The 115,343-nt window shown below is 42.5% G+C and carries 99 protein-coding genes and 1 tRNA gene (1 of these 100 running past the window's edge); 68 read left to right on the forward strand and 32 right to left on the reverse strand.

What is annotated here, in order from left to right; all coding sequences use genetic code 11:
- Window positions 1–125: 125 nt before the first annotated feature.
- The 16 genes from ACYVE4_RS31040 to ilvD all read right to left on the reverse strand — a co-directional run bounded on the left by ACYVE4_RS31040 (window position 126) and on the right by ilvD (window position 17,086).
- Complete coding sequence (locus tag ACYVE4_RS31040; protein WP_461044312.1) at window positions 126–587, reverse strand: hypothetical protein; 462 nt, start codon at window positions 585–587, stop codon at window positions 126–128.
- 102 nt (window positions 588–689) lie between these two features.
- Window positions 690–1,829, reverse strand: coding sequence for a 2-isopropylmalate synthase (locus tag ACYVE4_RS31045; RefSeq protein ID WP_461044313.1), 1,140 nt, complete (start codon window positions 1,827–1,829; stop codon window positions 690–692).
- Between the two features lie 259 nt (window positions 1,830–2,088).
- Window positions 2,089–3,165: a 3-isopropylmalate dehydrogenase gene (leuB, locus tag ACYVE4_RS31050; RefSeq protein ID WP_461044314.1), complete on the reverse strand. Its 1,077-nt coding sequence runs from the start codon at window positions 3,163–3,165 to the stop codon at window positions 2,089–2,091.
- A gap of 64 nt (window positions 3,166–3,229) precedes the next feature.
- A complete protein-coding gene (locus ACYVE4_RS31055) occupies window positions 3,230–3,922 on the reverse strand; it encodes a class I SAM-dependent methyltransferase (protein ID WP_461044315.1) in 693 nt (230 codons plus the stop codon).
- 111 nt (window positions 3,923–4,033) lie between these two features.
- Complete coding sequence (locus ACYVE4_RS31060; protein WP_461044316.1) at window positions 4,034–5,554, reverse strand: alpha-isopropylmalate synthase regulatory domain-containing protein; 1,521 nt, start codon at window positions 5,552–5,554, stop codon at window positions 4,034–4,036.
- A 92-nt stretch (window positions 5,555–5,646) separates the two neighbouring features.
- A complete protein-coding gene (leuD, locus tag ACYVE4_RS31065) occupies window positions 5,647–6,243 on the reverse strand; it encodes a 3-isopropylmalate dehydratase small subunit (RefSeq protein WP_461044317.1) in 597 nt (198 codons plus the stop codon).
- A 107-nt stretch (window positions 6,244–6,350) separates the two neighbouring features.
- Window positions 6,351–7,754, reverse strand: a complete 1,404-nt coding sequence (leuC, locus tag ACYVE4_RS31070; protein ID WP_461044318.1) for a 3-isopropylmalate dehydratase large subunit — start codon at window positions 7,752–7,754, stop codon at window positions 6,351–6,353.
- A 170-nt stretch (window positions 7,755–7,924) separates the two neighbouring features.
- Window positions 7,925–8,956 (reverse strand): OmpA family protein, encoded by a 1,032-nt coding sequence (locus ACYVE4_RS31075; RefSeq protein WP_461044319.1) that lies wholly within the window; start codon window positions 8,954–8,956, stop codon window positions 7,925–7,927.
- 93 nt (window positions 8,957–9,049) lie between these two features.
- The gene (locus tag ACYVE4_RS31080) at window positions 9,050–9,910 is read right to left on the reverse strand and encodes a helix-turn-helix transcriptional regulator (protein ID WP_461044320.1); all 861 of its coding nucleotides are present in this window, start codon (window positions 9,908–9,910) and stop codon (window positions 9,050–9,052) included.
- 48 nt (window positions 9,911–9,958) lie between these two features.
- On the reverse strand, window positions 9,959–10,282 hold the full coding sequence (locus ACYVE4_RS31085; RefSeq protein ID WP_461044321.1) for a DUF5615 family PIN-like protein: 324 nt from the start codon (window positions 10,280–10,282) through the stop codon (window positions 9,959–9,961).
- Window positions 10,266–10,496 carry a DUF433 domain-containing protein gene (locus ACYVE4_RS31090; RefSeq protein WP_461044322.1) on the reverse strand — a complete coding sequence of 77 codons (231 nt, stop codon included), beginning with the start codon at window positions 10,494–10,496 and terminating at the stop codon, window positions 10,266–10,268. Before ACYVE4_RS31090 ends, ACYVE4_RS31085 begins: the two co-directional genes overlap by 17 nt.
- 79 nt (window positions 10,497–10,575) lie before the next feature.
- Complete coding sequence (ilvA, locus tag ACYVE4_RS31095; RefSeq protein ID WP_461044323.1) at window positions 10,576–11,835, reverse strand: threonine ammonia-lyase; 1,260 nt, start codon at window positions 11,833–11,835, stop codon at window positions 10,576–10,578.
- Between the two features lie 102 nt (window positions 11,836–11,937).
- The gene (gene ilvC, locus ACYVE4_RS31100; RefSeq protein WP_461044324.1) at window positions 11,938–12,981 is read right to left on the reverse strand and encodes a ketol-acid reductoisomerase; all 1,044 of its coding nucleotides are present in this window, start codon (window positions 12,979–12,981) and stop codon (window positions 11,938–11,940) included.
- Window positions 12,982–13,046: 65 nt separating this feature from the next.
- A complete protein-coding gene (ilvN, locus tag ACYVE4_RS31105) occupies window positions 13,047–13,580 on the reverse strand; it encodes an acetolactate synthase small subunit (protein WP_461044325.1) in 534 nt (177 codons plus the stop codon).
- A 3-nt stretch (window positions 13,581–13,583) separates the two neighbouring features.
- Window positions 13,584–15,329 (reverse strand): biosynthetic-type acetolactate synthase large subunit, encoded by a 1,746-nt coding sequence (gene ilvB / locus ACYVE4_RS31110; protein WP_461044326.1) that lies wholly within the window; start codon window positions 15,327–15,329, stop codon window positions 13,584–13,586.
- Between the two features lie 56 nt (window positions 15,330–15,385).
- The gene (ilvD, locus tag ACYVE4_RS31115) at window positions 15,386–17,086 is read right to left on the reverse strand and encodes a dihydroxy-acid dehydratase (protein ID WP_461044327.1); all 1,701 of its coding nucleotides are present in this window, start codon (window positions 17,084–17,086) and stop codon (window positions 15,386–15,388) included.
- Window positions 17,087–17,213: 127 nt separating this feature from the next.
- Between ilvD and murQ the strand changes: the two genes are divergently transcribed.
- Window positions 17,214–18,014 (forward strand): N-acetylmuramic acid 6-phosphate etherase, encoded by an 801-nt coding sequence (gene murQ / locus ACYVE4_RS31120; protein ID WP_461044328.1) that lies wholly within the window; start codon window positions 17,214–17,216, stop codon window positions 18,012–18,014.
- Window positions 18,015–18,025: 11 nt separating this feature from the next.
- Here the strand turns inward: murQ and ACYVE4_RS31125 are convergent, their stop codons facing one another.
- Window positions 18,026–18,577 carry an RNA polymerase sigma factor gene (locus tag ACYVE4_RS31125; protein WP_461044329.1) on the reverse strand — a complete coding sequence of 184 codons (552 nt, stop codon included), beginning with the start codon at window positions 18,575–18,577 and terminating at the stop codon, window positions 18,026–18,028.
- 333 nt (window positions 18,578–18,910) lie between these two features.
- Here ACYVE4_RS31125 and ACYVE4_RS31130 point away from each other — a divergent pair, with 333 nt between their 5' ends.
- The 11 genes from ACYVE4_RS31130 to ACYVE4_RS31180 all read left to right on the forward strand — a co-directional run bounded on the left by ACYVE4_RS31130 (window position 18,911) and on the right by ACYVE4_RS31180 (window position 27,941).
- Window positions 18,911–19,537: a hypothetical protein gene (locus tag ACYVE4_RS31130; RefSeq protein ID WP_461044330.1), complete on the forward strand. Its 627-nt coding sequence runs from the start codon at window positions 18,911–18,913 to the stop codon at window positions 19,535–19,537.
- On the forward strand, window positions 19,534–19,836 hold the full coding sequence (locus ACYVE4_RS31135) for a winged helix-turn-helix domain-containing protein (protein WP_461044331.1): 303 nt from the start codon (window positions 19,534–19,536) through the stop codon (window positions 19,834–19,836). The genes ACYVE4_RS31130 and ACYVE4_RS31135 overlap by 4 nt, the downstream gene beginning before the upstream one ends.
- 197 nt (window positions 19,837–20,033) lie before the next feature.
- Window positions 20,034–20,372 (forward strand): potassium transporter KefB, encoded by a 339-nt coding sequence (locus ACYVE4_RS31140; protein ID WP_461044332.1) that lies wholly within the window; start codon window positions 20,034–20,036, stop codon window positions 20,370–20,372.
- Window positions 20,373–20,383: 11 nt separating this feature from the next.
- Complete coding sequence (locus tag ACYVE4_RS31145) at window positions 20,384–21,628, forward strand: hypothetical protein (protein WP_461044333.1); 1,245 nt, start codon at window positions 20,384–20,386, stop codon at window positions 21,626–21,628.
- Between the two features lie 146 nt (window positions 21,629–21,774).
- Window positions 21,775–23,481, forward strand: a complete 1,707-nt coding sequence (locus tag ACYVE4_RS31150) for a serine hydrolase domain-containing protein (RefSeq protein WP_461044334.1) — start codon at window positions 21,775–21,777, stop codon at window positions 23,479–23,481.
- A 156-nt stretch (window positions 23,482–23,637) separates the two neighbouring features.
- Complete coding sequence (locus ACYVE4_RS31155; RefSeq protein WP_461044335.1) at window positions 23,638–24,966, forward strand: serine hydrolase domain-containing protein; 1,329 nt, start codon at window positions 23,638–23,640, stop codon at window positions 24,964–24,966.
- A gap of 22 nt (window positions 24,967–24,988) precedes the next feature.
- Window positions 24,989–25,528 carry a hypothetical protein gene (locus tag ACYVE4_RS31160; RefSeq protein ID WP_461044336.1) on the forward strand — a complete coding sequence of 180 codons (540 nt, stop codon included), beginning with the start codon at window positions 24,989–24,991 and terminating at the stop codon, window positions 25,526–25,528.
- Window positions 25,529–25,665: 137 nt separating this feature from the next.
- Window positions 25,666–25,959, forward strand: a complete 294-nt coding sequence (locus ACYVE4_RS31165) for a hypothetical protein (RefSeq protein WP_461044337.1) — start codon at window positions 25,666–25,668, stop codon at window positions 25,957–25,959.
- Window positions 25,960–26,184: 225 nt separating this feature from the next.
- Window positions 26,185–26,307, forward strand: coding sequence for a hypothetical protein (locus ACYVE4_RS31170; protein WP_461044338.1), 123 nt, complete (start codon window positions 26,185–26,187; stop codon window positions 26,305–26,307).
- Window positions 26,308–26,657: 350 nt separating this feature from the next.
- A complete protein-coding gene (locus ACYVE4_RS31175) occupies window positions 26,658–26,999 on the forward strand; it encodes a LytR/AlgR family response regulator transcription factor (RefSeq protein WP_461044339.1) in 342 nt (113 codons plus the stop codon).
- A 672-nt stretch (window positions 27,000–27,671) separates the two neighbouring features.
- Window positions 27,672–27,941 carry a hypothetical protein gene (locus tag ACYVE4_RS31180; protein WP_461044340.1) on the forward strand — a complete coding sequence of 90 codons (270 nt, stop codon included), beginning with the start codon at window positions 27,672–27,674 and terminating at the stop codon, window positions 27,939–27,941.
- A gap of 38 nt (window positions 27,942–27,979) precedes the next feature.
- On the opposite strand, the gene ACYVE4_RS31185 is transcribed toward ACYVE4_RS31180, so the two are convergent.
- A complete protein-coding gene (locus ACYVE4_RS31185) occupies window positions 27,980–30,070 on the reverse strand; it encodes a tetratricopeptide repeat-containing sensor histidine kinase (protein WP_461044341.1) in 2,091 nt (696 codons plus the stop codon).
- Window positions 30,071–30,246: 176 nt separating this feature from the next.
- Here ACYVE4_RS31185 and ACYVE4_RS31190 point away from each other — a divergent pair, with 176 nt between their 5' ends.
- Window positions 30,247–30,819: a hypothetical protein gene (locus ACYVE4_RS31190; RefSeq protein WP_461044342.1), complete on the forward strand. Its 573-nt coding sequence runs from the start codon at window positions 30,247–30,249 to the stop codon at window positions 30,817–30,819.
- Window positions 30,820–31,035: 216 nt separating this feature from the next.
- Here ACYVE4_RS31190 and ACYVE4_RS31195 read toward each other — a convergent pair.
- Window positions 31,036–31,106: transfer RNA gene (locus ACYVE4_RS31195), tRNA-Gln, on the reverse strand.
- A gap of 126 nt (window positions 31,107–31,232) precedes the next feature.
- Window positions 31,233–32,108, reverse strand: a complete 876-nt coding sequence (gene fabD / locus ACYVE4_RS31200; protein WP_461044343.1) for an ACP S-malonyltransferase — start codon at window positions 32,106–32,108, stop codon at window positions 31,233–31,235.
- 299 nt (window positions 32,109–32,407) lie between these two features.
- Between fabD and ACYVE4_RS31205 the strand changes: the two genes are divergently transcribed.
- The 3 genes from ACYVE4_RS31205 to ACYVE4_RS31215 all read left to right on the forward strand — a co-directional run bounded on the left by ACYVE4_RS31205 (window position 32,408) and on the right by ACYVE4_RS31215 (window position 35,988).
- On the forward strand, window positions 32,408–33,103 hold the full coding sequence (locus tag ACYVE4_RS31205; protein ID WP_461044344.1) for a succinate dehydrogenase cytochrome b subunit: 696 nt from the start codon (window positions 32,408–32,410) through the stop codon (window positions 33,101–33,103).
- Between the two features lie 82 nt (window positions 33,104–33,185).
- A complete protein-coding gene (locus ACYVE4_RS31210; RefSeq protein WP_461044345.1) occupies window positions 33,186–35,123 on the forward strand; it encodes a fumarate reductase/succinate dehydrogenase flavoprotein subunit in 1,938 nt (645 codons plus the stop codon).
- A 106-nt stretch (window positions 35,124–35,229) separates the two neighbouring features.
- A complete protein-coding gene (locus ACYVE4_RS31215; RefSeq protein ID WP_461044346.1) occupies window positions 35,230–35,988 on the forward strand; it encodes a succinate dehydrogenase/fumarate reductase iron-sulfur subunit in 759 nt (252 codons plus the stop codon).
- A gap of 81 nt (window positions 35,989–36,069) precedes the next feature.
- Here the strand turns inward: ACYVE4_RS31215 and ACYVE4_RS31220 are convergent, their stop codons facing one another.
- From ACYVE4_RS31220 to ACYVE4_RS31245, 6 genes are all read right to left on the reverse strand, one after another.
- Window positions 36,070–37,437, reverse strand: coding sequence for a PhoPQ-activated pathogenicity-related family protein (locus tag ACYVE4_RS31220; RefSeq protein WP_461044347.1), 1,368 nt, complete (start codon window positions 37,435–37,437; stop codon window positions 36,070–36,072).
- 132 nt (window positions 37,438–37,569) lie between these two features.
- Complete coding sequence (locus ACYVE4_RS31225) at window positions 37,570–38,838, reverse strand: hypothetical protein (protein ID WP_461044348.1); 1,269 nt, start codon at window positions 38,836–38,838, stop codon at window positions 37,570–37,572.
- A gap of 187 nt (window positions 38,839–39,025) precedes the next feature.
- Window positions 39,026–40,678 carry a SusD/RagB family nutrient-binding outer membrane lipoprotein gene (locus tag ACYVE4_RS31230; RefSeq protein ID WP_461044349.1) on the reverse strand — a complete coding sequence of 551 codons (1,653 nt, stop codon included), beginning with the start codon at window positions 40,676–40,678 and terminating at the stop codon, window positions 39,026–39,028.
- A gap of 80 nt (window positions 40,679–40,758) precedes the next feature.
- On the reverse strand, window positions 40,759–44,160 hold the full coding sequence (locus ACYVE4_RS31235) for a SusC/RagA family TonB-linked outer membrane protein (protein ID WP_461044350.1): 3,402 nt from the start codon (window positions 44,158–44,160) through the stop codon (window positions 40,759–40,761).
- 91 nt (window positions 44,161–44,251) lie between these two features.
- Window positions 44,252–44,449: a hypothetical protein gene (locus ACYVE4_RS31240; protein WP_461044351.1), complete on the reverse strand. Its 198-nt coding sequence runs from the start codon at window positions 44,447–44,449 to the stop codon at window positions 44,252–44,254.
- 145 nt (window positions 44,450–44,594) lie between these two features.
- A complete protein-coding gene (locus ACYVE4_RS31245; protein ID WP_461044352.1) occupies window positions 44,595–45,140 on the reverse strand; it encodes an RNA polymerase sigma factor in 546 nt (181 codons plus the stop codon).
- 565 nt (window positions 45,141–45,705) lie between these two features.
- Between ACYVE4_RS31245 and ACYVE4_RS31250 the strand changes: the two genes are divergently transcribed.
- The 9 genes from ACYVE4_RS31250 (at window position 45,706) to ACYVE4_RS31290 (ending at window position 60,060) form a co-directional block, all read left to right on the forward strand.
- A complete protein-coding gene (locus ACYVE4_RS31250) occupies window positions 45,706–47,964 on the forward strand; it encodes a ligand-binding sensor domain-containing protein (RefSeq protein WP_461044353.1) in 2,259 nt (752 codons plus the stop codon).
- Window positions 47,965–48,068: 104 nt separating this feature from the next.
- A complete protein-coding gene (locus tag ACYVE4_RS31255) occupies window positions 48,069–50,297 on the forward strand; it encodes a hypothetical protein (RefSeq protein ID WP_461044354.1) in 2,229 nt (742 codons plus the stop codon).
- Window positions 50,298–50,677: 380 nt separating this feature from the next.
- A complete protein-coding gene (locus ACYVE4_RS31260; RefSeq protein ID WP_461044355.1) occupies window positions 50,678–52,930 on the forward strand; it encodes a hypothetical protein in 2,253 nt (750 codons plus the stop codon).
- 42 nt (window positions 52,931–52,972) lie between these two features.
- A complete protein-coding gene (locus ACYVE4_RS31265; RefSeq protein WP_461044356.1) occupies window positions 52,973–53,491 on the forward strand; it encodes a YfiT family bacillithiol transferase in 519 nt (172 codons plus the stop codon).
- A gap of 113 nt (window positions 53,492–53,604) precedes the next feature.
- The gene (locus tag ACYVE4_RS31270; protein WP_461044357.1) at window positions 53,605–54,429 is read left to right on the forward strand and encodes an HpcH/HpaI aldolase family protein; all 825 of its coding nucleotides are present in this window, start codon (window positions 53,605–53,607) and stop codon (window positions 54,427–54,429) included.
- A 5-nt stretch (window positions 54,430–54,434) separates the two neighbouring features.
- Window positions 54,435–56,546, forward strand: a complete 2,112-nt coding sequence (locus ACYVE4_RS31275) for a hypothetical protein (RefSeq protein ID WP_461044358.1) — start codon at window positions 54,435–54,437, stop codon at window positions 56,544–56,546.
- The gene (locus ACYVE4_RS31280) at window positions 56,543–57,424 is read left to right on the forward strand and encodes a glycerophosphodiester phosphodiesterase family protein (protein ID WP_461044359.1); all 882 of its coding nucleotides are present in this window, start codon (window positions 56,543–56,545) and stop codon (window positions 57,422–57,424) included. The genes ACYVE4_RS31275 and ACYVE4_RS31280 overlap by 4 nt, the downstream gene beginning before the upstream one ends.
- A gap of 16 nt (window positions 57,425–57,440) precedes the next feature.
- The gene (locus ACYVE4_RS31285) at window positions 57,441–58,817 is read left to right on the forward strand and encodes a purple acid phosphatase family protein (protein WP_461044360.1); all 1,377 of its coding nucleotides are present in this window, start codon (window positions 57,441–57,443) and stop codon (window positions 58,815–58,817) included.
- 91 nt (window positions 58,818–58,908) lie between these two features.
- Window positions 58,909–60,060: an acyltransferase family protein gene (locus tag ACYVE4_RS31290; RefSeq protein ID WP_461044361.1), complete on the forward strand. Its 1,152-nt coding sequence runs from the start codon at window positions 58,909–58,911 to the stop codon at window positions 60,058–60,060.
- Between the two features lie 185 nt (window positions 60,061–60,245).
- Here the strand turns inward: ACYVE4_RS31290 and ACYVE4_RS31295 are convergent, their stop codons facing one another.
- From ACYVE4_RS31295 to ACYVE4_RS31305, 3 genes are read right to left on the reverse strand one after another with little or no spacing between them, the layout of a single operon-like run.
- Window positions 60,246–60,401, reverse strand: coding sequence for a hypothetical protein (locus tag ACYVE4_RS31295; protein ID WP_461044362.1), 156 nt, complete (start codon window positions 60,399–60,401; stop codon window positions 60,246–60,248).
- A 16-nt stretch (window positions 60,402–60,417) separates the two neighbouring features.
- Window positions 60,418–62,835 carry an alpha-glucuronidase family glycosyl hydrolase gene (locus tag ACYVE4_RS31300; protein WP_461044363.1) on the reverse strand — a complete coding sequence of 806 codons (2,418 nt, stop codon included), beginning with the start codon at window positions 62,833–62,835 and terminating at the stop codon, window positions 60,418–60,420.
- Between the two features lie 33 nt (window positions 62,836–62,868).
- On the reverse strand, window positions 62,869–63,966 hold the full coding sequence (locus tag ACYVE4_RS31305; RefSeq protein WP_461044364.1) for an acyltransferase family protein: 1,098 nt from the start codon (window positions 63,964–63,966) through the stop codon (window positions 62,869–62,871).
- An 84-nt stretch (window positions 63,967–64,050) separates the two neighbouring features.
- Here ACYVE4_RS31305 and ACYVE4_RS31310 point away from each other — a divergent pair, with 84 nt between their 5' ends.
- The 5 genes from ACYVE4_RS31310 to ACYVE4_RS31330 all read left to right on the forward strand — a co-directional run bounded on the left by ACYVE4_RS31310 (window position 64,051) and on the right by ACYVE4_RS31330 (window position 71,681).
- Window positions 64,051–66,627 (forward strand): family 20 glycosylhydrolase, encoded by a 2,577-nt coding sequence (locus ACYVE4_RS31310; RefSeq protein ID WP_461044365.1) that lies wholly within the window; start codon window positions 64,051–64,053, stop codon window positions 66,625–66,627.
- Between the two features lie 55 nt (window positions 66,628–66,682).
- The gene (locus ACYVE4_RS31315; RefSeq protein ID WP_461044366.1) at window positions 66,683–67,519 is read left to right on the forward strand and encodes an ROK family protein; all 837 of its coding nucleotides are present in this window, start codon (window positions 66,683–66,685) and stop codon (window positions 67,517–67,519) included.
- 17 nt (window positions 67,520–67,536) lie between these two features.
- On the forward strand, window positions 67,537–69,174 hold the full coding sequence (gene pafA, locus ACYVE4_RS31320) for an alkaline phosphatase PafA (RefSeq protein WP_461044367.1): 1,638 nt from the start codon (window positions 67,537–67,539) through the stop codon (window positions 69,172–69,174).
- A gap of 31 nt (window positions 69,175–69,205) precedes the next feature.
- Window positions 69,206–70,444: an MFS transporter gene (locus ACYVE4_RS31325; RefSeq protein WP_461044368.1), complete on the forward strand. Its 1,239-nt coding sequence runs from the start codon at window positions 69,206–69,208 to the stop codon at window positions 70,442–70,444.
- Between the two features lie 73 nt (window positions 70,445–70,517).
- Entirely contained in the window at window positions 70,518–71,681 is a 1,164-nt protein-coding gene (locus ACYVE4_RS31330) for a XylR family transcriptional regulator (protein WP_461044369.1), read from the forward strand.
- A gap of 8 nt (window positions 71,682–71,689) precedes the next feature.
- Here the strand turns inward: ACYVE4_RS31330 and ACYVE4_RS31335 are convergent, their stop codons facing one another.
- Window positions 71,690–72,631: an Rpn family recombination-promoting nuclease/putative transposase gene (locus tag ACYVE4_RS31335; RefSeq protein ID WP_461044370.1), complete on the reverse strand. Its 942-nt coding sequence runs from the start codon at window positions 72,629–72,631 to the stop codon at window positions 71,690–71,692.
- 129 nt (window positions 72,632–72,760) lie between these two features.
- On the opposite strand from ACYVE4_RS31335, the gene ACYVE4_RS31340 reads away from it, so the two are divergent.
- The gene (locus tag ACYVE4_RS31340) at window positions 72,761–73,678 is read left to right on the forward strand and encodes a glycoside hydrolase family protein (protein WP_461044371.1); all 918 of its coding nucleotides are present in this window, start codon (window positions 72,761–72,763) and stop codon (window positions 73,676–73,678) included.
- A gap of 1 nt (window position 73,679) precedes the next feature.
- Here ACYVE4_RS31340 and ACYVE4_RS31345 read toward each other — a convergent pair whose 3' ends face one another.
- Both ACYVE4_RS31345 and ACYVE4_RS31350 read right to left on the reverse strand, forming a co-directional pair.
- The gene (locus ACYVE4_RS31345; protein ID WP_461044372.1) at window positions 73,680–76,046 is read right to left on the reverse strand and encodes a hypothetical protein; all 2,367 of its coding nucleotides are present in this window, start codon (window positions 76,044–76,046) and stop codon (window positions 73,680–73,682) included.
- Between the two features lie 25 nt (window positions 76,047–76,071).
- The gene (locus tag ACYVE4_RS31350; RefSeq protein ID WP_461044373.1) at window positions 76,072–77,301 is read right to left on the reverse strand and encodes a DegT/DnrJ/EryC1/StrS family aminotransferase; all 1,230 of its coding nucleotides are present in this window, start codon (window positions 77,299–77,301) and stop codon (window positions 76,072–76,074) included.
- Window positions 77,302–78,140: 839 nt separating this feature from the next.
- Here ACYVE4_RS31350 and ACYVE4_RS31355 point away from each other — a divergent pair.
- The 37 genes from ACYVE4_RS31355 to ACYVE4_RS31535 form a co-directional block, all read left to right on the forward strand.
- Complete coding sequence (locus ACYVE4_RS31355) at window positions 78,141–78,983, forward strand: polysaccharide biosynthesis/export family protein (RefSeq protein WP_461044374.1); 843 nt, start codon at window positions 78,141–78,143, stop codon at window positions 78,981–78,983.
- A gap of 72 nt (window positions 78,984–79,055) precedes the next feature.
- Window positions 79,056–81,416, forward strand: a complete 2,361-nt coding sequence (locus tag ACYVE4_RS31360; protein WP_461044375.1) for a GumC family protein — start codon at window positions 79,056–79,058, stop codon at window positions 81,414–81,416.
- Between the two features lie 94 nt (window positions 81,417–81,510).
- A complete protein-coding gene (locus ACYVE4_RS31365) occupies window positions 81,511–82,617 on the forward strand; it encodes a sugar transferase (protein ID WP_461044376.1) in 1,107 nt (368 codons plus the stop codon).
- A gap of 24 nt (window positions 82,618–82,641) precedes the next feature.
- Window positions 82,642–83,781, forward strand: coding sequence for a DegT/DnrJ/EryC1/StrS family aminotransferase (locus tag ACYVE4_RS31370; RefSeq protein WP_461044377.1), 1,140 nt, complete (start codon window positions 82,642–82,644; stop codon window positions 83,779–83,781).
- Entirely contained in the window at window positions 83,765–84,361 is a 597-nt protein-coding gene (locus ACYVE4_RS31375; RefSeq protein WP_461044378.1) for an acyltransferase, read from the forward strand. Before ACYVE4_RS31370 ends, ACYVE4_RS31375 begins: the two co-directional genes overlap by 17 nt.
- Before the next feature lie 18 nt (window positions 84,362–84,379).
- The gene (locus ACYVE4_RS31380) at window positions 84,380–85,339 is read left to right on the forward strand and encodes a Gfo/Idh/MocA family oxidoreductase (RefSeq protein ID WP_461044379.1); all 960 of its coding nucleotides are present in this window, start codon (window positions 84,380–84,382) and stop codon (window positions 85,337–85,339) included.
- A 43-nt stretch (window positions 85,340–85,382) separates the two neighbouring features.
- Window positions 85,383–86,234, forward strand: coding sequence for an ABC transporter permease (locus tag ACYVE4_RS31385; RefSeq protein WP_461044380.1), 852 nt, complete (start codon window positions 85,383–85,385; stop codon window positions 86,232–86,234).
- Window positions 86,235–86,261: 27 nt separating this feature from the next.
- A complete protein-coding gene (locus ACYVE4_RS31390; RefSeq protein ID WP_461044381.1) occupies window positions 86,262–87,911 on the forward strand; it encodes an LIC_10190 family membrane protein in 1,650 nt (549 codons plus the stop codon).
- A gap of 13 nt (window positions 87,912–87,924) precedes the next feature.
- On the forward strand, window positions 87,925–89,223 hold the full coding sequence (locus ACYVE4_RS31395) for an ABC transporter ATP-binding protein (protein WP_461044382.1): 1,299 nt from the start codon (window positions 87,925–87,927) through the stop codon (window positions 89,221–89,223).
- A gap of 41 nt (window positions 89,224–89,264) precedes the next feature.
- Window positions 89,265–90,164: a class I SAM-dependent methyltransferase gene (locus tag ACYVE4_RS31400; RefSeq protein ID WP_461044383.1), complete on the forward strand. Its 900-nt coding sequence runs from the start codon at window positions 89,265–89,267 to the stop codon at window positions 90,162–90,164.
- A 95-nt stretch (window positions 90,165–90,259) separates the two neighbouring features.
- Window positions 90,260–91,102: a DUF5672 family protein gene (locus ACYVE4_RS31405; protein ID WP_461044384.1), complete on the forward strand. Its 843-nt coding sequence runs from the start codon at window positions 90,260–90,262 to the stop codon at window positions 91,100–91,102.
- 31 nt (window positions 91,103–91,133) lie between these two features.
- The gene (locus ACYVE4_RS31410) at window positions 91,134–91,964 is read left to right on the forward strand and encodes an alpha-1,2-fucosyltransferase (protein WP_461044385.1); all 831 of its coding nucleotides are present in this window, start codon (window positions 91,134–91,136) and stop codon (window positions 91,962–91,964) included.
- A gap of 5 nt (window positions 91,965–91,969) precedes the next feature.
- A complete protein-coding gene (locus tag ACYVE4_RS31415; RefSeq protein ID WP_461044386.1) occupies window positions 91,970–92,854 on the forward strand; it encodes a glycosyltransferase family 2 protein in 885 nt (294 codons plus the stop codon).
- A 24-nt stretch (window positions 92,855–92,878) separates the two neighbouring features.
- Window positions 92,879–93,811 (forward strand): nucleotide-diphospho-sugar transferase, encoded by a 933-nt coding sequence (locus ACYVE4_RS31420; protein WP_461044387.1) that lies wholly within the window; start codon window positions 92,879–92,881, stop codon window positions 93,809–93,811.
- A 67-nt stretch (window positions 93,812–93,878) separates the two neighbouring features.
- The gene (locus ACYVE4_RS31425; RefSeq protein WP_461044388.1) at window positions 93,879–94,715 is read left to right on the forward strand and encodes an FkbM family methyltransferase; all 837 of its coding nucleotides are present in this window, start codon (window positions 93,879–93,881) and stop codon (window positions 94,713–94,715) included.
- Between the two features lie 19 nt (window positions 94,716–94,734).
- Window positions 94,735–95,589 (forward strand): glycosyltransferase family 2 protein, encoded by an 855-nt coding sequence (locus ACYVE4_RS31430; RefSeq protein WP_461044389.1) that lies wholly within the window; start codon window positions 94,735–94,737, stop codon window positions 95,587–95,589.
- A 2-nt stretch (window positions 95,590–95,591) separates the two neighbouring features.
- Entirely contained in the window at window positions 95,592–96,308 is a 717-nt protein-coding gene (locus ACYVE4_RS31435) for an FkbM family methyltransferase (RefSeq protein WP_461044390.1), read from the forward strand.
- A gap of 49 nt (window positions 96,309–96,357) precedes the next feature.
- A complete protein-coding gene (locus ACYVE4_RS31440) occupies window positions 96,358–97,053 on the forward strand; it encodes a class I SAM-dependent methyltransferase (protein ID WP_461044391.1) in 696 nt (231 codons plus the stop codon).
- 29 nt (window positions 97,054–97,082) lie between these two features.
- Complete coding sequence (locus ACYVE4_RS31445; protein WP_461044392.1) at window positions 97,083–97,925, forward strand: glycosyltransferase family 2 protein; 843 nt, start codon at window positions 97,083–97,085, stop codon at window positions 97,923–97,925.
- 6 nt (window positions 97,926–97,931) lie between these two features.
- Window positions 97,932–98,864 carry a nucleotide-diphospho-sugar transferase gene (locus tag ACYVE4_RS31450; protein ID WP_461044393.1) on the forward strand — a complete coding sequence of 311 codons (933 nt, stop codon included), beginning with the start codon at window positions 97,932–97,934 and terminating at the stop codon, window positions 98,862–98,864.
- Between the two features lie 14 nt (window positions 98,865–98,878).
- On the forward strand, window positions 98,879–99,778 hold the full coding sequence (locus ACYVE4_RS31455) for an NAD-dependent epimerase/dehydratase family protein (protein WP_461044394.1): 900 nt from the start codon (window positions 98,879–98,881) through the stop codon (window positions 99,776–99,778).
- Complete coding sequence (locus ACYVE4_RS31460; RefSeq protein ID WP_461044395.1) at window positions 99,757–100,914, forward strand: glycosyltransferase; 1,158 nt, start codon at window positions 99,757–99,759, stop codon at window positions 100,912–100,914. Before ACYVE4_RS31455 ends, ACYVE4_RS31460 begins: the two co-directional genes overlap by 22 nt.
- Before the next feature lie 42 nt (window positions 100,915–100,956).
- Window positions 100,957–101,961, forward strand: a complete 1,005-nt coding sequence (locus tag ACYVE4_RS31465) for a glycosyltransferase family 10 domain-containing protein (protein WP_461044396.1) — start codon at window positions 100,957–100,959, stop codon at window positions 101,959–101,961.
- A gap of 47 nt (window positions 101,962–102,008) precedes the next feature.
- Window positions 102,009–103,445 carry an MBOAT family O-acyltransferase gene (locus tag ACYVE4_RS31470; protein WP_461044397.1) on the forward strand — a complete coding sequence of 479 codons (1,437 nt, stop codon included), beginning with the start codon at window positions 102,009–102,011 and terminating at the stop codon, window positions 103,443–103,445.
- Window positions 103,446–103,456: 11 nt separating this feature from the next.
- The gene (locus tag ACYVE4_RS31475; RefSeq protein ID WP_461044398.1) at window positions 103,457–104,416 is read left to right on the forward strand and encodes a hypothetical protein; all 960 of its coding nucleotides are present in this window, start codon (window positions 103,457–103,459) and stop codon (window positions 104,414–104,416) included.
- Window positions 104,417–104,476: 60 nt separating this feature from the next.
- Window positions 104,477–105,274: a glycosyltransferase family 2 protein gene (locus ACYVE4_RS31480; protein ID WP_461044399.1), complete on the forward strand. Its 798-nt coding sequence runs from the start codon at window positions 104,477–104,479 to the stop codon at window positions 105,272–105,274.
- 19 nt (window positions 105,275–105,293) lie between these two features.
- Window positions 105,294–106,331 (forward strand): glycosyltransferase, encoded by a 1,038-nt coding sequence (locus ACYVE4_RS31485; protein ID WP_461044400.1) that lies wholly within the window; start codon window positions 105,294–105,296, stop codon window positions 106,329–106,331.
- A 45-nt stretch (window positions 106,332–106,376) separates the two neighbouring features.
- Entirely contained in the window at window positions 106,377–107,351 is a 975-nt protein-coding gene (locus tag ACYVE4_RS31490) for a glycosyltransferase family 2 protein (RefSeq protein WP_461044401.1), read from the forward strand.
- Window positions 107,341–108,453, forward strand: coding sequence for an acyltransferase family protein (locus tag ACYVE4_RS31495; protein WP_461044402.1), 1,113 nt, complete (start codon window positions 107,341–107,343; stop codon window positions 108,451–108,453). Before ACYVE4_RS31490 ends, ACYVE4_RS31495 begins: the two co-directional genes overlap by 11 nt.
- Window positions 108,454–108,477: 24 nt before the next feature.
- Window positions 108,478–109,596 (forward strand): acyltransferase family protein, encoded by a 1,119-nt coding sequence (locus ACYVE4_RS31500; protein WP_461044403.1) that lies wholly within the window; start codon window positions 108,478–108,480, stop codon window positions 109,594–109,596.
- Window positions 109,593–110,771, forward strand: coding sequence for a non-hydrolyzing UDP-N-acetylglucosamine 2-epimerase (wecB, locus tag ACYVE4_RS31505; protein WP_461044404.1), 1,179 nt, complete (start codon window positions 109,593–109,595; stop codon window positions 110,769–110,771). Before ACYVE4_RS31500 ends, wecB begins: the two co-directional genes overlap by 4 nt.
- Window positions 110,771–111,523: a glycosyltransferase family 32 protein gene (locus ACYVE4_RS31510; protein ID WP_461044405.1), complete on the forward strand. Its 753-nt coding sequence runs from the start codon at window positions 110,771–110,773 to the stop codon at window positions 111,521–111,523. Before wecB ends, ACYVE4_RS31510 begins: the two co-directional genes overlap by 1 nt.
- Window positions 111,520–112,935, forward strand: a complete 1,416-nt coding sequence (locus ACYVE4_RS31515) for a hypothetical protein (protein ID WP_461044406.1) — start codon at window positions 111,520–111,522, stop codon at window positions 112,933–112,935. The genes ACYVE4_RS31510 and ACYVE4_RS31515 overlap by 4 nt, the downstream gene beginning before the upstream one ends.
- 7 nt (window positions 112,936–112,942) lie before the next feature.
- Window positions 112,943–113,881, forward strand: coding sequence for a glycosyltransferase (locus tag ACYVE4_RS31520; RefSeq protein WP_461044407.1), 939 nt, complete (start codon window positions 112,943–112,945; stop codon window positions 113,879–113,881).
- On the forward strand, window positions 113,878–114,504 hold the full coding sequence (hisH, locus tag ACYVE4_RS31525) for an imidazole glycerol phosphate synthase subunit HisH (protein WP_461044408.1): 627 nt from the start codon (window positions 113,878–113,880) through the stop codon (window positions 114,502–114,504). Before ACYVE4_RS31520 ends, hisH begins: the two co-directional genes overlap by 4 nt.
- 23 nt (window positions 114,505–114,527) lie before the next feature.
- Window positions 114,528–115,295 (forward strand): AglZ/HisF2 family acetamidino modification protein, encoded by a 768-nt coding sequence (locus ACYVE4_RS31530; RefSeq protein WP_461044409.1) that lies wholly within the window; start codon window positions 114,528–114,530, stop codon window positions 115,293–115,295.
- Window positions 115,292–115,343: the beginning of an N-acetyl sugar amidotransferase gene (locus tag ACYVE4_RS31535; RefSeq protein ID WP_461044410.1), read on the forward strand. 1,100 nt of this gene lie beyond the right edge of the window; 52 of the gene's 1,152 nt are visible here — the first part of the coding sequence; it begins with the start codon at window positions 115,292–115,294; its stop codon lies beyond the right edge, outside the window. Before ACYVE4_RS31530 ends, ACYVE4_RS31535 begins: the two co-directional genes overlap by 4 nt.

Raw genomic sequence — 115,343 nt, forward strand, 5'->3', positions numbered from 1 at the left:
ACAAGTGGGAGAGTAGGTAGGTGCCACCTGATGAAATAAAGTCCCTCAGTCAACCGACTGAGGGACTATTTTTTTGCCCTTATTTTAATACGAAAAAGCCGCATCATCCAGTTACGAATATTGGACTAAGCATATTCCAAAACGTTGATCGCTGGCAGTTTAATTCCGTCTAGTAATTGCTCTTCTAGCAAGTCAGCCCACGTATTCATATAGGTAATTACATCCTCGCGCACATTATGCTTTAAGAACCGTTTTTCTATCGATAAGCGAGTCAATACTGCTCGATCGCCTAACCGCTCAAGATATTTTAAATCTTCCAGCATTAATCCAGCGTTGAGCATCTCGTTAATTAACAGATCAATCGGCATTTGGCTTGTCGAACAATAATCTTCTGCTTGTTCATTCCAGTCGCCGTGACGTTGCATCGCATATTGGTGGATTTGATCTTTGTTAAGTTTGGTTAGCTCTTGGGCCAGATTACCACAATTACAACCACCCATATGGCCCCACTGATACGGAGCGCCTTGCTGTAAATTCTGTGCCGTTTTGCGAAGGGCATTGATTAATTCAAGAGTTGGGCGAGCCATAGCTTATCTATTTTATAGATTGATATTTCTTGTTGGCGAAACGGCCTTGTAAATGCTTTTGTTCGCTTGCAATAAAAAAGCCCGTCTATGACGGGCGCTCTATTAACGGACTAATTCCATTAAATCTTTATCGTTTACTTCCTTACGAATGTCGGCCATATCCAGGAATCGGCTGTAAATGCCGTCTAAAGTTGGCTTATCGTAGCGAAAGCCTAACAGTTCCAGACGGTGTTTTAATGCATGACGACCGCTACGTGCGGTTAGGACAATCGATGATTTAGGGACACCAACATCATGCGGATTCATGATTTCATAGTTTTCCGAATGCTTTAGAAAACCGTCTTGGTGAATACCAGAAGAGTGAGCAAAGGCATTACGTCCGACAATCGCTTTATTAGCTTGTACTGGCATTCGCATCATTTGCGAAACCAGGTTGCTCACTGGAAACAGACGTGTTGCGTCAATATTCGTGTGCAGACCTAATTCTTTTTTAACTTTTATCGCCATCACTACTTCTTCAAGTGAAGTATTTCCTGCCCGCTCACCAATGCCATTTATCGTTACTTCGACCTGTCTGGCTCCGTTTATAACACCAGCTAACGTATTTGCCGTTGCTAGTCCTAAATCGTTGTGGCAGTGAATCGAGATGGTTGCTTTATGAACATTAGATACGTGTTCATAAATATAAGCGATCTTTTTTCCGTACTCATCAGGCAAACAGTAGCCCGTTGTATCAGGAATATTAACGACTGTAGCGCCTGCATTTATAACGGCTTCGGTCAGTTGAGCGAGAAACGCTAGATCAGCGCGTCCGGCGTCTTCAGCGTAAAATTCAACATCTTCAACATACGTTTTAGCATGCTTTACAGCGCCAACTGCCTGCTCAAGAATCTTTTCCCGTGTACTATTAAATTTATTTCGGATATGAATGTCTGATGAGCCAATTCCTGTATGAATGCGGCCGGTTTTAGCCCATTTCAATGCTTCGCCAGCTGCATCTATATCACCTTTAACGGCCCGGCTGAGCGCACAGATAGTTGGCTGCGTAACCGCCTTTGAAATTTCGACTACAGAGCGGAAATCACCAGGGCTGGAAATAGGAAAACCCGCTTCAATAATATCGACACCAAGTCGTTCCAGTTCTTTGGCAACGACAATTTTTTCTTCAGTGGTTAATTGGCAGCCTGGTACTTGTTCGCCATCACGCAGAGTGGTATCGAAAATATAAACTCGTTGGCTCATTGTCCGGTATAGATTGAATTGCTTTTGGTTCGTTAACAGAAAAAGGCCCTTTCTGCTGGAGAAAGGGCCTTTTTATTGGCATTATCCTTTTCTCCGTTCTTAAAAAACGATCAGTTTTTGTAATTGGTAGCGTAAGGATTTAGGCATAAATCTTTTGCGAAATTTCGCTGACTGCGTAAATACGCTACAAAAATAGCTTTTTTTATAGCGTTTGCAAGAAGTAAAGCATTTTTTTTGCCGAATCTAATAAGCTGAATAACTAAGCTGTCAGACGTTGCAAAATCTCTTGACCCATTGCATCAGTACCCAGAATCTTGTCTTCAGCTGTAGTATTATTCGCAATGTCTCGGGTGCGAAAACCAGCTTTCAGAACAGCGTCAACGGCATCAATTACAGTTTGCGCTTCGGTTTTAAGACCGAATGAAATATCTAATAATAAAGCTACAGACAATATTGATGCCAATGGATTCGCAACGCCCTTGCCTGTAATATCATGTGCAGAACCGTGAATTGGCTCGTAAACGCCTGTGCTGTCACCAACCGATGCTGAAGCAAGCATGCCCATCGAACCAGCAATCTGGCTAGCTTCATCGGTTAAAATATCGCCAAATAAATTCCCAGTTACGACTACATCAAATCGTTTAGGATCTTTAATCAGTAACATAGCGGCTGCATCAATGAACTGGTGTTCAACTGTTATATCAGGATATTCAGGAGCAATTGCCTGAACAACTTCCCGCCATAAACGACTGCTTTCCAATACATTCGCCTTATCAACTGAACAAAGTTTCTTTCCTCGCGTACGAGCGGCTTCAAACGCTTTCCGAACAATACGCTCAACTTCGTACTTGCTATAAATCATGGTATCGTAAGCCGTATTGCCTTCGTCGAGCCGTTCCCGCTTACCAAAATATACGTCGCCCGTTAATTCTCGGAAGAATAGAATGTCAGCACCACGCAGAATTTCGGGTTTTATACTAGATGCGTCCAGCAGTTCATCGAAAAGTTTGATTGGGCGTAGATTTGCATATAAGCCCAACTCTTTGCGCATTTTCAGCAATCCTTGTTCGGGCCGAACTTTGGCTGATGGGTCATTATCGTATTTAGGATGGCCGACCGCTCCAAACAGAACGGCATCAGCGGCTTTCATTTTGGTTAAGGTTTCGTCGGGTAGCGGTGAACCGGTAGCCTCAATAGCTACGTGACCAATTAGCGCTTCATCATACGTGAATTCATGCCCGAACTTTTGAGCGATTACTTCCAGAACTTGCTTACCAACAGCGGTTACTTCAGCCCCAATACCATCGCCGGGGACAACAAGGATGTGTTTTTTCATTAATTAAACAGTGAAAGGAAAAAAGAATGAATGAAAGATCGATATATGGCTCTTTCATTCGTTGTTATGGACGCACGGCTTCAGCAATGACATTTTTGCCGATAATCTGACCTGTTGTTAATTTGTCGAATACGCGGCTGACTGGGAAAACAACCCGATCATAAAAAATGACGGACTCTTTGGTAATTCGACCGTCTTTGCCAAGCCATTTATAGAGTAATGAGATGAAATAGCCTGCGAAATCGTAATAACGGCAATCCGTAACGCGAAAACCGGCATCTTCCAGAATCTGACGAACCAGCTTCTTATCATAGCGACGATAATGGCCAACGTGCTCGTCCATATTACTGAAAATCTCCTGACGAGCTGGAACAAACACTTTAATGCGTCCGCCTGGTTTGAGTTTCGAGAACAACTCTTTGACGATTTCGCCGTGGTGCTCAATATGCTCTAATACGTTGATCGTATAAATCAGATCGTATTTTTTGGTGAGCTGGCTAATATCTGTATAAATAGGCTGTTTAATTAATGGCAATAGATCGGGGTCAATTTCGGCCGCGTCGACACTTCCTAGTGGAAAACGATTGGCATATTCTCCATTTCCAGCGCCAAAATCCAATACGGCTTCTCCTGGGCGAATATCGCGTGCCACCCAATTATATAGACCACTATTATAATTAACGGCGTGGCTCATCATGGCCAGATTGTCTGAACCATTGTATTCTACTTTTTCGGCCGTTTGTTTTGCCTGACTCATAAGGGAGTAATTGAACGTTCTAGCGTTTTATAGGAAGACCAACTAAGCACGAATTTATACGAATCCATATAAATGCCCAAATGGGTAGGGCCTATTGGTCGATAGCTAGAGTTAATCCAACGTGTTTAGCATTTTTTGCGTTGCTTTAATCGCTGATACAGTCTGGTCAGAATCTAGCCCTCGAGTTTTAAATTCGCGTTTTTCATCTTTCCAAGTGATAATCGTTTCGCATAGAGCGTCCGTTTTGCCACCTGTCGGAATACGAACCGCGTAATCCGTTAATTCGGGTAAAACCAGATTCTTTTTTCCGTAAATCTTCTTCAGCGCATTCATAAACGCATCGTACTGACCATCGCCCTGAGCATTTTCTTCAAACTGCTCTTCGTCAATACGGACACGTAGTGTAGCTGATGGTTTGAGGTCTTTCGAATGCGTCAGAACATAGTTCAAAACTTCCACACGCGAAGCTATAGCACTGGTATTCAATACATCGGCAATTACGTAAGGAAGGTCTTCGCGCGTTACGACTTCTTTCTGATCACCCAGTTCAATAACCCGTTGCGTGACTTTCTTGAGATCATTTTCCGATAGCTGTATACCTAATTCCCGAAGGTTGTTTTCAATATTCGCCTTCCCCGACATCTTACCCAGCGCGTAGCTACGTTGCCGTCCAAAGCGTTCGGGTAATAATGGGTTGAAATACAGGTTATTCTTTTTATCGCCATCGGCATGAATACCCGCCGTTTGCGTAAATACATTATCACCAACAACTGGTTTATTATCAGGAATCCGAAGACCAGAAAACGTCTCGACAATTTTGCTAACCTGGTATAGCGATTTTTCAATCACACCCAATTTTACTTCTGGCATAAAATCGCGCAGTACGGCAATCGCACTAGCCATCGGTGCATTTCCGGCCCGTTCACCTAATCCATTCACGGTCAAGTGAATACCATGCGATCCAGCTCGAATGGCTTCCATAACGTTTGCAATGCTAAGATCATAGTCATTGTGCGCATGAAAATCAAAGTGGAGATCGGGATAGCGATTAATCAGTTGGCTAATAAACGAATATGTTTCACTGGGTGTCAACACACCCAATGTATCCGGTAATAAGACGCGACGTATCGGTTGAGTTTGAAGAAAATCCAGAAACTGAAGCACGTAATCAGGCGAGTTTCGCATGCCATTGCTCCAGTCTTCCAGGTACACATTTACCTGTAAACCAGATCCTTGAGCTTTAGAAAGAAGTGTCTGAATATCCGCAAAATGCTCTGCTGGCTTCTTTTTCAGCTGATGAGTCAGGTGGTTCATTGACCCCTTGGTCAGCAAATTCATAACCTTGGCGCCAGATGCCTGCATCCACTCAAGGGAAGCGTCACCATCGACAAAGGTCAGCACTTCGATTTTATCGAGTAAATTAACGCTGGCCGCCCAATCCGTAATTTGTTTAACCGCTTCCAACTCACCCGCCGACACGCGTGCCGACGCTACTTCAACGCGATCTACCTTGACCTCCGTGAGTAGTAACTGAGCTAAAGCCAGCTTTTCAGACGCTGAAAACGACACCCCGCTGGTCTGTTCACCATCGCGGAGTGTCGTATCCATTACTTCAATATAACGAGGTTCCATTAGCAATGATTGAATGATAGAATGGCTGAATGATTGAATGGTTTTGCGTTAGCTATTCTATCATTCAATCACTCAATCATTCTACCATCACGTTAAAATGGTCTTGTTTCGGCGAAGGCTTCGATTTCGGTTTTCATCGAAAGCAGATAATCGATATCGTCGTAACCATTGACGAGATTATGCTTTTTGTAGCCGTTGATCGCAAAGCTTTCGCTCTCGCCAGTAGATAACAACGTAATAGTTTGTTCTGGCAAATTAACTTCTAGTTCAGTAGTAGGATCAGCGTCGATAGCTGCGAAGATTTTATCCGCAAACTCTGTGCTAACTGTAACGGGTAGAATGCCAATGTTTAAGCAGTTGTTCTTGAAAATATCTGCGAAAAAGCTAGATACAACACAACGGAAGCCATAATCATAGATAGCCCAGGCAGCGTGCTCACGGCTTGACCCACTACCGAAGTTTTTACCGCCAACCAAAATCTTACCCGAATAGGTAGGATTGTTGAGGACGAAATCCGCTTTTGGGGTATCGTCGCTGTTGTAGCGCCAGTCACGGAAAAGATTGTCGCCAAATCCTTTGCGTTCAGTGGCTTTCAGGAAACGGGCAGGGATAATCTGGTCAGTATCGACGTTCTCGATTGGCATCGGAACGGCGGTACTGCGAAGTATAGTGAATTTATCGTAAGCCATGTTTTTAGTGATGAACGATGAGCGATAAACGATGAGTGTTACTGAACAAGCCTAGGCGTCAGCAAACCGAAACGGCGGACCGCTCATCACTCATCGTTTATCTCTCATCAATTTAAAAATTCTCTTGGATCAGTAACTACGCCCGTTACGGCAGCTGCGGCAGCGACTAATGGACTGGCCAGTAAAGTACGAGCGCCGGGGCCTTGACGACCTTCGAAGTTGCGGTTTGAAGTCGAAACAGCGTATTTGCCTGCTGGAATTTTGTCTTCGTTCATGGCCAGGCAAGCTGAGCAACCGGGCTGACGGAGTTGAAAACCGGCTTCGGTAAGAATATCCAAAATACCTTCGTCCTGAATCTGTTTCTCAACAATGTGTGAACCCGGTACGAGCCAGGCCGTTACATTATCCGCTTTTTGACGACCTTTTACGATAGAGGCAAACGCCCGGAAATCTTCAATACGTCCATTGGTGCAACTGCCGAGGAATACAAAATCAACCGGTTTGCCAATCATGGATTCATTTTCAGCAAAGCCCATGTATTGCAACGACTTCTTGTAGCTCGCAGCGCCATCTTTTACTGCTTCAGCTAATGGAATATGTTGAGATACACCTGTTCCCAAGCCAGGATTGGTGCCGTATGTAATCTGTGGTTCAATATTGGCGGCCTCGAAGGTCAAATCAACATCGAACGTAGCGCCTTCATCGGTTTTAAGCGATTCCCAGTAAGGAACCAATTTATCCCACTGCTCGCCTTTGGGAGCTAATTCGCGTCCTTTTAGATAATTGAGAGCTGTTTGGTCGGGAGCTATCATACCACCACGCGCACCCATTTCGATGCTCATGTTGCAGACCGTCATGCGGCCTTCCATGCTCATATTCTCGAAAACGTCGCCCGCGTATTCCACAAAATACCCCGTAGCGCCACTAGCCGAAATCTGCGAAATGATATACAGAATTACGTCTTTCGGCAATACACCTTTACCTAGTGTCCCATTAACGCTGATACGCATTTTCTTTGGCTTCGGCTGCATAATACACTGCGTCGCCAAAACCATTTCCACTTCCGATGTACCAATACCGAACGCAATCGCACCAAACGCGCCGTGCGTCGAGGTGTGCGAATCACCACAAACGATCGTCATACCGGGTAGGGTAATACCGTTCTCTGGACCTACTACGTGTACAATGCCATTTTTAATGTGGCCCAAGCCCCAGTGCGAAATACCATACTTAGTCGCATTCCGCTCTAAGGCAGCTAACTGATTGGCCGACAATGGATCAGCAACAGGTAAATGCTGGTTTAGTGTTGGTGTATTGTGGTCGGCTGTAGCGAAGGTGCGGCCGGAAAATAATACCGGTGCGCCCCGACCTTCCAGACCCAGAAAAGCAACTGGGCTGGTCACTTCGTGGATAAAGTGCCGATCGATGAACAGGACATCCGGACCATCTTCTACATGCCGAACAACGTGTGCATCCCAAACTTTATCGAACAGGGTTTTTGGGGTACTCATAAGGATATCAACTAATTTATTTCTAGTACGTTTCTGGTAGTGTAGCTCTTGAAGTAAGAGCGAGGTTACAAAATTGATTAATCTTCTTGAATACACTATCTCGTCATTCGTCCACTAAATAGCGATTTTAGCTCAAGCTATTCGTTAGACTGCAAAACTGCATAATACACTTATAGCGCTGTAAATTCAACACGCCGATTATTTGCTTTTTGCTCAGGTGTCGTATTGGGATTTAGTGGCTTCGTCTCGCCAAATCCCTGCGCTTGTAAACGTTCCGGTTTGATGCCCATTGTAATAAGTTGCGCTTTCACTGCATCCGCTCTTGCCTGCGACAATTTCATATTAGATGCGTCGTCGCCATCACTATCCGTGTGACCTCCAATTTGAAAATTGGCTGGGTTCTGTTGCATATACGCGACTAACTTCGTCAATACAGGCATACTTTCGGCCTTGATGATCGCTTTATTGACATCAAAGCGAATCGAGTGCGTAATAAACTTACCGTCTTTGAGTTCAATTGCTTTAGCTGGAATTCCCGTTGCCAGACGAAAATTTTTAAGTAAAATCTTCATGTCGTTGCTGGTATTTCCAGTAATCAGGATTTTCGTAGGAATCAATCTGCAATCGGGAATATCAATCATTTTATATTGATCCAGATAGACAGTTAGATGCTTTTTTGAATACGCCATAGCAATGTGTACCCATCGGTTATAAAATTTGCTTTCCCCTGCATACTCATCAGGATTGTGCTCCGATGCATGGCCATCTTCCGGATAGTTAACACTCATTTCGTGCTTGTTGGGTGTTATAACAACGAACTTGTCTCCATTTAGCAGATTGACTTCTATGCCTGGATTGCCATCATAGCCATCGGCAAGCCAGGTGTCGTATTCAATTGTAAACTCTTGAGGTAATACTGTGCCGGGTTTTAGTTTTGGGCTGAGCTTTGTATAATATTCCTTGATCGATATATAGCCCTCTGCTCCTTCTTTTTTGAGTTCAACTTTTCCGCCTTCTAGATTCCAGAAAGAGGCAAATTCATTGTTGTTGAATAAAACGTAATTCTCTTCAAAAAGAATTTTTTCACCACTTGCAAACCCATAATTTTTAAAATCGGATAACTTGTTTTCTGGGCCGTTTTGGCAAAAAACGATGGTATAGGCACATAGAAATAAACTGAGGAAAAAGTATTTTTTCATCATATTGGTAGTTGGATTTGGAAGGAATACCTGGCTAACTTAATCGAATAATAGGCCAAAAATAGTCAATTGCGACTTACTACTTGGTTCGTCTGATTAAGCGGCATGTTTAGGTGTAGAGCCATATTGACTTTTGTACGCTTTAATAAAATGCGATACACTTTCATACCCAATTTCCCGGCTTACTTCCGACACGTTTTTGTCAGTATTCCGTAGTAGAAAATGAGCGTGTTCAAGTCGTTTCCGGCGAATCCAATGTCCAGGTGATATGTGAAAATGTTCCTCGAAATCGCGTTTGAAAGCGGATAAACTACGTCCTGATAGTCTAGACAATTCATTCATCGACAGGGGTTTGAGCAGATAGGTATTCATCAGGTAGTCGAGGTCGGTTTTCTGTCCCTGATAAATATGCCACAGAATGGAACGTAATCGCTTTGTCGTGTCGAGTTCGAGAAGATGCAATAAGAGTTCCTGAAATTTGAGCCGGAGCAGCTCGTTCAAAAAAGGAGTTTTTGCGCCAAAATAGGGGAGGAGCGAATCGATAAACGTTGTAAACGTAGGCGATGAAGTGAACGATAAAATAAGGTCGTTCGGGAGTATATGAGATGAGATTTGGAATAGCGCAATATGCTGACCGACAAATTCTTTTAATAACTTTTCATTGACAAAAAATACAAGACTTCGGTAGCTATTATCAATGGATTCATTCATCGAGTAACATCCACGCTGAAAGAACAAAATGTCCCCTTTGCGAACATGTAATTCCTGCGTTGGTGAACTGAATTTCTTCTCGCCTTCCAGTACCACAATGACCGCATGTTCTTCAAAAAAAACCTCGTTCCGCTCAGGATATACATCGCTACGGTAGGCCACAAACGTCATGTCTGAACCATCAGATCGCTGAATATTCAGCGACTGAAATTGATTAGGCTCTATAGATGAGGGGACGCGGAGCATGATTAGTTAGTAAGCTATCTGAAACCAGTTAAGGAGCCTACTATAAATTCAGGAAATCTCTATGACGTTTTGCAAGTCACCTTGTGCAAGCCTTTCAAAAAGTTTAGGAATAAGCCCGGCAAGTGTTTCTCTTCGGCTGTTGAAGGCACAAAGAACGAAAATGGTCAAGGGTAATCGCGTTACGTTTTGTTGATAAGGAAGATTGCGGTCGACTGTAACAAAGATTTCGAAACCGTTGTCAATCATGAGCTTTAATAAGGCTCCGTTTTTCTGGCCTAACCAACCCATATCGCGTACAGTTAGTACCTCATGCTCATCACCAAAATCACCTTTAAGTTTTCTAGGCAAACTTTCATCAAGCAAAATTCTCATGCAGGACTTTTTCTGTAGTCAATGTACGTTTAGCCATTTCCAAAACTGCCACTGCCGCTTCTTTGGAAACCGATGGAAAATCATCAAGAAATTCATTTAAATCTTCTCCTCCTTCAATGTAATCAAACAAACTTTGAACGGGTACTCGTGTACCGGCAAATACAGGAGTACCACTCATTACTTCAGGGTCAATACTTACTTGGCCATACTGCATAACGGTCGTCGTTTATTACCGAAAATATAAAAAATTTATCCCTTCAGTGATTGAATAGAATAGCTATACCACAGTAAAGCTACACCAAAAACTGGAACAAATCGGGCTGGTCGTTTAGGTATTCGAAGACGATGTTTTGGTCTTGCATGCGCTGAATGAGCGGTTCGAAGTCTTCTCGATTTTTTAGCTCGATACCTACTACGGCAGGGCCTGTTTCGCGATTGGTTTTCTTGACGTATTCAAATCGGCTGATATCATCATTGGGACCTAATACATTTAGAAAATCGCGGAAGGCGCCTGCACGTTGTGGAAACCGGATGATGAAATAATGTTTAAGACCTTCGTATAATAATGACCGTTCTTTGATTTCTTCTGTACGGGTTATATCGTTATTTCCTCCGCTAACTAGGCAAACAACGTTTTTACCACGAATTTCTTCACTAAGGAAATCGAGTGCGGAAATCGTTAAAGCACCGGCTGGTTCGGCTACAATTGCATCTTCGTTGTATAGTTGTAAAATCGTGGTGCAAACTTTGCCTTCGGGAATCAGTACAATACGATCTAAGTTTTTGCGGCAAACTTCATAAGTAATATCGCCGGGACGTTTGACAGCGGCTCCGTCTACGAATTTGTCGATTTTGTCAAGCGCGATGACGTGTCCTTCGTCGATGGATAATTTCATGGATGGCGAACCGAGCGGTTCTACGCCAATTAATTTAGTTCGAGGACTTAGCTGTTTGAATACGGTAGAGACACCGGCTGCCAATCCACCACCGCCAATCGCCATCAGGATGTAATCAATCTGAACGTTGGAATCCCTGAAAATTTCCAGTCCGACGGTGCCTTGTCCCTCCATTACCTGCAAATCATCGAAGGGGTGAACAAACGTGCAGTCGTGCGTTTGAACAAACTCCATAGCCGCGTAATACGCATCGTCGTACGTATCGCCGATCAAGACAACATCAACATACTCTTTACCGAACAGCTTTACCTGTTTTACTTTCTGATTGGGTGTCGTGGTCGGCATAAAAATAGTACCGCTCACACCCATTTTGCGACACGCATAAGCAAGGCCTTGTGCGTGATTGCCCGCACTGGCACATACGACGCCTTTGGCTAACGCTTCGGAAGAAAGGCTAGCCATTTTGTTATACGCTCCCCGAATTTTGTAGGATCGGACAACCTGCAAATCTTCGCGTTTCAGGAAAATATTGGCTCCGTAACGATCCGACAGATTTAGATTTTCCTGTAAGGGCGTATGCGTGGCTACTCCCTGAAGCCGTTTGGCTGCCAGATAGATATTATCGAGACTGGGAATTTGAACGTCGTTCGTTGTCATGAAGTGATTATTAGGCTCCATCATAAACAGGTATTCGCTACACCATCACATAACAAGTTTGTGTGACCGTGTAGCGAATGACCTTTGTAAAAACTATGCTAATTAGCTACGTTCTGGACGCAGGCTACGTACGGCCGCACCCGCTTGCCACATTTCTGATTCGCGAAGTTCGGCTAATTCAACTTCCAGTTTTTCGCGGTAATCTGGCTGCGAATTCCGCGTGATGCTGATCTCAGCTTGCTCCTGATCTTTTACCGAGTTATAGAGTTTCTCGAAAACAGGCTTGGTTGCGTCGCGGAAAGGCTTCCACCAATCCAGAGCGCCCCGCTGAGCGGTGGTCGAACAGTTAGCGTACATCCAGTCCATTCCGTTTTCGGCTACCAGCGGCATCAGCGATTGGGTTAGCTCTTCAACGGTTTCGTTGAATGCCTCTGATGGGCTGTGTCCGTTAGCACGTAATACTTCGTACTGAGCAGCAAAAATACCCTGAATAGCACCCATCAGCGTACCACGCTCGCCGGTCAAATCAGAGGTTACTTCTTTATAGAAATCGGTTTCGAACAGATACCCTGAACCAACGCCGATACCCATAGCAATCGCTTTGGTACGAGCATTACCCGATGCATCCTGGTAAACAGCAAATGACGAATTCAAGCCTTTACCTTCAACGAACAGACGACGCAGCGACGTACCCGATCCTTTAGGGGCAACCAGGAATACATCAACATCAGCCGGGGGAACGATACCCGTTTTTTCTTTATAGGTAACGCCGAAGCCGTGCGAGAAATACAGCGATTTACCAGGTTTCAAGGCGGCTTTTACAGTTGGCCAGAGTTCAATCTGGGCGGCATCAGAAAGCAGGAAGCAGATAATCGTGCCTTTTTCCAGCGCTTCTTCGATTTCAAACAACGTTTCGCCTGGAACCCAGCCATCAGCGACAGCTTTGTCGTAAGTTTTCCCTTTCCGTTGTCCGACGATTACATTGAAACCATTGTCGCGCATGTTCAGCGACTGACCGGGGCCTTGTACGCCATAGCCAATCACGGCGATGGTTTCGTTGGCTAGCACCTCACGGGCTTTTTCGAGTGGGAATTCTTCCCGGGTCACAACTTGCTCTTCTACTCCTCCGAAATTAATCGTTGCCATTGTTTAATTGGTTTTTGTACTCTTGTATGTGGGGTTACTAATTGGTTACGCAAATAATAAGCAGACTACATGTAATGAGCCCACTCAGCCTCAGGCAGGTATTCGACTAGACCTTTCTTGGTTTTGCCGACGGCTACGCGACCGGAGCGAACAAACTCCAGAATCTCGTACTGCTTGATGTAATTGAAAAATTCGAAAATCTCGGTATCATTGCCTGTTTTCTCAATCACTACATAGTCCAGTCCCCAGTAAACGACCCAGGCTTTATATTGGTGATTGATAGTTTCAACGTCCAGTGGTTTACTTCCCAATGCCGTCGACATCTTAAACAGGGCAATTTCGTTGTACACGATCTCGTCGTTGAGATAGCCGAAAACAGCCAGTACTTCTACGATTTTACGAATCTGTCGTACGAGTTTCTCCACTTCTTCGCGCGATTCGTGTTTGATTACAATCGTAAAGCGGGATACGCCTTTTCGCTCGGTTTCCGATACGGTCAAGCTCTCAATATTGATACGTCGGCGCGTGAAAATAATCGTGATGCGATTCAGCAATCCGATCGTATTCTCCGTGAATATGCAAATGGTGTATGTTGTCATAAACTACTTCAGTCTGATCTGCGATACGCTTGTACCGGCTGGTACCATTGGGAATACGTTTTCCTCTTTTTCAACGATGACTTCGAGCAGGTAAGGGCCGTCGTAGTTGAGCATCGTATCGAGTGAATCTGACAAATTATCACGTTCGTTGCATGTGTGACCAGCCATACCGAATCCTTTGGCAATCGTGATGAAGTCCGGATTTTGCAATTCTACAAACGAGTAACGACGCTGGTGGAATAACTGCTGCCACTGACGCACCATGCCCAAAAAGTTATTATTCAGGATGATTGCTTTAACCGGTTGTTTATTCTGAACAATCGTACCAAGTTCCTGTAACGTCATCTGGAAACAGCCATCGCCAATAATCGCAACAACCTGGCGATCTGGAGCACCGACCTGTGTCCCAAAAGCAGCTGGTAAGGCAAATCCCATTGTTCCCATCCCTCCTGACGTAACCAAGCTATTCGGACGTTTGAACTGATAATACCGGGATGCCATCATCTGGTGTTGGCCTACATCCGTTACCAGCACCGCTTCGCCATTCGTTTTCTTCGACAACATGTCGATCACTTCGGGCATTCGAATTTTACCTTCTGCCGTATTGAGTGCGGGTTCTGTAATCGTCTCATTTTCGACAGCATCGTATTTGCGAAACTCATTTCGCCACACCGTATGATCGTTCGGATGAACCAGTGGCAATAAGGCTTTCAATACCTCCTTAGCATCGCCAACGACGGGTGCATCCGCATGGATGATTTTGTCAATCTCCGATGGATCAATTTCAATATGGACAACTTTAGCCTGTTTGATGAATTTACTGGCATCACCCGTCACCCGATCATCGAAGCGCATGCCAATAGCAATAATTACGTCGGCATGATCGGTCATCACGTTTGGACCATAATTGCCATGCATCCCTAGCCAGCCTACATAAAGTGGATGGCTTGTAGAGATTGTTGATTGACCCAAAAGCGTCGTGGCAACTGGGATTCCCGTTTTTTCTGCAAATGCCTGTAACTCTTCTTCAGCTTTAGCAATCTGAACCCCATGTCCAACCAATATGTATGGTTTTTTCGCACTATTAATCAATTGAGCAGCCGCTTCTACCTGTTCGTGCTTTGGTACTAATCGAGGACGGTAGCTGATTATGGTTTGACATTTTTCATACGAAAAGGCCGTTGTCATCAACTCCAGTTGCGCACTTTTGGTAATATCAATCAAAACCGGACCAGGTCGACCTGACTGAGCAATGTAAAACGCTTTCGAAATCACCTCAGGAACTTCATCTGCGCTAGTAATCTGATAGTTCCATTTTGTAATTGGCATGGTAACGCCCATTACATCCGCTTCCTGAAACGCATCCGTACCTAACAATTTCTTCGCAACCTGACCCACAATGCAGACCATCGGTGTTGAATCAATGAGCGCATCAGCAATGGATGTAACTAGGTTCGTAGCGCCCGGTCCTGATGTAACAAGGCAAACACCAGCCCGCCCCTGCATACGAGCATAGCCTTGAGCAGCATGACCAGCACCCTGCTCATGTCGAACAAGAATGTGGTTAATCTGATCTTGGTAATCGTAGAGGGCGTCATAGACAGGCATAATAGCTCCGCCAGGATACCCAAAAATCGTGTCGACTCCTTCAGCCAGAAGCGACATCATAAGGGCTTGTGAACCGTTGATGTAAGTAGGGGCCGGCTTGGTTTCGATCGCTTCCGGCATAACGCTGGCAATTGCTTCCATGACACTTGTGCGGTTTAAGGTCGTATTCAGTTTGTTGGTTTACGGCTTATTAATGTCTAGTCTTCATCCGTTACGCAGCCTTCGCTGGCTGACTTCACGTTGCGGATGTATTTACCCAAGACGCCTTTTGTGAATGGCGGAGCAGGTTGCTTCCACTCGCTTTTACGGTAGGCCAGCTCTTCGTCCGAAACGTGTAAGGTTAATTCGCGGGTCGTTGCGTCGATGGTGATGCGGTCGCCGTTTTGAACGAGGGCAATTGGGCCGCCTTCAAACGCTTCGGGTGTTACGTGCCCAACGACAAAGCCGTGTGTACCACCGGAGAATCGTCCGTCGGTAATTAGAGCCACTTTATCACCAAATCCTGCGCCCATGATGGCCGAGGTTGGTTTCAGCATTTCGCTCATGCCAGGGCCACCTTTCGGACCTGCATTTCGAATCACAATTACCTGCCCGGCCAAAATCTCACCTTTCGATAAAGCCTCGATAATTCCGCTTTCGTGTTCAAAAACCTTGGCAACTCCCTCAAATTTCAGGCCTTCTTTTCCGGTGATTTTCGCAACCGATCCGGTTGGGGCTAGATTACCGCGCAGAATCTGAATGTGCCCGGTTGGTTTGATTGGCTTGTCGAGCGGGAACACAATTTTCTGCGTATCGAAATTCAGGTCGGAGGCTTCTTCCAGATTTTCGGCTACTGTCTTACCCGTTACGGTTATGCAATCGCCGTGAATGAAACCATTTTTATACAGATATTTCATCACAGCTGGAACACCTCCGATAGCCAGCATATCTTCCATATAATACTTGCCGCTCGGTTTTAAATCGGCAAGTAATGGAGTTCGGTCGCTGATGGCCTGTATTTCATCAATGGTCAGTATAATGCCAGCGGCCCGAGCGATAGCCAGATAATGTAAAACCGCGTTGGTAGAACCACCGAGTGCCATGACAATTGTCAGTGCGTTTTCGAGTGATTTTCGCGTGATGATTTCTTTAGGAGTGATATTCCGCTCCAGCAATACTCGCATGGCGGCACCAATTTTCTTGCACTCTTCCTGCTTGCCTTCGTGTGTGGCTGGATACGTACTGCTAAAGGGCAGACTTAAACCCATTGCTTCGATGCTGCTAGCCATGGTATTGGCCGTATACATACCCCCGCAAGCGCCTGCACCCGGAATCGCATTCTGAACGACGCCTTTAAAATCTTCGTCAGAAATGTTACCGGCATATTTTTTGCCCAGCGCTTCGAACGCCGAAACGATGTCTAATTTCTGTCCTTTATAATGTCCTGACCGGATTGTACCGCCGTAGACCATGATACTCGGACGCTCTAACCGAGCCATCGCCATGATCGCGCCAGGCATATTTTTATCGCAGCCAACAACTGTTACAACACCATCATACCATTGAGCCGCTACAACTGACTCGATTGAGTCTGCAATAAGATCGCGGCTGGGTAACGAATAACGCATGCCATCATTCCCGTTCGTCATGCCATCCGATACGCCAATGGTATTGAAGATCAGCCCCACTAATCCGTTCGCTTGAATACCTTGTTTTACGTACACCGATAATCCATTGAGGTGCATGTTGCATGTATTTCCTTCGTAACCCGTGCTGGCAATCCCGATTTGAGGTTTTTTCATGTCCTCCTCGGTCAGGCCAACGCCATAGAGCATAGCTTGGGCTGCGGGATTACTAATGTCCTGAGTTAAGACACGGCTAAAACGATTTAATTCGGCGGTAGGCTGTTCGGTAATCATATTTTTAACAATTAGCGAAATTTCGCTGATAGTGTAATAACGCTGTAAATAAAAACCATGTTTTTCGTAAAGGCAAGAAAAATCGAATTATTTGTCAGTTAAATTGAGTGAGTGTTACTTTTGGTGTATGACTACTGAAACAACATCCCATTACGATCATCTGGAGCAAATGTCGATCCACGACTTGCTGACGAATATCAATAAGGAAGATAAAACCGTTCCGCTGGCCGTGGAAAAAGCGATTCCGCAGATTGAAGCGTTAGTTAGTGAGATCGTAAAACGGATGAAAGAAGGGGGGCGATTGATCTATATAGGTGCCGGTACAAGCGGGCGATTAGGCGTAGTGGACGCATCGGAATGTCCACCTACGTATGGTGTGCCTCACGATCTAGTCATTGGCTTAATGGCTGGTGGTGATGGAGCAATCCGAAAAGCCGTTGAATTTGCCGAAGACGATGCCGAACAAGCCTGGAAAGACATCGCTCCCTATCAGCCCGACGAACATGACACGGTTATTGGGATTGCCGCTTCTGGCCGAACGCCTTATGTCATTGGTGGTTTGGATCAAGCTCGAAAAGCGGGCTTGCTAACAGGCTGTATCGTTTGTAACGAAGGTTCTGCTGTTGCAAAAGCGGCTGAATTTCCCGTAGAAGTAGTTGTAGGGCCAGAGTTTGTGACCGGAAGTACACGTATGAAAGCAGGTACGGCTCAGAAACTGGTGTTGAATATGATTTCGACCTCGGTGATGATTCAGCTGGGTCGGGTAAAAGGCAACAAAATGGTAGATATGCAACTGACAAACATCAAATTGCAGGATCGGGCAGCTAAAATGGTGATGAGCGAAATCGGTGTAGATCGTGAAGAAGCCGAAGCATTGCTCAAGCAGTTTGGCAATGTACGTGGCGCTATTACTGGCTATAAAAAATGAAGTGTTGTTTGCTAAACGACGTAGCCGATATATAATTGATACAATTTATCACGGCTACGCTTGAGTCGCATTTTAACGGCACTCGTTTTAAGATCGCAGCGCGCACCAATTTCCTCAACGCTCAAATTATCCTCGTATTTCAACTTCAGGATCGCGCGTTCTTCTGGAGTAAGTTTGGTTAATACCAAGCTAATAGCCTGCCAGGCTTCCTCCTTTAGCTGACTGTCTACCGTGTCGGCTATATAATCAGCGGCATTATCTTCCAGAGGTGTCGTATGAAGACGTCGGGCTAGGCGAAGTTGATCCGCACAGTAATTGTATGTAACGGAATAAAGCCAGGTTGAAAGACTGGATTTTTGTTTGAATGCCCCCTTTTTCTCAAAAACTTTCAGAAAAATATCTTGAGTAAAGTCATGAGCCAGATCAGTGTCTTTGATCATCGAAAGGCACCACTTGTAGACTCTATTTGAGTAGCGTTTGTAAAGAGCCTCGAATCTTTGATCCAGCAAACTCTGTTCATAATCACTACCAACAAGTTCTTCGTCGTCCATAGTTGAGTTCATATTTATGAGTATGGGAGGATCAAGTTTCACTGTACAAAGTGAACCTGACTTCGGCTATTATAGTCAAAATTAGGCTTTTGAGTAGCTCAATAGTCTATAAATCTACTAGATGGTGTAGTTATATATATTTTGTGGTAGCAGGGTGGTGATCAAATATTACCAATTGGTAAGAGTACTGATTTGTTGAGATCTTGTGGAAATTCGATCAATATGAATTGGCCCGTCATTAAAGCTGGATTTTTGTTTCTATAATAAATCAGCAATAAAATTTTTCCGACAATGCTTGCACAAGATTCATTTCTACGTTTACTTTGAAATTCAAAGTGCTTTTAAATGAAAGAAGAGCAGGATTATATTCGGGATATAGCCCAGATACGTTCCATAATGGAGCGGTCTTCCAAATTTCTGTCGCTTGCGGGCTGGGCAGGCATTATGGCAGGCCTGTATGCATTAGTAGGCGCTTATATCGCCTACGCTGTTTTCGACTTTAATCCCGATGAAATCGTTTACACGGGCGGCCAATTGGGAAGCGACGTTTCTGGCTTATCAACAATCGTTTTATTGGCCAGTATAATCTTGTTTTTAGCGATCAGCACTACGGTTATCCTGTCTAGTAGAAAAGCGAATAAACGAGGGGAGAAGCTTTGGAATGCTATCGTTAAGCGACTTGTGATCAATATGACTATTCCGTTAGTTGTTGGTGGAGTGGTGATTCTTATTTTGATTGCTAAAGGGTTGGTTGGCTTAATGGCCCCGTTTACCTTGCTCTTCTACGGATTGGCTGTCTATAATGCCAGTCAGTTTACGTATGAAGAAGTGAGAAGCTTAGGACTCATCCAGATTGGGTTGGGCTTATTCAGCACTTACTTCGTGGAGTACGGATTACTATGTTGGGCTTTAGGCTTTGGCATTGCCCATATTATGTATGGTATTTATATGCATTTCCGATACGAACGGTGAAGATATCCATCAATGGTTTACATAAAGCATTTGAAAGCAGAATCAAGCTCGGTATTATGGCAGCTCTGGCTGTTAATAACGCGCTTGATTTTAATTCACTCAAGGAATTTCTTGATGTAACAGATGGCAATCTGGCAAGTCATCTGAAAGCATTGGAAAAAGAAGAATTCATTCGGGTGGAAAAATCATTTGTTGACAAAAAATCGAACACAAATTATGCTTCGACGGAACTTGGACGAAAAGCATTCAGCGATCACCTAAATGCCCTGGAAAAATTAATTAAAGGAGTCTCCGATTAAGCTAAAGCTACTATATTATGAAAGAAAAAGTCCAATCGATTTCCAATGACCACAACGAGGTATATATCTGTACCAGAGAAGTTTATAATGTAGTTTAGTAGGGTAATGACTATTTTTTTGCTCGTGCACTTTGCATTTCAAAGTGCACGAGCTCATTCTTAGAACAAACAATTTATAACGCTTAAAATAAAATGACCATGACACAGAGAACCAACTTACCAGAACAGCCTATTCACTCAGCGTCACTAAGGAAGAGAATGCTGGTGGGCGCAGGAATTGCTTTCCTGCTGATTTCACTTTTTCTAATTGGGGTAAGAAACCCTAAACCCGAATGGGGAACCCTTTGGATGATCAGACCATTGATCGTTGTTGCTTTCGCCGGAGCAATGGGAGGGTTATGTAATTACTTCATTCTCAATTATAGCGACCGAATCGGGGTAAATAGACTATTGGCTACGATAGTCAGCGCGCTCGTGTTTATCGTGGGCTTATGGCTTGGATTTGTTTTGGGATTGAACGGCACCTTGTGGAATTAAACAGTACTTTCATGAAAAACGAGATACTCGCCCATATAAACGAGCCTGGGCAACTCGAAAAGCTATATCGAGCCAACAAAGCACCCTTTAAACGAGCGTTCAATGCCCTATATCCAGAACTGAAAGGAAACTCATTGGCTGATTTCTGGAATGAACGTTTAAGCTATGAAAGTGATGAACTGAGCTGGGGCACAAGCCGGGAATTACGCTTTGTGATCATTGCGGTGTTCGTGGCAGGGATTATTGCCAAGTTACCTGCATTTTTGGGTATAGATCAGGAGTTTTTCTACTCCAGAAATATTGGTTTTATCGTTTTTCCGGCGCTATCAGCCTACTTTGCCTGGAAGAACAACGCATCGACCCGGAGCATTGCTTTGATCGTTGGCGCAATCCTCGTTGGGATAGTGTTTATCAATTTTCTTCCCAATAATAAGAAAAGCGACACCTTAGTTTTATCCTGCATCCATTTAGCCTTGTTTCTCTGGTCGGTGTTAGGCTTTGCTTTTGTTGGCGATACCCGACATACTGAAGAAAAGCGGCTTGGTTATTTACGATACAATGGTGACCTGGTCGTTATGACAGGGCTTATTCTGATTGCAGGCGGAATTATGACGGGTATAACGGTAGGGCTTTTTCAACTTATTGGCCTGGATATCAGGACTTTCTACGTTGAAAACATTGTCGTTTTTGGTCTTCCGGCGGCTCCTATTGTCGGAACCTACCTTACGCAGGCAAATCCGCAGTTAGTTGGGAAAGTATCGCCGGTAATTGCGAAGCTCTTTAGTCCGCTGGTACTAGTCATGCTGGCTATTTACCTTGTAGCGATTATCTATTCGGGTAAGGACCCTTACAACGATCGTGAGTTTTTGCTGATGTTCAATGCCTTATTGGTTGGTGTGATGGCTATCATTTTCTTCTCTGTTGCCGAAACATCCAAAACAGTTAAAAGCCTGCCTGAAGTATGGATACTCGCTTTGCTGTCTGTGCTGACTATACTGGTTAATGGTATCGCGCTATCGGCCATCTTATTCCGAATTTCAGAGTGGGGTATTACACCTAACCGACTTGCTGTGCTGGGTAGCAATGTGTTAATTCTGATCAATCTTCTGTTGGTAACCGCAAAACTGTTTAAAGTTCTTTCGAAGCGAGCAACTATAAATGAGGTTGGAAAAGCTATTGCTTATTACCTGCCGGTTTATGTGTTGTGGGCCATTATCGTGACGTTCCTGTTTCCGTTTCTATTTGGATTCAAATAAATAGAGAAAAGGTAATCCCTGATTCCTCTACTTTATTACTGGGGGCTATTAATGCTACATAACACAGCCTGGTTTACCTATTTTTTTTATCTCCATACTTTGAATTTCAAAGTGGATTTTTCGCTAAATCTATTAATCAAATTGTCATGTATTCTGCACAATATCCAGTTATAAGACTAAAAATCATCGCTGATTTCAAAAGCTATTTTTTCTCCAAACGGATCGCCTTGTTTCTTTGGCTCCGTGCTGTAATGATTACCTTACTTTGGTCGACGACCGCTTATTCGCAGGATAAAACGGGCGAAATTGACAAAGTCTTTGCTTGGGCAACGTCGGCTACACCTGGGTGTGTATGCGCGGTCGCCCAGAATGGAAAAGTCGTTTTGAACCAATCTTATGGTTCTGCTGACCTTGAGCACAGCGTTCCAGTAAACTCAGAAACTGTTTTCGATATTGGGTCAACAAGGAAACAATTTATTGCTGCGGCCGTCCTCCTGCTCGCTAACGAAAAGCGCCTTTCCCTTTCCGACGATGTTCGTAAGTACATTCCAGAGCTTTCTGACTATGGGCATAAAATCACGGTGGATCACTTGCTGACGCATACGAGTGGTATTCGTGACTGGACAGGATTATTACCATTGGCAAAAGGAAAACCCGATGTATTGACGCTGATTCTACGTCAGAAAGGACTCAATTTCGTGCCAGGTGAAGAATGGTCATACTCGAACAGTGGCTATGTATTACTGACGGAGATAGTTGCGCGTGTGAGTAAGATGTCGTTCTCTGAATTTTTACACAAGCGTCTGTTTGAGCCGCTTGGGATGAAGACGACATACGTTGACGATTTACACACAGCCGTCAAGAATCGGGCTCTTGCCTATAAAAAAGAAGGGAACCAATGGAAAGTAGACATGCTGCTTGGTAACGATCGCGGTGGGGCAGGGGCTATTCTGAGCACCGCAGGCGATCTGGTAATCTGGAACGAAGCACTCACCAATAATCGTCTTGGCCAGTTTGTTAGCGAAAAACTTCAGGAATCAGCAAGGCTAAACAATGGCAGGAAGCTAAGCTACGCCCGTGGTTTGTTGGTAGATTCCTATCGCGGCTTTAGAGAAATATGGCATTCTGGTGGTGCGGCTGGTTACCATTCATGGCTGGGTCGTTATCCAGAGCAAGGCCTTTCAATTGTCATTCTCTGTAATTCGGATGCTATCGCGGCAACGACACTCGGACACCGGGTTGCCGACCGATTTCTGCCCACTACAACTGCTCCGGAGGTTGAGGCTGGTCCACCGCCCACAATCACTGGTGAAGCACTGGCGGGCGTAAATAGCAAGGCAGGACAATTCATCAACGAACGGACCGGGGAATCAATACGTCTGGCGGTAGACCGAGATCGGTTTCGTATTGCAGGCGGACCTGGCCTAATACCGATCAGTAAGGATCATTATCGTCGTTGGGGGAATTCAGTCTGGTTCATGTCGCAGGATGCGTTCGAGCTGTACTTTGTTTCGCCAGATCAATTCGATCTGAAATCGATGGAGGACCAACTAACCCGGTATCATCGGGCCCAGCCCTATAACCCTACTGCAGACGATCTGAAGGCCTTTGCTGGCCGATATCAGAGCGACGAGATGGATGCGTTCTTTGATCTGTCGCCCGAAAAAGACGTTTTGAAGGGTCGGGCAAACGATGTGCCGGGCGAGGGTTTGCCTTTTAAACCGATCGATCAGGATACGTTTCAATTAGGAGGGTTAACCTTACATTTTCTTCGTAATAAGGCCGGCGAAGTTGTGGCTCTCGACTATAGTAATCCATTACTCCGCAACATTCGATTCACTCGCAGTCGTTAGCAAAGGTCGTTTCTCGCCTAAAACGAATGGCCTCACCTATTCAGCTAAATCAAATCTAAAATCAATATGAAGCCCCATGTCAGTAACAAAATAGCTACGGAATTTCGTATTCAAGGCTTAGGTAAGCTATGGAAAGTCAGAATACTAGTTGCGGTTATGCTCAGTTTCGTATTCTCTCTTTCAGGATACGCACAGATGCTTGCTAAGGCGAAACTCGATCAGTTTTTCGATCGACTTGCCGAGAAAAATAAGGCGATGGGTAGTCTGGTTATCGCTAAAGATGGCAAGATCCTTTATAGCCGCTCGATAGGCTACGCGCAAATCAATGGAGCCGAAAAAAAACCATTAACTGCGGCAAGCCGATACCGGATCGGTTCGATCACAAAAACGTTCACGGCGACGATGATCCTGCAACTGATTGACGAGGGGAAATTAAAACTTACCGACAAGCTTGACCAGTTCATTCCACAGATCCCAAATGCCTCTAAAATCACTATTGCTCAGATACTTGGGCATAGAAGTGGCATCCCGAATATAAAGCGCGAGCAGAATGCTCAGGGGGCAGCGAACACGATTCCAATGACGAAAGATGAACACCTCGCCCTTATCGTCAAAGCCACCCCCGATTTCGAGCCGGATACAAAATCGCTTTACAGTAACTCCGGCTATTTCGTATTGGGTCTTATTCTTGAAAAGGTAACCGGAAAATCCTATGAGGAATCCCTCAAACAGAGAATTACGGCAAAGATTGGTCTTAAGGATACCTATACCGCGACCGGGAACATTGATGTAACCAAGAATGAAAGCCTTACCTATTTTGCACTTCCCGGTGGCGACTGGAAACAAGTACCCGAAACCCATCCCAGCATCCTCTTTGGCGCGGGAGCAATTGTTTCGACACCAGCCGATCTGACTACATTCATCAAGGCGTTGTTCGATGGAAAACTGATTTCTCAGGAGAGTCTTACAATGATGAAAACGGAGAGAGACGGCGAAGGATTTGGCATGGTGACCTTTCCATTTGCGGGAAAAACTTTCTACGGGCACACGGGCGGAGCTGACAATTACGGAGCGTGGGTATCTTACCTGCCGGAAGAAAAGTTGGCGATTGCCTACACGACAAACGCAAAGGTGTATCCGGTGAAGGATATTTTAGGCGGTGTTGTCGACATCTACTACCATAAACCGTTTCAGATTCCCACCTTCGAATCAATGGCTATCAGCCAGGATATACTGGACAAATATGTTGGTACTTATTCGTTCTCTGGTGCCCCTGCGAAATTTACAATTACCCGAGACGGTGCCACACTCTACGCGCGGCCACCTGGTGCACAATCGGCCTGGCCGCTCGAAGCAACGGCACAGGATAAATTCAAAATTGATAACGGCACTGCGGGGGGCATCGTTATTGAATTCGATGTTGCCAAAAGCCAGATGACTATCAAACGGAACGGTGGAGAGCGGACTTTTACTAAGGACAACTAACGATCATAACTCATATATCCTGATGAAAGCGAGTACTCGTATTGCTGTTGGGGCAGGTCTCACATTACTGATTCCCTTAGTATTGACATTGCTTGCCAGTTGGCATTGGAAACCGGGGGCTTTGGTTTTGGGCATTATCCTGCTACTTGGTGGACTCTATCTCCTCTATGAATTGGCAGTAACGGGGAAAATGAACAGTAAAATGTACCGATTCGCCGTTGTATTGGCGCTTGCCACTATATTCGGCCTTGTCTGGATGAATGTTGCTGTCGGCGGCATTCTTGGAGATGATCCTGCCAATATGATGTATTTCGGAGTACTTCTGATTGGACTTGCTGGGGCCATCATCGCACACGTAGAGCCACTGGGTATGTCACGCGCATTGTTTGCGACGGCGTTCGCAATGGCCCTGGTTCCTGCGATTGCACTGATCATTGGAACGCCTGCTTTTTCTAACGGTGTGGTTGCCGTATTTGGCCTTCATGTATTCTTTGCCATGTTATTTATGGGGTCAGCATTATTGTTTCAACGCGCGGGTATGAGCACAAAGGACCAGATGTGATATCAACAGCTTGAATAGCCATTACAACGGCAGACACATGACTTAGTCGTTTCGATAGATTTATAATTCTTAGTTTATAGATCGTGAAAAGGCAAGATTATTGCAGTAGGTGGCTCATCACCTTCCCGTCAATCGTCATGAATAAAGAGCTCGTGCTGTTTACCATTATGTTTGCCTTTGCTGTTTTTGCAGGAGGTTTATTACTGTATTGGTTCCGCCAGATTGCCTTCGCTCGTCGTTGTCCCATTTGCCATGATATAGATGTAGAGCGCCGGAGCCGAAAAGGGTGGCTCCGGCATATTCCGTTCGCCAAAGCCTATTTCTGCGAGGGGTGCGGAACTCGGTTTATCCGAATTGGATTCAGCCAGTCAACCAAACATCGTCCAGAACCGCCCCTCCGGTTGATGCGCGATGAACCTAAACATCCCTGAATCTGATTTGTCTATCGATTTGATTCAATCGTTTTCTGGTGTAATTACGATTCAGGTCCATTTCCCCTGGCTGACCACTTGCCTATTTTTTCTATCAATTATTTCTACAATGATATCCTTGATTATCAGTCGACTTAGGAAATAGCAGTCAAGTAAACATTTTTCTGTTTTGTTCGTTAGAAGAGTATTAATGGAAGTATTTATAGCACTATCCAAATAATACTCATGAAACGACCGCACCTTACTCTGCTTGACTTTCTTCCCGGCCCCTGGACATTAGTTATTGGCATCGCAACGGGTATATTCTCTGTCTTTCTTCGGCTGATTTTACAAGTACTTAATCTATAAGTGGCTTATTGTTAGATATTTACTTCTGGCATTGTTAATTTTAGTGCAAAAGCGCTAGGCATTGCGTCACTATTTACAGATGCATACATGTATGTAAAGGGTAATTGCCTGCTCCTCAAAGTTTACCATTAATTACTCCCCTTCCTGGTTCTCAGGACCCGTGTCCTGTTAATAATCCTCATCTAGCTGACTCACTTTCAGTTGGGACCAATACCTTAATTTTTGGCAAAAGACTCACTTCATAACCACTTTTTACCAGTTCATCCAATTCAGCCACTGGTACTATGAGGGAGTGGTTAGTTTTGTTTATGAATAATGAACTCTCTATTCATAAAACAACACTATATCTAATGGATACCTTACAATTGCCTCATTTCACAACCAAACGAACCATTACCATTCCTTCTATCGAATATCTGGAAGCCGTAGGAAATTATACCCGAGTTCACCTGATGGGGCAAAAGCCAATGCTGGTGGCGAGCACGTTAAAAAGGTTTGAAGAACGGCTACCGCAGTTTTTGCGGATTCATAAAGGAATTTTAGTCAATCCTACTCATATCATTAATTATCGCATCCGATCTGTTTCCAGTCCGTTTGTTGAGCTTTCGAAAGATAGACAGCTAACGATATCACGTCGACAGACCCGGCGCCTGGGGCCGGCATTAGCCTCCTTTAAACCATGTCTTGGTTAACCTCGCAAAGAATCCTTACTGAGGCAGCTATTTAATAAGGTAGAATTCCCCCAATAGTTAAGGCCGTTTTGGTATCTGTGTATAATGCCTCGGCGTCAGGCAATCTATTCTATTCCAGAATGGAGGGTAAGCTCGAAGCAAAAATTCCTAGTATCGACTTTGAGCAGTGCATTATGTTCATGCCTGGGCTGATTGGGAAATTCCGGCTGGTATCTACAGCAATACTCGCTGAAAAACTGGCTAAAGCTCCCAAACTATTGCCAATTGGCATACATGTCGTCGAATTAAATAAAATCTCTGGTTATTAGAGTGAATGTCACCATCCGTATCCGTGTAAGCGTAGGATTGAGTAGGTTAAAGAAAGGTCTTGACTTTCAACTAAATCCACTAGTTTTACCCTATGCAGTCAGGAGGGGGAATATGCAAACAGGCTTAATACACTCAATAAACAAACAGCCAGCGATCTCGTATAAAATGAGACGGCAGGTCGTTGCTGAATTTCAGTCAGACCTTAAAAGAGCTACCGGTTGGGGCCGAGTGTGGCTTCGATGGAAACGAGGAATCGTTTTACAAATGCGTTACAACGAACTTCTATTCTCGAATACGTTTGGCGCAAAAAGTGCTAGTAGCAGTAGGGTGTTAGGCTCACATTTCTGAGCCTAATTCATGCCTATGACAACACTGGATGATGTGTATGAGCTTTGCGCCCGTTTTGACGGCCTATCTTCCCCTGATGAGGCACTTGCCTGCCTGTCTGAACTCCGGAACACGCTGGAACGCTTCAAACGAGAACAGGAAAAGCCCAAAGGAGCTAATATTGCCTGCGCGCTGGTGAGTCGTCACGTCTGGTTAGATGTAGTGGAGTATAGTAGTACGGGTAATAAGCATATGTTGGCTGCAGCCAAGCGCAAGGTATGCGAAGCGTTGTCTTTCCTGCCCTAGTACTATTTTAGTCTTACTTGACAGAATACTATCTGGCTCTAAGCAGGGACTTCTATGGCTACTCTAGTTCCGTTGCCAGGTGAACTCTCTATCTTGCATTTGCCCGCCAATGTATCTACGCGGGCAATAATATTACGCATACCGATTCCATTGCCCTGCCGATTACTTGCGAAGCCAACTCCGTTATCACTCACCGACAGTAATAAGTTTTGGGTGTTTTGGGTCAGGCTCAGCACTACCCGGTTGGCCTGAGAATGTTTGATGCTATTATTAATCAACTCCAGAATTACGTTATATAATTCAAATTCAATGACTGAACTGGGGCGGTTTTCCCAATCCTTTACATCAAGCCGGAACTCTATATTGGGATTAAAATTGAGCTTATCCGTTAATTTTTGTAACGCCGGAATTAATCCCTGACTTTGTAATTCGGTAGGCAGCAGGTTATGGGAAATCAGCCGGACATCTGAATAAACCTCTTCCAGCATCTGAATGATATCGCCGTGTAACTTACGATCGGCCGGGCTGTAATCGCCTACATCCCAGGCCTCTATTCGCCAGCGTAACGCTGTCAGTTTGGTATTCAGGTTGTCATGAAGTTCGGAAGCAACTCGTTTTCGTTCAATAGTTTGGCCTTTAAAAAGCGCTTCCTCGATTTCCTTATTTTTGACCGTCAGCTCTTTATTTTTAGTCTTGAGCTTCTGATTCGACCAGAAAATGATTGCTGCCAGTAAAATTGCCAGGGCAGCTAAGCCAATCAGAAAATTGCGGGCCTGGGTGAGCTTATCACTCTTGAGTGTTTGTAAGGCTAATTGATTCGCCTGTCGCTGCTTATCGAAATCATAATTCATGGCAGAGGCTGTGGCTTTTAACAATGATTCTTTATTAAGGAGTGAATCCGAAACGGCTTTAAATTGCTTATAATGCTGTAAAGCCTTCATAGTCTGACCAGTACCCTCGTAGGCATTAGCTAGAAGCTGATGATAGTCTGCTGTTTCGGCCAATAAAGGCGGGTCCGATTCTTGCGCCCACTCCAGGCCTTTTGTTGCGTAGGCGATCACCTGTGGATATTGTTTTTTGGCTAAATAGATTTTGCCGTAGTTAACCTGAACCAGGTGATCAAGAAATTGCTCGTAATCAACGGCGTCGCGATATAATTTATCACCCAATTGAGTGGATTTGAGCGCTTTTTCGTATTCGTTACGCTTAATATAAAGCCTTCCCATTCGGGCATACACCTTTGGGAGACCATAAATCGCATGGATCGCTTTGTTAATCGTTTCGGCCTTTGTCAGTGCGTTTAGAGCTGCATCATATTTTCCTTCTTTTTCAAAAATATCTGCCTGCTGATTTAGCAGGAATGCTTCCAGGGTTTTGTCATTCCTTTTTTGCGCAACTTTGGTTGCCTGATTAAATAAGGCCAACGCTTCCTTATGCATGCCTAATGCTGAATACACAACGCCAAGATTCGGTAAAGTCGAACGCAATCCCGACAGGTCATTGGCTTGTTCCTGAAGCTGCCTTGCTTTCAGATAAAATTCAACGGCTTTGCTGAACTGGCCACTGCGGGCGAAAATCTGGGCTTTTTCGTTGTATACGGTTCCTTGCCAGGCTTTGTCTCCCAGAGCGATAAAGATGCCATTGGCTTTGTCTAAAAGGGGGAGAATTTCTTTTTGTCTGGTTAGGTTATCTCCCAGAAGCTGCGCTTTGCGGATATAAGCTTCAGCCTCCATGTGCCTGTCTTTTAGCTTTGCCGCGATTCTATGTATCGTATCCAACTGCGCATAGGCTGACGGGACGTCAAGTAATCGGTCGGCTTCAATCCGGACAAGTCGTAGTCGAGCCTTTCCTTCTCCCCGTAAATATCCTAGTTTTTTAGCCAGGGTTGCCGATTGCATACCATATAAGATAGCGAGAGAATCATCTCCGCCAAGCCAGTAAGCCTGACTCAGTTCATATAAAATATGCACACGGTTAGTATCTGAGGGAGCCGTTCGAAGTTGTTTTTGTAGCGAGTCAATCGGTTGAGCATGAAGAGGTAGCCAATAGCCAAACCCCCAAAGAAGCCAGCTCTGCCTAAAGATGCTTTTTAACGACGAAGTAATCCACCGAACATAGACATGAAGCATGAGTAAACGGCTTACGAAACTGTGCATAATCAACTCTGGCGAACTTGCCCTTTTGGTAGTAATATAGAAGAAAGTTGGCATATTGTCCAAAGCCCTCCTGCTATAATCAACTTATTGAACGGTAGCGAATTGATTGTAAAAAAGATGGTAGTTTCGGGCTTTATCCAATCACTTGTATGCAACCCATTACCCTTTTCGTTATTGCCTTATTCATTGCTGCTATGGCGTTTATTTACGCCTGTACACCCATCAAAAAAGGGCCAAACATTGCCGTTGATACTCAGGGAGGGTATAAAAACTTAAAACTGGATGCAACTTATGACTCTCTACAAAAATTAGTGGAACTTAAGCCAGCACCAGACAATCCGTGTATAGCAATCAAAAAGTTTGCTATTTCATCGGAGCCGTATAAGACGATTAGTTCAATTAGTCTCGATACTGTTGAGCTTGAGTTCGTTAATGATCGTTTATATCGAGTCATGTTACATACACGCTACGAATATCCGGTTAGTGGTAAACTCCATAAAATTCTTCGGTCGGAATACGGCGAGCCTATCGAAGAGCGAAAAGCGGAGGCAGGTATAAAATACGTAACCTACAAGTGGATTGGAGACAAAACCTATATTCATCTTATCCAGCGTGACCATGCCGACCTGAACATTGAATACGGTTCGTTTGAAGGCAAAGAACGCTCGATAGTAGAATTAAAGAAGTGTCAGGAGCGGATGTTAGGAAAAAACGATCAGTGAGTAGACTAGTGATGTACAGAAAGTTAATCGCCAGCGTAGCAAGCGCCATGACCAATTCCATCAGCTTCCCCGAGAGAATCAGCCAACTGGCAAATAAGGGACTGGCTTGTACTACTTAATGATGCAGCGAAATATGATTAATAGCACATTCGGTACACGAATAAAAACAAAAAACTCCTAATTCTCTGACCTGCAGATCATTAGGAGTTTTTGTAGTAGCCCGACCAGGATTCGAACCTAGACAAACAGAACCAAAATCTGTCGTACTACCCTTATACTATCGGGCTGCTTTTGCAATTGCGAGTGCAAAGATAACTGATCAGGAGAGTGAAAAACAAGTAGTGATCCAAAAAAAGTAACTTTTTCGTAGACTAGCCAACTTACTGATTGATTTCCAACCCTCTATCTAATGCTTAAATACCAGCAATCGGGGTGGTTGGGCTAATCTTTTTCACCAATCCCTGGAGTACTTTGCCAGGGCCGCATTCAAAAAACTCCGTGGCACCATCAGCAACCATACGTTCAACAGACTGTGTCCATCGTACTGGTGATGTAAGTTGAGCAATCAAATTTGCTTTAATCAGTGCAGGATCGGTAACAGCCTGGGCGTTTACATTTTGATAAACTGGGCAGCGGGGTGCATTAAAGGCCATCCGCTCGACAGCTTCGGCAAATTCGGTCTGGGCGGGTTCCATAAATGGCGAATGGAAAGCACCACTAACGGCCAGTGGTACAACTCGTTTTGCGCCCTCAGCTTTCAGTCGCTCCTCTGCGAGTTGAATGCCCGCAGCACTACCTGAAATAACAACTTGGCCAGGGCAGTTATAATTCGCGGGTACCACAATCTCGTCCGTAATTTCAGCACATATCTTTTCGATAACCTCATCGGCCAACCCCAGGACCGCTGCCATTGTCGATGGTGTAATTTCGCAGGCTCGTTGCATCGCGGTTGCCCGAACAGAAGCCAGCCGCAAGCCGTCTTCGAAAGAAAGGACACCTGCTGCCGTTAAGGCCGACAATTCACCGAGGGAATGACCAGCTACCATTTCAGGTGCAAACGAATCGGTTGTCATTGCCAGTACAACACCGTGCAGAAAAACGGCAGGCTGTGTATATATCGTTTGTTTTAGCTCGTCGTCAGATCCTTCAAACATAATGGTGGTCAGCTTGTAGCCTAACACCTCGTTGGCCTGATCGAACAGTTGACGGGCAGCTTCAGAGTTTTGGTAGAGATCCTGTCCCATACCCCGAAACTGTGAACCTTGACCTGGAAATACGTATGCTTTCATTGGTTAAGTCTATCGATTAATGAATAAAACCGCAAAGGGCTGCAAAATTGAAGGATAATTATGGTTGTTCAAATGATTTTAGTGAGGATGTGTCAACTTTAGTAACAATCAACGACAACATACGGTTATGAAGCTGCCCGTTGATTTAGTCTAATTTATACCGACTGTAAATAAGCCACAAAACGGCTGATAAAGGGGTGTAATCTTGTTTCCATCGGGTTTGTGCTTTAGTTTTGATGCGCCGTTCAAACCGGCTTTTTTTCAATCGTTTACCACTAAAATTTCGTGTCGTTCATCCTATGGCTTGGGTAACACAAACGCTATCCAGCTCCCTCGGTCGAAAGGTTATTATGTCGCTGACGGGACTGTTTTTATGTTCATTTCTGATTGTTCATGTGGCTGGGAATCTCCAGTTATTTAAGGGCGACGGCGGACGGGCTTTCAATGAGTATACCTACTTCATGACTCACAACCCGCTGATTATGACCGTCTCTTATTTGCTCTACACATCGATTCTGGTACATGCGCTGATGGCTTTAGTCCTCACACGGCATAACCAGGCATCGCGCCCTGTAAAGTATGCCTATAGTAAACCCGAGGCCAACAGTGCCTGGTCATCGCGTAATATGGGCATTCTGGGTACAATCCTATTGCTATTCATCATCATTCACATGCGTACATTCTGGTACGAAATGCACTTCGGATCGGTGCCTATGGCTGAATATGATGGGAAAGAGTATAAAGATTTATATACCGTTGTACAGGTCGCTTTTGGCGAATTATGGTATGTGATTCTGTATGTGCTATGCATGGTGGCGATTGGATATCACCTATGGCATGGATTCCAGAGTGGTTTCCAGACACTGGGTGTTCGGCATAAAAAGTATACACCCATTATTGAATTTCTGGGTAAATACTTCTTTGCTATTATCATTCCGGCAGCTTTCGCAGCTATGCCGATTTACGTGTATTTGCAGGTTCATCATATAATCTAAAGAGTGTAAGGGCGAAAGAGTGATTTGTATACACTTATTAAACGCACTTTCGCTCTTGCACTCTTTCGCTCTTTAAAGTAAAATGAAACTGGAATCTAAAATCCCCGAAGGTCCTTTAGCCGAAAAATGGGCACGGCATAAGTTTGCGCTGAAACTGGTCAATCCGGCCAATAAGCGTAAATACGATATTATTGTAGTTGGTACGGGGCTGGCTGGTGCATCGGCAGCGGCTTCGCTGGCAGAGTTAGGCTATAATGTAAAAGCATTCTGCTTTCAGGACAGCCCTCGTCGGGCGCATTCGATTGCAGCTCAGGGTGGTATCAATGCCGCTAAAAACTATCAGAACGACGGTGATAGTGTATTCCGTTTGTTCTATGACACCATCAAAGGTGGTGATTACCGCGCCCGCGAAGGAAACGTCCACCGATTAGCAGAAGTTAGTGTAAACATCATTGATCAGTGCGTAGCGCAGGGTGTACCGTTTGCCCGCGAATACGGCGGTACGTTAGCGAACCGTTCATTTGGGGGATCGCAGGTATCACGTACATTTTATGCGCGTGGTCAAACTGGGCAGCAATTGCTGTTAGGGGCTTATTCAGCCCTGAGCCGTCAGGTAGCTAATGGCAAGGTAAAACTCTATACACGTACCGAAATGCTCGACCTCGTAGTGGAAGGTGGCAAAGCGCGCGGTATTGTGGTACGAAATCTGATTACAGGTAAGATAGAATCGCATTCGGGCCACGCTGTTCTGCTCTGTACTGGTGGCTATGGTAATGTATTCTATCTGTCTACCAACGCAATGGGGTGTAATGTAACGGCGGCCTGGCGAGCTCATAAAAAAGGAGCTGTGTTTGGCAACCCTTGCTTTACGCAAATTCACCCAACCTGTATTCCCGTATCGGGCCATTATCAGTCGAAGCTAACGCTGATGTCCGAATCATTGCGAAACGATGGTCGGGTATGGGTGCCTAAGAGCAAAGAGGACGCGGAGAAAATCCGGAAAGGGCAGATGAGTCCCAACGATCTTTCCGAAGATCAGCGTGATTATTTCCTCGAACGCCGATATCCGTCTTTCGGTAACCTTGTTCCGCGTGACGTAGCGTCCCGCAACGCAAAAAATATGTGCGACGAAGGACGTGGGGTTGCTAAAACGGGCTTAGCTGTATATCTGGATTTCGCTGATGCTATCAAGCGCGATGGACAGAAAACGATCGAGGCCAAATACGGTAACTTGTTCGAGATGTACGAAAAAATCACCGGCGAAAATCCGTACGAGGTGCCGATGATGATTTACCCCGCCGTTCACTATACGATGGGCGGTTTGTGGGTCGATTACAATCTGATGACGACGATTCCGGGGCTATATGCACTTGGGGAAGCGAATTTCTCCGATCACGGCGCTAACCGACTTGGTGCTTCGGCCCTGATGCAGGGTCTGGCAGATGGTTATTTCGTTATCCCGTACACCATTGGCGATTACCTGGCAACAATTGGTCCTGCGGACAAAATCCCGGTTGATTCTCCTGCCTTTAAAGAGGCCGAACAGAAAGTTCAGGACCAGATTAAAAAACTAATGTCAATCAAGGGGCAGCGTCCGGTTGATGATCTGCATAAAGAACTCGGTCATATCATGTGGGAATACTGCGGTATGTCGCGCACGGCTGAAGGATTGGCAATTGCCAAAGAAAAGATTCAGGCGCTAAAGAAAGAGTTCTGGACCAACGCCAAGATATTGGGCGATGCCGACGAAATGAATCAGGCACTTGAGCAGGCATCGCGTATCGCCGACTTCATGGAGTTAGGCGAACTTATGGTCGACGATGCGTTGAACCGTAACGAATCCTGCGGTGGTCACTTCCGTGAGGAATACCAGACTCCTGATGGCGAGGCTCTGCGCGATGATGCGAATTATGCTTATGTAGCCGCCTGGGAATATCAGGGAGAAGGTAAACCCGAGCTTCTGAACAAAGAGCCATTGGTGTTTGAAAACGTGAAACTGACACAGCGTAGTTATAAATAAAAAAGTTCTAGAGTTGTATAGTTGTAAGGTTATAAATTGGTTCTCCCGTATCAACTTTACAACTCTAGAGCTCTACAACTTTTGATAACCTTACAACTTTTGTAAGATGAAAATCACTCTAAAAGTCTGGAGACAGAAAAATAATAACACAGCCGGAAAGCTAGTTGAATATCAACTCGATAATGTGTCGGAAGACATGTCATTTCTGGAGATGTTCGACGTACTGAACGATTCGCTGACCCGGAAAGGTGAAGAACCCGTTGCCTTCGACCACGATTGTCGCGAAGGGATTTGCGGAACCTGTTCGATGTACATTAACGGGCGCCCACATGGACCGCAAACGGGCGCAACGACCTGTCAATTGCACATGCGTTCGTTCAATGATGGCGATACCATCGTTGTCGAACCCTGGCGGGCGCGGGCGTTCCCAATCATCAAAGATTTGATGGTCGATCGTCTGGCTTTCGACCGGATTATTCAAGCTGGTGGCTATGTATCGGTCAATACCGGATCAGCCCCCGATGCAAACGAAATCCTGATTCCACGGAGTATTGCTGATGAAGCGATGGATGCGGCTGCCTGCATTGGTTGTGGCGCTTGCGTTGCTGCCTGTAAAAATGCGTCGGCGATATTGTTCGTTTCGGCAAAAGTGTCGCAACTGGCTATCTTACCCCAAGGAAAATCAGAGCATAAAGAGCGCGCTGAGCGTATGGTTGCCCAGATGGATGCTGAAGGTTTCGGTGCCTGTTCGTTCACAGGTGCCTGCTCAGTCGAATGTCCTAAATCTATTTCGCTGGATCATATTGCCCGATTGAATCGGGAATATTTAGGCGCTAAATTGACGTCCGATAATGTCAATGGCTGATTAATTTAATCAATCAAGCTTACACATAAAAAACCCGGCCTCTTTAATAGAGACCGGGTTTTTTATGGCTGATTTGCACTGTTACTTCAAAAACGCTTCATCATTATCGGTCATAAACATGCGTGTGCTTTCGGTATATGTACCACCCGTTGGCGCTTTGTATTTCAAGTCTACGTAAAACGCCCGATAGCCTGAGGCAGGGAAAGCTTCGCTCACAGCGATCGTACTTTTGTTCTTGATACCCAAGCTTTTTGCTTCCCATTTTTCGTCCTGAAAAATCATATCGGTCGAATTAGCCGACCAGACCGTTACGTCTTCCAGCTTATCTGATGTTGTTTTGATGGTCAGGTCTACGCCTTTTTTAGTGGTCGATACAGTCCACTGGCAGGCTGGGTAGGGTTGTTTAGTGAGCGTAGTGCCGAAGAAGGCATTTAATGCTTCCAGCGCTTGCCGTTTATCACCCAAATCATGACCAACGTTCGGAACATAGTGAATATAGTTTTCGCCCGGAATCTGGCCGATGTAATGTTTCACTGCGTCGACCGTCCAATAGGGGTCGTTCGTACCCATGAACAGCATTTTGGGCATGGTTAATTTCTTGCGATACGAATAAGGATCAATCATTTCGGTAATAGCCATTCCTTCCTTACTATGCGTGTTCTGGGGAATGCCCAGCTTAACGTAATCGTCAATTTCGACGCTGTATTTATTCCAGATTTTCATTTGGTAATCCAGATTGACAGGCATGTTCAGAATATCGATAACCATTGGGGCAATGGCCACCGCTCGTTTATCACTGGCACCGGTCAACCAGGTGGTCCAGCCGCGCTTGGAAGCCCCCGATATGACAAAGTTTTTAACCTCTTTATTTAGTTGCTGTTTCGCTAATTCTTGTACCGCATCCATCGCCCGAACGGCACTTTTTACCATCGGAAAAAGTAGCGGCCAGGTGTAATCACCATCTTTTTTAAACTGATGTAATGTATACGAAATCAGCGCATCTTCGGTCAGATTATCGTATAAAGGTTGATTGGGCGTTTGTCGAAGTACGGCGACGATGGCTTTGTTCGCAGTCGCCAGTGTGCTGATTGCTCGATTGAATTTATCGTCATGGCCGTTCCAGCGAGGTTCGCCATCTTTGATTGAACCACCTGTTATAAATAGGAGTGCGCCATCGTGCTTAATTTCTTTCGGAACGAGTACGGTTAACTGGTGTTTCCAGGTGTGCTCGCGCCATTTTTGCGACGTCAATAAAACTTCGTGCGCTGTAATATCGCCATAGGTATAAGTGTCTTTCACTTCCCACTTGAACGACTGATCGTTGTTGTGTAAGTAGCTTTCCAAAGCCGTTGATGGAGTAATACCATCCGTTTTTTCAGGAAGATCGAAGGCAAATAAGGAAAAGAGGAAACCAGCAATTGCTACAGTTTTGAGGAGGTACTTTTTCATTGTGTATTGGAATTGTTTACTTGAAGACCTTAAAATTTTTTTGTCATCCTGACGAAGGAAGGATCTCATGGTTTCCTACCACTCATGTAAGGGTAGTTTAAGATCCTTCCTTCGTCAGGATGACAAATTGAGCTACTTATACCCATCTGCATTAGGCGAATCTGCAATTAATTTCAGGGCTTCGTCCATGTAAATTTCGGCGGTGTTTTCGCCAAGGCTGGTTCGACTGATGTAGTCATAACGCTTGAAACTCTTGAAATCTACTTTGGTGAGCATGTAGCCGAACGCATCGTTGGTCAGGCCAAACAACATCGGTGCCTTGGTGTGCATATGCCGTTTCACATAATAGCCGACATTGGGTAACGCTTCGCCTGGAATGGTCAGTATCTGCGCCGAACCGATATTCAATAGATTGACCTGAGCAACTACCTTATCGCCAGGGGCAACTTCGTATTTGAGCGGTGAATTCTTGACGATGTATTTCATGACGTCCGAATCAATCGGAAACGTAACCTTGCGGACTGTACAGAAAAGTGATGGATTTGTCTGCGCTTCAGCAGGGCCAATAATCCGTAGCGCTTCATCGGCTAGTAGTTCACCGATGCGAATGCATTCTTCCCATGTATTGGCTTCTTTGCCACCTTCGCGCCGATTATCGGCCGTTACCATGCCGCCTTGCGCACCATTCACAAACATGGCTATTCCACCGACTTTCGATTCGATTCGATCATAGAGTGGACCGCATAAATCAGGGCTGAGTATGCCACGGCCTGAACCAATTATTTCGGGATGAACGGCGTAATTGACTAACGTAACAATGGGTTTTCCCACGTTTTTGCCAGATGTGGCCCAAGCCTGAACAACACCACAGCGTGGATCGAATAAATCGGGAGCGTAATAGTTATAGGCAATTTGTCCTTTCGCATCGCCAACAGCCGTTTTCAGAGTAGCTGGCGTTAGATTCGTCACCGCTTCATTGACTGCATCAGCAATTTGATGCACGCATTTATCTAAATAAGCCAAGTCAGCAAAAGATTCTCCTTTTTCGTTCGGGAAACCGTAGGCATCAGGGCCACTATGCGTATGCGTACAGCCAATCAGAATATTTTCGGGTGAAATACCTTTAATGAGGGCTCGCGATTTATTCCCTAATACAGATGGCCATCCCAGATTATCAACACTAACAATCGCAACGCGTGTAGCCCCTTTCTCAAATACGCAGGCCCTAACATACAAATCTCCTTTCTTCTCAACCGCTTTTTTGGGCGTACCAATACCTCCCAAAACTGGCAATAAAGGATCAGGCGTAATTACCCGTACGGCCGCGCCCGCTTTAAAACTTTGCGCGAATGACGAGCAGTAAGAACCTAAAATCGTTAGGAAAATAAGAAGGAGTTTCACGATTTTCGCTCGATTGAAATTTTCCATGGACTGTGTCCTCACAGTCCATTCTACCGGATGGCAACGCTGGCTGACGCAAAAATGGACTGTGAGGACACAGTCCATGGAAAGCATAATCATCTACGGTTTATAGTTTACGGTTAGCTGATACACAACTGCTTCTCGCATCAGCCAACCGTAAATTAATTTACCAGGGCTTACCCGTTCCCTGAACGAGCCATTGTTTCGACCAGGGACTGTTTTTGCCGTCGGCCTGAGAGTTGGCGGTGATTTCGAGCTTCTCAATGGCCGTACCTGAATTGGTTTTGTTCAGGTTCAACTCATCGCGCATGTAGTAAAAACGAAGAGGTAAAACTTTACGCTTCGCAGTGGCGCCTGCCTGTAGAGCGGGTAAGCCTGTACGACGATAATCGAACCAGGCTTCGGTTGCGCTGGTCCAGCTTGCAATCCATTTCTGCCCCAGAATTTGTGCCTGCGTACCGTCGTATGCTACACCTTTCTGCGCAATAAACGTAGCGTAGCTGCTGGCTAATCCCCAGGCCGTTAGTGACGCTTTTACTCCATTTTCATAGCGTGTTTTTGCATCACCCGCTGCCCAGCCCCGCTGAGCGGCTTCGGCCAGAATGAAGTTCACTTCAGCAGCCGAAACAAGCCGAGCTTTCAGAAGCGTTCCTTTCGCAGCCGTATAGATTTCGTTAAGATAGGATACGTGCGGATTGACCGAGGTTTGCCCAGGTGTTGGATTGAAGTTATAGCCCGATGGCAACTGCGATACACTTGGTGGAAGGCCTACGTAATTTGGGTCCTGATCGATAGGCGTAGTACCAACTTTATCAGGCGATAGGTAACGAACACCGCTAACGATTTTGTCTGTTCCTGCCGGTAATGTCGCATCTACTTTCAGGGGAATTTCTACTTTTTTCGCCCAGATTGCCAGCCGAGGATCGTTGGTCGGCTGCATGGCCTTCAGCAACGTCGAACACATTTTAATCCGGCGATAGTTACTGCCGCTGATATCATAAACTGAATTAGAAGGCCAGGCGTCACCTGAGTTGTTACCGACGTAGGCCATCGTTGCATCGAAGGAAGCATCGTCGATAATGGGAAATTGTGCCGGACTGGCTACAATTTTTTCAATACCTGCTTTTGCTACGTCGGGCTGTTTCGCCGAGATCCGCATCAGATACCGGAGTTTGAGCGAATTAGCCAGTCTCAACCATTTGGTAGGATCGCCAGCGTAGTATAAATCAGCCGATTCGACAATACTGGTATAACCACTTTTGGGTTTCGAAAGCAGTGTACTGGCTTTATCGAGGTCAGCTAGAATACCCGCATAAATAACATCCTGACTATCATATTTTGGCGCAATATCATCAAGGCCGCCCAGCTCACCTTTCAAGGCGTTGGTATAAGGGGCATCACCCCATAAATCTGTAATCAGGCCAAATAGGATCGACTTCATCACCAGTGCTACACCTTGCTGGAATTCCATGTTCAGCGCAACAGCACGTTGATAAACCAAATCGTTGTTGCGGAGCAAGTCGTAATAAGGTGTCCAGCTTTGATCGCCACCCCAATCGTAATCGTTATGGCCACTGAACCAGGCATCTTTCTGGGTATGTTGCACGACACCGGCAATATCCTGAAAACCAAGATTCGTGTATAGTTTGGCTGTCTCTGACAATACGGTCGGCATAACCAAATTCGGATTCACGGTTTCGGGTTGAACACCGTTGGGGTTCACGTTCAACTGGCTCAGGTCTTTGCAGGCAAACAAGCCAAGCACAAACAGAGCCGATAAAGCGAAGGCGACTGTGGTCTTTTTTAGTATAGTTTTCATGTCTGAATATTTTTTTAGCAGAGGGCTTCGGGTAGAGGGGTTAAAAATTAACCCCAAGCCCTTTGCTCCATGCCATTTAGTTAAAACGTGAGACCAAGTTTGAAACCAACCGGAATAACCCAGGGCGTTACGTTATAGCGTTCGATACCTTGTTTAAACTGCGTACCAGCCTGAGCACCCGCCTGTGGCTGGAAAGCCATTTCAGGATCGATGTTGATTTTAGCCGCTGTCCACAGAATAATGTTGCGGCTATATACCGAGAAGTTGGCACTCTGTAAGCCAATCGATTTTACGAAATTCGCAGGTAGATCGTAGCCGAGCGAAATCTCCCGGAGTTTAATAAACGAAGCATCGAATGTAGCAGCACGTGTAAAATCCCACGGATAGTTGTCGCCGTATGGTATGATTTTAGTGCCCGCTCCCCCTAGGTTTTCGGTATAGCCAGTTATGTTGCCTTGTGCATCATACTGTGCAATTACGCCTGGGTTGAATACGCCGTAAGCATATGTTTTGCCACCAAATTCAAATGGGTAACCGCCATACTCAGCCGTTGGACCGCCCACAATTGGGAAATAGTTTCCGTGGATTTTGATGTACTGATCCTGATTTTCGACTAACCAGTTCCGCAACGCATCACCCGTACGACCACCTGGATTAATCAGGTTATCCAGGAATCGCTGCGACCGCAAATCCGACTCAGAATACCGATACGTTTGGGATACAAAGTCACCACCTGCCCGCCAGTCGAGTGAGAAGTTCAGCGTGAAGCCTTTATAAGATAGCGAGCTTTGGGCGCCCAGAATGAAGTCCGGGTTGAAGTTGCCGATTTTGTTTTTCACCGTACTCGCACTTCGAGCTTGCCACGAGCCATCGCCGTTCAAAATCGGATAGCCGTAATATTTTGAGTTCTGGTCGGTTACCGTAATGATTTCGGCATCGTAGATATCGCCCACTTTATCGCCTACATATGTCCAGGCACCACCTTTGGCGTCAGTCCAGAGCGTGTAGAATGGAATACCCGGTGCTAACTCTTTTATCCGCGTAACGTTCTTGGTGAAGTTAGTGGTCAGATCCCAGCGCAGACCGCCTTTGTCAATGATTGTACCTCCTAATGAGAGTTCGACACCACGGCTTTCAAGTAAGCCAGCGTTGATGTTTTTGGTCGTAAAACCAGACGACGACGCAATCTGAGAAGGAAGAATCTGGTTGCGGTTTTCCGATACATAGTACGTTCCTGAGAATCGGAGTCGGTTCCGCAACATGTTGTAGTCAATACCCACTTCGTAAGACGTAGCGATTTCCGGCTTCAATTCAGGCAGTAAAATACTTCCTGGTTTCGATAACCGTGTAACACCATTCCAGGCACCAGCATCACCCAGGGTAGGGTAGAGGCTATACGGGTTAGCGTCATTACCAACTTGCGCCACACCGGCACGAACTTTAAGCATATCAACCGTGCTCGGCAGATGGAACATTTCGTTCACCAGCATGCTCAACGAAGCCGATGGGTAGAAATAGGAACGGTTGTTAGCGGGTAACGTGCTGGACCAGTCGTTTCGGGCGGTCAGGTCCAGATAGATCATGTCCTTATAGCCTAAATTCGCTGTTCCGTAAACACTGTAAATTGCCTTTTTATAGAGGTAATTATTGTACACCAGGTTATTTGGTGAAATATTCTGAATCGTATATAATCCCGGAATAATCAGCCCCGCTCCATTCCGGCTGCTTGTACTGATGTCAGATGATTGCGAATAGCGGTCGTTCCCACCCGCCGATACCACCAGGCTTAGCGCGTTGAATCGCTTGGTATACGTAGCCAGGAAGTCGACATTCCGTTCGTAGCGTTTCAGGTTAATCAATCCGTAAGCACCGTTGGGTTCACCCGTGTAACTTTTGGCGATTTTGGTTTCGCGTTGTTCGGTATACGTATCCAGTGCATAGCGGCCCATCAGTTTGATGTCGGGGGTAAGCTGCCACTCCGCTTTCATGTTACCAAATACACGGTCGCGCACGAAACTGTTATTGACTTCATAGGCCAGAAACCAGGGGTTGTTGTAATTACCCTTGCTGGTTGTTTTCTGTTGAATGCCTTCCTGACCTGGTACCCAGTAGTCGCGCAGATCGTTGATATCGACGTGCGAACCGACTGCATACGCCCACTGCATGGGGTTCGTACCGCGTTCGCCAGCAGGACGATTGTTTGAATTGCTTCGGCTGAAATCCAGGTTGGTACTCAAGCTCAGCTTGTTGCTAACCCGAACCGTTGTGTTAAGTGCCAGTGTATTTTTAAACAAATCCGAATTCGGGACAATACCCCGGCTGCTCATGTTGGAATACGACAACCGATACGTTACTTTCTCAGAGTTGTTCGAAATCGAAACGCCGTTCGTGCTGGTAAGGCCTGTACGGAAAAAATCTTTGATATTGTTTGGATGCGAAACCAATGGAAGTGGCACTTTATTGCCGTTAGCATCGGTTGGACTGTTCCATTGAATAGCGCTATACCCTTTGTCAAGTTGTGGACCGATACCACCAGCCGAACTTTCGTCGATTTGCAGAATGCCGCCTGGGTATGGGTTTGCATCGGGCGTAAAGGGAAGAATACCCGTGGCAAAGTTCTTCGTCATTTTGAGGTATCGGTAGGGCTGGTCAAACACCGTGTTTGACGTAATCGAAACGGTCATTTTCTGCGCCCGTGAACCACTTTTGGTCGTAATCAGTACGACGCCATTACCTGCCCGTGAGCCATATAGAGCCGCTGCACTTGGGCCTTTCAGAATCGAAATATTCTCAACGTCTTCTGGGTTGATATCCGAAATGGCATTTCCGTAATCCACACGGTTATCGCTACCAATCTGACTGACGTTGTTAAGCGAGTTGGCAATGGGTACGCCATCAACCACAAATAGCGGTTGGTTATCCGTATTAAGCGATTTAGCACCCCGAATAATCATGCTTACTGAAGAACCCGATGGCCCTGTCGAACTAATTTGTACGCCCGGCACCCGGCCAGCCAGCGAATTCAGTACGTTCTCCTGTGCAATCCGGCTCAGGTCTTTGCCTTGTACTTCACCTACTGCATAACCCAACGAGCGGGCTTCCCGCTTGATACCTAAAGCGGTTACGACAACCTCACCAAGGACTTCGTTGTTTTCTGCCAATGCTACGTCGATAACTGATTGACTGCCAACGGCTATCTCCTGCGTTTTATGGCCGATGAATGAGAAGACGAGTACGGCTTTGTCGTTGTTTACGGTGATGGAATATTTACCCGACTGGTCGGTAACGGTCCCTAATTGCGTGCCTTTTATCAGAATATTGGCACCCGCAATCGGCTGATTGTTAGTGGCTAGCGTAACCGTTCCTGTAATGGTTTTCGTCGGTTTATCTTTCGCCAGCGTGTGCGAAAAGCAGATACTAACCAGAAGTGCGATGGTCAGGAAATGCCTTAGGGTCAACTGAAAAGTAGAAGTTGCGTTCATGCTTTGTAATCAGTTATGAAAGGTTTACTATAATTCACAGGAGAAATTTAAAAGCTAATGGATTGATGGTCAGACTAGTAGTTTGAGGGTTTTAGTCAGCGGGCTCATCCGCTTCGGGCTGCGGATTGTGTTGGTTAAGCAGTTCGTTAAAATGAATTTCCAGTGCGTCTGAATAGGCCTTTATGCTAGCTTCGTCGTGCAGGCCCGCTAAGAATTCGTCAAGTTCTGCCCTCGACAGCTTGTTGTTAAGTACCTGCTCGATTAGATAGCGGCTGCCATGAGTTGACATTATCGTTCATCCGTTAAACAGTTTTTCATAGTACTGATGGAGACTGCTAAAGGACTATCAGATAACGTGTTAATTTTTTGTGATGCAGAGGAGTGGATTGGTAATCAGAATGCAGTAGATCACGTTTTATCGGCAAGACAAAACGCTAGATAAGAGCAAAGTCAACTTTGTCGCGCAGGAGCTGCTTGGCTTTGACGAGTTGATTTTTGACGGTGTTTTTGGAGATACGCAGCAATTCTGCAATTTCCTGATAGGATTTACCGTCTTCTACATTCATACGCAGAATCAATTTTCGCTTTTCCGACAAGGTGCTGATGGCCGTCTGAAGCAATTGGATGCGGGCTTCCTGATCGTCGGGATGGTCATTATGAATGGTTTGCATACGCTCCATGTACCGTTGTTTGAGGAGCTGGCTCTTTTCCACCTGTTTCAGATGGTCGAAAGCCAAATTGCGCAGGCAAGTGAATAAATAGGAATTGAAATTCAAACTTGGATTAATTGTCGTACGACGCTCCCAGATTTTTATAAAGACGTCGTGCACCATGTTTTCAGCGTCTTCGGGGTCTTTCAGCAGCGATGTGCAGAACTTCAGTGCGGGCGTTCGATAATGCCGATACAGTTTGGCAAAAGCTGCCTGATCACCTTGAATTACTTTATTGAGGATGGATTCGAGCGTACAATTAATAGTCATACTGTAGGAATAGTAAGGTCGTAGTACAATGAAACGGACTGGTAAAATGTCATCGAACTGCAGGTCATAGTATGGGTATGATCCTATTTTGATTCTCAATCGACACGTTTATTTATAAGCTAGTTTTAATTGAGAAATAGACTAGTTTATAGAAATTTTATTACTTATTCAAGTTGATTATCCAAATAATATTTGGGTAATATTGTCAAAAGGATTTTTGGGTAAATGGTAATAAATCCTTTATATTCTCTTAATATAGCCTTGTGAGCAAAATATAATTCGGCCTTTTGGCTAGCTTTCTAACAAATATAGAAGCCATAATTTTAATTAAATTTCGCACATTGCGTAAAAATACCCTCAATTTGCGCAGTGGTGATTAATTTCACTGTTTCCTACTAACTATCCATTTGCGACCTGATTTCTGAGAGTAGGGTTTTGCTTTTCTATTCGCCCTGCCTGGCCTTTCTTCTCTGAAATTCACGGCTTCGAAATAGCCCGATGAATGGATTGTAGCGTATAACAGCTGAACGAACCGCGTTCCATTCAGTCTCTACTGTCGATCAATATGCTCCGATCCTATCATCAATATCTGCTTGCTATGGCTGTCTGGCTGCTTTGCAGTGCCTGCCGATGGGGGGATACAGGTACAGACATCACAGTACGCAGTGGATTAGCCTATCAGGACAAATCGTTTGAGCAGGAATACCACGAACCTTACCCGATCCTTGTTAATGGACAAGCCGTTGAGGTACGTAGCATTGCTGTTGATAGCCAGTCCAATATATGGGCGGTTACATCGGTGGGGGCATTTAAGAAAGAAAAAAATCAGTCGAATTGGGTGAATGTGTTACCCGAAACGGAGAATGGGCCAGCTTTTTCAGTAGCCATAGATGCACAACAGGGCGTGTGGTTCGCCGGGTGGAATGGACTTTATCGGTATAAAAATGGTAAGCCCGAACGGATCGAGGGACCAGAATCGCCTATTTCTGTCATTTGTCCATCAAAAGAAGGTGTCTACGCATTAGGGCCCAACGAGATTTGGTTAATTACAAATCAAAGTAGTCAGAAAATGACGTATAAGCTACCACGTTCAATACGTAGTGCTATTTCGGATGATGCTGGTGGGCTTTGGATTGCTTCCGATGTTGGGCTTTATCACGTATCGAATGGGCAAACGCAGGTCATTCAGAAAAATGACGAACTCCTGAGTGCCTCGGTAAAAGGGCTGGCTATTGATACACGCCAGAATCTTTGGGCAGCTGGTTTGGGAGGTGTAACGCTGCTAAATCAGGATAAGAAAATACAAACCTATACGCCCAAAAAAGGAATCCCATCTATTTACGCTAATTGCGTTGAGCGGGCGCCCAATGGAACTATGTGGGTCGGTACAGACGTGGGCGTAGTGCGCTATCAGGCTGATGGGAGCCATTCCCTGCGATTCACTCGTCGGTGGTTACTGGATGACCGCGTGAATGACATTGCGTTTGATGACCAGGGAACGGCCTGGATAGCAACAGCCAAAGGCGTCAGTGCTATCCGAAAATGGTCAATGACCTTGGCGCAGAAGCAGGATTATTTTTACGATGTGTTAATGAAGCGACACATCCGCTACCCGTGGATTGCTGGCCAGTGCAAGCTAATTGTAGCAGGCGACACGACTAAATGGGCTCCCGACGATGATGACAACGATGGTGAATACACGGCTAATTATTTGGCGATGGAGTGTTTTCGGTATGCAGCGACCAAAAGCCCGGATGCTAAGGAGAAAGCAAGAAAAGCGTTTCAGTTTTTGAAACTGCTTCAGGAAGTGACGGGCACCGATGGCTTTTTTGCCCGTACGATCGTACCCGCCAACTGGACGACCGTCGATGATAATAACCGCACCTATTCAGCGACAGAAAAGGCCGACGAGTTGGTGAAAGAGCCACGTTTTAAGCCCGTTGAAGTTCGCTGGCGATTATCGAAAGATGGCAAGTGGCGCTGGAAAGGCGATACCAGCAGCGATGAACTCTGTGGCCACATGATGGGCTATTATATCTATTACGAACTCGTTGCTGATGAAGCCGAAAAAGCTATTGTTCGCCAGCACGTAGCCCGTATCGTTGACCACTTGATTGCGCACAATTTCAACCTGACCGATATTGACGGTACGCACACGCGTTGGGGAGTATGGTCGCCGGATAAGCTGAACCGCGACCCAGATTGGGCGCCCGACCGAAGCCAGAATTCGATGGAGCTACTGTCGTTTCTAAAACTGGCATATCACGTAACAGGCCAACGAAAGTATGAACAGCAGTATCGGCATCTGATTGATAAGGAAGGCTATCTGGCTAATATGGCCAACATCAAAAACCAGAATCCGGCCTGGTTTATTTATTTCGATGTCATGCTGGCGGCTTATGTGTATCCAATTCTGCTACGTTGCGAAAAAGACCCCAAACTGCTGGCATTCTACGAAAAGCACATCGATCAATGGCTGGAACAACGGAAAGAAGACAAAAATCCGCTCATCAATTTCCTCTACTGCTATTCGCGGAACAAACAAGTCGAATTACGCGAATCGGTTGATTTCCTTGTCGATACACCTCTCGATCTTGTGAACTGGACGGTTGATCATACCAAACGAGAAGATGTTCAGATCATTCGGACGCCCGTACTCGATGAACTTCAGGTAAGCGAACTGCCTCCGGCTAGTATCCGAACGGTGGTACGTTGGGATAAAAATCCTTGGGCCGCCGTAAATGGTACGCCCGATATTGAGCGCGAACCTGTGTTCTGGCTGCTGCCTTACTGGATGGGCCGCTATTTAAAGATGATTCAATAACCCGCGATTTTCCCGTGTCTGTGAGGACCGGGACGCCGGCCGCACAGATACGGGAGTTAGAACTTATTAGTTGATTATTAGAAAGTGCCAAAACAATATCTTTTATGCGATTACCAATGTTTAATGCAACCTTAAAATTACTGGCTTTATACCTCATTCCGATTGTTCCCGCATGGGCGCAGTCCGTTTATCAGGACAAACCATTTGCACAGGAATACAGCGTTAAATACTACGTTAACAAGCCTGATGCAAGCCTTACAGGAATAGCCTGCGACCGGAATGGTGTAATTCAGATGCTGTCAGGTGATGGATTGCTACGCCCATCGGGCGGGCAGTTTCTAATGCCCGGTACGCTGCAACCTGACCGAACCTATCGCCCGATTACGGATATGAAACTGGCGGCTGTTAGCGTGTATGATCAGCAAATCGTATATCTCGATAATCGGGCGGTATTGAGCAATGCGTGGGCCGGAAAATTATTTGCTCAGCATCAGCTTCCACAAGCGAAATTGTTTGCTGGCGGTGCTGATTTTAACTTTTTGGTTTCAGATGGAAAAGCACTTCATCTGGTAAAAGGGGCTGACGTAGCGTGGAAAGGTGTTATCCCTGACGATGAAGCGGTTCGGATTCGCTACCAACCCGTTAAAGATCTATTCTGGATACTAGGAAAGAAGTCGTTATACATGCTTTCGGGTAAGGAACACAAACTGACGAAGGTTTTTGAGGGAAGTGATTTCACGTCGTTTGACCTGTCGACAAAGAGCCAGAAAGTTATTATCGGCACGTCGGATGGGTATCTGGAAGTGGATCCACTGACGAAGAAACAGATTGGTGCTGTTCATCGGAAATTACCCGTAACGGATATCACAGCCGTGGCTGAAGTGAATGGAAAACTTTGGTTTGGTTCGAAAGAAGGTGCTTTTTCGCTTCGGCCCGATGGCAAGTTCGATTACTACAATGGCGAACGCTGGTTACCGGGTAATCACGTAACGGAGATTGCCATGGGCCCCGACCATAGCGTGTTGCTGCTAACCACGGCTGGACTGACAAAACTGGAATCCAAATCCATGACTTTGTACGACAAATCGAAATTGTACGATGCTCAGGTACGTCAGCGCCATATTCGGAATGGCTTCAACGCATCGCTGGTACGAATGGAGAAAGGAAACATCGCGACGGGTTATATGGAAGATTCGGACAACGATGGCCTGTGGACGTCGATGTATCTGGCGGGTGAGATTTTCCGGTATGCGGTCACGAAAGACAAAGAAGCCTTGCAAAACTGCCGCGAATCGTTGGACGCGATGGAACGATTGTATACCGTTACGCCGGTTCCCGGTTTTCCGGCACGGTCGTTCGAGCGGGCGGGCTACATTGGTAAACTACACGATACCGAACGCTGGCAACATTCACCCCAACCGAATTGGGACTGGAAATCGACCACGAGCAGCGACGAAGTGATCGGGCATATTTTTGCGTTTGGCGCGATGGCCGAATTGATAGATGATAAAAATATAAAGAGCCGGTCTATTACCCTGATCGACACATTGATGAGCCATATTCTCAATCATGATATGTATCTGATTGACTTCGATGGAAAACCGACATTATGGGGCAAATGGAATCCTGAATACGTAAATGCTTTCCCAGTTAATGTCGGCGATCGCAAGCTGAACTCGTCCAATATTATGGCAATGCTGCAAACGGCCTATCATTTCACGAAAAAGGAAAAGTACAAAAAGAAGGCGTTTGAGCTAATGCAGAAGCATGGCTATCTGGAGAACCTGATGCGGCCCATGAAAATCATTGGTAAAGCCCCTGAAGATGCCGATGAACACAGCAAACACATGTCGGACGGATGGAATCACTCCGACGATGAGATGTATTTTGTCGGTTATTGGGGATTGTATCGCTATGCCTTCAATGACGCACTCAAGGCAAATTACAAAAAAGCGATCATCGATCATTGGGAAATTGAACGTCCAGAAAAAGATGGTGCCTGGAATATTTTTACGGCCTTGACTGGTACCAAAAACTTCGATCTAGCTGAAGCTATCTGGTATTTACAAGAGTATCCACTCGATCTGATCGACTGGGAGATCAAGAACAGTCACCGCAAAGACATCGAACTATTACCCGATAATTTCCGCAAACAGACTACCAAAGAAGTACTCCCACCAGCCGAGACGCCTATTCAACGACACAACGGTAATACGTTTAATCTGGATCGCGCCCGTGGCAATGGAACGTCCGAGCATAGCGCAGGCGACATTTGGCTATTGCCCTACTGGATGGGTCGTTATCTGGGCGTAATTAGTGCACCGATGCGGTAATTAAGCGTGAATGAGCGAGAGCGCGTCTTATCGATTTGCAGGAAAAATACCTGATTAGTAGCCCACTGCTTTAGCTGTGGATATGAGAAAAAGGGAGAAATGCTTCATAACCGCTGAAACGGTTTTAATACCACTTCCGGGGCCTGTGTCCTCACAGGCCCCTTACCGGAGGATCGCCTTGGCTGACGCACAGGCGTCTGTGAGGACCGGGACGCCGGCCGCACTGACACGGGAGTTCAGCGGTTATTTAATTCAAATCAATAAGCAGTGGTCTGATAGAGTTTAATCAGGCGTTTATTTCTGCAATCAATTAGCCCCATCAACAGAAAGAAGCATATTTATTGACTGTACTAGCTCTAAAAAACGTGTCAACCAACTGTATGAAGCCTAAAGCGAATTGGCTGTTTCACAGTCTATTCTGTACTTTTCTCGTCCCTCTCGTTGCCACCGCCCAATCGATTTATAAAGACGTTCCTTACCTACAGGATTATAGCGTCAAATATTACACGGCGGATAGCACCATTCAGTTAAAATCGGTTTGTACGGATCGGAACGGCGTAACGCAAATACTTTCCTCGAAAGGGGTATTACGATCATCGGGCGGGCAGTTTCAATATCCCGGAACGTTGTCGGCTGATCGTTCCTATCGCCCAATAACCGACCGAAAGATTTCGGGGTTAGGGTTGGATGCGCATCAATTTGTTTATCTCGATAATACGGCCGTTTTGAGTAATGCATGGGCTGGAAAACTGTTTATTCAACATAATATGCCGGCTGCCCGATTGTTCTGTTCAAACAATGTTACGGAGTCGGGACAGCCATCTGCGTTTTTGGTTTCGGATGGAACTCGGCTGAGCCTATGGCAGGCGGATAAATTCGTCTGGAAAGGTACACTGGCTCAGGATACAGCCATCGATTTGCGATATGAAGCCGCTAAGAATCGTTTTTGGGTATTGGGTAAACACTCATTGAGTTGGCTGAACGTAAAAAGAGGATCGCTCGAAACCGTGTATCAGCAATCCGGTTTGGCTTGTTTTGTCATCGCTCAGAATAAGATTTACCTCGGTACGCATGATGGCTATCAGGTGTTGGATGCTACTTCATTCAAACCAATTGGTGCCATTCAGCAAAAGCTTCCCTGTACAAACATAACTGCTATCAATTACGCTCATGGTAACCTATGGGTTGGTTCAACGATGGGTGCCTTTATGCTACGTCCCGATGGAAAATTTAACTACTATTTTGGCGAACGCTGGTTGCCTGGGAAGTCAGTTATTGCGATCACTGAGGGAGCAGAAAATACTATAAATGTTTTGACCGACAAAGGGTTAGGTGAAATTCATTTCGAACCGATGACTTTGGAGCAGAAAGCGCTTATCTATGAGAAACAGGTTCGTCAGCGGCACATTCGGTACGGGTTTAACTGCGATGTAACGGTCATTCAGAACGGCGATTTATCGACGGCGCAGATGGGCCAGCGAGATAGTGATAATCTTTGGACGTCGATGTATCTGGTGAGCCAGTTGTTTCGCTATAAAGTCACGGGCGACAAAGAAGCATTAGCGAATTGTCTTGAGTCGTTCGAAGCTATGGAACGCCTGTTTAGCATTACGAACATGAATGGCTTTTTTGCGCGTGGCTTCGAACGGCAGGGGTATCATAAATTTGAAGCCAAAGCCTGGGACGGTGGCTTGACCAACGGCTGGAATCACGCAAAAGACCCTCAATGGGACTGGCGGGGAACGACCAGCAGCGATCAGACAGTAGGGCAGATGTTTAGCCTTACGTTGCTGGCCGAACTACTGGATGGCGATGTGAAAAAACGGGCTATTGGGCTGATCGACAGTTTGATGACTAACATTATCCGAAACGATTGGTATTTGTTGGATGTCGATGGAAAACCAACGCTCTGGGCCAAGTGGAATCCGGTTTATGTCAATGGGTTTCATACGTCGGTCGGTGATCGGAAAATCAATTCGTCGAATATAGTCGGATTTTTACAGGCGGCTTATCACTTTACGGGCAAGCCGATTTACAAACAGAAAGCCTATGAATTGATGCAGAAACATGGCTATCTGGAAAATCTGATGCGGCCCATGAGCGAAATCGGGAAAGCACCAAAAGGGTCCGACGAGTGGGCAAAAATGCTATCCGAAGGCTGGAATCATTCCGACGATGAAATGTATTTTCTGGCGTATTGGCCCCTCTATCGCTATGCATTCACGCCCGAGTTGAAAGCGAACTACCGTAAAGCCATCAAAGATCATTGGCAAGCCGAACGTCCTGAAAAAGACGGCCTTTGGAATCTCTGTTACGGTATGACAGGTGCCAAAACGTTCGACTTACCCGAAACCGTCTGGTATCTCAAAGAATTTCCGCTGGATATGATCGAGTGGCCAATCATGAATAGCCATCGAAACGATATTGATTTGATTCCCGAAAATTTCCGTGGACAAACCACCAAAGAAGTGCTCCCTCCCGACGAACGGCCCGAACTAAAGCATAATCGCAATCTCTTTAAATTGGATCGACCGGGTAAAGTCGTCAGTGAACTTAGTGCGGGCGATTCATTCCTGTTGCCTTACTGGATGGGGCGCTATTTAGGGGTGATTAGCGGTCCTATTGCGAAGTGACTATGATGGCGTTACCTTACGGACTTAATTCATTTTACTAATATGGAAGACCGTAAATATCCCATCGGGCCGTTTGCCATGCAGGATACGTATTCAGCAGACGAACTGGCTAAGCTCATTGCCATTATTGAAACTAGTCCCGCTACGTACCGTCAGTTAGTTCAAAACATATCGCCTGATGATTTAACGAAAACGTACCGGGAAGGTAGCTGGACGGTTCAGCAGCTCGTACATCACGTAGCCGATATTCAGATGTTACATTTTCTACGAATGAAAAAGGCGCTGACTGAGCCTGATTACGAAAACGTTACGCTAATTAACATGAACGGCTGGGCCGCTACTTCTGATTCGACCGAAGCGCCAATTACTGATTCGTTGGAAATGTTTGAGGCTATTACACGGCGTTACATATGGCTAGCTAAATCGCTGACGGAAGAGCAGTTAGCGATTACCTATTTCCATACTGTTCGGCAGCTTACGTTTACGCAGGCGCAGGCATTAGCGATGTCGGCCTGGCACGTTCAACACCATTTGGCTCATATTAAACTAGCACTCAGTTAGATACATATTCAGACTATTTTACCAGAATTTAATCATCGGTAAAATAGTCTGAATGAAAAGCAGGGGAGTAGTATAACCAGGGTCGGTCGACCTCCTAATCCCTTGCCTTTCTAATGAGCAATTCATCAAATTTCAGCCTGCTTCAAAAGCTCAAAAACGGCCAAAACGTTTACGGCACCTGCATGACATCGACCGGGCCAATGTGGCCGAAAGCGGTGAAGCAGATTGGCCTCGACTTCGTTTTTTTAGATACGGAGCATATTCCGTTGAATCGTACGGAATTAGCACGACTTTGCCAGCAGTTTCGGGCATATGACATTACACCCATCGTCCGAATTCCGAGTCCTGATCCGTATCTGGCTTGTCAGGCCATCGACGGGGGAGCCATTGGTATTGTAGCCCCCTATCTCGAATCCGTTGAGCAGATTCAAACGTTGGTAGGAGCGACGAAGTATCGGCCACTGAAAGGTGAAAAATTAGCGAATTACCTGACCGGGAAAGAAACGCTGTCGCCGGAGATGGAGGCTTACATCAACGCGTACAACGCCGATCATATTAGCATTGCCAACATTGAAAGTGTGCCCGCGCTGAATGAACTCGATGCATTGTTATCCGTTCCGGGTCTCGATGCTGTGTTCATTGGTCCGCACGATTTATCGGTTAGTTTAGGCTTACCCGAGCAATATGATCACCCTGACTTTGAAGCTGCTGTACGAACGATTATCCATACAACGCGTCAGAAAGGATTAGCCATTGGCATTCACTTCTCGCTTGAGCCCGAACGGCAGATCAAGTGGATACAGGAAGGCGCTAATATCGTTGTCCACAGTTTCGACATTGCGCTTTTCAGTCAACGCTTGCGCCAGGATTTGACGGTTATTAAAAACGCCGTTGGCGATAGCTACGATTCAAGTTCTACTGCGTCGCTAATTATCTGAGGGTCATGGTCGCTGTTTCTACCATACAGGCTTCTATCTGGCGCAAACCGGTAATGTTGCTAAGCGGCCTTGCGCTGTCGGTTGGCTGGGGCATTCGTGGCAACTTTGGCCACGAATACGGAGCCGCTTTTGCCGGTTGTCTGGCCGCTATCGTCGTAGCACTCGTATCGGGGCGTAGCGACTGGCGGCAGCGAGTACTGTATTTCGCATTTTTTGGCGCAATTGGCTGGGGTTTTGGCGGTTCCATGTCCTACATGCAGGTGATTGCCTATACGCAGAGTGGCCATGGTCTGTCGCAATGGTATGGCTACGTAGGGCTGTTTTACATTGGTTTCTTATGGGCCGCTTTGGGCGGTGCTGGTACGTCGTTGGCGGCAGTTGCCAAACATGAACAACTAGTAAATCTATTTAAGCCAATTCTGGTCTTGTTTTTGGCGTGGTTCATTCAGAATTGGGTGGAAGACCCGATTGCTGAATGGTTACAATCCGGCATTGCGTTCGATGATACGTGGTCGCGGCACAAAAATCCCCTTTACTGGCTCGATGCCGATTATATAGCGGCCTTATTTGCGTTGTTGGCGATGGCGCTTTATGACCTGTATGACCGAAGAGAAAAAAACAGCATGCTTCTGCCCGTTTTTGGAATCACTGGGGCGTTAGCTGGATGGGGTATTCAGGCACTTCTGCACGGTATCGGGCTGGATGAGAAACTGGCTTTCTGGCTCACATACCCGCTCGGCGATCCAACGTATATAAATCCCGAAACGGGCACGTTAGCGTTCGACGCGCATAATTTCCTCAACAACTGGCCTCAGTGGTTTGGCGATTATCCACAGCATATTGGCTGGGTAATTGGCTTATTACTAGGGGTTACGGCTTATTTTGTACGATTCGGGAAGTTTCGTGATGGTGCCTCACTGATTGTCTATATGGCTACTGGTTGGCTGTTATTCTTTCTGGCCGTTCCTGTTCTCGGTAGCATTGGATTTGCTCAATACGGAGGTCTACGAATGACTCCGCCCCGTAGCGACGATTGGGCGGGTATTACGGGCGTTTTTATCGGAGCTATACTATGGTTCCGTCGAAATAATTTACTTCCGGTTGCGGTGGCTTCGATTATCAGTGGAATTATCGGTGGATTAGGTTTTTCGGGAATTCAGTGGGTGAAGCAATTGATGATAGCTCCTGGAAATCCGCGAATTTTAGTTGGGAAAGGGTTTTCACCCGATAGTGCTGAATTCAAAATGATCAAAGAAAACTGGGCGAACTGGCAGGGCCAGAACTGGCACAGCTTTCTGGAACAGTCATACGGATTCGTGAACGGAATTGCTATCGTGGTCGCGTTAGGCTATTTGGCTACACGTATGCCAATTCATGATGACAATCCACGCGATTCGCAACCAGTAACCGGCAGATGGACATTGGGTGTGGCGACTGTTTTTGTGTGGTTGGCACTCCCGTATGTGAATCTGGTCAAGAATGTGGAAGACTGGAGCAAAGGACTAAATCCCGACGTGTGGACGCGCCCCAAAACGCCCGGATCAACAGAAACCACGGCTGCTTTGTGGGATGTTCCTTATCTGGGCAAATTACCAGGTGTCGACTTGCAGTTAACGCCAACCGGCTGGTTCAACGTAACGTGGCTGCTTCTATTGGTGCTGTTTATTGTGCTGATACGTCGACAGTTTCGGGAGTCGCTGGCGATGGTACCTACGTCATGGCTAGGCAGAGGGCAACTGATTTATCTGGTATTGCTCTGGCTCATGGTGATTGGTAATTTTGAACGTGCATTAGTCGCATGGCACCCGAACCGACTTTTAACGGAATGGGTCATCATGGTCAACGCCATGATATCGACCTTATTGGTATTGATCCTTCCGCACGAACGCGAAACCATTTCAATTCAGACACCAGTATCATTTGCTCCGCTCTACCGAAAAGCCTGGATTCAGGCTATGGGTGCGGTTGTTATTTCGGGTATATTTTTCGTTATGACCAACCGACTGATCTATCATTACCCGCCGACAGAAAAAGCAAGTGCCATGATCCATACACGTTTTGGCTCAGAAGCCGACTGGCGCGCCAAACCCAATCTGAAAAACGCCCAACACAAGTGAATCGAATTGACATAAATAAGTTAACGTTATATCTTTTCTGGGCTTACCTGGCGACTCAGCAAATTGCCTATACGCAGCATACTATTTTACCTGTGTCAGATTCAATTAATTACTACCGAACGCAGTTTGTGGTAAATGCCAAAATGGGCGTTTCAGCCCATCGGGGAAATTCAACCGTAGCGCCCGAAAATACATTGGCAACCTATCGGGCTGCGTTGCAGATGAACGTCGATTATATTGAGATTGACGTTCGAACAACCAAAGATGGCAAGCTGATTATCCTGCATGATGGAACGCTAAACCGTACAACCAACGGTTCAGGGCCAGTAACTGAGCAGACACTCGAAGAACTCAAAAAATTATCAGCCGCCAAAGGCTTTGGCGAGTCATTTCGAACCGAACAAATTCCTACTTTAGAAGAAGTTTGCCAACTGATTGCTGATTGGAACGCGCATCATTCATCAAAAACGGCCCTTTACGTCGATTGTAAGGCTGTTTCGCCTGAACCTATGGTTGCTATTCTGACAAAATATGGGTTGCTGAATGATGCTGTTTTCTATGGTTCTGATGCGTATTTGCAGACATTGAAAGCCGTAGCACCAAAGGCTAAATTGATGCCTTCCTTGCGTAATGCTGAAGAAATGATGGCGAAAATTAATCAGCTTCATCCCTATGCGTTTGACCTAAGCTGGTCATCGTTGACGGATGCGTTAATTGCCCAAATTCATCAACAGGGCATTCGTGTATTTGTCGATTTGTTGGATAACGATGATACGGCAGAGCAATATAAAAAAGCTGCTCGTTTTAGCGTCGATGTGATCCAGACAGATCATGTTTTAAACGTCTATCGAACCCTTTCTACGAGTACAACCAAGTGAATATAACTTCCTCTTTATGAAACGCTTTTTTGCTACAGTGCTCACACTGTTAATGACTATGCCAGTGTGGGCGCAGACGCACAAAGACTACGTGCCAACGTCTTACCCCGACCGACTGATTCTGGGATGGCAGGAAAATCCGGCTACGTCGCAGTCCGTAAATTGGCGAACGGATTCAACGGTGACGAATGCCATTGGCGCGATTTCTGAAGCCGATCCATCGCCTGATTTTGTCAGTAAAGCCACTATTGTTCCCGCTACAACGGAACGTGTCGTATTGGATGGGAAAACAAGGCTTTATCATTCCGTGCATTTTAAGAACTTAAAGCCTGATACGAAGTACTTATATCGTGTAGGTGATGGCACGTATTGGAGCGAATGGTTTCAGTTTAAAACGGCGAAGAATGAAGCCTCTTCTTTCTCTTTTCTATACTTCGGCGATGCCCAGAACGACATCCGTTCGCTTTGGTCACGGGCCATTCGTGGCGCTTATTCAACTTTGCCCAGTGTAAACTTCATGATTCATGCGGGCGATTTAATCACTACGTCGAATGCCGATTGGCAGTGGGGTGAATGGTTCGAAGCGGGTAGCTGGATTAACGGCATGGTACCTACATTAGCGACGCCGGGTAATCACGAATATTTTAAAGATGAGTCAGGAAAAGCGCGTGTGTCGCGGCACTGGCGTCCTTCGTTTATCTTGCCCGAAAATGGTCCGAAAGGCCTGGAAGAAACGGCTTATTTATTCGACTATCAGGGAACGCGATTTATTTCCTTAAATTCACAAGGCGCGTTGTTGGATTCAACCGTCATGAATGCGCAGGCAAATTGGCTAGTGCAGGTATTAAATAACAACCCGAACCGCTGGACAGTGATTACGCACCACCATCCTATTTACTCGACAGCAAAAGGGCGCGATAACGACGAATGGCGCGAAAAAATGGAGCCGATTTATAAAAAATACAAGGTAGACTTGGTGCTTCAGGGCCACGACCACACCTACGGGCGCGGCCTGAATATGCCGTTGGGGAAAAGTCGAAAACATCCCGATGGCCCTATTTACGTCGTGTCGGTCAGTGGCCCGAAAATGTACGATATTGGCTTACAGGATTGGATGGATCGGGCGGCATCGAATACGCAGCTTTATCAGATCATTTCGATCAATGGCGATCAATTGTCGTATCAATCGTACACTGTTACGGGCGAGAAATATGATTCGTTTGAATTGACGAAGAATAGTAAAGGCCAGAATACATTGGTAGACAAATCCCCCGCGTTAGCCCCCGAACGGCTCGATCTACCGGTTGAGTATCAGAAACGATACAAACCTGATCAGATGGAGCAGTACCGAAACCGCTTTCAGGAGTACAAAGCCCGAAAAGGAATTAAATGACGTATTATGTATGATATAGGATGTATGATGTATTCTCTACGAGTGTATTAGCATCGCGCACAATATATCATACATCCTATACCATACATATATGCAAACAACTACATCCAGTTCTCCAGTTGAGCCAACTATTGCTCAGCCTGCTCCTGTCAAACGATTACTCTCGCTCGATACCTTACGTGGTTTCGACATGTTTTGGATTATGGGTGGGGAAGATGTATTTCATCTACTCGCGAAAACAACCGGCTGGGCCTGGGCGGTCGTTGTTGCTGACCAATTCACTCACCCAGAGTGGAATGGTTTCCGCGCTTACGACCTGATCTTTCCGTTGTTTCTGTTCATGGCAGGCGTTTCAACGCCTTTTTCAATCGGCAGTCGTCTGGATAAAGGAGCGGATAAGTCGGAGATTGCCCGAAAGATTATTACACGGGGGCTTATTCTGGTTTTGCTGGGCATTATTTATAACAATGGCTTATTTGTCAAAGCGTTTCAGGATACGCGTTTTGGAAGCGTACTCGGCCGAATTGGGCTTGCCGGTATGTTTGGGCAATTGATTTACCTATATGCTCGTCCACGTACGCAATACATCTGGTTTGGTGGGCTTTTGATTGGTTACTGGCTGATTATGATGTTTGTTCCTGTACCAGGGTGCGGAGCAGGTCTATTAACAATGGATTGCAACCCAGCGAGCTACATCGATACGCAGTTGTTACCAGGGCGATTGTATAAAAAGATTCATGATCCCGAAGGATTGTTCTCGACAATTCCTGCCATTTGCAACGCCCTATTAGGGATTTTTGCCGGTACATTCCTCCGTACACACGGCCGAAGTGGAAACCAGAAAGCATTGCGATTGCTGGGAGTTGGCGCTGGTTTTGTCCTATTAGGTTGGCTTTGGGATTTCGTATTTCCAATTAATAAAAACCTCTGGACCAGCTCATTTATGCTTGTTACGGGTGGTCTGAGCTTAATGTTACTCTCTGTTTTTTACTGGATTATCGATGTAAAGGACATAAAAGGATGGACATTTTTCTTTACCGTTATCGGCATGAATTCCATCCTGATTTATCTGGCTGGCGAGTTCATTGATTTCGGTTACGCAGCCAAATTCTTCTTTGGAGGATTACTGAAATTATCGTCTTCCGAGGCCGTCCTGGAAGTAGGTATGGCTATTGCGGTGCTTGCTGTCAAATGGGTATTCCTCTATTTCATGTACAAGAAAAAGACATTCCTGCGGGTTTGATTGATTCTGGTCATTGAGGCCCTGTTTAAGCGTTTAGAAATAGCTCCTAAATGAGTGTTTTGTCATTCTGACGCAGGAAGAATCTTAAATTATCCTCGCTCACAGGTGAGGGAACTTTAAGATTCTTCCTGCATCAGAATGACAAAAAGTATTCTCAAAAAAATGAATAGCTATGCGACTACTATTTACGGTCGCGGGTTTTTAACGAGGGTGTTGTTCTCGGTATTCGCGTCGTCGTTGTTTTTATTGTTATCCGTCAGAATATCGGGTTCGTATACGATGACCGCTCTGTAGTTCGGCGGAAATTCATTTTCGGGTTTAAACGCGGGACGTTCATACACAAAAATTGAATGAGTTTTACGGTTTCCTGATCAGCCAGATTTCGGTCACCTGCGAACCACGTTCGCCTTCGCCACACGTCCATATGAACGTAACAGCACCATCGGCTGACGCTGTTTTCGGAACGTCAAATTCGTAAATCGGCTGTTCGCCCGTCTGGATAAAGTCGTGAATGGTAGATCCATCGTCGGTGGTGAGTTTCATCCGTGAACGGAATCGCCCGGTGTAGGCAATTCGAAGGCGATATGTAGCGGTCGGGTCAAGTTCGGAGTAGGCGATTTTTAACGGTTGGTCATATAGCGTTTTGGCCTGCTTCATCCAAACGCGGGGGGTAATCTGCCCTTTGAATCCCGTTGCTTTAATTTCGTCTACCCATTCTACGCCCACTAATCCTACACCAAAACCAATTCTGGAACCTCGTAAACTACCGGGATCTTTCTCCCACGGTTCTCCAGAAACAACCCGATACCAACTTGCCGGATCACCAAAATGATCGTAAAAGCCGCCGGGGCCAGGGTCGGTACGGTGCAGCATCTCCCGAATTTTTAGTAGGCGCTCCTGTTCATTCCCTGTTTTCTCAATCTGCGCCAGTTGCGACATGAGCCAGGGCGAATCGTTAAGTGGTATGTCAATATTATCAATAAAATTACCCCGCCCCGACATGGCTCCATGCTTTTCGATGGTCAACTGAGCGCCGATACTTTTGAACAGCGAGTCAGCTAAGGCAAAACAGATTTGTCGATACGTTAGTAGGATAGGGGATTTCCAGGCTTTTTCCAGAAGCGTATTAGCTTCACGAATAGCCGCTAACGATCCACCGGAGCCAACAGTCTCCAATCGTTCGCGGGCTTGCCGTTCCAGATCAGTTTCGCAGAGAAGCCGATGGCGTGTGTAGGCATCGTAATAGGCCCGAATCTGGCCCATCTGAAAACGCGGATTTTGTAATACGCTACGAGATGCCGTTTTCTCCATTGCTTGCCATTGCATCAGCGTTCGGTCGACGACATCATTGGTTAGTAAACTTCCGCGCCAATTTTGCTCCAGCGCAAGCAACCCCTGTGCTACGGATTCGGTATAATCAGGCCCAATAAATAGCCGGGCGTAATCGCGTAGTGTTTCGATAACAGGTGTTTCAGGGTTCCAATCCTGATCGCTCCAGACAAATTTATTCACATCATCATTCGTCCCCTCCGAATAGCTTATGCTACCGGCTCCGTATTGATCAAGGGCATTATGAATCGTTTTCTCATCGTGCGGACGTGGGTTAATGCTCTCGCGGCCAAGCGTCATGGCCCAGGCCAGATCCCAATGCGGCACTGGATATTGAGAAGCATAATTGTGCGTAATGTCGGGATAATGCCGAATCGGAATAGTCGAATTGATTCGTTTCCGAAGCTCATCGACGGGTACTTTGACCCACGGTCCAAAAACGACTCCACCAAACCAATCATATCCGCGATTAACGTGTTTGTAGAAAGCATCGAACCACGGTTGTGCAGGCCGGAACACTTGCGGAGAAACCCAGATTTTGGCGTTAGGATGGTATTTGTGTAATACCTGTGCTTCTTTTTCGAGCCAGGCAAATAATACGTCAGGCTCCAGTTCGCCAGGATCACCGCCCGGTACGAAAACGGCATCTAGTTTCTGAACAGCGGCAAAAATCTGATGCCGTTCCGCTAATTCTTTCTGAATGGAATCCGGATGCGTATAATTCTCGCCCATGTTCGGATACCACATCCAGACATCCAGTCCGTACTCCGCGCAAATCCGTGATTGTTCGCCAATCATTTTAATCGCAGGCAGTTTCATGTGCCGACTGGTAAAATCGTCATCAGTACGCGGTGGCATAATTTCGATGCTATTGGCACCGAATAACGCCAGCTCCCGAATATATTGATCAAATTGAGCAACGGTCCAGGCATCGTAGGCGTTGGTTTTAGGGCGATAGCCTAGCTGATGTCCACGAATTGGATAACGCGGACTGGAAGTAATAGCTAATTTGTTCGTCAGTCCAATCTCGCCCGCTCGCATTTCTAAAGTACGGAGAAGTTTCCCGACGCCATAGAGTAATCCACGTGCATCGCGTCCAACAATCAGCACTGCGTTGGCCGATTCAACCGTAACCAGTTTAAACCCTTCTGCTTTCGTTTCGAGCAAAGATTGAATCGCCGTTCTGAAAGCTTGCGGCAATTGCACTAGGTCATTTTCCAGTGCTAATGCAATGATTGGCTGATTATCGGTCGGAAATTTTGTATTGACAGAAAGTTGAATTCCGGTTCGTTTCTGGATTTCCTGTTGCAGAATTTCGACGGTTCGGCGCAGCGTTTTTTTATCAGAAACGGTATTGACGATACGTGCTTTCGACAGGTCGATTGGAGCTGCTATAGCTGTTTTTATTAGTAAACAGAAGCAGATTGAGAAAATTTGTAGACGCATATAGATTATGTAGAGACGCGGCATGCCGCGTCTCTACAGCTTGATGAAAATCTTTCGCTGATACAGAATGTAGGCCGGAATAAAATTGACGCCGATAAAAAACAGCGCATACAACAAACTCGCCAGTTCGGGCTGAATACCCATCGAGATTAGGCCATTGACTACGTGTTCGTTCAGTGGCTGGCTTCCGAATTTGAGACGGTAGAAAAGCAGGGCGAAAATGTCGGCCAGAACGTATACAGTGATCGCGTTAGCACCGAAAATGATTCCGGGCTTTGTTCCATTTGTATAGCCCAGTACGTCGACTAGAAAATAGATAGCCCCCAGCAACATAGCCGCAAAGCCCGACGTAACAAGCACGAATGAACTCGTCCAGAGATTTTCGTTAACAGGAAACGTTAACCCCCAGAAATAGCCCGCAGCCGCTGTGAATAAACCTGCTGTCATCAGATACGACACTTTTTCGGTGGGCGTAGTTTTTGTGAGCATAAAGCGCCCAACCAGCATTCCTGTACTGGTGGTTACAATGGATGGAAACGTACTGAGTATACCTTCAGGGTCCCAGGTTCCTTGCCACATTCGTCCCGGTAAGAATTTGCGATCCACCCAGGCCGCCAGATTTTGACCGGGTTCCAGAATTACATAGCCTAAATCGGGTGTTGGAATCAGCGTCATGGCGAGCCAGTAGACTACTAACGTAATAGCGCCAATCCAGGCTTGCTGTTTCCAGCTTGTATTCAGAAAGATGAATCCGCAGGCCAGAAATACAATTGCGATTCGATGCAATGTACCCGTCCAGCGGACGTTCGAGAAATCAAAATCAGGCATCAGGTTGAGGAACATGCCGACAGCGAAAATCTTCAATGAACGAATCGCAATTTTCCGGTATAACTCACCTTTTGGGCTTCCATCCGTCAATTTCTTGGTATAGGCCAGCGCGATGGAAACGCCCACGATAAACAGAAACGTTGGCGCAATCAAATCGGTGAATGACAGACCGTTCCATTTGGTATGACGTAGCGTGAAATACACGTGCTCTTCGCTTCCCGGAAAATTCGCTACAATCATGGCCGCGATGGTAAAGCCACGGAGTGCATCTAACGAAACGAGTCGATTGGGTTGCTGTATCATTAAAAAGTGAAAAAAGCGCGGTTACGGTAATAGTATCTTTAATACTAATTTCCGTACTATTAAGGCTACTTAACCTAACTATTTATGCGCCCTGGTTTTTATGCTATCCTTGCTCTGCTGTTTTTTGTCGGTATAGGTTGTCAACGCACAGATAAGGAATCAGGAGAGAAGTCGCAGGTAGCTGTTTCGTGGGAGCTGGTCAGCAATTTCACGTCGGTCAAAGATGGATTTGAAGCGCGATTTACGCTGACTAATCATGGCGATAAGGAACTGACCGACGCCAACTGGGCACTGTTTTTCAATATGTCACCCCGGCCGATTTTACCAGCGAAAAATCCGCAGCCAGGTACGGTTCAACATATTAATGGCGACTGGTACAAGCTCGTGCCAACCAAAGGATTTAGCCTCAAACCCGGCGCATCAGTCGAGATCAGTTACGAAGGCACCGAAGCTGTTACTAAGGTAACCGACGCACCGTTAGGGCTCTACGTTGTGCTGTATGATTCGCAAGGCAAAGAAGAGTCGATTGCCGAAATTGCAAACTACACCATCAAACCCTTCGAGCGCAAAGAGCAGAGGTTGCGTGGTCCCGGCGATCTGTATGCGATTGCCAGCCCCGAAAATACGTATAAAGCCAACGCATTGGCATCGTTGCTTCCGGCCGATCAATTGCAGAAAATCATTCCCGCACCCGTTAAAATTACTACGTTACCCGGCACGCTGACGTTCGATGCATCACTGTCAATTTATGCGGATAAAGGCCTTGAAAACGAAGCGAAACTCCTGAGTCAGAAACTGAAAGAATTAACTGGGAAAGAGTTTGCAACCGGCTCGGGAACACCGGCTGCGAAAGGTATTTTTCTGAAAACGGGTTCTATCAACGTAAAGGGTACATCTCAGGAAGCATATAACCTGACTATCGACGGGAAAGGCGTTTCGATTGTCGGAAGTGATGCCGCCGGAGTTTTCTACGGTATTCAGAGCTTGCTGGCGCTGATGCCGACCGCTACGTATCTGAATCCGTCGGCTGGTACTACATTAGCCTATACACAAATTGAGGATGCGCCCCGGTTTCATTTCCGAGGCTTGCATCTGGATGTTAGCCGTAATTTTCAGACGAAGGAAACTATTCTGCGGCTCCTTGATTTACTGGCTTATTACAAAATCAATCATTTCCTGTTCTACACGACCGAAGACGAAGGCTGGCGGCTTGAAATCGACGGATTGCCTGAGTTAACGAAGGTGAGTGCTCAGCGTGAACATACGTCGGGTAAAGAAACGCCTGTGTTGCATCCGGCCTATGGATCAGGGCCGAAAGCGTATGCTGAAGGTAAATATGGGAGTGGTTTTTATACGAGAGCTGATTTTATCGAAATCCTGAAATATGCGAAAGAACGGCACATTAAGGTGATTCCCGAATTGAATTTGCCGGGTCATGCACGGGCGGCTATCAAAGCAATGGAAGCTCGTTACGAACGGCTGATGAAAGAAGGGAAAGAGAAAGAAGCCAATGAGTATCGACTCATTGATCCTAACGATAAATCGGTCTATCTGTCGGCGCAGGGGTATAAAGATAATGTAGTGAGTGTCGGTCGCGAATCGACCTACCATTTCTACGAAAAAGTGGTGGACGAAATCACCAAAATGTACAAAGAAGCGGGCCTGCCGATGGACGTTATGCACGCGGGTGGCGACGAAGTTCCTGAAGGTTCCTGGACTCAATCGCCGGAGGCTGCGAAAATTTTGAAAGAGAATCCAACGATAAAAGATCCTAAAAATCTACAGACCTATTTCTTCCGGAAACTGCGCGAACGATTGGCCAAACGCAATCTGGAAGTACACGCTTGGGAGGAAGCTATTCTGAACAAAACCGCTGATGGTAAATACGTGCCGAATCCGGAGTTCGTAGGCAAAGGCGTTGTGCCCTACGTCTGGAATAATTTGTTTGATCTCGATTTAGGCAATCGGCTGGTAAATGCTGGTTATCCAGTGGTGCTCTGCAACGTATCGAACTTTTATTTCGATATGGCTTATAATAACGATCCGCAAGAGCCTGGACTCTACTGGGCTGGTTATGTGGATACGCGGAACAACTGGGCGTTTGCACCGTATGATATGTTCAAGACTACGTATCGAACGGCTATGGGAAAACCGCTTACGTTTGCCGGATTGGAACGAATGAAACCGGAAGCGCGTAAAAATATTCGGGGCATTGAGTCGCAGCTCTGGAGCGAAACCGTGAAAGGCCGCGATATGGCCGAATATGATATTTTGCCTAAGTTACTGGGCTTCGCCGAAAGTGCCTGGGCACCTGAGCGTTCCTGGGAAACCATCGACAACCGAGAAGCCCGCGAGAAAGCGATGAATGTAGGCTGGAACGTATTTGCCAATACGTTAGCACAGAAAGAGTTTCCTCGGTTGGCACGTATCAACGGAGGATACAATTATCGATTACCTTTACCGGGTGTTAGTATTGAAAAGGGATTATTAAAGGCCAATATTGAGTTGCCAGGGCTCGCCATTCGTTATACCACCGATGGCTCTGAACCGACGGCTCAATCGACGTTATATACTGATCCAGTAAAGGTTTCTGGTACGGTAAAACTAAAAAGTTTTGATGCCGCCGGGCGGTCAAGCAGGTCGACTGTGGTAAACCTATGAGTTCTGAGAACGCTTAGAAGTTCTCGATTTATTACGTATAAAATAGATTTCCAACATGACTATTGGGGTTGATTTAGGCGGAACAAATGTGCGGGTAGGACTGGTCAGGAACGGGGTTATCCTTCACCAGAAAAGCAAAGTGTTGGAACAGAAAGATTCTCTTTCGGCAACATTGACCCAATTAATTGAGCTGATCCGACCGTTCGTAGAGCCATCGGTCAGTAGCATTGGCATCGGCGTTCCGTCAGTGGTTGATATTGAACATGGTGTTGTCTATAACGTAGCAAATATTCCATCCTGGGAAGAAGTTGCTTTGCGAGATATTCTGGAAAAAGAGTTCGATATACCCGTTTTTGTCAATAATGATGTCAATTGTTTTATTCTCGGAGAACACCAGTTTGGCATGGCGCAAGGGTATCGGTCAGCCGTTGGTATGGCAATCGGGACAGGCCTTGGCTCCGGAATAATTGTTGATAATCAGCTATATACTGGTAGTAATTGTGGCGCGGGGGAAATTGGGTTACTGCCCTACCTCGACAAAAACATCGAGTCGTATGCCGCTGGAGATTTCTTCGAATCCATTCATAGTACAACGGCCAGAGAAGCTAATCAGGCCGCTCTTCAGGCCGACGAACAAGCCCTGAATCTGTGGAAAGAATTTGGTAAACATTTTGGCAATGCCGTCAAAGTGGTGTTATATACCTACGATCCGGAGGTGATTGTTCTGGGCGGTTCCATTGCCAAAGCCTATCCACTTTTCAAATCGGCGATGTTTGAGAGTATGGCCGATTTTGCATATCCAGTAACATTACGTCGATTGAAGATTTTTCAATCGGAGAACGAGAATATTGCGTTATTAGGGGCTGCTGCACTCGTTCGGCAGTTGGTCTAATTAAATTGCCAATGGATATGAAGAAATCTCTGTTCCCCCTTCTTTTCGTCGCGCTGCCATTACTGCTCAAAGCGCAGGATGAACCAAAATCGACATTACCGCAACCCAAATTAGTAGTAGGCATTGTTGTCGATCAGATGCGTTACGATTACCTCTATCGCTTTTATAATAAATACAGCGAAGGTGGTTTCAAACGCATGATGAATGAAGGATTCAATTGTCGAAATAATCATTATCATTATGCACATACCGTAACGGCAGCTGGTCATGCTGCTGTGTATACTGGCTCATTACCAGCGATTAGCGGCATGATTGGCAACGAATGGTACGATCCTATTGCCCACAAAGGCGTTTATTGTGTTGAAGATAGTACGGCAAAAACGGTCGGGAGTCCTAACCCCAGCGTGGGTAAAATGTCACCCCGAAATCTGCTGGTCAGCACCGTTACCGATCAGCTTCGTATTGCTACCCAATTTCGCTCAAAAACCATCGGAGTAGCCGTTAAAGATCGGGGCTCTATTTTACCGGCAGGTCATGCGGCATCGGGCGCGTACTGGTTCGATTCCAAGACAGGGAACTGGGTTACCAGTACGTACTATAGACCTGATTTACCGCAATGGGTGTCGGAATTGAACGCCCGTAAACTTCCTGCCGAATACGCTAAACAAGGCTGGAAGACACTTTTGCCACTTAGTCAATACGTTGAAAGTACACCCGACGATCAGCCGTACGAAGCTAAATTGTCGGGCTCGACCAAAGCCGTGTTCCCGTATGATCTGGCTGGTAAGTCGGGCGATGTGTTTGGTGCTGTACTATCGTCGCCGGGGGGCAACACCCTGACCAAAGACATGGCGATTGCCGCTATCAAAGGTGAAAATATGGGTAAAGGAGACGTGACGGATTTTCTAGCCATCAGCTTCTCTACGCCTGACCGAATCGGTCATGCCTTTGGCCCAAATTCAGTTGAAGAAGAAGACATCTATCTGCGTCTCGATCTGGAATTTGCGGATCTATTTTCGTTTCTGGATGGCTGGGTAGGCAAGAATAATTATACTGTATTTCTGACTGCCGATCACGGTGTGATGGACGTGCCCGGATTTTGGAAGCAGCATAATTTACCGGCGGGATTACTGAACGGGAAAAAGATAAATGATGCCATCAATAAAGCCCTGACAGCCGCCTTTGGGAATGTCGATTACATAGAAGCCATCGAGAATGGACAACTGTATCTGAATCGGGCAGCACTTGCGAAAAAGAAGCTGACTGTCGATGCGGTTTATACGGTAGTTCGAGAGGCTCTACTTCCCATGCCGGGCATTGCCGACGTACTGAATCTGAAAAGTATAGGTACGTCTAATCTGAATTCGCACCTGCTTGAATTGTATAAAAATATGATTCACGCTAAACGCAGTGGCGATATTCAACTCATTCCCGAACCCGGCTGGATCGATAATAGCGGCACTGGCACTAATCATGGTTCTCCGTATCATTACGACACACACGTACCGTTCGTATTGTTTGGCTGGGGCGTAAACAAAGGCGAGACCCTACGTTACACCACGATTGCAGATATTGCCCCTACCATTGCCAGTTTATTGCACATTCTCCCGCCGAGCGGTACCGTCGGAAACGCCGTTCAAGAAGCTCTAAAGTAAGCCTTTTGTCCCAATCCCTATACCCCATGTTATGAAACGAAATACGCTGATCGTTATCCTGATTCTGTTAATCTTCTTCGTTATTTCGTTTCTAACTAACATTCTGGGGCCAATTATTCCTGATTTAGTCGAAAGTTTTCAGTTGAGCATCGGTCTGGCGGGGTTTCTGCCATTTGCATTTTTTGTAGCGTATAGTGTTTCCATACCGTCGGGGGTTTTGGTCGAGAAATACCGCGAAAAACCTGTGCTGATCGGAGCTTTTCTACTTGCTTTGCTAGGCTCGTTGCTCTTCGCGTTGATCCCAAAATTTTCGGTGGCACTGGTCTCGCTCTTTTCCATAGGCGTCGGGATGGCGATGTTGCAGGTAGCCATCAATCCATTACTGCGTGTTGCCGGTGGAGAAGAGCATTTTGCCTTCAATTCGGTACTGGCGCAGCTTTTTTCCGGTGCCGCTTCTTTTTTCAGTCCGCTGCTGTATAGCTATTTTGTTCAGAACATTCATACCAACAATACGTCTTTCTGGATTCAATGGCTCAATAATGTGGTGCCCATACATTTTGAATGGGTATCGCTCTATTGGGTATTTGCGCTGACTACGTTGCTGATGATCGTGGTAGTGGCCCTGATTAAATTCCCAAAAGTTGAATTGAACGAGGACGAACGGATTGAGGTTGGTGGAACATTAACGGAATTGTTGCGTGACAAAACCGTGTTACTATTTTTTGCCGGAATTTTTGCCTACGTTGGCACCGAACAGGGCATTGCAAATTGGATTTCTAAATTTCTGCAACTCTACCACGGTGTAGATCCGGCTACCGATGGGGCTACAGCCGTTGCCTATTTCTGGGGATTGATGACCATTGGCTGTATCCTGGGTTTAGTTCTGCTCAAACTTGCCGACAGCCGGAAAGTACTAATGATTTTCACCGTCGGAGCTATTATTCTGCTATTACTGGGATTATTCGGGTCTAAAGAACTGGCGCTTTATGCACTGCCTGGTACCGGTTTTTTTGCTTCGGTGATGTGGTCGATTGTTTTTTCGCTGGCACTTAATTCTGTAGCAAAGCATCATGGTACTTTTTCTGGTATCTTGTGTACCGGAATTGTTGGCGGAGCCATTGTTCCGCTTATCATCGGCGGCCTGGCCGAATGGGTCGGCTTACGTTGGGCTATGCTGGTTATGTTGCTAACACTCGGCTACATTTTCAGCATCGGTGTCTGGGCTAAACCGCTGGTAACAAACGCGACAATTAAGTTAAAGAGTGAATGAGTTGTTGAATGATTGAATAGGAGTTTTCGATTTGTATTCAATCATTCAACAACTCATTCAATCATTCTCTCTCATGCACAAGATCATCTTACTCATCGACTTTGCGGAGGATTACAGTCGGAGCCTGCTGAAAGGGATTTCGAAATATGCCCGTGAGCACGGCCCCTGGGTGTTTTGTCAGATGCCGCTTTTTCACCGCGAAACGTTGGGGGTTGATGGGATTCTGAACTGGGCGAGAGATTGGGAAGCGGATGGTATTATTGGGCAATTGTACAACGATAGCAGCGTCGAGAAAATAGTTGAAGCGGGAATTCCCGTCATTGCACAGGATTTCAAAGAACGGTTTACTGAAATTCCGAACATTACGGGCGCGCATCGTGCAACAGGTGCTATGGCTGCCGATTACTTTCTTAGAAAAGGCTTCCGGCATTTCGCGTTTTATGGATTCAAACATATTGTCTGGTCGCGGGAGAGAGCGGAGGGATTCGATGAGCGGGTGTCGCGCGCGGGTTGCATGGTGCATTATTTTGAGCACGAAGAATACAGCTCGAGCGATTTGTGGTACTATAAACCCAGCTCCTTGAGTAAATGGCTATCGTCGCTTCCGAAACCCATTGCTATTCTAACCTGCGACGACCGAATGGGCCAGCACATCACAGAAACCTGTCGACATTCGCGTATTCGAATTCCCGAAGAAGTAGCTGTATTGGGTGTTGATAACGATGAAGCCCTGTGCGAATTATCCGATCCGCCATTGTCGAGCATTGTGCAGGACGCTGAAAAAGGGGGCTATGATGCTGCGCGTCTGTTGGATCAGTTGATTCGAAAGGAAATAACGGAATTCTACGACATTGTGGTTGAACCTACGCAGATCATTACCCGCCAATCGACTGATATCTACGCGACGCCGGATGAGTACATTGCGTCGTCGCTGAAATACATCCACCAAAATATCGATAAAAACTTACAGGTCGATGAAGTGGTAAAGCAGGTTCCATTGTCCAGACGGTCGCTGGAGATGCGGTTTCAGCAGGTGGTAGGGTATCCGATTTACAAATACATCCAGAATCTGCGGATTGAAAAGTTCTCAAAAAAATTACTGGAAACCGATCAGGCCGTTTTTGAAATTGCGATGGATTTGGGTTTGAACGATACCAAAAATATTGCCCGACAATTCAAGCAAATAAAGGGTTGTACACCCCTCGAATATCGTCATCGGTACTTGGCGGGGAAATAGATAATGGATTAAATAGATGAAGGTGGAAGGCTTTTTCTAATCTGGTTGACAAAGGCAACGGGTACATTCACAATGTCGGCAATCTGTTCGCTGGAAAAGCCAGTTTTTGTCAGCAGGCTAGCTACGACTAATCGTTTTTCCTGTTCGACTCCTTGTTCTAAACCTTTTTCAAGTCCTTCTTTAAGACCTTCTTTTTTCGCTCTATCTAACAAAAATTCTTCGATACCCATCGGTTTACTGCTTTGCGTTATTGACTCAATCTCTTTCTCAAACTTACTGTTCACTACTGGGTTTTCCAAGCGAACGTAGTACCGAAGAAAATTCAATATACTCCTTACTTTATTCTTACTTATTTGGCTGTTTAACAAGCTTTTCGCTATGCTTAGTTTCAAATTTAGTAGTTCATCTTCGGATAATGTACCGGCTTTCAACGCTGTTTTGGCCGTTAGGATTACTAACGCAAATGGATTTGGATTAGCCAATAAATTGGCTTCGTTCTGGTCACGAATTTTGTACGTATTATATCGATAACTCAACTGTGTTCCCAGATAGGATTGCTCATAACGACTTGGATGATACCCTTTGTGACTATCTGTGAAAAGGGCAATAGCCGTAATCGGTTGTCGGTATTTATCGAAAATGCGATAGTAATACTGAAACATCCGCTCCGCAAAGTGAGGGTCTCTGTAACCTTGAACCTCAATATGAATCAAAATCCACTGCTCGACAGGTTTACTGGCTTGTCGAGTAAAGACTTTCACCAGTTTGTCGACGTAGCGGAGTTGATACGTATCCTGCTCGGGTGGGAATAATTGTTCGAGTTCTTTATCAAGATACTCAAAGCCTCTATCCAGATAAAACAGTTCATCGGCATTTGGGAAGAAGAAACGTAGAAAATCATCAAACACATCTTCTAAAATGGCTTTCCACAACGTATCATCGCGTTTCATTTTTAGTATAGCTTTGTCCGTTTGATGCGAATAAGCCTGCGACGTCACGGTTAATGATTTATATTCCTTATACAGGAAGTTTACTTAACCTACAAAGGCCTGATTTATAGCTATTAAAATTTATCGTTAATGAAAAATTTATACCTGCTTCCTATCCTAGGTTTTCTGATAAGCTATAGCTTATCTAATGAAGTGACAGTGTACCATGCTGATCCGGAATTCCCAGATCAGCTTGTGAATTTTACACCCTATAAAAGCAATCCCGTTTTCAAGGGAACTGATACTGAAACCTGGGATGAGAAAATTCGCGAACGGGGCTATATTCTGCATGAAGGCGATACGTATCATCTGTGGTATACGGGCTATAAAGCCGGAAAAGACCAGCCGAAATTTCTGGGTTATGCTACGTCGAAGGATGGGTTAAATTGGACCCGCTATGCCGGAAATCCCATTCATACGGCAAATTGGGTTGAGGATATGTCAGTCGTCAAAGACAAGGGAACGTACTATATGTTCGCGGAAGGGAAAGACGATATAGCCCATTTAATGACGTCAACAGATCGGGTTCATTGGGAGGAACGTGGGCCACTCGATATTCGCTACGTTGATGGAAAACCGTTAAGCAAGGGTCCTTATGGAACACCTGCTATCTGGAAAGAGAATAACGTTTGGTATCTGTTTTACGAACGAAAGGATGAGGCTGTCTGGCTGGCAACCTCAAAAGATCTGAAAATCTGGACGAATGTGCAGGACGAGCCCGTCCTGAAAAAAGGCCCTGAATCCTACGATGGACATGCTGTAGCGATGAATCAGATTATCAAATACAAAGGCCGTTATTATGGCTATTACCATGCATCGGCCTTCAAAGATTGGCATGAATGGTCGACCAACGTAGCGATGTCAACCGATTTGATTCACTGGAAAAAATACGCTGGTAATCCCATTATGAGCAACAATAGCTCCAGTGGTATTCTCGTTCCTGATGGTGCTATGTATCGACTATATACCATGCATCCGGCGGTGAATGTGTATCTGCCGAAAGAGTAAATCACTCCTTCGGCGTTTCTTTCAGCAGCCAGATGTCGGAAATGCGCGAGTTTTGACGCCAGTTCAGATGTGATTCTTCAGGTTGATCGAATGTAACACTGATACGACCGTCCTGCGTGGCCGATAGCGGGACAATCCATTCTTTAACCGTATCCGCTTCGCGATGGTAAACGATCGGTTCCAGACGTTGTCCATCCACGCGTAATAATGCTTCTCCAAACCCAACGACCCGGATGATATAGCGGGCTCCTGGGGCAAGATTATCGTAATCAAGAGCGGGGCAGCGCTGAAACGTTTGGGATGACAGACGAGTGCGGCTGAAGCCATCTTTCCACCAGGCAATGTCGGTTGCATCGTCAGAAATAGTTTTCACCCTCGGGCCTTTACTAATGCTTGATACGTCGTCGTAAAAACTGCCTTTGCCCGGAGTTTCCCATGTACCGATTTCTTTCAGACGTGCTATCTGTTCTTCGCCTGACTTCATGGCTTTTATCTTAACAATTTCATCAGCCAGCCACCAGCGATTATTGAGTGGGTAATCGACAAAATCCAGCAGAGCACCTCGCTCGTAGCCTTTGGCTTTGTATTTCGGAACACTTGTCTGGAGGCCAATCGACGTGAACAAATCAGCACAAAGACTTTCTATTTTCTGTCTTAACTCTGGAGAGATTGGTTTCGTATCTGCTTGATTCACGGCATCGAGTGCCTGCTTCATTGCATTTTCAGTGCCGATAGTTTCAGTCTGGGCTAAATAGGTATTAGCCTTATGCTCAAGCGCTTGTTCGTAGAGTAATCGACGTCGGGTATAGGCATCGTAATAGGCCCGTAGCACAAAAATCTGCCAACGCCAGTTAGATCGTAATGCTGGGTTTTCGGTTTCCAACTTTTTCCAGTAGGCCAACGTTGCTTCGACACCCCCGTTCTCGGCTAAGGGGCCATTCCAGTTTTGTTCGAGTGCCGCAATACCATCAGCTACAGGGGCATCCAGGCTCGGGCCAAAGAAAAAACGACCGTATTCCGCCAAAATCTCGTGAATGTCTTTATCGGCATCCCAGCCACGCATACTCCAGATTACCTTGTTAACATCATCGTGGCAACCATCTGAGTACGATACAAATCCGTCGGTAAACGGAGCTGCGGTAGCCTGGAGTTTCGCAAAGGCATAGGGTCTTGGATTGGGCGCTTCTCGTCCGAGAGTGAGCGCATAGGCCAGATCCCAATGAGCGACTGGAAATTCACAACGAACGTTATGGGTAATGTCTGGATACTGCCGAATCTGATATTGTTTGGGGAGTCGATAGCGAGTTTCGGCCAGATTAGGACTACTCGGGCCATGTACCACACCTGCCAGCCAATCGGGCTTATGCTGAGCCAGGTATGTATAAAAATAATCGACCTGTTCTACACTGAAGCCTTGCAGGGAAAGCCAGATTTTTGCTTTCGGATGGTATTTTACGAGCAATGTATGCAGGTCTTTCAGGAATGGCATAACTTCCCTTGGATGGTTGTCGCCGGGGTCGCCACCGGGGACAAAAATATGATCGAGACGAGGGCAGGCTTTGTAAAATGATTCGTGTAAATCAAGTTCTGCTTTTCGTTTGGTGGCATCCGTGAGCGCAAACGTAGCTGGCGTCCAGACCCAGTAATCAAGGTCGTACTTCTGGCAGATCGCGCTCATCTTTATCCGCATCTCAGGCGCTGGCACCTTAAAATGCGGACTGGGTTTTTCTTCCTCGTGAAACGGAATGCCTTCAACGGCATTGGTACCAAAAATGGCAAGCTCCCGGATATATTGATCGAACTGCGCCACCGTCCAGGCGTCATATGAATTGGCCGTTGTCCGATAGCCCAGTTGATGACCTCGAATTGGATACGCAGGAGCTGACGCAACATTAATTGCCGAAGCCAATTCAAGCCGTTTAGGACTCATTAATAAATTCCGGAGCACCCACGACGTACCAAACAGAATGCCTCTTGCATCAGCTCCAATAATCCAAAGCGTTGTGCCTTTCGACGTAACATCACTAATTACTCGAAATCCTTCAGGCTTTGTTTCTGGCCGAATCTTCTCCTGATTAGCGGGAACAGAGACTCCTTGTAGGTCTTTGTCTGTCGAGAGTACAAAAGCTATACAAACTGGATTGCTTCTGGGCCAGCTTGTAGTAGTGGCTAATGTAATACCCGTTCGTTTGGCAATTTCCTCGCTCAGCATTTGTGGAGCGGTTTCTCGCATAGGCGATGGAATCGACGACGATACCAACATCACAGCTCGTTGAAGCGGAATGGGCTGAGCTATAGATGAATGAATGGCTATTAGTAGGAATGGTAAGAACGACCAGAACCAAAGTCTGAAACCCGCTAATTTCATAAGGGTAGGAATAATCTGGAGTATATTATTGGAGTGCGCGCTGGACTTTGCGAATGGCTTCGGCAAATGATTCCATATCATTTCGGGATCCTAACATGGCATGCTGGAAAATCCAGATGGCCTCATCAGCGCAAGCTCGCTCGGCAACCGGGCAATACGTCTGCGAATAATCGACAGAATCGGGAATGGCGTAGCACATCCAGTTTTTCTGTTGGAAAACGGGTTGCTTGTAAAGCGGATGTGGATAGCCACCCGAACAGGGAAGGCCTTCTGCGGCTAGCGTAGTCACAAATTCGGTCTTTGACTTGTTGCCAAAATAAGCTTTATCGTACCGGAAAATGTATAGATGATAGCTGTGCCGCATAGCTACATTGCCTCGACTTAATGGGGTAATGCCTTTGATATCAGCCAGTAAACTATCCAAATATAAGCCATTTTTATCTCGAGTGATGGTCTGTTCGTCAAGCCGTTTGAGTTGCTGGCTAAGGAGAGAAGCCTGAAGTTGAGTAATTCGGTAATTACACCCCGGATTAAAATGGTCGTACCATTGCCCATGCGGCAACCGGCCGACGTTCCGCAACGAATTCATGGTTTCATACAAAGCGTCATCATTCGTAATGACCATTCCTCCTTCGCCTGATGTCAGATTTTTAGAGGATTGAAAGCTGAAACTTCCTACATCGCCTATGGAACCCAGTTTTTTTTCCTTGTATTCAGCTCCATGTGCATGTGCGCTGTCTTCAATGACCCGCAGTTTATGTCGACGGGCAATAGCCATAATAGCGTCCATGTTGCAGGGGAATCCGGCAAAATGGACGGGAATAATTGCTTTAGTTCGTTCGGTAATGGCCGCTTCAATAGCGGATGGGTCAAGATTATAGGTATCGGGCTCAATATCAACAAATACCGGAACACAATTAACCTCTAATACGACCGATGCCGTTGCGATAAATGTATAGGGAGGGACGATAACTTCATCGCCCGGTTTTACACCACAGGCGATTAAAGCTAATCGAAGAGAAACTGATCCATTGACGCAGCTAAGCGCGTATTTAGTACCGCAATAGTCAGCAAATTGCTGCTCGAATTCTGCTACCAGCCCCGCACAATCTGGGTTTCCCCATTGCCCGCTGCGGACTACATCCGCTACGGCCTGTACATCCTGTTCGTCATAAATAGGCCAGGGAAACGCGGTTTTGATGGTTTTTTCGCCACCGTAGATAGCTAACTGCTCTAGTAAATCAGTATGATCCATTCCGTTAAAGACAAATACATCTGTATTAATACGGAACAGAAGGCATGTCAGGCTATTATATCAGGTAAATTCTATCGAGAACTTATAGATAGTGTAGTAAGAGAAAAGCCTCATCTTTAATCAATTACTATGCCATTCCCATTTACGGGAAATCAGTTAGAAAAACATAAAGTCTACAAAACTCAGCCTAATTAGTTGTCTGGTTTGTCTCTAACGATACAAAGTCGGAATTAAATAAACCGTTTGTGTCTACTATCGTTCAGTTTTTGTACATAATAGAAAGAGATATAATCCAATTAAAAAAGAATCGTGGATTACACAAGCAAGGCCACTCTTAAATTACGCAGTTAATGCACTAACATGTAAATATTTATTTATTATCATTTATGGTAAAAAATGCCCACTTTATCAGCCTTTTTTTTTATTCCCCAAATTTTTTGGTTCGCTTATTGCATATGCGTAAATGTTACTAAGCTAGAGGTCATGTACTTAAGTGGCTCCAGCATGTAACCGTAACTTAAGTGATATGAAGTGCTAGGCTGATAGAGGAATCGAGATAGGATAAAAGGTAACTACCGGCTTTCTAATAGTATATAACTGCAAATGAGTTGGTTCTATTAAAAGTGTGGTTACCAGACAGGTTTAAAGGGAATCGATACCACAGTCAGTAGAGTCTTCAGATCATCGTTTAAGCACAGAAATCGACATAAGCCCTGTATTATATACAACAGGTACAACATTTTTCGCTAAGTCACTGAACAAAATGGGACTGAACGGGCGAAGCTGTAATAGTGAACACATTTTTATCCATAAGACATTCTCAATCCATAGAACCAATCATGACTAATAAAATTAAGTATTTGCAGCAAATAAGAGTTCTTGCTGTTAGTTGCTTGGTAGCTTTATTTTTATCATCCTGTGCGTCTATACCACCTAATCCTACCCAGTTAGAATATTTTCAGGACGTAGAAAATGATACGATTTTTCCTGTTCAAATAAAGACGATTGATCCTCCGGTATCCAGAATTCAAAAAGGCGATGTGCTAGGAATTATTGTTACCAGTCTAAGTAAAGAATCAAACGAAGTTCTGAATTTTTATAACGCAAGCTCATTACCACAAACAACCTATACACCAGGCGGAACAGGAGGGAGCCAACTAATAGGATATCCTATTGACTCTTCAGGCTACATTTCAATGCCATACATAGGAAAGCAAAAATTGACCGGCTTAACTCTTCAGCAAGCCGAAGTTAAACTAGAATCAGAGATTGCAAAGACGATAAAAGGCCCAGCTGTGAATGTGCGATTTATAAATCACAAATTCACAGTTATAGGCGAAGTTGGTCGTGGAGGAACATTTAATTTGTCGAACGACCAAACAACAATAATTGATGCTATTACGGCAGCCGGTGATTTGGGGATTTTTGCAAAGAGAGATAGTATAAAAATTATTAGAACTGAAAATGGGCGACGCGAAATGGGAATAGTAAGCTTGCGAACCCGAGAAGTGTTTACGTCGCCATATTATTATATCAAGCACGAAGATATTATTTACGTTGAGCCTACTAAATATAAACTTGTGCCAACCCCACAAAAAATACCAGTATCACAAAGAATTACACTTTATTTATCTGTTTTAACGACGGCTTTGTCAACGTACTTAGCCTTTTCTAGACTTTAAATAACCCATACTAGTCTGACTGGTATATATACTTTTAAGACAGCCTATTCAGCTACAAAATAAATTGCAGCAATGAACAACGACGGATTGACTTTAGAAGAAGAAGAAGAAGTGGGCACTGGTGTCCTGCATTATATTTTTAAGATTTTACGCTATTGGCATTGGATCGCACTAGCTTTGATCGTTAGTTTTACGTATGCGTATATTTATCTGAAAAAATATATTCCTATCTATAAAGTAAATGCAACAATACTTATTAAGGATGATAAAAAACTGAATGACAACATTCTTAACAAGTTGTCTATGAATAATAAAAATAAGCTTGTTGAGAATGAAATAGAAGTTTTAAAGTCAAGAGCACTTGCTGGTAAAGTTATCGACGACCTTAATCTGACCGTTTCTTACTGGCGAGAAGATAAATTTCGTGATACTGAATTGCATACCAATAGCCCTTTTATTGTAAAAAATACTTCACCAACAGATCTTGCCTATATTAGCCCTGTTTACATTAAAATGGTTTCAGATAGTACCTATCAATTACAAGATATTGAGAAAATTGCTTTAGGCGTTTATAACTTTGGCAAGCCAATAAAGACAAAATATGGACAGTTAAATGTTTCTATTAGAGATAGCGTTATCAATAAACGTCAGGAATTTACAAAAGTTACATTTTACGATCGTGATAATTTAGTACAAGGTTTTATTAGTGGCCTTCAAGTGTCGTTGCTAAACCCTCAAAGTAGCCTTATTTTATTAAGCCTCGAAAGCCCAATACCTAAAAAAGGGAAAGATATATTAAAAAAATTGCTGGACGAATATTCAACTACAGCACTGCAGGATAAAAATAGAGAAGCAACTAATACATTGCGATTTATTGAGGAGCGATTAAAGTTAATTACGACAGAATTAGGAGACGTTGAACATAATATCGAAAATTACCGTAAGACACAGGGCGTAGTCGATTTAAGCGATGAGGCCAATTCTTTTTTGAAGAAAGTTGAAGATAATGACTCGAAAATTAATGAAATAGATATTCAATTAAAATTATTAGATGTAGTAGATGAGTATTTAACTAGCCCTCAGGTTGGTGTGATTACGCCGGCTACCATGATGGGAGCAAATGATAATGTTTTGAACTCATACATTACAAAACTAAGTGATCTGGAAGTGGAGCGATCCAAATTGGCTCAGACTGTTCAAGCGGGAAATCCCTCTCTGGAAACATTGAATGCTCAAATCAGGAGTACTAAACAAGCTATGAAAGAGACGCTGGATAAACAAAGAGGGATTTTACGGGCGTCCAGAGCAAATTTAGTGGGAATAAATGCTGGCTTTGAGAACGCTTTGTCAGCTATTCCACGGAAGGAAAGATTATTCGTTGGCATTAAACGCCAGGCAAATATCAAAGAAGACCTGTACTTGTTGCTCTTAAAAACCCGGGAAGAAACTTCTTTATCCTATGCGTCTACAGTCACGGACAGTAGGGTTGTGGATGAACCGTACGCTACCAAATTACCAGTCAGACCAAATACGGGTACTGTCTATTTAATAGCACTTTTGCTAGGCTTAATTGTTCCTATTACCTATATCGTAGTGAAGGAATCGTTGACTAATACTGTACAGTCAAAAAAAGAAATTGAGAAAAAAGTTGGAATAAAAGTTTTTGGCGAAGTTGGCCTTCAACCTAAAGAGAAGAAAGGAGAAATTATCGATATAAGAAGTCGGAGTTTCGTCAGCGAGCAGGTTCGTATGCTGCGGTCGAATATGCGCTATCTATTCCTTGATACCCATGATAGTATTGGTAAAACAATCATGGTTACTTCCTCAATAAGTGGTGAAGGAAAAAGCTTCATGACCCTTAACATTGCTGCATCGCTGGCTTTATTAGGCAAAAAAGTTGTTATACTCGGAATGGACTTGCGGAAGCCTAAAATTCATGAATACTTACAGGCAAATAATTCGACTGGCATGTCGAATTATTTGATAGGACAGTTAGGCCTTTCCGATATTATTCAACTGACTAATATTGAAAACTTATATATCATTCCTAGTGGTCCAACTCCTCCCAATCCGTCGGAATTGATCAGCAAAGGGCGGATTAAGGAATTAATCGCAACGTTAAGACAACCATTCGATTATATTGTAATTGATACTCCACCTTTAGGGTTAGTAACAGATGCAATACTTTTAGAACCTTGTACGGACGTATGCTTCTATTTAGTACGCCATGAAAAAACACCTGTACTCTATTTGAATACAATAAAGGATCTGGTAGATAAGAAAGTGTTTAAATCTATGAATATAATTTTCAATGCCGTAAACTATAAAAATTCCTCTACATACGGATATGGATATGGATATGCTAAAGGAGACTATTATACAGAAGATGATAAGAAAAGCTGGATTGGTAAGCTAGTTAGTAAAGAATCATAAGTACATCATTAGCTTATTAGTTCTAATAATCAAACATGCCTCACATATATTGGCGTATGTTTGATTACCTTCCTAATTTATAATAAAACGCGCCATGTCCTACAGTCAGCAAAATGTCGCAGATAGTAGTTCACTCGGAGCTGATTTTTCCAAAGCGGAGTTTACTCGGCTGAACTATAATTTAGATAGTGGTATACCAGTAAAAAATCCGGTAATTGATTACTTAGAAAAATTCGCCGATATCAATTCGTGGCTGCTTCTTTCTATAAACGATAATATTGAATTAAAATCACTTAAAGACTCGGAGCACTTATTCGTTGATGATTTTCTGACTAAAGCGCACAATCCCAACTTATTATTCGATCAAATTAGACGAAAAATTCCGTTTAATAGTTATTTTGCTTTTACAACCATTACCGCTGAAAATATTAAGGGCCGAATCCAGAATGAGTTCACCTTCTCTTCATTTATCGTTTATTACCCTATTTACTTTTTCTTCAGGCGATTCCTTCCCAAATTAAAAGGCTTTCGAAAAATATGTAGGCTGCTTTCTATTCCTGTAGATATGTCTAAAGCCGAAATAATAGGGCGACTTATTTACAAAGGTTTCAAGATTGTTGATATCGTCGATACGGGTATTGAAACTACAATTGTTACACAAATCAATGTATTTGAGAATCCGAGTGCATCAAAATCTCAACCCTGTGAAGGTTTTTTATTTAAAATGAATCGACTGGGTAAAGGTGGAAAGACAATAACGATTTATAAATTTCGCTCGATGCATCCTTATGCTGAATACTTACAGGATTATATCCATAAAATGAATGGATTAGATACGGGTGGTAAGTTTAAGAATGATTTTCGAGTGAGTACGGGTGGACGAATACTTCGTAAATACTGGATTGATGAGTTACCAATGCTTTTTAATCTTTTGCGGGGAGATATTAAATTAATTGGTGTTCGACCAATTAGTGAACATTATTTAAGCTTATATCCTAAAGACGTACAGTCATTAAGAAATGGCTATAAGCCTGGCTTGCTACCTCCTTTTTATGCTGATATGCCTAAAACATTCGAGGAAATTGTGGCATCGGAAATGAATTACTTTAAGCAATATGACCAGGCTCCGCTGAAAACAGACTTAGTATATTTTCTAAGAATAGTAAAAAATATAGTGATTCATAAGGCACGAAGTAAGTAGGCCAATTGTAACAAGTACCTGATAGTGAATAAGTTTATTGAGCAAATACAGATGGTTGATTTGAGAAATCAATACCTCAAAATTAAGCCAACAGTCGATGCGGCAATTCAGGCTTGTATCGATACCACAACATTTATAAAAGGTCCACAGGTAAGTACGTTTGAGCTGCAGTTAGGGAAGTATCTGAATGTGAAGCAGGTTATTTCATGTGCTAACGGTACTGATGCATTGCAACTTGCGATCATGGCTCTGGGACTAAAACCAGGCGATGAAGTTATCGTGCCTGCTTTCACTTATATAGCTACGGCTGAGGTAATTGCATTGCTTGGGTTGAAGCCAGTTATGGTGGACGTAGATTCCCGGACTTTCACGCTCAATCAGTCGCTTGTTGAACAAGCGATTTCGTCGAAGACGAAGCTGGTTGTTCCCGTTCACTTGTTTGGACAATGCGCTGATATGGAAGGTATTATGAGTATCTGCGCAGATTATAACCTGCTCGTTGTGGAAGACAATGCACAGGCAATTGGTGCAACCTATACGTTCAGCGATGGTGATTCGCTGGCGGCTGGTACTATCGGTGATCTGGGTACAACTTCGTTTTTCCCGTCTAAAAATTTAGGTTGCTTTGGAGATGGCGGTGCCGTTTATACAAATCATGATGAACTGGCAGGTATTGTCAGAATGATTGCTAATCATGGGCAGATAAAGAAGTATTACCACGAAATAGTTGGCGTTAATTCCAGGCTGGATTCTATTCAGGCTGCTATTTTGATTGAGAAACTGAACTACCTGCCTACTTACACGCAGACACGCCAGCAAGTGGCCGACGTATATGATAGAGCGTTCGAGAATATTGATGCCGTAGAAATTCCTTATCGAATGGCAAATTCTACGCATGTGTTTCATCAATATACCTTAAAAGTACCGGCAACCAAACGAGATGGTCTGAAAGATTACCTGCAGCAAAAAGGTATTCCTACAATGGTATACTACCCATCTCCTCTGAATAGTCAAAAAGCGTATCGTGGACTCGGCCGAGTTGTTGGTGACTTAGCCGTTACGCATGATTTATGCAAACGGGTCATCTCGCTGCCTATGCACACTGAATTGACGGAATCTCAGTTAAACTATATTACCGAAACTGTTTGTGAGTACTTCGCCTGAATCCGTAAACACTGTTTTTATCCATCCTTCTGCGATTATTGATGACGGTTGCCAGATTGGCGAAGGCACTAAGATCTGGCACTTTTCCCATATTATGCCGGGCTGCAAATTAGGTAAGAACTGTAACATCGGTCAGAACGTGGTGATTTCGCCAGAAGTTGTACTGGGGAATAATGTCAAGGTTCAAAATAACGTGTCGATTTATACAGGGGTTAGCTGCGACGACGACGTATTTCTTGGGCCATCTATGGTATTTACAAATGTTTCCAATCCGCGAAGCGCTGTAAATCGTAGAAATCAATACGAAAAAACGCATGTGGGCAAAGGCGCGAGTATTGGCGCGAACGCAACCATCGTATGTGGGAATACTATTGGTGAATATGCCTTTGTCGGTGCGGGGGCCGTCGTAACGAAAAATGTACCCCCCTATGCATTGGTAATTGGTAATCCAGCCCGACAACTGGGCTGGATCAGCGAATACGGACATCGACTAGTATTTGATAGTAATGGGCTTGCTGCTTGCCCGGAAAGCGGGATAATCTACGAACTGAAAAATGGTAAAATCTCTACAACAGTCTAACAATCCACTCATCTTAAAATGAAAAAATTTGCTCTTATTGGAGCAGCAGGATTTGTTGCTCCCCGCCACCTGAAGGCCATTAAAGATACTGGGAACCAATTGGTAGCCGCTTTTGATAAATTCGATTCAGTAGGTGTTATGGACAGCTATTTTCCAAGCGCCGATTTCTTTACTGAATTTGAGCGATTCGACCGGCAGATTGATAAACTACGGCGTCAGGGAAATTCGATTGATTACCTCACGATTTGTAGTCCGAACTATTTGCACGATGCACATATTCGATTTGGTTTGCGGAGCGGAGCCGAGGTGATCTGCGAAAAACCACTTGTGCTCAATCCCTGGAATATTGATGCATTGGCTGAGATGCAGATTGAAACGGGCAAAACAGTCCAGAATATTCTTCAGCTTCGATTGCATCCCAGTATCATTAGTCTTAAAAAACGAATAGATGAAGGACCGACAGACAAAATATATGATGTTGATCTGGCCTACATTACGTCTCGTGGCAAATGGTATAATATAAGCTGGAAAGGAGACGATGCGAAATCAGGAGGCATTGCTACGAATATAGGCGTTCACTTTTTTGACATGCTTACCTGGATATTTGGAAAGGTGCATCAGAATATTGTTCATGTCCGTGAACGCAATACGGCATCAGGCTATCTGGAGCTGGAAAAGGCTCGGGTCCGATGGTTTTTAAGTACTGATTATGAATCACTTCCGGAATCCGTCAAGCTAAATAACAGACAAACATATCGCTCACTGAAAATGGAAGGCGAGGAAATAGAGTTTAGTGATGGATTTACGGATTTGCATACAAAAAGTTACGAGCAAATTTTGGCAGGCAACGGATTTGGCCTTCTTGAAGCGTATCCATCAATCGAGATAGTGCATGTCATTCGGAACGCTAACATAAATCAGCTTCGGGGAGAACATCATCCAATGGCACTGAATCGTCGATATCGATTAGCTGCATAAAGCTATTGGCTACAAACCAGTTACACTTATATTTTGAAAACGAGTGACAGCCAACGAAAATAAATACGCTAATTCAATAACTCCTCAGAATGGCCTGATCAGCCTACGGTTGGGTGAAATATGGCAATACCGCGACTTGCTAATCCTGTTCGTACGACGCGATTTTGTGGCTAAATATAAACAGACTATCCTTGGTCCTCTGTGGTTTTTCATTCAGCCAATTTTTCAGACATTGATACTATCAATCGTGTTTAGTGGAATGGCAAAACTGTCAACAGATGGTATTCCTCCAATGCTTTTTTACCTGGCTGGTGTTACTGCATGGACTTATTTCTCCAGTTGTCTGCGTGCAACCTCAAATACATTTACAACCAATGCGTCGTTGTTTGGCAAAGTATATTTCCCCAGAGCTATTACGCCACTATCGATTATTGTCAGCAATCTAATTCAGTTTAGCATTGGTCTAGTACTTTTTCTGATCATGTATTTGTATTACCTGCTGAAAGGCGATCATGTATATCCAAACGCTACACTTTTTCTATTGCCACTCCTTATTCTGACGATGGGGCAGATGGGACTTGGCTTGGGTATGATCATTTCAGCAATGACGACAATCTATCGCGACTTACAACACTTAGTTGAGTTAGGCGTACAACTATTGATGTATGCAACTCCGGTCATTATCCCATTATCGTCTGTGCCGGAAAAATATAGATTTATTATGTTATGCAATCCAATGACAGGGATTATTGAAACATTCAAATTCGGCTTTTTTGGTGTAGGTACATTCTCGTGGTTATTACTGGCCTATTCCACAATATTTTCAATAATTGTGCTACTACTCGGACTGATTATATTTAATCGTACAGAAAAGAATTTCATGGATACTGTTTAATAGATAAAAAGTAGAATATCATACGTTATGATTGCACAGTTTACGTCTTTTCTATTTTGTAGCTTCTGCTTTTTTACAATTGGAGCGTTACTTAAAAAGTTAACAAAATGGTCTATATCTTATTACTTTGATTTTTTAGTCGGCCTGGCAGTAACGAATGGATTATTTACCTTTATCTCAATTCTTTATCCAATCAATGATATAACTATTTTGCTATTTGTCAGTACGCTGATTATATTACTATTGATAAACAGGGAATGGTTGAGAATGTATTATGCTCATATGTTCCGAAAACTGAAACAGACTGTAAATAATAGTCCAATCATATTTTCGATAATCTGTATTTTTATTATAATCACTTTTTTTCAATCTCTGTATTCACCATCATTACATTATGATGCTGCATTGTATCATGTGCCAAGCATAATGTGGGCGCAGAAATACCCAGCCATACAAGGGTTGGTTCATCTTAATATTTTCTTTGGTTATAATTTTAATATTTTTCCTTTATACGCAATTTTTTCACTTAGTTCATTATTTCACCAACCTGTTTATTCGATCAATTTTACATTAGTATTCTTTTTTAGTATTTGGGTCTTCTCAGAAATTGATAAAGCAACTTCGAATAAATATTATATATATGCACTTTGCTTTCTATTGATAGTGTATTATTTCATTGAGAATTTCTGGATTCATGTTTCAACGCCATCAAATGATATAGCTGTCTACATTCTGTTAGTATCAATACTGCTATCGCTTATTAAAATTGACGCTAATAAAGATAGTATATTCCCAATACTTATTTTATCGGTGTATTGTATTACTGTGAAACTATCTGCTGGCCCAATTTTACTAGTAGCACTATATGCTTTACTGTTGAAATATTATTGGCACAATAAGAGGAAAGCAATACTGACTACTATACTTAGTAGTTTTATTTTAGGTACATGGCTAATTAAAAATGTAATAATTACCGGCTGGCTATTATTTCCTTTTCCCTATATAGATTTATTTTCTTTTGACTGGAAAGTCCCGATAGAAAATGTAATCCATCAAAAAACAATAATTAAAGATTATTACATTCCAGTTCAGGCTAGAAGCACTTTCTGGTTAAAAGCCTGGTTGCTCAACCAAACAAAGTTAGATCTGGCTGTTATTCTTATCACAAGCATTACATTATTGGTACTCGTTATCCAATTGCTTTTGAGAAGAATTGCACTAAAGCCAAACTACATACTTGCGATTTTGGTATCAATAGCAGGAATCGCATTCATGTTTATAAATTCCCCAAGTCTTCGCTACTGTATTGCCTTCTTTTTGTCTGTTACATCATTGTCAGTAAATGCATCCAATATAAAATTTAAATATAGCCAATATGCTTTTTATGGATTATCAACAATAGTTATCATACTTTTTTTGAAAAGCAATTGGTTTCACCCCTGGCATTTTGCCAAAAATATTTCAAACAGATTAATAGTGCCTTACCCACTTGTTGCACTAGATACGAAGAGATTTAATTATTTTATGATTGACGACAAAGTAAAATGTTATTATCCACTGGATACGGATCAATGCTACGATCAAGTAATTCCCTGTACATCATTCAAATCTGAAAATATACATTTAAGGGGGAAGAGCATAGAGCAAGGTTTTTATACTAGTTTCTCAGAAAAATAAAGTTAGGTTATAGATGAAACCTATTATTAGAATCGAAAATCTTTCTAAGCAATACCGTTTAGGTTCAATAGGAACAGGAACGGTTCGTGAGGACTTTCAGAGATGGTTGTATAGACTACAGGGAAAAGAAGATCCCTTCCTGAAAATAGGAGAAACTAATAATCGAAGTGTCAAAGGTAATAGCGAATATGTTTGGGTACTAAAGAATATAAATTTTGAGGTAAAACAGGGTGATGTACTTGGCATCATTGGTAAAAATGGAGCAGGTAAGTCAACACTCTTAAAAATATTATCAAAAATCACGGGTCCAACCACAGGGCGGGTTGATTTTGATGGCCGTATTAGTAGTTTGCTAGAAGTAGGAACAGGCTTTCATCCAGAGCTATCGGGTCGGGAGAATATATTTCTGAATGGCGCTATTTTAGGAATGACTAAACATGAAATACGTTCGAAACTTGATGAAATAATCGATTTTTCCGGTTGTGAACGCTATATCGATACTCCTGTAAAGCGTTATTCCAGTGGAATGGTTGTACGACTTGGTTTCGCCGTTGCTGCTAACTTAAATCCTGAAATATTAATTGTAGATGAAGTGCTTGCAGTTGGTGATGCGGAATTTCAAAAAAAGGCTATTGGCAAAATGCAGGATGTAAATAAGAATGAAGGAAGAACAGTCTTATTTGTTAGTCATAACATGACTATGATCACTGACATATGTAATAGAGCACTCTTATTGGAAAACGGCGAAATAGTAGCAAATGATAGCGTAAAAAACGTATTATTAGAATATTTTCTGGAAGATGAGATAATTACCAAAAAAGAATGGTTAGGGATGAATGCCCCTGGTAATGATACGATTAAACTAAGAAAAGCCTATATAATAAATAAAGCTAATGAAATAATAGATCATGCATTTATAGATCAGGAAATTGGATTATGTGTTGAATATGAAATAATGGAAGATGTTGACTTTTTTACACATGGGATTAATGTTTTTAACAGCACAGAAGTACATTTATTTTCATCTCATGATAGCTTGAACTTTGATCGAAGAAAAAAGCTGAAAAAAGGATTATATTCGACTAAAGTGTGGTTACCTGCTAATTTACTGCAAAATGATTTGATCGAATTTAGTTTTGCCTGTATGCGATATGACCCCTTTGAATTGCTATTTCACGAACTGAATGTGTTAAAGCTAAGCATATTAGAAAACTCGAATACATTAACGCGTAATGAAAGCTATAAAGGGAAATTGCCAGGCTTAGTTCGCCCACTTTTGATGTGGGAAGAGAGAAAGCTAATAAATAATTAAATCGTATTTAAATCAATCCTGTATAGATTTCAACTTGAAAGATGCAGGATATAATAATTAAAATAGAATTAACTAAAATAGAACGACAGACTATGGAATGGACCGGAGAGCGATATGTACCAACACTAGCTGGTGAGATAGCTTGCGAGCACATGAATAGGTATTACTTTGTGATTAATCAATTTGATTTATCACATAAAACTGTTTTAGATATAGCATCAGGAGAAGGATATGGTACTGATATTTTAGCGCAACATGCTGAATGCGTTTATGGCGTAGACATTAGCGAGGAAGCTATCGAATTCGCTAAACAAAAATATAAAAGAGAAAATATTGTTTTTCGCGTTGGTGAGGCTACCTCTATTCCATTGCCAGCAAATTCCGTTGACTTAGTCGTAAGCTTTGAAACGATTGAACATCTTGACGCGCATAAAGATATGATTGATGAAATTAAACGTGTCATGAAAAAAGATGGCATACTAATTATATCGTCTCCTGATAAATTGAATTTCACTGATAAAACTGAAAACGAAAATCATTTCCATATAAAGGAACTTTATTACGAAGAATTCAAACAATTAATAAATGAAAATTTTACTAAATCGTTTTTCTTTAGTCAAAGAATATTTGTAGGATCAATGATTGCGCTCGACGGAGAAAGCGATGCATATCATAAACCTATCATAATTAACAAACAAGGACAAAAATCGACACTAGAGCCAAAATACAATATAGCTATTGCGACGAATAGCTCTGAATTAAATTTACCATATTCAATCATTAATTACTCAGAAAATAATAAACTAATAATACCAGAAGAGTTATCACATGCCAATTATGAAGGACAATTGTTGATCAATAAAACATTGTCTTATAGACTAGGTAGCTCAATAATAAGACCATTTAAAATAATGAAAAATATGTTAAATGCTTTTCTTTAAAATAGAAAAGCAAAATTTGTGAGTATGATTTTTGTTTACTTATTATAAGTATACTTATCAATTATTAATTGTTTTTAGTAGTGCTCTTTAATAAAATGACAGTTGGTAATACTCAGAAAATTGTAATTGTAATACCGATTTATAAATCAATACCAAATCATTTTGAAGAACTGTCATTTGTTAGATGTTTGAAAGTTCTTAAAAGGCATAGCTTATTCGTGGTTTACCCTGAAAATGTTGATTTGTTATTATATGATAAAATAGCTAAAAAAGAAAATGTTTTTATTGAAAAGATGCCCTTGCCTGAAGGATATTTTATAGATATATATACCTACAGTAAATTACTTACCTCAATAAAATTCTATAATTATTTTATTAGCTTTGACTATATGTTAATATACCAGCTTGATGCTTATGTTTTTACTGATGATTTAATAAAATGGATGCAAAAAGATTATGATTTTATTGGTGCTCCAATATCTGAAAAAACAAACGACTTGATTTTGAAAAAGTTTGAGAGTGATTTTGGCGTAGATTTACAATTGAAAAATTGTTTCTTAAATGGAGGTTTCTCATTAAGAAAAATACAAGCCTGCATAAATGCTATATCTTATAATGAAGCGTTTGTTGAAGAGTTAATCAGTAAATTTTGGCCGGAGGATGTAATTTTTTTATTATTATTTAATAGGAATAATTACAATTTGCCTCATAAACTAGAAGCTATAAAATTTTCCTTTGAAAGTTTCCCTAAAGACTCTTTTAAATTGAATAATAATAAACTGCCAACTGGTTGCCATGCCTGGTATAGAAATGATTTTGATATTCACGATAATGAATTCTGGTTTGAAAAGATTATACCAACTTATTTCTATAAATTAAAAATATTAAATAAAATTCATGTAGCTAAAAAAACTCTAAAATATTATATTGAAAAATAATATATATAGAAGATTTTTTAAGTAATAATCAATGCAAATAGTTTTAATTACAGGAGGCTTAGGTAATCAAATGTTTACTTATGCTTTTTATTTTGTCTTAGCAAAGAGAAGGAAGTTTGAGTACGTTGAAATAGATTTTTTTCAAACAGACAAACATCACTCTGGATACGAGCTAGATAAGATATTTCCAGCTATTACAACACGTTCAATACATTATTATAAGTTGATAAATAAAATTTACAGTAATAATTTAATTAGAAAAATATATAAGAGGAAAATACAACCTGGTGTAAAATATGTTAGCGATATCATGTTAACTCCCTATCCTTTTGTTATTTATGAAGGGTTTTGGCAATCAGAAATGTATTTTGAGTCATTTAAAAACGATATAAGATGTTTGTATAAATTTAATTATAACCTGCTTAATGCTAAAACGAAAGACGCATTAGAAAAAGTAAAAAAAATAAATTCGATAAGTATTCATATAAGACGTGGAGATTATACTGAACATGAGGAATTTAATAATATTTGCACGATAGATTATTATAGAGAAGCAATTGAATTGATAAAAAAAACTGTTAACGAACCGTTGTATTACATATTTAGTGACGATAAAGATTGGGTTAAAGATAATATTACTGAATTTGAGTACACTTTGGTTGATTGGAATAAGGGTTCAGAAAGTTGGCAGGATATGTTTCTGATGAGCAAGTGTAAACATAATATCATAGCAAATAGTACATTTAGCTGGTGGGCTGCATGGTTAAATGAAAATGAAACTAAAGTAATTATAAGTCCGAAAAAGTGGTTTAATAACCTGCCAGAAAATGATATTGTGCCATCTGAATGGATTAGAATTTAATAGTAATGAATAAAAATGATATTATAATAAGTGTAAATATTATTACCTATAACCATGAATCATACATTACACAAGCTCTAGAGGGCGTCTTGATGCAAAAAACTAATTTCTTTTATGAGATAGTTATTTGTGATGATTTTAGTACAGACTCTACGCGTACAATTCTAGAGCACTATCAAAGAACTTATCCGAATATAATTAGGCTTAGATTTCGTGATAGGAATTTGGGATTAAAGTATAATTACTTTGACAATATAAAAGCTTGTGCTGGTAAATATGTAGCTATTTGCGAAGGTGATGATTATTGGACAGATCCATATAAATTACAAAAGCAAGTAGATTTCATGGAGGCACATCCAAACTTTAGCATGTGTTTCCATGAAGCAATTGAAGCTCATCAATATACAGGTCAGCCTTACAGAGAGAATATATTTAGTGTTTTAGAAGATAGAGAATATGTAGGCGAAGAGATACTATCTAACTGGATTATAGCAACCGCATCTGTTGTTTTTCGAAACAATATTAGTTTTGATTTTAACTATATTAATGAATTTCTATTTTACGATATAGTTCTGTTTCTTAGGCTTTGTGAGCATGGTAATGCTTATTGTATGAAACAAACAATGAGTGTATATCGACGACATTCCAATAGTATTACAAATAGTAATTTGAGCTATAAAAATTACATCAAGCATTTGAAATATTTAAATTTAGAGAATCGTAAAAAATATAATAATATTATCAAGAAAGCAATTGCTATAGAATATCTTAAACGAGCCAAGGGTGAATTTAAAAAGAAATCACTCTTTACTTTAAGTTATTTAATTAGGTCTTTATCTTACGATATCACACCTTTCTATTCACTGCTATTAAGTCAAGTAGGGAAATAGATTTTAAGAATTTCTTAACTTAAAATGAATAAGTATTCTGCACCAGTTTTATTTATTATTTTTAATAAAATCGAAGAAACAAAAAAAGTTTTTCAAGCTATTCGAGAGTACAGGCCAGAGAAATTATTCATTGCTTCAGATGGCCCTCGGCATGATATCCCGGAAGAGAAAAAAAAATGTGAGTTAATCAGAGCCTGGGTACTTCAACAAATAGATTGGCCCTGTACTGTTAAAACGTTGTTTAGGCAAGAAAATGTAGGATGTGGCAAGGGGCCTTCTTTAGCTATCGACTGGTTTTTCGAACATGTTAGCGAGGGCATAATTCTGGAAGATGACTGCCTACCTAATAAATCATTTTTTGACTTTTGTAACGCATTACTAGTAAAATACAGAGACAACCATTCGATATCTGCTATCTCTGGAAATAATTTTCAAACTACTCAACCAATGTTTCTAGAGGAGGATTATTATTTTTCTGTATTCCCGTCGAGCTGGGGGTGGGCAACATGGAAAAGGGCATGGACTGGTTTTGATTTTAAACTAGATTCTTGGGATAGCGTAAACCAACGTGAGCTATTACAGTTTCTTTTTCCTGATAAAAAGTTTGCTTTGTGGTGGCAAAAAAAATTTAACTATTTATATAGAGAACAACCACAGGATATGTGGGATTTTCAGTTTCATTATCACAGTATGAAGCACAAAAGATTAGCTATTATTCCTAAGGCTAACCTTGTTTCAAATATCGGACATGGTGAGAACGGTACTCATTTTCAAAATCCAGATAACAGTATTGCTAATTTGCCTACATATAACCTAGAATTACCATTAAGACATCCTGATAGAATCATAAGGAACTACAACGCTGATGTTGAAGTGCAAAAGATGCTTTTTGGCCAAGTTGAAATAGTAAAGCTTATGAAGCAATTCAAAAGACTACTAAAAAGTATAATTCAATAAAATGATTATTGTTTTAGTTAGAAACTAAGACAACTATTCAGCAATATTTAAGCACAATCTATTGATTATGAAATTTAAAATTTTCTTAATAGTTAAATTGCTGAATCGACTCTTTAGTTATAACGAGATTCTGTTGGCAATGTTTGGTAAAACGGAATATCAGTCTTTTTTTGAAAGATTATATCGAATTTCGTTAATAGGTATGAATATTGGTAATGGTGCTTCTCCAGAAGAATCGGGTGAGAAATTTGTAGTAAATTATGTTCACAAAAAGACCTTATTAAATAAAGAATTAGTGATTTTTGATGTCGGAGCTAATGTAGGTCATTATTCTAAAATATTAAATAGTGTATTTGGGCCTAGGGCTAATATCTATGCTTTTGAGCCTTCTAAAAAAACATTCCAGACTTTTCTGAATAACATAGAGAATAGTACTAATGTCCATCCCTATAATATTGGCTTTAGTGCTAAACCACAAGAAATGTGCTTGTATAGCGATAAAGATTCCTCGGCCCTATCAAGTGTTTATAAACGCAGACTCGATCATTTTGATATTGACTTAACTTATTCTGAAAAAATAGCACTCGACACCATAGACGATTTTTGTAAAGAAAACCATATCCATAAAGTAGACTTTTTGAAGATAGACGTAGAGGGCCACGAAATTGATGTACTACAGGGCGCTTCTAATATGCTAACTAATAAAAAAATCACATACATTCAGTTCGAATTTGGTGGATGTAATATAGATTCCAAGACTTATTTTCAAGATTTTTACTATTTGCTTAATAAAAATTATCATATATATAGAATATTAACGGATGGTTTATATCCTATCGATAGATATGAAGAATTCTGCGAGTCATTTATCACTACCAATTATTTTGCAGAGTTAAGGGCTTGATCAAACCAAGTTTTGATTTATGGACTGCCAGCTCTCAATAATAACTATTAATCTCAATAATGATTCTGGATTGAAAAAGACTATCGAGAGCGTTATCTGCCAGTCTTTTATACAATTTGAATTTATAATTATAGATGGCGGATCAACGGATAATAGTTTACACATATTAGATCAATATGCCGATAAAATAACTTACTGGATTTCCGAAGCTGATAATGGAATTTATCACGCCATGAATAAAGGAATTCGTCATGCAAAAGGTAATTATTGTTTGTTCTTAAATTCAGGCGATTGGTTGGTTTCATATAATACTCTTGAAAATGTTTTTGCTACTAAACCTACAGCTGATATAATTTCTGGTAATATTTATTACTACGATAATGAAAATGGGCAAGTAAAGTGGTTAGTTAGATCCCCAGAAAAGATTACCGCAAAAGATTTTTTTTTTAATACACTTCCTCATCAGGCTACTTTTATAAAAAAGAGCTTATTTGACACCATTAGTCTTTATAACGAAAACCTTAAAATAGCATCAGATTGGCTTTTTTTTTTAGAAGCAATTCTAGTTAGGAACAGCTCTTATTTTCATTATCAAGATGCTGTAGCTTATTTCAACATGGACGGTATTAGTTGTGATCCCGCTACAAATATGTTACCTCGGCAGGAACAGCTTAGCGTTTTGCGTGAAAAATATCCGTTGTTTTTATCTGATTATGAGCGTTTTGACAAACTAGAAAGGCAATCGCAACACTGGCTGGAAAGCCGTGAATATAAGGTTTACAAATTCTTAGAACGTACTGGAATAATTCGATTAGGGGTCTTTTGTCGACGCTTAAAACGTGGCTTGCAACGTACAATATTAAGTCTGTTCTGACGATGAGAAAATTATTGAAAAACATCGCCCAGCGTTTTGGGTACGATATTTTGCATCTGCCGACAGATCCACTGTTACGGCAGCAGCTTGATTTGCTTAGGAAATACGGAATTAATTTGATTTTCGACGTAGGGGCCAATACGGGCCAGTTTGGACAACGACTTCGTAAATTGGGATTTACTGGCCAAATCGTTTCGTTTGAACCCCTGCCTGACGCCTTTCTCCAGGCAAAATTTACGGCTGATCAGGATGGAGACTGGACTGTTGTGCATACTGCGATTGGTAATTTTATTGGAGAAACCCATCTAAATGTTTCCCAAAATTCCTACAGCAGTTCTATCCTGGATGTGCTGCCTGTACATGTAGCAAGTGCCCCAGAGTCCATTTCACTTCGTAAAATCAATGTGCCGGTTCAGACTATTGATTCGCTTATCGATCAATATTACACAGACGATTCCCGATTGTATGTCAAGATTGATACACAGGGATATGAAAAACAGGTTTTTGAAGGATGTCTGCGTTCGCTGGACAAAATTAGCGGCTTTCAGATGGAGTTGTCACTATTACCCTTGTACGAAGGTGAAACCCTTATGTTCGACATGGTAAACCTATTGCGTGAATATGGATTCAAACTCATGCTGCTGGAAGCTGGTCACCGCAACTATGATACGGGCGAGATTTTGCAGGCGGAAGGCTATTTCTATCGGGAAACGGCTTAATTAACACTAGAGAAACATAAACGTACATAAGGTAAACTATTCGGAAACTATGGTTCGATCACTCAAACGAGGTTTACATACCGCCGTCAATGGATTAGGATATGAATTGAAGAAAATCCAACAGAATAAGTTTTCAAACCAGACAGACGAAGGATTTTATCTTGATACAAAGGGGTTTAGTAAGATTCAATACGGTTGCGGTACAAAATTGCTGAACGATTGGGTTAATGTAGATTCGTTGCCCATAGAACTGTTAGCGGCCTGGCGTGAAACCCAAATCCCTGACGCCAGCCAGCATCCGGTCGACTCATTTTATTTTCGGACACTAGATCTTACCTCCCGACAGCCTTTTGCGGATAATAGTTTTGAGTACGGTTTCTGTGAAGATTTTATTGAACATCTTTCTCAGGCTGATTCGATTACCTTTTTAAGTGAATGCTTTCGGGTACTAAAACCCGGCGGTGTGCTCCGGATGAGTTTCCCTGGCCTGGAGGGTGTTCTGCAAAATCATTATTTCAGACCAACATCGTACAAATCGGCCTACAACGCGAGGCTGGATTGCTATGATCAGTGGGGACATATTCATTTCTACAGTCGTGAAGAACTTCGGCTAGTGGCTACCCATCTGGGTTATTCCCGAATAACGTTCACTACATATGGAGTCTCTACTCATAGCGTGCTGAACGACCTGGAAACTCGTGCCAATCAGGATAAAGTTAATACGTACGTAGAACTGCAAAAGTAAACTTCTGAGCTACGGTTACGTTCAGTTGTATGCAAAAGAAGCTTTCGATTATTACCATCAATTGGAATAATGCGACTGGTTTGCGACAAACCATCGAAAGCGTAACGTCTCAGTTAACTAGCCATTGCGAATACATAGTGATTGATGGAAATTCAGACGATGGGAGCCAGGAAGTAATCAAGGAATATACTAGCTACATTACTTACTGGCAATCAGAACCTAAGGCTGGTATTTACAGCGATATGAACAAAGGAATCGCTAGAGCTACGGGTGAGTATTGTTTGTTCCTAAACTCCGGCGATTGGTTAAACAAAGGAATCCTGAAGGAAGCGATCAGTGAATGTACAGGCGAGGATATCATTTATTTTAACACGTATTTAAGCTATGATAACAACCGCTTTGAGGCCGTACGATACTCCCCGGCTCTAACCATGCGTAGTTTTTTTAAACACACCATAGGTCACCAGTCGACGCTAATAAAACGAGTATTGTTTTCCCGGCATGGAATGTATGATGAAACCCTGCATTTGCACGCCGATTATGCCTTCTGGATAAAATCCATCATACTCGAAAACGCGACGTACAAATATGTGAACAAGTTCCTGGCTTACTACGACATGAACGGACAAAGTTCACAATCCAACAAATATACAATACAGGAAATCAGCACTGTACTGGATCAAAGTTTACCCAAACGAGTGCTAGCCGATTACGATTACTGGCACAAACGGGAGCGCGAGATGGAAATATTAGCTTGGTACAAAAACCAGAAAGTACTCTACACGATGCTGGTATTTTTCTATAAGGTCGTGAAGAAACTCCGCAAATTAGTTGCGGTAAAAGTACCGTTTAACCCAATGATTGATAGATAAACATTCATGCTCGCTACGCCTATATTATTACTTGTATTTAATCGGCCCGGCATTGCCCAAAAGTCGTTCGAGCAAATTAGAAAAGTTAAACCTCGGCAGTTGTTTATTGCCGCCGATGGCCCGAGGCCAAATAAGCCAGGTGATATTGAAGCCTGTGCTGCCACAAGAGAAATTATTAATCAGATAGACTGGCCATGCGATTTAAAAACGCTTTTTCGTAATGAGAATCGGGGTTGTGGGCGCGGACCAGCTGAGGCCATTTCGTGGTTCTTTGCGCATGTAGAACAAGGAATAATTCTGGAAGATGATTGCCTGGCTCATACTAGCTTTTTTACATTCTGCGAAGAGCTACTCGAAACATACCGATCTGATACCAGCATTTCGATGATCAGTGGAACGAATCCAGTTGTTAACTGGAAATTTAGCCGCAATTCCTATCTGTTTTCCAATGTAGGCTTCAGTTGGGGGTGGGCATCCTGGCGAAGAGCCTGGCTACACTTCGACTATACTGCAAGCCAATGGGCGACTCCTGCTGGAAAAGAAAAAGTAAGGAAACAATTAACCAGCGACGCATTGTACAATCATTTTTCAAGAGAGTTTGACTATTATTTCAAAGACGTGCGTAATGATGTATGGGATTTTCAGTGGTTATTTTCTCGATTGTTCGAGGGAACATATAGCATCATCCCAACCGTCAATCTGATAACGAACATTGGATATGATGAAAATGCAACGCACACGTTCGATCCGGGTATGGGTATCGGCATATTACCCACTATATCGTTAAAATTTCCGCTGAAACATCCTGATTCACAAAAGATAGATAATTACTTCGACTGGTATGTGTTTGAGCGGTTTGTCAATCCCGAAAAGCGAAGCTTAGCCAAAAAAACTGTGTTGAAATTGATTAAAACGATAATATCAAGAAACGTAGCCTAGTATAGCGCAAAAACATGAATATATTAATTATAGGAGTTAAAGGATTTATAGGCTCTTATATATATAATTATTTCCTGGATAAAGGGGTAAATATTTGCTGGGGATGTGATGTAATACCTGATTATACTAATAATAACTATTTTAGAATTGATTCATCAAATGCTGATTTCCATGATGTATTTGAGTTTCTACAATTTGATGTTTGTATCAACTGTAGCGGTGCGTCGAATGTACCAGACTCTTTGACTCATCCACAACGCGATTTTACTCTAAATACGTACAATGTATTTCGACTGCTTGATACTATAAGAAAGTATAACTCAGAATGCAAATTTATCAATTTATCGAGCGCTGCGGTTTATGGGAATCCAGCAATATTACCAATTAAAGAAACCTTGCCACCTTGTCCGATATCACCTTATGGATTACATAAGTTGATGTCTGAAAGCATTTGTAAAGAATTCTCTCAGTTTTATGATCTCAAAACTTGCTCGCTACGCATTTTTTCTGCTTATGGAGAAGGATTGAGAAAGCAACTATTGTGGGACTTATATAGTAAAATGCAAAGTAGTTCGGTTGTTCAACTATTTGGAGATGGCACCGAAACTAGGGACTTTATCTATATCCATGATATTGCGTGTGCTATAGAATTAATTATACAAAATGCTGATTTTAAGGGGGAAAGTATTAATGTAGCAAATGGGGTTGAAATCAAAATCAGGGATTTAGTAGAATGCTTTTGTAAACAAGCTAACTGGACTGGGGAAATAAACTTTATTGGCTCTAAAAGAAAGGGTGATCCTAATAACTGGCGGGCTGACATATCAATCTTACAATCTTATAAGTACTCTCCTTCAACATCAATCGATTCAGGTATAAAGAAGTACATACAATGGGCCAGAGAAAACGCTTAGGGCTACTGTTTAGCTATAATGAGAAATGGATCGGTGGAACCTATTATATTTTGAATTTAATTCACGCCTTAAATTTGTTGACTGATAATACTAAGCCGTTTATCACAATTATTTCTTCTAAAAAAACAGATTTCAATTATATTAAAAATGAAACAAAATATCCATACTTGACTTTTCTAAAAAACAGATCAGAACAGTCACTGTGGGAAAAATCTGTAAACGCCTTTTCTTTACGATTAGTTAAGAAAAAAATAGCCAACTCAAAACTGCCTAATAATTTCGATCTGCTTTTCCCTAATCCAGTTGGGGAATATTTTAGCTTGATTGATGACTCTAAAAAGGCTTACTGGATTGCTGATTTTCAAGAACTGCACTTGCCTTCTTTTTTTAGCACTGACGAATTGATCGCAATTAAACAACGGCAAATCCTGCAAGCTTATAAAGCAGAGAAAATGGTGCTGAGTAGTTTAGATGCAAAGAACGACTTCAAATTTTTATACCCAGACTCCAAAGCAAAAGTTTTCGTTATTCCCTTCAGTGTTACACATCCACCTATCTTATCACTAAGTTTCGATAAAATTGCTCGAAAATACTCAATTGATAGACCATACTACTTTGCGCCTAATCAGTTTTGGGCACATAAAAATCAAATAGTGATTATTAAAGCAGTTAAAGAACTTACTGAACGTAAAAAAAATGTATTAGTGTTATTCTCGGGTAGAGAAGATGATCATCGAAACCCATCCTACACATCTTCGCTAAAAAGGATGGTGATTGAGGAGTCGTTGGAAAATAATATAAAATTCCTTGGATTTATAGATAGAGCAGAACAATTATGCATTATGAAAAATGCGATATCTGTAATTCAACCTTCCTTATTTGAAGGCTGGAGTACAGTAGTTGAAGATGCCAAAGCTTTAAATAAAAAAATTATACTATCTGATATAAAAGTCCATAAAGAGCAATTGCCAGAAAATGATTATTATATATTTTTCAACCCAGGTTGTGAGGAGCAACTAGCTGACGCAATTCTACAGATGGAAGCTAATAACTATCCCGATCCAACTTTGGATTATGAAAATAATAAACGAAATCACGCTATAGCTTTCCTGTCTTTATTCGAAAACAATAGTTAGTCATTCTATTTAAGAAGAAAATTAGGCTGTAGAGATTAAATAATGAACCTGAAAAATCAATCGGTTGAATTGTATAGAACTATTCGTAGGTATTGCCATGATTATGAATTATCGAAAAACCATCAAATCAAATTGTTTAACTATCAAATTCATGCTGTAAATAATTATAATACTGGTTATCAAAATGACGTAACTTCTCATTGGTTATACCGCTTCATATCTAAAAGGCTTTGTCTGCCTATTTCAAAAACGATAGGCCTATTTAGCGTTAACGGAAATAAGTTGGCAATAAAACTTAATAGCAGTTCTTATAAAATATTCTATACAGTTGAGAATGTACATATAGAAAATTCTCCCTGGTATCCATATAGAGATTTACTAATCGAGAACAACGACATTAGTCTTTCCTTAGGTTTTGACTATATAGATCATCCAAACTATTTGAGATTTCCATATTGGATCATGGCCCTATTTAACCCGGAGGATAGTTATGGGGATATTGTTGAAAAATGCCATATCATTAATACCATAAATGATAACGACCTTACGCGCAGCAAATTTTGTGCTTTTATTTGCCGTAACGACTATTATGGCCATAGGAAATACTTCGCTGATGAAATTTTGAAAATTGACAAAGTGAATTTCCCGAGTAGCTTTATGAGTAATGATACTGATTTGAGAGACTTGTTTGGCGAAAATAAAAGAGAGTATTTAAAGACTTTCAAATTCAACTTGTGCCCAGAAAACTCCAATACTGCCGGATATGTTACAGAGAAAATATTTGATTCTCTATTTTCAGGATGTATTCCTATCTATTGGGGTAGCGAAAATAACCCCGAGCCGGATATTCTTAATAAGAGTTGTATATTTTTTTTGAAATTAAATTCTGATAATGAGCCAGTTATTAATGAAATAACTAAAATCAATACTAATAAAAATATATACAACTCTTTCGTGAAGCAGAAAAAACTGCTACCAGATTCCCCTGAGATTATATATAACTACTTTATAAAGCTGGAGGAAAAACTGAAAGATATTATTGCCTGATATGCTTAATAGAATAATTTATTCACTAATAGTACTTAACTGTAAAAATGCTATTTAACTCTTTAAGCTACGCAATATTTTTGCCGATAGTATTTGCTATCTACTGGCTTGTCTTAAATAAGAACTTAAGACTTCAAAACGCATTCCTGTTAGTGGTAAGTTATTTTTTTTACTCCTGTTGGGATTGGCGATTTCTCTTTTTGCTCATATTCTCCACTTTACTAGATTATTATTCAGGGTTGAAGATGGCTCAAGAGAGCCGCCAACATGTCAGGAAGATTTGGTTTTTGCTGAGCGTATCGATTAATCTGGGTTTTTTAGGTTTTTTTAAGTATTGTAATTTTTTTATAGAATCATTTAAAGACGCCATTTCTTTATTTGGAGTAGAGATTAATACATGGACGTTAAATGTAATCTTGCCTGTAGGTATATCATTTTACACGTTTCACGGTTTATCCTATGTCTTCGATATATATAGAAAGCGAATCGAAGTAGAAAAGAATTTTATAGATTATGCACTTTTTGTTAGCTTTTTTCCATTATTAGTTGCAGGGCCTATCGAACGAACTGATCATTTACTACCTCAGATAAAAAAAACACGATCACTAAACTATTTGCAAGCCATAGACGGATTAAAGCAAATCTTATGGGGGTTATTTAAAAAAGTAGTTATCGCGGATCAATGTGCTGAATATGTGAATTTAATATTTAGTAGTTATAAAGAATACGAAGGGAGTACTTTAGTTTTAGGTCCATTATTCTTCGCATTTCAAGTCTACGGTGATTTTTCTGGATATTCAGATATCGCTTTAGGAACAGCCAGGCTTTTAGGAATAGAATTGTTAAAGAATTTTGCCTTCCCATATTTCTCAAGAGATATTGCTGAATTTTGGAGACGCTGGCACATATCACTTTCAACCTGGTTTAGAGATTATGTTTATATACCACTTGGTGGTAGTAAGCAAGGGACACTTATTACAGTTAGAAACGTATTTATCATTTTTGCACTTAGCGGATTTTGGCACGGCGCTGACTGGCATTTCATAGTTTGGGGGTTAATAAATGCGGTTTATGTTATTCCTTCAATTCTAATGAAAACGAGTAAAACTAATTTAGATATTGTAGCACAAGGGCGCTATTTGCCAACTATCAAAGAATTGTTTTCTATGATAATTACCTTTTGTCTGACAATATTCGCTTATATTATTTTTAGATCTGAAAGTATTCCTGATGCTATAAGTTTTATTGAGAGAATGTTCTCGCCAGCTTTGTTTACTATCCCCAAAGTCAAACCTGTCGAAACTTGCCTATTGATTGTACTATTTATGGGTGTTGAATGGATAGGACGTGAACAGCCGTATGCAATTGCTAAATTGGGATACAAGTTGCCTAGGGTAGCTAGATGGGGAGTTTATTACGTTATACTATTAGCCTTATTATATTTTGCAGGTCCTGAACAACAATTCATTTATTTTCAATTCTAGAGTAAAGATATATGAGAAGATTTGTAAATAATATTTTAGCATTTGTCTTATTCAGCTGCCTGTTGAGCTTTTTTCTATTAGGGATTTATATTTATAGAAATCAAATAAAATCTACTGATATAGCTGCTCCAAATTTATCAAATAGTTATTCCTATAATGAGAAAATGCAGTTTCTACGTAATCATAAATTTAATGCAGATGTAGTATCAATAGGTTCATCAATGAGTTTAGATAATTTAAATTCAACTGTTATTACGCAAAGACTCAGTACGAAATCCTACTTAAATGCTGCGTCTTGGGGTATGTCTATAAGAGATACCTATTATTTGTTGAAGATATTACATGACATTTATCCATTTAAAACTTTATTAGTTGGCAGCAACATACCTGACTTTCAGACCACCGAAAAGAAAGTGAATTATAGCGTTTTGAAAGATTACTTAACTGTAAGTAATGGTGAGTTGTATAATGTATATATCAAAACGTTTAATTTACGATACTATCTTGATAATACTATAATAGCAAAAATAGCTAGGAACTATGTGAATTTTTATGAATACTTGGGCTTTGATAAATATGGAGCTATAAATTTTAATAGACATAATCTAATTATGTCTCCTGGAAGATATAATGAAATATACATAAAGAATAAGACAATTGCTTATCAGTATAATTATTTGGACAGTATAGCTTCTTATTGCTCTAAAAATAATATCAAACTCTATTTTTTTCAGTCGCCAGTTCGTAAAGGATCTCTAGCGAAATTAAACGAGGTAATGATTAACGATTTAAAAGGTCATACCAAAAAAGTTGAATCTATTGTGAAAAAACATAACCATCAATTTGCAAATGGGAATAACCGGATGTGGGAGGATAGTTTGTTTGTAGATGGAATACATATGGATGCCAAAGGCTCTGAATTATTTACCAAATATTGTTTTGATCAAATAAACATTTTGGCTCCTAATTAATTCAACAGCAGATTATTTTTTGCCGATTATATATTTCACATAACAATAATTGTTGATAACTTGAAACTCTCTATCATTACTATCAATCTCAATAATTCCTCTGGTTTGAGGAAAACGATAGAAAGTGTAATCAAACAAACCTCAGTCGATTTTGAATATATCGTAATTGACGGTGGTTCTACGGATGGTAGTTTAGAGGTTATACGAGCGTACGAATCTAAAATCGCTTATTGGGTAAGTGAACCTGATCGTGGTATTTATCATGCCATGAACAAGGGAATAAAAGAATCTAAAGGCGAATATTGTCAGTTCCTTAATTCGGGCGATTATTTACTAACTCCAAGCGTCACGGAGCAGATGTTACAAGGCTTCGATGAATGTAGTATTCTATACGGTAATCAAGTACGTGAAATTAATGGAAAACGGGTAATTGAACGTAGTTACGCCGGTCGTCAGATTACGCTCATGGATTTGTACCGGTCGACCATTTACCATTCTTCAACTTATATAAAACGCTCGCTCTTTGAACGCTATGGGCTATACGATGAATCACTAAAAATTGTGTCTGATTGGAAATTTTATTTGATAGCTGTGGGGCTCCATAACGAGAAAGCAATTTATCGTGACATCGATGTAGCATGGTTTGATTCAAATGGTATTAGCAGCAACATTGAATTAGACAAAAAAGAGCGTAATGAGGTTCTTTTCAACACCTTGCCTCATAGCATTCTGCCAGACTATCAGGAGTTCAGCTTAGATGGTTCAATAATAAGGCGATTAAAGCGCAATAAATTGGCCTGGTTTATGATACTAAATACCTATAGACTATTATTCCAGCTAGATAAACTGCGTGCTTAAGTAGTTAGTGCTCACTACAGTGAAAGTATATATAGATCCCCTATCGAACATTGACTATACAGCCTTTTACATCAAGGGTCTATACGACGTATTTGGGGAGTCTAACGTCGGTTTTTCAAGTCAATATTTTCAAGGATTAAAGCAAACCAAGGCTATAAAATTTACCATCTGCAACTCTAACATTATCCACAGATATGTTATAGACTGGAGCGACGATTCTATTATTGAGGATATGGATTATGATTGGTGTGATGTATATGGGAAAATAAACTTTAATGCCGAAAAAACACCAGCAAAATATCATCAAAAAATCACTCAATTAGCACCTAGCTTTGGTATTAAACTCTGGAGTAAATTACATTCGGGGTTGTATGGATTGCAAAACCTCTTTCGTGCGCAGAAAAAATATACGGATATTAAGAGCTTTCTATCTAGTTATTACAAACAAAGTAAACAAGTATCATTAGACTACTATAGCCCAGGTACGACTATACCAGATTATATATATTCAGTTAATACACTTTGGGCTAGTGATCAATGGATCAACAATGATGAGACCGTAAATTTATACCGGGCCAATTTTATGAATGCCTGTATGAATTTTCAAAATCTACATTTTGAAGGAGGATTCGTATACAGCAAAATAAAAAATCTAAACCCATGCTTTCAGCATCTTATAATTAAGGATAGCTGGGTTCCTAAAGAAGTCTATATTAACAAGATAAAAGCTTCTACACTAGTTTTTAACACACCGGCGTGGGCATTATGCCACGGATGGAAACTAGGTGAGTATTTAGCACTTGGAAAAGCCATCATTTCAACTCCTCTAATTAATCAATTGCCAGAACCATTAGAACATGGTAAACATATTCATATAGTGTCGGGGAGTGAAGCTGATATATCTGCAGCTATAGAATTAATAGTAGAAAATGTAGCGTATCGGCAATCGTTGGAAAGTAATGCGCGAGATTATTATCTCAACTATGTATCACCCACTCGATCTATAAAAATTCTTCTTCAGAAATATCAGAATGAAGTTTTCCAAGAAATGAATTGAATACTATTTTAGAAAACTTGATAAATAGTTTAGCGTATTATTATAATGTTTTCAATTGTTATTCCCTTATATAATAAAGTTCACTATATTAATAAAGCAATTGCGTCTGTATTTGCACAAACATTTCAGGATTTTGAATTACTAATTATTAACGATGGATCTACAGATGATAGCTTAAAAGTAGCCAGTAAATATGTTGATAGTCGTCTAAGCATCATTAACCAACCCAATTCTGGTGTTTCAACGGCTCGCAATAACGGTGCAAAGCTAGCAAAATATGATTTCGTAGCATTCCTTGATGCAGATGACTGGTGGCATAAAGACTTTCTCCAGGAAATGCATAATCTGATCATTCAATGTCCTGAAGCAGGTCTTTATAGCTCAAGCTATTATGTAGTAAAGAATAAACAGGAAAGAGGAGCGTGCATCGGGGTTGATGAGAATTTTGAAACAGGATATATTGATTATTTTGACGTATACGCCCGAACATTCTGGGTGCCGATAAATTGCTCTTTCGTAGTTGTAAAAAAAACTGTATTTGATAAAGAGCATGGCTTTAAACCTACCATAAAATTTGGTGAAGATTTTGATTTGTGGGTCCGGATTGCGCTTAAAAATAAAATCGCTTATGTTAACAAAAGATTAGCATATTCTAATCAAGATGTCGATCTACATAATCGTGCCTTAAATAGCAATAGATTATGGCGTAAAGAGGAACATATTATATTTAATATCGGCTATTTAGAAAAACAAGAGAATATTACCCTTAAATCCCTACTTGATGGACTTAGAGTTCGCTCCTTAATGGCGTATCACTTGCAAGGGAAATATACTGATGATGTTAATCGTATTTTAAAATTAATTAATTGGGATACGCAACCGTTTCTATACAGATTTATATATACGTGGCCAACAATATTGGTTAAAATATATTTTGCCTTAAAATTGCTAGGCTCTACAGCCAAAACCTTTTTATTAATTAACCTGATCAAGTACAACAACTCAGCAAATGTCAACTAGATTAACTTACCTTCCTGGCATAACCGGTTTAAGAGCAATTGCTGCTGTGTTTATCGTATTAATTCATGTTCTCATCGAAGAAATAGATAGTTATGGCTTGGTATTTTTTGAGCCATTTCCTCCGATAGGGCAATTTTACGTCACGCACTTCTTTGTTATTAGCGGCTTCCTGATTAGTTATTTATTATTGCTCGAGAAAGAAAAAACAGGTATTAACATAGGTGCTTTTTACGTAAGGCGAATATTAAGGATATGGCCACTATATTATCTATTCATTGCTGTATGCATTTGCCTTACTTTTTTTAATCGTGAATTTGAACAAGTATTGTCACCTCATATCTATTGGTATCTTTTTTTTGCTTCTAATATTCCTTTTATATTCAGTCAGGTTATTGAAATACTCGGTCACTTATGGAGTATAGGAACAGAAGAGCAGTTTTATGCTTTTTGGCCATGGGTAATGAAGCGAAAGAACCCTAAACTCATACCTAGTATTATATTTATTTATTTTACCTTATTATCACTGAAAATAGCGATTTATTTTTGGTTTGGCCGTCAATCACAACTATACTTACTTGCCGGGTTCCTACGTTTCTATCCGATGGTTATTGGCGCCTTAGGAGCCGTTTTGTATTATAAGCGAAATCAACTTTTTATAATACTCGCTTCGAGTAAGATTTCACAACTATTTTCCTGGATTACTTTTTTTACTATTGGCTTCGGCTTTTTATACGTGCCTCCTATTATCGCCCATGAGGTCATAGCGGTAGTTACAGTAGTTATTATTATAGGGCAAACTACTGTAAAAAATAGATTGGTTAATTTAGAAAATAATATATGTCGTTTTCTAGGGCAAATTTCTTATGGTATCTATATTATACATCCACTTTGTATTGCGTTATTTTTGCCTCTATTAAAACCATTACAGATAAATACGTTTGCTAAATCAATACTAGGCTTTGTAATTGTTTTACTATCTACTATAATTCTGGCTCATCTTTCTTATAATTATTTTGAGAAGTACTTCTTGCGATTAAAAGACAAATTTACAATTATAAAAGCTAGAAAGAGTGATCTTCCGGTAGTTGAACTCGTTCATTAGGTACTTGCTTATCTGAAATGTAAAATGAATAATAAAACTATTTATCTTCCAGGTTTGAATGGTCTAAGAGGAATTGCTGCTTTGACTGTATTAATTGCACATATTATTGATAGTGAAATCAACCTTTTGGGGATACCGTCTTTTTTTATATTCCGTATGCCCCAATTTTTTGTTACAACTTTTTTTGTTATCAGTGGCTTTATTATTACTTATCTGCTATTGAATGAGAAAGCAATAAGTAGTATCGATGTTAAAAACTTTTATATAAGGCGTATTTTAAGGATTTGCCCTTTGTATTATCTATATATAATTATTTGTTTGTTTTTGCCTTTTTATGATTCTTCCTTCAGTAGAATTCTATCACCTACTATTTGTTGGTATCTTCTATTTACTGCTTATGTCCCTTTCTCTCTTGGATTTGCTGTAATGCCACTAGGTCATTTCTGGACTATAGGTGTAGAAGAACAATTCTATGCTTTCTGGCCTTTAGTCATGAAAATTAAAAATAGTAGTTTAGTGAGCACCACTGTTATCATTATCCTAGTTGTTTTTTCTCTAAAAACTGGTAGCTATTTCTTTTTTGGAAAAAAATCGCAGATTTATTTAATCCTTAGTGTTTTACGCTTTCATAACACAGTGCTGGGCGCTTTAGGTGCTATTTTATATTATCAAAGAAACCATATTTTTATCAAAATTTCCTCAAGTAAATTAGCGCAAGGTACTTCATGGGCTGTTTTCTTTTTAATAGGATTTGGTCTTATACGTTTACCATCGATAATAGCGCATGAATTTGCTTCTATAATTTCGCTAATTATTATTATGGGGCAGATAACTGTGAAAAATCGCCTTGTTAATCTGGAAAACAATATATGCTCTTTTTTAGGCCAGATTTCTTACGGCATTTACGTTCTTCATCCATTGTGTATTACATTATTGATACCCATGTTAAATCCATTATCAATGGGTGTATTCGCTAAGTCGATGTTTGGAGCTGCCATTGTTTTTATGATTACCATTTCTCTGGCTTATCTTTCTTATCAGTATTATGAAAAATTCTTCATAAAGCTAAAAGACAGATTTACAACTATTAAAACTCCGATTAGTAACGTAACAGCGGTTGAAAAGGAATACGCACTACAATGAGGCTGAAGATACTTTTAACATTTGGCACACGGCCTGAAGCAATCAAGCTTGCTCCTCTTGTTAGAGAGTTTCAGCAGCATGATCATCTGTTTGAGGTAGCAGTATGTGTGACTGGTCAACATCGCGAAATGCTGGATCAGGTCTTACGTCTCTTTGAGATAATTCCTGACTATGATTTAAACGTTATGAAAAATGGCCAGGATTTACATGATGTTACCGCTCGTATTCTGCTGGATATGAGACAGGTAATCGTAAATTTTAAGCCAGATATTGTATTTGTTCATGGCGATACGGTTACGTCTATGGCTGTGTCGTTAGCGGCTTTTTACCAGAATGTTCCTGTCTCTCATGTGGAGGCTGGTCTTCGAACAAACAATAGGTATAGTCCCTGGCCAGAAGAAATGAATCGTCAGTTAACCAGCCGTTTGGCGACGTTTCATCTGGCTCCTACGCATCAGGCTCGTCGAAATCTATTAAACGAAAATATCCCCGACTCATCGATTGTCGTAACTGGTAATACGGTGATTGATGCATTGAAAAGTACAGTTAGCAAAATTTCCAGCATTTCGGGCATGGAACTTGCTATTGTAGAAGATATTCGGAGTAGGGGATATGATGTGCACAGACTCAATGATAAGAAGCGTCTTGTGTTGATAACTGGTCATCGGCGAGAAAATTTTGGAGAGGGCTTCTCAAATATTTGCCTGGCTATCAAACACCTCGCACTCAATTACCCGGATGTTGATTTTGTTTACCCTGTTCATTTAAATCCAAATGTGCAGGAACCTGTAAACCGATTGCTGTTCACGGAGCGGATGCGCAATTTGTTCCTGATTACTCCACTAGACTATTTATCATTCGTCTATCTGATGAAATCGTCTTACTTGATTTTAACGGATAGTGGGGGCATTCAGGAGGAAGCGCCTAGTTTAGGCAAGCCGGTCCTGGTCATGCGCGATACAACTGAGCGCCCGGAGGCTGTTGAAGCCGGTACGGTTAAACTTGTTGGTACAAATACGAATAGTATAGTAACAAATGTGAGCCTATTGCTCGATGATTGGGAAATCTATACTGAAATGATGAGGGCGCATAATCCCTATGGCGATGGCAAGGCTTGCGTGAGAATCGTTAATTATATTATCGAAAAAAATCAGCCTTATCTAGTAACTGCCTGATGATTCCTAAAGTAATTCATTATTGTTGGTTTGGTAGGGGAGAAATGCCAGCAATGGCCCACATGTGCATTGATTCCTGGAAGAAATTCCTGCCTGACTATGAATTACGTCTCTGGAATGAGGATACCTTCGACATACGTAGTGTCCCTTATGTTAAAGAGGCCTATGAAGCCCGAAAATTCGCTTTCGTTACCGACTATGTTCGACTTTATGCCCTTTACCACTTTGGTGGAGTGTACATGGATACAGATGTAGAAATCTTAAAAAGTCTGGATAATCTTTTGCACTTGCCTGCTTTTTCTGGATTTGAAAGCGAGACAGAAATTCCGACAGGAATTATGGCTAGCGAACAATACAATGAGTGGGCGGCTGAGCAACTAAATTATTATGACAACAAGCACTTTCTATTATCCGATAACTCTTATGATATGACTACAAATGTCGAAATCATTTCCAGGATTATGTCGGCTAGTGGATTTAACTTGAAAAACAGTTATCAGGTGTATAAAAATAGTATGCACATGTTTCCGAAAGATTTTTTCTGCCCGAAATCCCGGTCAGGTTTAATTACACTTACCAATAATACATATTGTATACATCACTTTGAAGGTTCATGGCAGCCTACTGGCGCAAAACTTAAAAAATATTTTTTTAGAAAAATAATCGGTGTACGCCTTACTGACTATCTAGTACGAACAAAAAGAAATGTGCTAACTGTACTTTTTAATCCTGTTTCTTTAGATAAACGATGACCGCTACTGATAGAATTTTTCTTCCCAAATATTATACAACAAAGGCAATTGTATATTTTGGTATTATTATTACAATTTGTCTTGTTATTTTTATTAACAGACCCTTGAAAATCCAATGGGTTGCTTTTGATATATTTGAGGTAGTCTCATTCTTCATGGCTATTCAATTAGTATCTAAGTCATGGCTGAATTTCAAGACGAAACTGTACGAGACTAAGTTATTCTGGACTGCTTTTTTTATTCGATTGCTCTGGATTTTATTTAGCTACTTTTATTATGAAGCCTTAACTGGTAGACCTTTTGAATTTGAAGCAGCCGATTCTTATGGCTACCATAGTGAGGGTGTATGGCTTGCTCAACTACTGCAAGAAGAGAAATTTAGCACGTATATGGACTATGTTGGTAAGAACTATGCCGATATGGGATATCCATTTTATCTAGGTAATATCTATTATTTAGCGGGAGATCATATTATAATACCTCGCATAATTAAAGCGCTCTTAGGTGCTGCTACTTGCTTCATGACGTATAAAATCGCTTTAAATAATTTTGATGAGGCTACGGGTCGAATGGCAGGAATTATTGCGATGATAATGCCGAACTTAATTTATTATAGTGGCCTGCACGTTAAAGAAACTGAAATGGTTTTTATAGGGGTAGCCTTCATTTATTCATCTGATAAACTTATTCGTGCAAGAAAGATTCAGTTCAATGACATAGCGTTAGTATTCATTGCTGGAGGTTTATTGTTTTTCTTTCGTACTGTATTGGCAGGTTGTTTAATAGGATCGTTAGCAGTAGCGGCAATTTTTACAACTAGCAGAGTATCTAAAATGTATAAGCGTATTATAATTATTTTTTTAGTGATAGCTGGAGGTTTTATGATTGTCGGCACCCCGATAGCTGATGATATTAATGAACATATTGAAGCCAGTGATAAAAATCAGGTATCTCAGCTCAGGAGCTATTCAACACGAACAGACGGTAATAATAAATTAGCGCATTATGGCTCTAAAAGTATATTTTTTCCTTTAATGCTCATGGCTCCTTTCCCGACACTCATTGATATTGATCAACCCAATGCAATGATGTTAGGCGGTGCATTCTTTACGCGCAATGTCTACGCATTTTTTGTCATGATTGCGCTATACGCCCTTTATAAACAGAAGCGATTTAAGTATCATATTTTATTATTAGCTGCTATTTTTTCCTACATTTTTGTTTTGGCTTCTAGTGGCTTTGCATTATCCGAACGCTTTCACTTACCGCTTCTTCCATTTCTAGCCGTTTTGGCTGCCTATGGTATTTCGCAAATGAATAAGAAAAATAAGAAATACTATGTTCCTTATCTGATCTTGGTTTCAGTGATTGTCATTGGTTGGAACTTGTTCAAAGTGGCAGGCCGATCATAATCTGATTATGCGAATCCTGATTGTTTGCAGTGGGAATGCGCCCGCCTTTGATGTTAAAAAACACCAGGCATTCATATATGATCAGGTCGAGGCACTAAAGCGATTGGATGTAACACTGGAATTTGATTATTTTTTTATCAAAGGAAAAGGATTGGCAGGCTATTTGTCTTGTCTTACTAAGTTGGTTAGCCAATTAAAAAGCCAGATTTATGATTGTATTCATGCCCATGTAGCCTTCTCAGGACTGCTCGCTAACTTACAGCGTCAGGTACCTGTAGTTACTACATTTCATGGATCAGATATAAACCTGCCCTTGTCAAGGTTGCTATCCATATTTACGGATACATTAAGTTATAAGACAATCTACATCAGCCATCGGCTTACACAAAAAGCAATTGTGGCTAACAGGGCGAAGCTGGCTATTATCCCTTGTGGAGTTGATTTTGAACTATTCATTCCGCAGGAAAAACAACACAGTCGCTGCCAGCTAGGGCTTTCACCAGATAAACTTTATATTCTGTTTTCGGCTGGGTTCGATGTAGCTGTTAAAAACTATCCTTTAGCTCAAGCGGCTGTCAATATAATTGATAATGAGTCGGTTGAGTTACTTGAGTTGAAAGATTATACACGTGAAGAAGTTGCACTGTTGTTCAGTGCGGTCGATGTAGCGCTAATGACTTCCTTCTCCGAGGGTTCCCCCCAATTTATTAAAGAAGCATTAGCCTGTAATTGTCCGGTTGTTTCGACAGATGTTGGAGATGTTCGCTCGGCCATAGGCAATATTGCTGGGTGTTACATCACTTCGTACGATCCAGTAGATGTGGCTGCAAAACTTCAAAGAGTGTTGGTAAATCCGAGCCGTATAGCATCGAGAGAGCAAATTCGACAGTTTGATAATCAATTGATTGCAAAGCAAATACGAGACGTTTATTATCAACTACTATGAGCAATCAGGCAGATACGATCATCATTGATTACGGGATGGGAAATCTGCGTTCTGTGCAGAAAAAGTTCGAGCGTCAGCAGGCTCGCGTTCGTATCTCGTCGGATAAACATGAGATCAGTAAGGCCGAAAAGCTGGTTTTGCCAGGTGTGGGTCATTTTGCGAGTGGTGTAAAAAAGCTAAAAGAATCGGGCGTTTGGGATGTATTGAATTATAAAGTGCTGGTTGAGCAGACACCCATACTTGGCATTTGTTTAGGAATGCAACTTATGGCTCGTTCCAGCGAAGAGGGCGATGTAGATGGCCTGGGTTGGTTTGATGCCAGGGTGGTACGGTTTAGTGTAAGCGATAAGCTAACCTATAAGATTCCCCACATGGGCTGGAACTCAGGCATATACACTCAACAGTCAGGCTTATTTTCTGGCATCCCTGAAAAAGCACAGTTCTATTTTGTTCATTCATATCATATGGTCTGTAATGAGCCTGAGGATGTCCTGATAATGACTACATACGATTATCCATTTGTCTCTGCGATCGCTAAGAAGAACATCTACGGAACTCAGTTCCATCCAGAGAAGAGTCATAACTGGGGAGAACAGATAATTTCAAATTTTATCAATCTGTAAGTGACAGTAAAAGAGTTGATTATATGTATAGGCCACGTGTAATTCCCGCACTTCTACTAAAAAACAAGGGCCTGGTAAAGTCGATAAAATTTAGTGACTATAAGTATATCGGCGATCCGATTAATGCAGTAAAAATATTCAATGATCTCAAAGCCGACGAGTTACTGTTACTCGATATACTGGCTACTAAAGAAAAACGCTGTATTAGTCTCGATTTAGTGCGATCTATTGGCGACGAAGCAAACATGCCTTTTGCCGTTGGGGGCGGTATTCAATCAATTTCTGAAATAAAGGCACTCATCAACGCTGGCGCTGAGAAAGTAGTGATTAATTCGTACGCAGTAAAAAATCCTGATTTTATTCGAATAGCCTCCGAAGAGTTTGGTAGCTCTACAATTGTCGTAGCCATTGACGTAAAGCGAAAATTCTTAGGTAAACAACAAGTTTACACAGAAGGAGGGAGCCGTTCTACTGGCCTCAGTCCAATAGAGTGGGCCCAACAAATGGAATCAAATGGAGCAGGTGAATTGCTGGTTACATCAATCGAACATGATGGGATGATGCAGGGATACGATTTATCGCTTATTGAGAGAATTGCAGGCGCCGTCACGATTCCCGTAGTAGCATCCGGTGGAGCCGGTAGCCCCTCTGATCTTAAAATGGCCATTAACAACGCACATGCTTCGGCTGTCGCAGCAGGCTCATTGTTTGTCTATCATGGCCCTCGAAAGGCTGTGCTGGTCAATTACCCCACTAGTGACGAATTAGTAAACTTATTTGGTGAAGCATGAGAGTATGTACGAAGGGCGTATGGGATGATACAATTCCAACCATTTCCT

The sequence above is a fragment of the Spirosoma harenae genome (assembly GCF_054776975.1).

Excerpts from the sequence above, each read along its gene's own strand:
- ACYVE4_RS31040 (WP_461044312.1), bottom strand. The coding sequence starts at position 587 with ATGGCTCGCCCAACTCTTGAATTAATCAATGCCCTTCGCAAAACGGCA.
- ACYVE4_RS31045 (WP_461044313.1), bottom strand. The coding sequence starts at position 1,829 with ATGAGCCAACGAGTTTATATTTTCGATACCACTCTGCGTGATGGCGAA.
- leuB (WP_461044314.1), bottom strand. The coding sequence starts at position 3,165 with ATGAAAAAACACATCCTTGTTGTCCCCGGCGATGGTATTGGGGCTGAA.
- ACYVE4_RS31055 (WP_461044315.1), bottom strand. The coding sequence starts at position 3,922 with ATGAGTCAGGCAAAACAAACGGCCGAAAAAGTAGAATACAATGGTTCA.
- ACYVE4_RS31060 (WP_461044316.1), bottom strand. The coding sequence starts at position 5,554 with ATGGAACCTCGTTATATTGAAGTAATGGATACGACACTCCGCGATGGT.
- leuD (WP_461044317.1), bottom strand. The coding sequence starts at position 6,243 with ATGGCTTACGATAAATTCACTATACTTCGCAGTACCGCCGTTCCGATG.
- leuC (WP_461044318.1), bottom strand. The coding sequence starts at position 7,754 with ATGAGTACCCCAAAAACCCTGTTCGATAAAGTTTGGGATGCACACGTT.
- ACYVE4_RS31075 (WP_461044319.1), bottom strand. The coding sequence starts at position 8,956 with ATGATGAAAAAATACTTTTTCCTCAGTTTATTTCTATGTGCCTATACC.
- ACYVE4_RS31080 (WP_461044320.1), bottom strand. The coding sequence starts at position 9,910 with ATGCTCCGCGTCCCCTCATCTATAGAGCCTAATCAATTTCAGTCGCTG.
- ACYVE4_RS31085 (WP_461044321.1), bottom strand. The coding sequence starts at position 10,282 with ATGAGAATTTTGCTTGATGAAAGTTTGCCTAGAAAACTTAAAGGTGAT.
- ACYVE4_RS31090 (WP_461044322.1), bottom strand. The coding sequence starts at position 10,496 with ATGCAGTATGGCCAAGTAAGTATTGACCCTGAAGTAATGAGTGGTACT.
- ilvA (WP_461044323.1), bottom strand. The coding sequence starts at position 11,835 with ATGACAACGAACGACGTTCAAATTCCCAGTCTCGATAATATCTATCTG.
- ilvC (WP_461044324.1), bottom strand. The coding sequence starts at position 12,981 with ATGGCAACGATTAATTTCGGAGGAGTAGAAGAGCAAGTTGTGACCCGG.
- ilvN (WP_461044325.1), bottom strand. The coding sequence starts at position 13,580 with ATGACAACATACACCATTTGCATATTCACGGAGAATACGATCGGATTG.
- ilvB (WP_461044326.1), bottom strand. The coding sequence starts at position 15,329 with ATGGAAGCAATTGCCAGCGTTATGCCGGAAGCGATCGAAACCAAGCCG.
- ilvD (WP_461044327.1), bottom strand. The coding sequence starts at position 17,086 with ATGATTACCGAACAGCCTACCGCCGAATTAAATCGTTTTAGCCGTGTC.
- murQ (WP_461044328.1), top strand. The coding sequence starts at position 17,214 with ATGACTACTGAAACAACATCCCATTACGATCATCTGGAGCAAATGTCG.
- ACYVE4_RS31125 (WP_461044329.1), bottom strand. The coding sequence starts at position 18,577 with ATGAACTCAACTATGGACGACGAAGAACTTGTTGGTAGTGATTATGAA.
- ACYVE4_RS31130 (WP_461044330.1), top strand. The coding sequence starts at position 18,911 with ATGAAAGAAGAGCAGGATTATATTCGGGATATAGCCCAGATACGTTCC.
- ACYVE4_RS31140 (WP_461044332.1), top strand. The coding sequence starts at position 20,034 with ATGACACAGAGAACCAACTTACCAGAACAGCCTATTCACTCAGCGTCA.
- ACYVE4_RS31145 (WP_461044333.1), top strand. The coding sequence starts at position 20,384 with ATGAAAAACGAGATACTCGCCCATATAAACGAGCCTGGGCAACTCGAA.
- ACYVE4_RS31150 (WP_461044334.1), top strand. The coding sequence starts at position 21,775 with ATGTATTCTGCACAATATCCAGTTATAAGACTAAAAATCATCGCTGAT.
- ACYVE4_RS31155 (WP_461044335.1), top strand. The coding sequence starts at position 23,638 with ATGCTCAGTTTCGTATTCTCTCTTTCAGGATACGCACAGATGCTTGCT.
- ACYVE4_RS31160 (WP_461044336.1), top strand. The coding sequence starts at position 24,989 with ATGAAAGCGAGTACTCGTATTGCTGTTGGGGCAGGTCTCACATTACTG.
- ACYVE4_RS31165 (WP_461044337.1), top strand. The coding sequence starts at position 25,666 with ATGAATAAAGAGCTCGTGCTGTTTACCATTATGTTTGCCTTTGCTGTT.
- ACYVE4_RS31170 (WP_461044338.1), top strand. The coding sequence starts at position 26,185 with ATGAAACGACCGCACCTTACTCTGCTTGACTTTCTTCCCGGCCCCTGG.
- ACYVE4_RS31175 (WP_461044339.1), top strand. The coding sequence starts at position 26,658 with ATGGATACCTTACAATTGCCTCATTTCACAACCAAACGAACCATTACC.
- ACYVE4_RS31180 (WP_461044340.1), top strand. The coding sequence starts at position 27,672 with ATGACAACACTGGATGATGTGTATGAGCTTTGCGCCCGTTTTGACGGC.
- ACYVE4_RS31185 (WP_461044341.1), bottom strand. The coding sequence starts at position 30,070 with ATGCTTCATGTCTATGTTCGGTGGATTACTTCGTCGTTAAAAAGCATC.
- ACYVE4_RS31190 (WP_461044342.1), top strand. The coding sequence starts at position 30,247 with ATGCAACCCATTACCCTTTTCGTTATTGCCTTATTCATTGCTGCTATG.
- fabD (WP_461044343.1), bottom strand. The coding sequence starts at position 32,108 with ATGAAAGCATACGTATTTCCAGGTCAAGGTTCACAGTTTCGGGGTATG.
- ACYVE4_RS31205 (WP_461044344.1), top strand. The coding sequence starts at position 32,408 with ATGGCTTGGGTAACACAAACGCTATCCAGCTCCCTCGGTCGAAAGGTT.
- ACYVE4_RS31210 (WP_461044345.1), top strand. The coding sequence starts at position 33,186 with ATGAAACTGGAATCTAAAATCCCCGAAGGTCCTTTAGCCGAAAAATGG.
- ACYVE4_RS31215 (WP_461044346.1), top strand. The coding sequence starts at position 35,230 with ATGAAAATCACTCTAAAAGTCTGGAGACAGAAAAATAATAACACAGCC.
- ACYVE4_RS31220 (WP_461044347.1), bottom strand. The coding sequence starts at position 37,437 with ATGAAAAAGTACCTCCTCAAAACTGTAGCAATTGCTGGTTTCCTCTTT.
- ACYVE4_RS31230 (WP_461044349.1), bottom strand. The coding sequence starts at position 40,678 with ATGAAAACTATACTAAAAAAGACCACAGTCGCCTTCGCTTTATCGGCT.
- ACYVE4_RS31235 (WP_461044350.1), bottom strand. The coding sequence starts at position 44,160 with ATGAACGCAACTTCTACTTTTCAGTTGACCCTAAGGCATTTCCTGACC.
- ACYVE4_RS31240 (WP_461044351.1), bottom strand. The coding sequence starts at position 44,449 with ATGTCAACTCATGGCAGCCGCTATCTAATCGAGCAGGTACTTAACAAC.
- ACYVE4_RS31245 (WP_461044352.1), bottom strand. The coding sequence starts at position 45,140 with ATGACTATTAATTGTACGCTCGAATCCATCCTCAATAAAGTAATTCAA.
- ACYVE4_RS31250 (WP_461044353.1), top strand. The coding sequence starts at position 45,706 with ATGCTCCGATCCTATCATCAATATCTGCTTGCTATGGCTGTCTGGCTG.
- ACYVE4_RS31255 (WP_461044354.1), top strand. The coding sequence starts at position 48,069 with ATGCGATTACCAATGTTTAATGCAACCTTAAAATTACTGGCTTTATAC.
- ACYVE4_RS31260 (WP_461044355.1), top strand. The coding sequence starts at position 50,678 with ATGAAGCCTAAAGCGAATTGGCTGTTTCACAGTCTATTCTGTACTTTT.
- ACYVE4_RS31265 (WP_461044356.1), top strand. The coding sequence starts at position 52,973 with ATGGAAGACCGTAAATATCCCATCGGGCCGTTTGCCATGCAGGATACG.
- ACYVE4_RS31270 (WP_461044357.1), top strand. The coding sequence starts at position 53,605 with ATGAGCAATTCATCAAATTTCAGCCTGCTTCAAAAGCTCAAAAACGGC.
- ACYVE4_RS31275 (WP_461044358.1), top strand. The coding sequence starts at position 54,435 with ATGGTCGCTGTTTCTACCATACAGGCTTCTATCTGGCGCAAACCGGTA.
- ACYVE4_RS31285 (WP_461044360.1), top strand. The coding sequence starts at position 57,441 with ATGAAACGCTTTTTTGCTACAGTGCTCACACTGTTAATGACTATGCCA.
- ACYVE4_RS31290 (WP_461044361.1), top strand. The coding sequence starts at position 58,909 with ATGCAAACAACTACATCCAGTTCTCCAGTTGAGCCAACTATTGCTCAG.
- ACYVE4_RS31300 (WP_461044363.1), bottom strand. The coding sequence starts at position 62,835 with ATGCGTCTACAAATTTTCTCAATCTGCTTCTGTTTACTAATAAAAACA.
- ACYVE4_RS31305 (WP_461044364.1), bottom strand. The coding sequence starts at position 63,966 with ATGATACAGCAACCCAATCGACTCGTTTCGTTAGATGCACTCCGTGGC.
- ACYVE4_RS31310 (WP_461044365.1), top strand. The coding sequence starts at position 64,051 with ATGCGCCCTGGTTTTTATGCTATCCTTGCTCTGCTGTTTTTTGTCGGT.
- ACYVE4_RS31315 (WP_461044366.1), top strand. The coding sequence starts at position 66,683 with ATGACTATTGGGGTTGATTTAGGCGGAACAAATGTGCGGGTAGGACTG.
- pafA (WP_461044367.1), top strand. The coding sequence starts at position 67,537 with ATGAAGAAATCTCTGTTCCCCCTTCTTTTCGTCGCGCTGCCATTACTG.
- ACYVE4_RS31325 (WP_461044368.1), top strand. The coding sequence starts at position 69,206 with ATGAAACGAAATACGCTGATCGTTATCCTGATTCTGTTAATCTTCTTC.
- ACYVE4_RS31330 (WP_461044369.1), top strand. The coding sequence starts at position 70,518 with ATGCACAAGATCATCTTACTCATCGACTTTGCGGAGGATTACAGTCGG.
- ACYVE4_RS31335 (WP_461044370.1), bottom strand. The coding sequence starts at position 72,631 with ATGAAACGCGATGATACGTTGTGGAAAGCCATTTTAGAAGATGTGTTT.
- ACYVE4_RS31340 (WP_461044371.1), top strand. The coding sequence starts at position 72,761 with ATGAAAAATTTATACCTGCTTCCTATCCTAGGTTTTCTGATAAGCTAT.
- ACYVE4_RS31345 (WP_461044372.1), bottom strand. The coding sequence starts at position 76,046 with ATGAAATTAGCGGGTTTCAGACTTTGGTTCTGGTCGTTCTTACCATTC.
- ACYVE4_RS31350 (WP_461044373.1), bottom strand. The coding sequence starts at position 77,301 with ATGGATCATACTGATTTACTAGAGCAGTTAGCTATCTACGGTGGCGAA.
- ACYVE4_RS31355 (WP_461044374.1), top strand. The coding sequence starts at position 78,141 with ATGACTAATAAAATTAAGTATTTGCAGCAAATAAGAGTTCTTGCTGTT.
- ACYVE4_RS31360 (WP_461044375.1), top strand. The coding sequence starts at position 79,056 with ATGAACAACGACGGATTGACTTTAGAAGAAGAAGAAGAAGTGGGCACT.
- ACYVE4_RS31365 (WP_461044376.1), top strand. The coding sequence starts at position 81,511 with ATGTCCTACAGTCAGCAAAATGTCGCAGATAGTAGTTCACTCGGAGCT.
- ACYVE4_RS31380 (WP_461044379.1), top strand. The coding sequence starts at position 84,380 with ATGAAAAAATTTGCTCTTATTGGAGCAGCAGGATTTGTTGCTCCCCGC.
- ACYVE4_RS31390 (WP_461044381.1), top strand. The coding sequence starts at position 86,262 with ATGATTGCACAGTTTACGTCTTTTCTATTTTGTAGCTTCTGCTTTTTT.
- ACYVE4_RS31395 (WP_461044382.1), top strand. The coding sequence starts at position 87,925 with ATGAAACCTATTATTAGAATCGAAAATCTTTCTAAGCAATACCGTTTA.
- ACYVE4_RS31400 (WP_461044383.1), top strand. The coding sequence starts at position 89,265 with ATGCAGGATATAATAATTAAAATAGAATTAACTAAAATAGAACGACAG.
- ACYVE4_RS31405 (WP_461044384.1), top strand. The coding sequence starts at position 90,260 with ATGACAGTTGGTAATACTCAGAAAATTGTAATTGTAATACCGATTTAT.
- ACYVE4_RS31410 (WP_461044385.1), top strand. The coding sequence starts at position 91,134 with ATGCAAATAGTTTTAATTACAGGAGGCTTAGGTAATCAAATGTTTACT.
- ACYVE4_RS31415 (WP_461044386.1), top strand. The coding sequence starts at position 91,970 with ATGAATAAAAATGATATTATAATAAGTGTAAATATTATTACCTATAAC.
- ACYVE4_RS31420 (WP_461044387.1), top strand. The coding sequence starts at position 92,879 with ATGAATAAGTATTCTGCACCAGTTTTATTTATTATTTTTAATAAAATC.
- ACYVE4_RS31425 (WP_461044388.1), top strand. The coding sequence starts at position 93,879 with ATGAAATTTAAAATTTTCTTAATAGTTAAATTGCTGAATCGACTCTTT.
- ACYVE4_RS31430 (WP_461044389.1), top strand. The coding sequence starts at position 94,735 with ATGGACTGCCAGCTCTCAATAATAACTATTAATCTCAATAATGATTCT.
- ACYVE4_RS31435 (WP_461044390.1), top strand. The coding sequence starts at position 95,592 with ATGAGAAAATTATTGAAAAACATCGCCCAGCGTTTTGGGTACGATATT.
- ACYVE4_RS31440 (WP_461044391.1), top strand. The coding sequence starts at position 96,358 with ATGGTTCGATCACTCAAACGAGGTTTACATACCGCCGTCAATGGATTA.
- ACYVE4_RS31445 (WP_461044392.1), top strand. The coding sequence starts at position 97,083 with ATGCAAAAGAAGCTTTCGATTATTACCATCAATTGGAATAATGCGACT.
- ACYVE4_RS31450 (WP_461044393.1), top strand. The coding sequence starts at position 97,932 with ATGCTCGCTACGCCTATATTATTACTTGTATTTAATCGGCCCGGCATT.
- ACYVE4_RS31455 (WP_461044394.1), top strand. The coding sequence starts at position 98,879 with ATGAATATATTAATTATAGGAGTTAAAGGATTTATAGGCTCTTATATA.
- ACYVE4_RS31460 (WP_461044395.1), top strand. The coding sequence starts at position 99,757 with ATGGGCCAGAGAAAACGCTTAGGGCTACTGTTTAGCTATAATGAGAAA.
- ACYVE4_RS31465 (WP_461044396.1), top strand. The coding sequence starts at position 100,957 with ATGAACCTGAAAAATCAATCGGTTGAATTGTATAGAACTATTCGTAGG.
- ACYVE4_RS31470 (WP_461044397.1), top strand. The coding sequence starts at position 102,009 with ATGCTATTTAACTCTTTAAGCTACGCAATATTTTTGCCGATAGTATTT.
- ACYVE4_RS31475 (WP_461044398.1), top strand. The coding sequence starts at position 103,457 with ATGAGAAGATTTGTAAATAATATTTTAGCATTTGTCTTATTCAGCTGC.
- ACYVE4_RS31490 (WP_461044401.1), top strand. The coding sequence starts at position 106,377 with ATGTTTTCAATTGTTATTCCCTTATATAATAAAGTTCACTATATTAAT.
- ACYVE4_RS31495 (WP_461044402.1), top strand. The coding sequence starts at position 107,341 with ATGTCAACTAGATTAACTTACCTTCCTGGCATAACCGGTTTAAGAGCA.
- ACYVE4_RS31500 (WP_461044403.1), top strand. The coding sequence starts at position 108,478 with ATGAATAATAAAACTATTTATCTTCCAGGTTTGAATGGTCTAAGAGGA.
- wecB (WP_461044404.1), top strand. The coding sequence starts at position 109,593 with ATGAGGCTGAAGATACTTTTAACATTTGGCACACGGCCTGAAGCAATC.
- ACYVE4_RS31510 (WP_461044405.1), top strand. The coding sequence starts at position 110,771 with ATGATTCCTAAAGTAATTCATTATTGTTGGTTTGGTAGGGGAGAAATG.
- ACYVE4_RS31515 (WP_461044406.1), top strand. The coding sequence starts at position 111,520 with ATGACCGCTACTGATAGAATTTTTCTTCCCAAATATTATACAACAAAG.
- ACYVE4_RS31520 (WP_461044407.1), top strand. The coding sequence starts at position 112,943 with ATGCGAATCCTGATTGTTTGCAGTGGGAATGCGCCCGCCTTTGATGTT.
- hisH (WP_461044408.1), top strand. The coding sequence starts at position 113,878 with ATGAGCAATCAGGCAGATACGATCATCATTGATTACGGGATGGGAAAT.
- ACYVE4_RS31530 (WP_461044409.1), top strand. The coding sequence starts at position 114,528 with ATGTATAGGCCACGTGTAATTCCCGCACTTCTACTAAAAAACAAGGGC.